This is a genomic window from Nocardioides turkmenicus (assembly GCF_011045035.1).
Classification (GTDB): domain Bacteria; phylum Actinomycetota; class Actinomycetes; order Propionibacteriales; family Nocardioidaceae; genus Nocardioides; species Nocardioides turkmenicus.
This window is the reverse complement of record NZ_JAALAA010000008.1, coordinates 1-112,291: the sequence shown is the minus strand read 5'-3', so window position 1 is coordinate 112,291 and position 112,291 is coordinate 1. Positions and strand designations below refer to the sequence as shown.

The 112,291-nt window shown below is 70.0% G+C and carries 110 protein-coding genes and 1 riboswitch (1 of these 111 cut by a window edge); of the genes, 61 read left to right on the top strand and 49 right to left on the bottom strand.

The window, feature by feature from the left end; all coding sequences use genetic code 11:
• The 7 genes from G5C66_RS11215 to G5C66_RS11185 form a co-directional block, all read left to right on the top strand.
• Window positions 1-550 carry the 3' portion of a helix-turn-helix domain-containing protein gene (locus tag G5C66_RS11215; RefSeq protein WP_165111047.1) on the top strand. Its footprint begins 182 nt before the window's first position, so the window shows 550 of its 732 coding nt (coding positions 183-732); the start codon falls outside the window, past its left edge; it ends in the stop codon at window positions 548-550.
• Window positions 547-1,965, top strand: a complete 1,419-nt coding sequence (gene sufB / locus G5C66_RS11210) for a Fe-S cluster assembly protein SufB (protein WP_165111046.1) — start codon at window positions 547-549, stop codon at window positions 1,963-1,965. The genes G5C66_RS11215 and sufB overlap by 4 nt, the downstream gene beginning before the upstream one ends.
• Window positions 1,965-3,146, top strand: coding sequence for a Fe-S cluster assembly protein SufD (gene sufD / locus G5C66_RS11205; RefSeq protein WP_165111045.1), 1,182 nt, complete (start codon window positions 1,965-1,967; stop codon window positions 3,144-3,146). The genes sufB and sufD overlap by 1 nt, the downstream gene beginning before the upstream one ends.
• Window positions 3,143-3,901, top strand: coding sequence for a Fe-S cluster assembly ATPase SufC (sufC, locus tag G5C66_RS11200; RefSeq protein WP_165111044.1), 759 nt, complete (start codon window positions 3,143-3,145; stop codon window positions 3,899-3,901). The genes sufD and sufC overlap by 4 nt, the downstream gene beginning before the upstream one ends.
• A 1-nt stretch (window position 3,902) precedes the next feature.
• Complete coding sequence (locus tag G5C66_RS11195; RefSeq protein WP_165111043.1) at window positions 3,903-5,156, top strand: aminotransferase class V-fold PLP-dependent enzyme; 1,254 nt, start codon at window positions 3,903-3,905, stop codon at window positions 5,154-5,156.
• A gap of 23 nt (window positions 5,157-5,179) precedes the next feature.
• Window positions 5,180-5,608 (top strand): Fe-S cluster assembly sulfur transfer protein SufU, encoded by a 429-nt coding sequence (gene sufU, locus G5C66_RS11190; RefSeq protein WP_206443966.1) that lies wholly within the window; start codon window positions 5,180-5,182, stop codon window positions 5,606-5,608.
• Window positions 5,609-5,721: 113 nt separating this feature from the next.
• Entirely contained in the window at window positions 5,722-6,057 is a 336-nt protein-coding gene (locus tag G5C66_RS11185) for a metal-sulfur cluster assembly factor (RefSeq protein WP_165111166.1), read from the top strand.
• A 64-nt stretch (window positions 6,058-6,121) separates the two neighbouring features.
• On the opposite strand, the gene G5C66_RS11180 is transcribed toward G5C66_RS11185, so the two are convergent.
• From G5C66_RS11180 to G5C66_RS11155, 6 genes are all read right to left on the bottom strand, one after another.
• Window positions 6,122-7,300 (bottom strand): right-handed parallel beta-helix repeat-containing protein, encoded by a 1,179-nt coding sequence (locus tag G5C66_RS11180; RefSeq protein ID WP_165111041.1) that lies wholly within the window; start codon window positions 7,298-7,300, stop codon window positions 6,122-6,124.
• A gap of 27 nt (window positions 7,301-7,327) precedes the next feature.
• Window positions 7,328-7,510 (bottom strand): hypothetical protein, encoded by a 183-nt coding sequence (locus G5C66_RS11175; RefSeq protein ID WP_165111040.1) that lies wholly within the window; start codon window positions 7,508-7,510, stop codon window positions 7,328-7,330.
• A gap of 5 nt (window positions 7,511-7,515) precedes the next feature.
• Window positions 7,516-8,379: a carbohydrate ABC transporter permease gene (locus G5C66_RS11170; protein WP_241248433.1), complete on the bottom strand. Its 864-nt coding sequence runs from the start codon at window positions 8,377-8,379 to the stop codon at window positions 7,516-7,518.
• A gap of 56 nt (window positions 8,380-8,435) precedes the next feature.
• Window positions 8,436-9,305: a carbohydrate ABC transporter permease gene (locus tag G5C66_RS11165; RefSeq protein ID WP_165111039.1), complete on the bottom strand. Its 870-nt coding sequence runs from the start codon at window positions 9,303-9,305 to the stop codon at window positions 8,436-8,438.
• 77 nt (window positions 9,306-9,382) lie between these two features.
• Complete coding sequence (locus G5C66_RS11160; RefSeq protein ID WP_165111038.1) at window positions 9,383-10,696, bottom strand: ABC transporter substrate-binding protein; 1,314 nt, start codon at window positions 10,694-10,696, stop codon at window positions 9,383-9,385.
• Between the two features lie 100 nt (window positions 10,697-10,796).
• Window positions 10,797-11,768 (bottom strand): LacI family DNA-binding transcriptional regulator, encoded by a 972-nt coding sequence (locus G5C66_RS11155; RefSeq protein ID WP_420901737.1) that lies wholly within the window; start codon window positions 11,766-11,768, stop codon window positions 10,797-10,799.
• A 205-nt stretch (window positions 11,769-11,973) separates the two neighbouring features.
• Here G5C66_RS11155 and G5C66_RS11150 point away from each other — a divergent pair, with 205 nt between their 5' ends.
• Together G5C66_RS11150 and G5C66_RS11145 are read left to right on the top strand one after the other, a co-directional pair.
• Window positions 11,974-13,326 carry a glycoside hydrolase family 172 protein gene (locus G5C66_RS11150; RefSeq protein ID WP_165111036.1) on the top strand — a complete coding sequence of 451 codons (1,353 nt, stop codon included), beginning with the start codon at window positions 11,974-11,976 and terminating at the stop codon, window positions 13,324-13,326.
• Window position 13,327: 1 nt separating this feature from the next.
• Complete coding sequence (locus tag G5C66_RS11145) at window positions 13,328-14,569, top strand: glycoside hydrolase family 32 protein (protein WP_338144142.1); 1,242 nt, start codon at window positions 13,328-13,330, stop codon at window positions 14,567-14,569.
• A gap of 18 nt (window positions 14,570-14,587) precedes the next feature.
• On the opposite strand, the gene G5C66_RS11140 is transcribed toward G5C66_RS11145, so the two are convergent.
• A complete protein-coding gene (locus tag G5C66_RS11140) occupies window positions 14,588-14,929 on the bottom strand; it encodes a WhiB family transcriptional regulator (RefSeq protein ID WP_165111034.1) in 342 nt (113 codons plus the stop codon).
• A gap of 307 nt (window positions 14,930-15,236) precedes the next feature.
• On the opposite strand from G5C66_RS11140, the gene G5C66_RS11135 reads away from it, so the two are divergent.
• Genes G5C66_RS11135 through G5C66_RS11110 form a run of 6 tightly spaced genes read left to right on the top strand, consistent with a single transcriptional unit; the run spans window position 15,237 to window position 19,601 of the window.
• Window positions 15,237-16,505, top strand: coding sequence for a dicarboxylate/amino acid:cation symporter (locus tag G5C66_RS11135; RefSeq protein WP_165111033.1), 1,269 nt, complete (start codon window positions 15,237-15,239; stop codon window positions 16,503-16,505).
• Between the two features lie 12 nt (window positions 16,506-16,517).
• Window positions 16,518-17,153, top strand: coding sequence for a maleylpyruvate isomerase family mycothiol-dependent enzyme (locus tag G5C66_RS11130; protein ID WP_165111032.1), 636 nt, complete (start codon window positions 16,518-16,520; stop codon window positions 17,151-17,153).
• 20 nt (window positions 17,154-17,173) lie between these two features.
• Window positions 17,174-18,028, top strand: a complete 855-nt coding sequence (locus G5C66_RS11125) for a GNAT family N-acetyltransferase (protein WP_165111031.1) — start codon at window positions 17,174-17,176, stop codon at window positions 18,026-18,028.
• Window positions 18,029-18,055: 27 nt separating this feature from the next.
• Window positions 18,056-18,604, top strand: a complete 549-nt coding sequence (locus G5C66_RS11120; protein WP_165111030.1) for an ASCH domain-containing protein — start codon at window positions 18,056-18,058, stop codon at window positions 18,602-18,604.
• Window positions 18,605-18,614: 10 nt separating this feature from the next.
• Window positions 18,615-18,977: an MmcQ/YjbR family DNA-binding protein gene (locus G5C66_RS11115; RefSeq protein ID WP_165111029.1), complete on the top strand. Its 363-nt coding sequence runs from the start codon at window positions 18,615-18,617 to the stop codon at window positions 18,975-18,977.
• A gap of 9 nt (window positions 18,978-18,986) precedes the next feature.
• Window positions 18,987-19,601 carry an acVLRF1 family peptidyl-tRNA hydrolase gene (locus G5C66_RS11110; protein WP_165111028.1) on the top strand — a complete coding sequence of 205 codons (615 nt, stop codon included), beginning with the start codon at window positions 18,987-18,989 and terminating at the stop codon, window positions 19,599-19,601.
• Between the two features lie 4 nt (window positions 19,602-19,605).
• Here G5C66_RS11110 and G5C66_RS11105 read toward each other — a convergent pair whose 3' ends face one another.
• Window positions 19,606-20,034: a hypothetical protein gene (locus tag G5C66_RS11105; RefSeq protein WP_165111027.1), complete on the bottom strand. Its 429-nt coding sequence runs from the start codon at window positions 20,032-20,034 to the stop codon at window positions 19,606-19,608.
• Between the two features lie 90 nt (window positions 20,035-20,124).
• On the opposite strand from G5C66_RS11105, the gene G5C66_RS11100 reads away from it, so the two are divergent.
• Entirely contained in the window at window positions 20,125-21,036 is a 912-nt protein-coding gene (locus G5C66_RS11100; protein ID WP_165111026.1) for a phosphotransferase, read from the top strand.
• 140 nt (window positions 21,037-21,176) lie between these two features.
• On the opposite strand, the gene ypfJ is transcribed toward G5C66_RS11100, so the two are convergent.
• Window positions 21,177-22,133 carry a KPN_02809 family neutral zinc metallopeptidase gene (gene ypfJ / locus G5C66_RS11095; RefSeq protein ID WP_165111025.1) on the bottom strand — a complete coding sequence of 319 codons (957 nt, stop codon included), beginning with the start codon at window positions 22,131-22,133 and terminating at the stop codon, window positions 21,177-21,179.
• Between the two features lie 63 nt (window positions 22,134-22,196).
• On the opposite strand from ypfJ, the gene G5C66_RS11090 reads away from it, so the two are divergent.
• On the top strand, window positions 22,197-23,795 hold the full coding sequence (locus tag G5C66_RS11090) for an ABC-F family ATP-binding cassette domain-containing protein (RefSeq protein ID WP_165111024.1): 1,599 nt from the start codon (window positions 22,197-22,199) through the stop codon (window positions 23,793-23,795).
• Between the two features lie 3 nt (window positions 23,796-23,798).
• On the opposite strand, the gene G5C66_RS11085 is transcribed toward G5C66_RS11090, so the two are convergent.
• From G5C66_RS11085 to G5C66_RS11065, 5 genes are read right to left on the bottom strand one after another with little or no spacing between them, the layout of a single operon-like run.
• Window positions 23,799-25,031, bottom strand: coding sequence for a cytochrome P450 (locus G5C66_RS11085; protein WP_165111023.1), 1,233 nt, complete (start codon window positions 25,029-25,031; stop codon window positions 23,799-23,801).
• A 16-nt stretch (window positions 25,032-25,047) separates the two neighbouring features.
• Window positions 25,048-25,632, bottom strand: a complete 585-nt coding sequence (locus G5C66_RS11080; RefSeq protein ID WP_165111022.1) for a GTP-binding protein — start codon at window positions 25,630-25,632, stop codon at window positions 25,048-25,050.
• A complete protein-coding gene (locus G5C66_RS11075; protein WP_165111021.1) occupies window positions 25,613-25,969 on the bottom strand; it encodes a DUF742 domain-containing protein in 357 nt (118 codons plus the stop codon). Before G5C66_RS11075 ends, G5C66_RS11080 begins: the two co-directional genes overlap by 20 nt.
• Before the next feature lie 4 nt (window positions 25,970-25,973).
• On the bottom strand, window positions 25,974-26,360 hold the full coding sequence (locus tag G5C66_RS11070) for a roadblock/LC7 domain-containing protein (RefSeq protein WP_165111020.1): 387 nt from the start codon (window positions 26,358-26,360) through the stop codon (window positions 25,974-25,976).
• Window positions 26,350-27,693, bottom strand: a complete 1,344-nt coding sequence (locus G5C66_RS11065; RefSeq protein ID WP_206443963.1) for an ATP-binding protein — start codon at window positions 27,691-27,693, stop codon at window positions 26,350-26,352. Before G5C66_RS11065 ends, G5C66_RS11070 begins: the two co-directional genes overlap by 11 nt.
• Window positions 27,694-27,972: 279 nt before the next feature.
• Between G5C66_RS11065 and G5C66_RS11060 the strand changes: the two genes are divergently transcribed.
• A complete protein-coding gene (locus G5C66_RS11060) occupies window positions 27,973-29,805 on the top strand; it encodes an ABC transporter ATP-binding protein (RefSeq protein ID WP_241248432.1) in 1,833 nt (610 codons plus the stop codon).
• A gap of 9 nt (window positions 29,806-29,814) precedes the next feature.
• Here the strand turns inward: G5C66_RS11060 and G5C66_RS11055 are convergent, their stop codons facing one another.
• Complete coding sequence (locus G5C66_RS11055; RefSeq protein WP_165111019.1) at window positions 29,815-30,705, bottom strand: SURF1 family cytochrome oxidase biogenesis protein; 891 nt, start codon at window positions 30,703-30,705, stop codon at window positions 29,815-29,817.
• 66 nt (window positions 30,706-30,771) lie between these two features.
• Here G5C66_RS11055 and moaA point away from each other — a divergent pair, with 66 nt between their 5' ends.
• Window positions 30,772-31,791, top strand: a complete 1,020-nt coding sequence (gene moaA, locus G5C66_RS11050) for a GTP 3',8-cyclase MoaA (RefSeq protein ID WP_165111018.1) — start codon at window positions 30,772-30,774, stop codon at window positions 31,789-31,791.
• Here moaA and G5C66_RS11045 read toward each other — a convergent pair.
• The 3 genes from G5C66_RS11045 to G5C66_RS11035 are packed head-to-tail and all read right to left on the bottom strand — an operon-like array spanning window position 31,788 to window position 33,283.
• Window positions 31,788-32,741 (bottom strand): nucleoside hydrolase, encoded by a 954-nt coding sequence (locus G5C66_RS11045; RefSeq protein WP_165111017.1) that lies wholly within the window; start codon window positions 32,739-32,741, stop codon window positions 31,788-31,790. The genes moaA and G5C66_RS11045 overlap by 4 nt on opposite strands.
• A gap of 24 nt (window positions 32,742-32,765) precedes the next feature.
• Entirely contained in the window at window positions 32,766-32,960 is a 195-nt protein-coding gene (locus G5C66_RS11040) for an acetone carboxylase (RefSeq protein ID WP_165111016.1), read from the bottom strand.
• The gene (locus G5C66_RS11035; protein ID WP_165111015.1) at window positions 32,960-33,283 is read right to left on the bottom strand and encodes a DUF3099 domain-containing protein; all 324 of its coding nucleotides are present in this window, start codon (window positions 33,281-33,283) and stop codon (window positions 32,960-32,962) included. The genes G5C66_RS11040 and G5C66_RS11035 overlap by 1 nt, the downstream gene beginning before the upstream one ends.
• A gap of 140 nt (window positions 33,284-33,423) precedes the next feature.
• Between G5C66_RS11035 and fabG the strand changes: the two genes are divergently transcribed.
• From fabG to G5C66_RS11020, 3 genes are read left to right on the top strand one after another with little or no spacing between them, the layout of a single operon-like run.
• Complete coding sequence (gene fabG / locus G5C66_RS11030) at window positions 33,424-34,152, top strand: 3-oxoacyl-ACP reductase FabG (protein WP_165111014.1); 729 nt, start codon at window positions 33,424-33,426, stop codon at window positions 34,150-34,152.
• 2 nt (window positions 34,153-34,154) lie between these two features.
• Window positions 34,155-34,928 carry an enoyl-ACP reductase FabI gene (fabI, locus tag G5C66_RS11025; RefSeq protein ID WP_165111013.1) on the top strand — a complete coding sequence of 258 codons (774 nt, stop codon included), beginning with the start codon at window positions 34,155-34,157 and terminating at the stop codon, window positions 34,926-34,928.
• 17 nt (window positions 34,929-34,945) lie between these two features.
• The gene (locus G5C66_RS11020) at window positions 34,946-35,452 is read left to right on the top strand and encodes a SixA phosphatase family protein (protein ID WP_165111012.1); all 507 of its coding nucleotides are present in this window, start codon (window positions 34,946-34,948) and stop codon (window positions 35,450-35,452) included.
• Between the two features lie 92 nt (window positions 35,453-35,544).
• Here the strand turns inward: G5C66_RS11020 and serB are convergent, their stop codons facing one another.
• Together serB and G5C66_RS11010 are read right to left on the bottom strand one after the other, a co-directional pair.
• Window positions 35,545-36,789 carry a phosphoserine phosphatase SerB gene (gene serB / locus G5C66_RS11015; RefSeq protein ID WP_165111011.1) on the bottom strand — a complete coding sequence of 415 codons (1,245 nt, stop codon included), beginning with the start codon at window positions 36,787-36,789 and terminating at the stop codon, window positions 35,545-35,547.
• A gap of 34 nt (window positions 36,790-36,823) precedes the next feature.
• Window positions 36,824-37,594 (bottom strand): hypothetical protein, encoded by a 771-nt coding sequence (locus tag G5C66_RS11010; protein WP_165111010.1) that lies wholly within the window; start codon window positions 37,592-37,594, stop codon window positions 36,824-36,826.
• Window positions 37,595-37,647: 53 nt separating this feature from the next.
• Here G5C66_RS11010 and G5C66_RS11005 point away from each other — a divergent pair, with 53 nt between their 5' ends.
• From G5C66_RS11005 to G5C66_RS10985, 5 genes are all read left to right on the top strand, one after another.
• Window positions 37,648-38,445, top strand: a complete 798-nt coding sequence (locus tag G5C66_RS11005; RefSeq protein ID WP_165111009.1) for an ABC transporter ATP-binding protein — start codon at window positions 37,648-37,650, stop codon at window positions 38,443-38,445.
• A gap of 69 nt (window positions 38,446-38,514) precedes the next feature.
• Window positions 38,515-38,976: an NfeD family protein gene (locus tag G5C66_RS11000; protein WP_165111008.1), complete on the top strand. Its 462-nt coding sequence runs from the start codon at window positions 38,515-38,517 to the stop codon at window positions 38,974-38,976.
• 47 nt (window positions 38,977-39,023) lie between these two features.
• The gene (locus G5C66_RS10995) at window positions 39,024-40,151 is read left to right on the top strand and encodes an SPFH domain-containing protein (RefSeq protein WP_165111007.1); all 1,128 of its coding nucleotides are present in this window, start codon (window positions 39,024-39,026) and stop codon (window positions 40,149-40,151) included.
• Window positions 40,152-40,913, top strand: a complete 762-nt coding sequence (locus G5C66_RS10990) for a TSUP family transporter (protein ID WP_165111006.1) — start codon at window positions 40,152-40,154, stop codon at window positions 40,911-40,913. It abuts the gene before it with no gap.
• Window positions 40,914-40,957: 44 nt separating this feature from the next.
• Entirely contained in the window at window positions 40,958-41,620 is a 663-nt protein-coding gene (locus G5C66_RS10985) for a nitroreductase family protein (RefSeq protein ID WP_165111005.1), read from the top strand.
• Window positions 41,621-41,669: 49 nt separating this feature from the next.
• On the opposite strand, the gene G5C66_RS10980 is transcribed toward G5C66_RS10985, so the two are convergent.
• The 3 genes from G5C66_RS10980 to G5C66_RS10970 form a co-directional block, all read right to left on the bottom strand.
• Window positions 41,670-43,463, bottom strand: a complete 1,794-nt coding sequence (locus G5C66_RS10980) for a BCCT family transporter (protein WP_165111004.1) — start codon at window positions 43,461-43,463, stop codon at window positions 41,670-41,672.
• Window positions 43,464-43,637: 174 nt separating this feature from the next.
• On the bottom strand, window positions 43,638-44,579 hold the full coding sequence (locus G5C66_RS10975) for an alpha/beta hydrolase (protein WP_165111003.1): 942 nt from the start codon (window positions 44,577-44,579) through the stop codon (window positions 43,638-43,640).
• Between the two features lie 12 nt (window positions 44,580-44,591).
• Window positions 44,592-46,010, bottom strand: coding sequence for a hypothetical protein (locus G5C66_RS10970; RefSeq protein WP_165111002.1), 1,419 nt, complete (start codon window positions 46,008-46,010; stop codon window positions 44,592-44,594).
• A gap of 38 nt (window positions 46,011-46,048) precedes the next feature.
• On the opposite strand from G5C66_RS10970, the gene G5C66_RS10965 reads away from it, so the two are divergent.
• Window positions 46,049-47,302: a glycosyltransferase gene (locus tag G5C66_RS10965; protein ID WP_165111001.1), complete on the top strand. Its 1,254-nt coding sequence runs from the start codon at window positions 46,049-46,051 to the stop codon at window positions 47,300-47,302.
• Between the two features lie 41 nt (window positions 47,303-47,343).
• Here the strand turns inward: G5C66_RS10965 and G5C66_RS10960 are convergent, their stop codons facing one another.
• The gene (locus tag G5C66_RS10960; RefSeq protein ID WP_165111000.1) at window positions 47,344-48,696 is read right to left on the bottom strand and encodes a hypothetical protein; all 1,353 of its coding nucleotides are present in this window, start codon (window positions 48,694-48,696) and stop codon (window positions 47,344-47,346) included.
• Window positions 48,697-49,000: 304 nt separating this feature from the next.
• Here G5C66_RS10960 and G5C66_RS10955 point away from each other — a divergent pair, with 304 nt between their 5' ends.
• From G5C66_RS10955 to G5C66_RS10945, 3 genes are read left to right on the top strand one after another with little or no spacing between them, the layout of a single operon-like run.
• Window positions 49,001-50,386, top strand: a complete 1,386-nt coding sequence (locus G5C66_RS10955) for a condensation domain-containing protein (protein ID WP_165110999.1) — start codon at window positions 49,001-49,003, stop codon at window positions 50,384-50,386.
• Complete coding sequence (locus G5C66_RS10950) at window positions 50,383-51,849, top strand: condensation domain-containing protein (RefSeq protein ID WP_165110998.1); 1,467 nt, start codon at window positions 50,383-50,385, stop codon at window positions 51,847-51,849. The genes G5C66_RS10955 and G5C66_RS10950 overlap by 4 nt, the downstream gene beginning before the upstream one ends.
• Window positions 51,830-53,218, top strand: a complete 1,389-nt coding sequence (locus G5C66_RS10945; protein WP_165110997.1) for a condensation domain-containing protein — start codon at window positions 51,830-51,832, stop codon at window positions 53,216-53,218. Before G5C66_RS10950 ends, G5C66_RS10945 begins: the two co-directional genes overlap by 20 nt.
• A gap of 40 nt (window positions 53,219-53,258) precedes the next feature.
• On the opposite strand, the gene G5C66_RS10940 is transcribed toward G5C66_RS10945, so the two are convergent.
• Genes G5C66_RS10940 through G5C66_RS10930 form a run of 3 tightly spaced genes read right to left on the bottom strand, consistent with a single transcriptional unit; the run spans window position 53,259 to window position 55,808 of the window.
• Window positions 53,259-54,206: an ABC transporter ATP-binding protein gene (locus G5C66_RS10940; protein WP_165110996.1), complete on the bottom strand. Its 948-nt coding sequence runs from the start codon at window positions 54,204-54,206 to the stop codon at window positions 53,259-53,261.
• A 5-nt stretch (window positions 54,207-54,211) separates the two neighbouring features.
• On the bottom strand, window positions 54,212-55,009 hold the full coding sequence (locus tag G5C66_RS10935) for an ABC-2 family transporter protein (protein WP_165110995.1): 798 nt from the start codon (window positions 55,007-55,009) through the stop codon (window positions 54,212-54,214).
• Window positions 55,002-55,808 (bottom strand): ABC transporter permease, encoded by an 807-nt coding sequence (locus tag G5C66_RS10930; RefSeq protein ID WP_165110994.1) that lies wholly within the window; start codon window positions 55,806-55,808, stop codon window positions 55,002-55,004. Before G5C66_RS10930 ends, G5C66_RS10935 begins: the two co-directional genes overlap by 8 nt.
• A 161-nt stretch (window positions 55,809-55,969) precedes the next feature.
• Here G5C66_RS10930 and G5C66_RS10925 point away from each other — a divergent pair, with 161 nt between their 5' ends.
• The 3 genes from G5C66_RS10925 (at window position 55,970) to G5C66_RS10915 (ending at window position 58,575) form a co-directional block, all read left to right on the top strand.
• Complete coding sequence (locus tag G5C66_RS10925) at window positions 55,970-57,145, top strand: LLM class flavin-dependent oxidoreductase (protein WP_165111162.1); 1,176 nt, start codon at window positions 55,970-55,972, stop codon at window positions 57,143-57,145.
• Window positions 57,142-57,789 (top strand): CE1759 family FMN reductase, encoded by a 648-nt coding sequence (locus G5C66_RS10920; protein ID WP_165110993.1) that lies wholly within the window; start codon window positions 57,142-57,144, stop codon window positions 57,787-57,789. Before G5C66_RS10925 ends, G5C66_RS10920 begins: the two co-directional genes overlap by 4 nt.
• A gap of 117 nt (window positions 57,790-57,906) precedes the next feature.
• Window positions 57,907-58,575: a response regulator gene (locus G5C66_RS10915; protein ID WP_165110992.1), complete on the top strand. Its 669-nt coding sequence runs from the start codon at window positions 57,907-57,909 to the stop codon at window positions 58,573-58,575.
• 36 nt (window positions 58,576-58,611) lie between these two features.
• Here the strand turns inward: G5C66_RS10915 and G5C66_RS10910 are convergent, their stop codons facing one another.
• The gene (locus tag G5C66_RS10910) at window positions 58,612-59,139 is read right to left on the bottom strand and encodes a YbhB/YbcL family Raf kinase inhibitor-like protein (protein WP_165110991.1); all 528 of its coding nucleotides are present in this window, start codon (window positions 59,137-59,139) and stop codon (window positions 58,612-58,614) included.
• Between the two features lie 69 nt (window positions 59,140-59,208).
• On the opposite strand from G5C66_RS10910, the gene cobA reads away from it, so the two are divergent.
• From cobA to G5C66_RS10885, 5 genes are all read left to right on the top strand, one after another.
• Complete coding sequence (cobA, locus tag G5C66_RS10905) at window positions 59,209-60,456, top strand: uroporphyrinogen-III C-methyltransferase (protein WP_165110990.1); 1,248 nt, start codon at window positions 59,209-59,211, stop codon at window positions 60,454-60,456.
• 121 nt (window positions 60,457-60,577) lie between these two features.
• Complete coding sequence (locus G5C66_RS10900) at window positions 60,578-61,381, top strand: TrmH family RNA methyltransferase (RefSeq protein WP_165110989.1); 804 nt, start codon at window positions 60,578-60,580, stop codon at window positions 61,379-61,381.
• 286 nt (window positions 61,382-61,667) lie between these two features.
• Window positions 61,668-62,384: an NUDIX hydrolase gene (locus G5C66_RS10895; protein ID WP_165110988.1), complete on the top strand. Its 717-nt coding sequence runs from the start codon at window positions 61,668-61,670 to the stop codon at window positions 62,382-62,384.
• Window positions 62,385-62,429: 45 nt separating this feature from the next.
• On the top strand, window positions 62,430-63,629 hold the full coding sequence (locus G5C66_RS10890; protein WP_165110987.1) for a 5'-methylthioadenosine/S-adenosylhomocysteine nucleosidase family protein: 1,200 nt from the start codon (window positions 62,430-62,432) through the stop codon (window positions 63,627-63,629).
• Window positions 63,626-65,650 (top strand): hypothetical protein, encoded by a 2,025-nt coding sequence (locus G5C66_RS10885; RefSeq protein WP_165110986.1) that lies wholly within the window; start codon window positions 63,626-63,628, stop codon window positions 65,648-65,650. Before G5C66_RS10890 ends, G5C66_RS10885 begins: the two co-directional genes overlap by 4 nt.
• 96 nt (window positions 65,651-65,746) lie before the next feature.
• On the opposite strand, the gene G5C66_RS10880 is transcribed toward G5C66_RS10885, so the two are convergent.
• The 4 genes from G5C66_RS10880 to G5C66_RS10865 form a co-directional block, all read right to left on the bottom strand.
• Window positions 65,747-67,357, bottom strand: coding sequence for a glycoside hydrolase family 13 protein (locus tag G5C66_RS10880; protein WP_165110985.1), 1,611 nt, complete (start codon window positions 67,355-67,357; stop codon window positions 65,747-65,749).
• Window positions 67,358-67,375: 18 nt separating this feature from the next.
• Window positions 67,376-68,251: a sugar ABC transporter permease gene (locus G5C66_RS10875; protein WP_165110984.1), complete on the bottom strand. Its 876-nt coding sequence runs from the start codon at window positions 68,249-68,251 to the stop codon at window positions 67,376-67,378.
• A complete protein-coding gene (locus G5C66_RS10870) occupies window positions 68,235-69,158 on the bottom strand; it encodes a carbohydrate ABC transporter permease (RefSeq protein ID WP_241248430.1) in 924 nt (307 codons plus the stop codon). Before G5C66_RS10870 ends, G5C66_RS10875 begins: the two co-directional genes overlap by 17 nt.
• A 97-nt stretch (window positions 69,159-69,255) precedes the next feature.
• A complete protein-coding gene (locus G5C66_RS10865) occupies window positions 69,256-70,524 on the bottom strand; it encodes an extracellular solute-binding protein (protein WP_165110982.1) in 1,269 nt (422 codons plus the stop codon).
• A gap of 157 nt (window positions 70,525-70,681) precedes the next feature.
• On the opposite strand from G5C66_RS10865, the gene G5C66_RS10860 reads away from it, so the two are divergent.
• Both G5C66_RS10860 and G5C66_RS26790 read left to right on the top strand, forming a co-directional pair.
• Window positions 70,682-71,725, top strand: coding sequence for a LacI family DNA-binding transcriptional regulator (locus tag G5C66_RS10860; protein ID WP_338144141.1), 1,044 nt, complete (start codon window positions 70,682-70,684; stop codon window positions 71,723-71,725).
• Between the two features lie 41 nt (window positions 71,726-71,766).
• On the top strand, window positions 71,767-72,747 hold the full coding sequence (locus G5C66_RS26790; protein ID WP_165110981.1) for a GNAT family N-acetyltransferase: 981 nt from the start codon (window positions 71,767-71,769) through the stop codon (window positions 72,745-72,747).
• Here the strand turns inward: G5C66_RS26790 and G5C66_RS10850 are convergent.
• Complete coding sequence (locus G5C66_RS10850) at window positions 72,744-73,433, bottom strand: Pr6Pr family membrane protein (RefSeq protein WP_165110980.1); 690 nt, start codon at window positions 73,431-73,433, stop codon at window positions 72,744-72,746. The two genes, G5C66_RS26790 and G5C66_RS10850, sit on opposite strands and share 4 nt — an antisense overlap.
• A 226-nt stretch (window positions 73,434-73,659) precedes the next feature.
• Between G5C66_RS10850 and G5C66_RS10845 the strand changes: the two genes are divergently transcribed.
• Both G5C66_RS10845 and lhgO read left to right on the top strand, forming a co-directional pair.
• Window positions 73,660-74,559: a patatin-like phospholipase family protein gene (locus G5C66_RS10845; protein WP_165110979.1), complete on the top strand. Its 900-nt coding sequence runs from the start codon at window positions 73,660-73,662 to the stop codon at window positions 74,557-74,559.
• A 57-nt stretch (window positions 74,560-74,616) separates the two neighbouring features.
• On the top strand, window positions 74,617-75,801 hold the full coding sequence (gene lhgO / locus G5C66_RS10840; protein ID WP_165110978.1) for an L-2-hydroxyglutarate oxidase: 1,185 nt from the start codon (window positions 74,617-74,619) through the stop codon (window positions 75,799-75,801).
• Between the two features lie 7 nt (window positions 75,802-75,808).
• Here the strand turns inward: lhgO and def are convergent, their stop codons facing one another.
• Window positions 75,809-76,423, bottom strand: a complete 615-nt coding sequence (gene def / locus G5C66_RS10835; RefSeq protein WP_165110977.1) for a peptide deformylase — start codon at window positions 76,421-76,423, stop codon at window positions 75,809-75,811.
• A 95-nt stretch (window positions 76,424-76,518) separates the two neighbouring features.
• Here def and G5C66_RS10830 point away from each other — a divergent pair, with 95 nt between their 5' ends.
• The 4 genes from G5C66_RS10830 to G5C66_RS10815 all read left to right on the top strand — a co-directional run bounded on the left by G5C66_RS10830 (window position 76,519) and on the right by G5C66_RS10815 (window position 80,657).
• Window positions 76,519-77,883 (top strand): acyl-CoA dehydrogenase family protein, encoded by a 1,365-nt coding sequence (locus G5C66_RS10830; protein WP_165110976.1) that lies wholly within the window; start codon window positions 76,519-76,521, stop codon window positions 77,881-77,883.
• A complete protein-coding gene (locus G5C66_RS10825) occupies window positions 77,883-79,097 on the top strand; it encodes an acyl-CoA dehydrogenase family protein (RefSeq protein ID WP_165110975.1) in 1,215 nt (404 codons plus the stop codon). Before G5C66_RS10830 ends, G5C66_RS10825 begins: the two co-directional genes overlap by 1 nt.
• A gap of 19 nt (window positions 79,098-79,116) precedes the next feature.
• Entirely contained in the window at window positions 79,117-79,653 is a 537-nt protein-coding gene (locus G5C66_RS10820) for a nucleosidase (RefSeq protein ID WP_165110974.1), read from the top strand.
• Window positions 79,654-79,727: 74 nt separating this feature from the next.
• Window positions 79,728-80,657 carry a patatin-like phospholipase family protein gene (locus tag G5C66_RS10815; RefSeq protein WP_165110973.1) on the top strand — a complete coding sequence of 310 codons (930 nt, stop codon included), beginning with the start codon at window positions 79,728-79,730 and terminating at the stop codon, window positions 80,655-80,657.
• 79 nt (window positions 80,658-80,736) lie between these two features.
• Here the strand turns inward: G5C66_RS10815 and galK are convergent, their stop codons facing one another.
• Window positions 80,737-81,897 (bottom strand): galactokinase, encoded by a 1,161-nt coding sequence (gene galK, locus G5C66_RS10810; protein ID WP_165110972.1) that lies wholly within the window; start codon window positions 81,895-81,897, stop codon window positions 80,737-80,739.
• A 50-nt stretch (window positions 81,898-81,947) separates the two neighbouring features.
• Window positions 81,948-82,523, bottom strand: coding sequence for a LysR substrate-binding domain-containing protein (locus tag G5C66_RS10805; protein WP_165110971.1), 576 nt, complete (start codon window positions 82,521-82,523; stop codon window positions 81,948-81,950).
• 127 nt (window positions 82,524-82,650) lie between these two features.
• Window positions 82,651-82,714, top strand: a riboswitch (guanidine-III (ykkC-III) riboswitch).
• A 10-nt stretch (window positions 82,715-82,724) separates the two neighbouring features.
• On the opposite strand from G5C66_RS10805, the gene G5C66_RS10800 reads away from it, so the two are divergent.
• Both G5C66_RS10800 and G5C66_RS10795 read left to right on the top strand, forming a co-directional pair.
• On the top strand, window positions 82,725-83,039 hold the full coding sequence (locus tag G5C66_RS10800) for a DMT family transporter (RefSeq protein WP_165110970.1): 315 nt from the start codon (window positions 82,725-82,727) through the stop codon (window positions 83,037-83,039).
• Between the two features lie 108 nt (window positions 83,040-83,147).
• Complete coding sequence (locus tag G5C66_RS10795; RefSeq protein WP_338144140.1) at window positions 83,148-83,831, top strand: TetR/AcrR family transcriptional regulator; 684 nt, start codon at window positions 83,148-83,150, stop codon at window positions 83,829-83,831.
• Window positions 83,832-83,848: 17 nt separating this feature from the next.
• On the opposite strand, the gene G5C66_RS10790 is transcribed toward G5C66_RS10795, so the two are convergent.
• Window positions 83,849-84,754 carry a cation diffusion facilitator family transporter gene (locus tag G5C66_RS10790; RefSeq protein WP_165110968.1) on the bottom strand — a complete coding sequence of 302 codons (906 nt, stop codon included), beginning with the start codon at window positions 84,752-84,754 and terminating at the stop codon, window positions 83,849-83,851.
• A gap of 76 nt (window positions 84,755-84,830) precedes the next feature.
• Here G5C66_RS10790 and G5C66_RS10785 point away from each other — a divergent pair, with 76 nt between their 5' ends.
• The 3 genes from G5C66_RS10785 (at window position 84,831) to G5C66_RS10775 (ending at window position 87,425) form a co-directional block, all read left to right on the top strand.
• The gene (locus G5C66_RS10785; RefSeq protein WP_165110967.1) at window positions 84,831-85,622 is read left to right on the top strand and encodes an isocitrate lyase/PEP mutase family protein; all 792 of its coding nucleotides are present in this window, start codon (window positions 84,831-84,833) and stop codon (window positions 85,620-85,622) included.
• Window positions 85,623-85,630: 8 nt separating this feature from the next.
• Window positions 85,631-86,389 (top strand): MOSC domain-containing protein, encoded by a 759-nt coding sequence (locus G5C66_RS10780; RefSeq protein ID WP_165110966.1) that lies wholly within the window; start codon window positions 85,631-85,633, stop codon window positions 86,387-86,389.
• Window positions 86,390-86,465: 76 nt separating this feature from the next.
• Window positions 86,466-87,425 carry a lipid kinase gene (locus G5C66_RS10775; RefSeq protein ID WP_165111160.1) on the top strand — a complete coding sequence of 320 codons (960 nt, stop codon included), beginning with the start codon at window positions 86,466-86,468 and terminating at the stop codon, window positions 87,423-87,425.
• On the opposite strand, the gene G5C66_RS10770 is transcribed toward G5C66_RS10775, so the two are convergent.
• Window positions 87,422-88,315: an SMP-30/gluconolactonase/LRE family protein gene (locus G5C66_RS10770; protein ID WP_165110965.1), complete on the bottom strand. Its 894-nt coding sequence runs from the start codon at window positions 88,313-88,315 to the stop codon at window positions 87,422-87,424. The two genes, G5C66_RS10775 and G5C66_RS10770, sit on opposite strands and share 4 nt — an antisense overlap.
• 120 nt (window positions 88,316-88,435) lie before the next feature.
• Between G5C66_RS10770 and G5C66_RS10765 the strand changes: the two genes are divergently transcribed.
• Complete coding sequence (locus tag G5C66_RS10765; RefSeq protein WP_165110964.1) at window positions 88,436-89,071, top strand: LysE family transporter; 636 nt, start codon at window positions 88,436-88,438, stop codon at window positions 89,069-89,071.
• Between the two features lie 9 nt (window positions 89,072-89,080).
• Here G5C66_RS10765 and G5C66_RS10760 read toward each other — a convergent pair whose 3' ends face one another.
• The 7 genes from G5C66_RS10760 to G5C66_RS10730 all read right to left on the bottom strand — a co-directional run bounded on the left by G5C66_RS10760 (window position 89,081) and on the right by G5C66_RS10730 (window position 96,926).
• Window positions 89,081-90,268: an ABC transporter permease gene (locus G5C66_RS10760; RefSeq protein WP_165110963.1), complete on the bottom strand. Its 1,188-nt coding sequence runs from the start codon at window positions 90,266-90,268 to the stop codon at window positions 89,081-89,083.
• Complete coding sequence (locus G5C66_RS10755) at window positions 90,265-91,182, bottom strand: ABC transporter ATP-binding protein (RefSeq protein ID WP_420901736.1); 918 nt, start codon at window positions 91,180-91,182, stop codon at window positions 90,265-90,267. Before G5C66_RS10755 ends, G5C66_RS10760 begins: the two co-directional genes overlap by 4 nt.
• Before the next feature lie 50 nt (window positions 91,183-91,232).
• Window positions 91,233-91,904 carry a response regulator gene (locus G5C66_RS10750; protein ID WP_165110961.1) on the bottom strand — a complete coding sequence of 224 codons (672 nt, stop codon included), beginning with the start codon at window positions 91,902-91,904 and terminating at the stop codon, window positions 91,233-91,235.
• Window positions 91,901-93,274 carry a histidine kinase gene (locus tag G5C66_RS26785; protein WP_206443958.1) on the bottom strand — a complete coding sequence of 458 codons (1,374 nt, stop codon included), beginning with the start codon at window positions 93,272-93,274 and terminating at the stop codon, window positions 91,901-91,903. Before G5C66_RS26785 ends, G5C66_RS10750 begins: the two co-directional genes overlap by 4 nt.
• 53 nt (window positions 93,275-93,327) lie before the next feature.
• A complete protein-coding gene (locus G5C66_RS10740) occupies window positions 93,328-94,626 on the bottom strand; it encodes a DEAD/DEAH box helicase (protein WP_165110960.1) in 1,299 nt (432 codons plus the stop codon).
• Window positions 94,627-94,759: 133 nt separating this feature from the next.
• The gene (locus G5C66_RS10735; protein WP_241248429.1) at window positions 94,760-95,914 is read right to left on the bottom strand and encodes a zinc-binding dehydrogenase; all 1,155 of its coding nucleotides are present in this window, start codon (window positions 95,912-95,914) and stop codon (window positions 94,760-94,762) included.
• Window positions 95,915-95,930: 16 nt separating this feature from the next.
• On the bottom strand, window positions 95,931-96,926 hold the full coding sequence (locus G5C66_RS10730) for a hypothetical protein (RefSeq protein WP_165110959.1): 996 nt from the start codon (window positions 96,924-96,926) through the stop codon (window positions 95,931-95,933).
• A 206-nt stretch (window positions 96,927-97,132) separates the two neighbouring features.
• Here G5C66_RS10730 and thrS point away from each other — a divergent pair, with 206 nt between their 5' ends.
• The 5 genes from thrS (at window position 97,133) to G5C66_RS10705 (ending at window position 103,905) form a co-directional block, all read left to right on the top strand.
• On the top strand, window positions 97,133-99,121 hold the full coding sequence (gene thrS / locus G5C66_RS10725; protein WP_165110958.1) for a threonine--tRNA ligase: 1,989 nt from the start codon (window positions 97,133-97,135) through the stop codon (window positions 99,119-99,121).
• Between the two features lie 197 nt (window positions 99,122-99,318).
• On the top strand, window positions 99,319-100,314 hold the full coding sequence (locus G5C66_RS10720) for an AurF N-oxygenase family protein (RefSeq protein ID WP_165110957.1): 996 nt from the start codon (window positions 99,319-99,321) through the stop codon (window positions 100,312-100,314).
• A 37-nt stretch (window positions 100,315-100,351) separates the two neighbouring features.
• Entirely contained in the window at window positions 100,352-102,034 is a 1,683-nt protein-coding gene (locus tag G5C66_RS10715) for an FAD-dependent oxidoreductase (protein ID WP_165110956.1), read from the top strand.
• 53 nt (window positions 102,035-102,087) lie between these two features.
• Window positions 102,088-102,795 (top strand): TetR family transcriptional regulator, encoded by a 708-nt coding sequence (locus G5C66_RS10710; RefSeq protein WP_165110955.1) that lies wholly within the window; start codon window positions 102,088-102,090, stop codon window positions 102,793-102,795.
• Window positions 102,796-102,843: 48 nt separating this feature from the next.
• Window positions 102,844-103,905: a M36 family metallopeptidase gene (locus G5C66_RS10705; protein ID WP_165110954.1), complete on the top strand. Its 1,062-nt coding sequence runs from the start codon at window positions 102,844-102,846 to the stop codon at window positions 103,903-103,905.
• Here G5C66_RS10705 and G5C66_RS10700 read toward each other — a convergent pair.
• The 3 genes from G5C66_RS10700 to G5C66_RS10690 all read right to left on the bottom strand — a co-directional run bounded on the left by G5C66_RS10700 (window position 103,895) and on the right by G5C66_RS10690 (window position 107,485).
• Entirely contained in the window at window positions 103,895-105,448 is a 1,554-nt protein-coding gene (locus G5C66_RS10700; RefSeq protein WP_338144139.1) for a hypothetical protein, read from the bottom strand. The genes G5C66_RS10705 and G5C66_RS10700 overlap by 11 nt on opposite strands.
• Window positions 105,449-105,557: 109 nt before the next feature.
• Window positions 105,558-106,202 (bottom strand): response regulator transcription factor, encoded by a 645-nt coding sequence (locus G5C66_RS10695; protein WP_206443971.1) that lies wholly within the window; start codon window positions 106,200-106,202, stop codon window positions 105,558-105,560.
• A gap of 8 nt (window positions 106,203-106,210) precedes the next feature.
• Window positions 106,211-107,485: a sensor histidine kinase gene (locus G5C66_RS10690; RefSeq protein WP_165110953.1), complete on the bottom strand. Its 1,275-nt coding sequence runs from the start codon at window positions 107,483-107,485 to the stop codon at window positions 106,211-106,213.
• A gap of 109 nt (window positions 107,486-107,594) precedes the next feature.
• Here G5C66_RS10690 and G5C66_RS10685 point away from each other — a divergent pair, with 109 nt between their 5' ends.
• From G5C66_RS10685 to G5C66_RS10675, 3 genes are read left to right on the top strand one after another with little or no spacing between them, the layout of a single operon-like run.
• Complete coding sequence (locus G5C66_RS10685) at window positions 107,595-108,380, top strand: ABC transporter ATP-binding protein (RefSeq protein WP_165110952.1); 786 nt, start codon at window positions 107,595-107,597, stop codon at window positions 108,378-108,380.
• Window positions 108,380-110,263: an FtsX-like permease family protein gene (locus tag G5C66_RS10680; protein WP_165110951.1), complete on the top strand. Its 1,884-nt coding sequence runs from the start codon at window positions 108,380-108,382 to the stop codon at window positions 110,261-110,263. Before G5C66_RS10685 ends, G5C66_RS10680 begins: the two co-directional genes overlap by 1 nt.
• A gap of 40 nt (window positions 110,264-110,303) precedes the next feature.
• Entirely contained in the window at window positions 110,304-110,846 is a 543-nt protein-coding gene (locus G5C66_RS10675) for an HIT family protein (RefSeq protein WP_165111155.1), read from the top strand.
• 25 nt (window positions 110,847-110,871) lie between these two features.
• Here G5C66_RS10675 and G5C66_RS10670 read toward each other — a convergent pair.
• Window positions 110,872-112,291, bottom strand: a 1,420-nt coding sequence (locus tag G5C66_RS10670) for a GntP family permease (RefSeq protein ID WP_241248428.1), incomplete at its 5' end; no start/stop codon positions are given.

Sequence of the window (112,291 nt, the reverse complement as noted above, 5' to 3'; positions counted from 1 at the left end):
GGAGCAGCGTGAGCCGCGCACCGCGTCCACCCGTGGGCGGGGCCGGCCGGCCAAGCTCTTCGCGCTCACCGACCAGGGTCGGGACGGCTTCGAGAAGAAGTACGACGACCTGGCGGTCGAGGCGCTCCGGTTCCTCTCCGAGGTCGCCGGCGAGGAGGCTGTGCGGGAATTCGCGGAGCGCCGCGCGGCGTTCATCAAGGAGGGACTGGACCGGATCGCCGCAGGCGAGACGGACCTCAGCCCCGCGCAGGTGCTCGCGAACGTGTTCACGGCCAACGGCTACGCGGCCTCCGTCAAGGAGCTTCCGCTGATCAACGGTCATGACGCAGGCGAGCAGCTGTGCCAGCAGCACTGCCCGGTCGCTCATGTCGCCCAGGAGTTCCCCGAGCTCTGCGAGGCGGAGACGGAGGCGATCGCGAAGCTGCTCGGCACCCACGTACAACGCTTGGCCACCATCGCTCACGGTGACGGTGTCTGCACGACGCACATCCCTCCCGGGTCCTCCGGGTCCGGTGAAGTTTCGAAGAAGAAGGAGCAGGTCACGACATGACCTCCATCGAGGAGCTCAACCCCGAGCTGAAGGGCATCGGGAAGTACGAGTTCGGCTGGTCCGATCCCGACGTCGCTGGTGCCGCCGCGCAGCGTGGCCTCAACGACGCCGTCGTGCGCGACATCTCCGGCAAGAAGTCGGAGCCGCAGTGGATGCTCGACCTGCGCCTGAAGGGCCTCAAGCTCTTCGGCCGCAAGCCGATGCCCACGTGGGGCTCGGACCTCTCGGACATCGACTTCGACAACATCAAGTACTTCGTGCGGTCCACCGAGAAGCAGGCCACCAGCTGGGAGGACCTGCCCGAGGACATCAAGAACACCTACGACAAGCTCGGCATCCCGGAGGCGGAGAAGCAGCGCCTGGTCGCCGGTGTCGCCGCGCAGTACGAGTCGGAGGTCGTCTACCACCAGATCCGTGAGGACCTGGAGCAGCAGGGCGTGCTCTTCCTCGACACCGACACCGCGCTCAAGGAGCACCCGGAGATCTTCCAGGAGTACTTCGGCACGGTGATCCCGGTCGGCGACAACAAGTTCGCCGCGCTGAACACCGCGGTGTGGTCGGGTGGCTCCTTCATCTACGTGCCCAAGGGCGTCCACGTCGACATCCCGCTGCAGGCCTACTTCCGGATCAACACCGAGAACATGGGCCAGTTCGAGCGCACCCTGATCATCGCCGACGAGGGCTCCTACGTTCACTACGTCGAGGGCTGCACCGCCCCGATCTACCAGTCCGACTCGCTGCACTCCGCGGTCGTCGAGATCATCGTGAAGAAGAACGCCCGCGTTCGCTACACGACCATCCAGAACTGGTCCAACAACGTCTACAACCTGGTCACCAAGCGCGCCGTCTGCGAGGAGGGCGCGACCATGGAGTGGGTCGACGGCAACATCGGCTCCAAGGTGACCATGAAGTACCCGGCGGTCTACCTGATGGGTGAGCACGCCAAGGGCGAGACGCTCTCCATCGCCTTCGCCGGCGAGGGCCAGCACCAGGACGCGGGCGCCAAGATGGTGCACGCCGCCCCCAACACCTCCTCGAGCATCCTGTCGAAGTCGGTGGCCCGTGGTGGCGGCCGGACGTCCTACCGTGGCCTGATCCAGGTCAACGAGGGCGCCCACGGCTCCAAGTCCAACGTCCTGTGCGACGCGCTCCTGGTCGACCAGATCTCCCGCTCGGACACCTACCCCTACGTCGACATCCGCGAGGACGACGTGTCGATGGGTCACGAGGCGTCGGTCTCGAAGGTCTCCGACGACCAGCTGTTCTACCTGATGTCCCGCGGCATGGCCGAGGACGAGGCGATGGCGATGATCGTGCGCGGCTTCGTCGAGCCGATCGCCAAGGAGCTCCCGATGGAGTACGCCCTCGAGCTCAACCGCCTGATCGAACTGCAGATGGAAGGAGCGGTCGGCTGATGACCGCAGCTGTGCAGGAGGCTCTGGAGCTCGGCAAGGTCGAGTCCCACCTCCACCCCGAAGGCTCTTTCGACGTCGAGGCGCACGAGGTGCCGAAGGGGCGCGAGGAGATCTGGCGGTTCACCCCGCTCAAGCGCCTCCACGACATCCACGACGACGCCCCGTTCGCCGACGGTGCGACCAAGGTGGAGGTCGAGGCGGCCGAGGGCGTGACCGTCGAGACCGTGGCGGCCGACGATGACGTACGCGGCCTGTCCGGGCTGGTGCCGACCGACCGCGTCTCGGCGCGGGCCTGGGCGGCCAGCACCGGCGCGACCGTCGTGCGGATCCCGACCGACACCGTGGTCGAGGGCGCGACCGTGATCCGTCACCACGGCACCGGCTCGGCCACCGCCGGCGCCGGCCACGCCGTGATCGTCGCGGAGAAGTTCGCCAAGGCGACCGTCGTGCTGGTCTTCGAGGGCTCCGCCGTCGTCGCGGACAACATCGAGATCGTCGTCGAGGACGGCGCCGACCTCACCGTCGTCTCGGTCCAGGACTGGGCCGACGACGCCGTCCACCTCTCCACCCAGCACGCCAAGGTCGGCCGCGACGCCAACCTCAAGCACGTCTCGGTGAGCTTCGGCGGCGACGTGGTGCGCCACGACTTCTCGGCCGAGTACGCCGGCCCCGGCGGCTCCGTGGAGTCGCTCGGCCTCTACTTCGCCGACGCGGGCCAGCACATCGAGCACCGTCTCTTCGTCGACCACACCGCGCCCAAGACCAAGTCCAACGTGGTCTACAAGGGCGCGCTGCAGGGCGAGAAGGCCCACGCGGTCTGGATCGGCAACGTGCTGATCCGCAAGGAGGCCGAGGGCATCGAGACCTACGAGGAGAACCGCAACCTCATCCTCACCGACGGTGCCTGGGCCGACTCCGTGCCCAACCTGGAGATCGAGACCGGCGAGATCGAGGGCGCGGGTCACGCGTCCGCGATCGGCCGCTTCGACGACGAGCAGCTCTTCTACCTGCAGAGCCGCAGCATCTCCGAGACCGAGGCCAAGCGCCTGGTCGTGCACGGCTTCTTCAACGACCTGATCCGCCAGATCGGCGTCCCCGAGCTCGAGGAGAAGCTGACCGGCACGGTCGAGGCCGAGCTCGCCAAGAACATCAACACCCTGATCACGAAGGACAACGCATGAGCACGCTGGAGATCAAGGACCTGCAGGTCTCGGTCGAGACCGAGGACGGTCCCAAGGAGATCCTCAAGGGCGTCACGCTGACCATCAACTCCGGCGAGACCCACGCGATCATGGGCCCCAACGGCTCGGGCAAGTCGACTCTTGCCTACTCGATCGCCGGCCACCCGAAGTACTCCATCACCGGCGGCACCGTCACCCTCGACGGTGAGGACGTCCTGGAGATGTCGGTCGACGAGCGCGCCAAGGCTGGTCTCTTCCTCGCGATGCAGTACCCCGTCGAGGTCCCCGGCGTGAGCGTCGCCAACTTCCTGCGCACCGCGAAGACGGCGCTGGATGGCGAGGCTCCCAAGCTGCGTACGTGGGTCAAGGACGTCAACGGTGCGATGGACAAGATGCACCTGGACCCGTCCTTCTCCCAGCGTTCGGTGAACGAGGGCTTCTCCGGTGGTGAGAAGAAGCGCCACGAGATCGCCCAGCTCGACATCCTCGACCCGGCCTTCGCGCTGCTCGACGAGATCGACTCCGGCCTCGACATCGACGCGCTCAAGGTGGTCTCCGAGGGCATCAACGACTTCCGTGCCCGTGAGGCCAAGTCGGTCCTGCTGATCACCCACTACACCCGCATCCTTCGCTACGTGAAGCCCGACCAGGTGCACGTCTTCGTCGCCGGCCGGATCGCGGAGTCCGGCGGCCCCGAGCTCGCCGAGGAGCTGGAGGCCAACGGCTACGAGAAGTACGTCGCGGCAGGGGTCTGACATGAAGGGTCTGCTGCCCGACCTGGATCTGGTCCGCAAGGACTTCCCGATCCTGGAGCGCACCTTCGACGGCGGCGAGACCCCGTTGGTCTACCTCGACAGCGCCAACACCTCGCAGAAGCCGCAGATCGTGATCGACACCATGGTCGACCACCTGGAGCGGCACAACGCCAACATCGCCCGGGCGATGCACCACCTGGGCGCCGAGGCCACCGAGGCGTTCGAGGGGGCGCGCGACATCGTCGCGCGCTTCCTCGGCGCGCCCGAGCGTGACGAGGTGATCTTCACCAAGAATGCCTCCGAGGGGCTCAACCTGGTCGCCAACACCGTGCCGCTCGCGGCCGGCGAGGTGGTCGTGACCACGGAGATGGAGCACCACTCCAACATCGTTCCGTGGCAGATCGCCACGCAGCGTACGGGTGCGACGTTGAAGTGGTTCGGGCTCACCGACGACGGCCAGCTCGACCTGTCGAACATCGACGAGCTGATCACGCCGGCGACCAAGATCGTCGCGCTGACCTGGGTCTCCAACATGCTCGGCACGGTCAACCCGGTCGCCGAGATCGCCCGGAAGGCCCACGAGGTCAGTGCGCTGGTCGTCATCGACGCCTCCCAGGCGGCGCCGGTGCTCCCGATCAACCTGTCCGCGATGCCGGAGGAGGAGCGTCCCGACTTCCTGGTCTTCACCGGCCACAAGGTCGTCGGCCCGACCGGCATCGGCGTCCTGTGGGGCCGGCGGGCGGCGCTCGAGGCGCTGCCGCCGTTCCTCGGTGGCGGCGAGATGATCGCGACCGTGACGATGGAGAAGTCGACCTACGCGCCGATCCCGCACAAGTTCGAGGCCGGCACCCCGCCGATCGCCGAGGCCGTGGGTCTCGGTGCCGCGCTGGAATACCTCATGCACGTGGGTATGGAGAACATCCACGCCCACGAGCAGGCGATCACGGCCTACGCGCTGGAGCGCCTCGCGAGCGTGCCGGGGGTGACCGTGCTGGGCCCGGCCGACGCTGCCCAGCGTGGCGGTGCGATCTCGTTCGAGCTCGACGGCGTGCACCCGCACGACGTCGCCCAGGTGCTCGACTCCAAGGGCGTCGCCATCCGCGCCGGCCACCACTGCGCCAAGCCCGCCCACCAGCGGTTCGGCGTGCAGGCCTCCAACCGGATGTCGTCCTACCTCTACACCACCCCGGCCGAGATCGACGCGCTCGTCGAGGGGTTGGAATACGTACGTAGCTTCTTCAAGTTGGACCAGTGATGACTGCCGCTAACCTCGAAGCGATGTACCAGGAGATCATCCTGGACCACTACAAGAACCCGCACGGGAAGGGTCTTCGCGACCCCTTCGAAGCCGAGGTTCACCACGTCAACCCGACCTGCGGTGACGAGATCACCCTGCGGGTGCATGTCGCTGGCGACAAGATCGAGGACATCTCCTACGACGCCCTCGGCTGCTCCATCTCGCAGGCCTCCGCCTCGGTGCTCAACGACCTGGTCGTCGGTAAGACGGTGGACGAGGCGATGGTCATCCACGAGGAGTTCCTGCGGCTGATGCAGGGCAAGGGCCAGGTGGAGCCCGACGAGGACGTACTGGAGGACGGCATCGCCTTCGCCGGCGTGGCCAAGTTCCCCGCCCGGATCAAGTGCGCGCTGCTGTCGTGGATGGCGTGGAAAGACGCCACCGCCAAGACACTCGCCGAGGAGAAGTGATGACTGAGACCGACCACAGCACACACGACCACCACGCCGGTCACGACCACTCCGGTCATGACCACTCGGGTCACGGCCACGGCCACGGTCACGAGGCTCCGGAGTGGCAGGGGATGCGTACGTCCACGGTCGAGGGCGCCAGCCTGAAGATCGAGGACGTCGAGGAGGCGATGAAGGACGTCGTCGACCCCGAGCTCGGCATCAACGTCGTCGACCTGGGCCTTGTCTATGGGATCCACGTGGAGGACAACTCCAACGTGGTCCTCGACATGACCCTGACCTCGGCCGCCTGCCCGCTGACCGACGTCATCCAGGACCAGACCTCCACTGCGCTGGAGGGCATGGTCAACGACGTACACATCAACTGGGTCTGGATGCCGCCGTGGGGTCCGGACAAGATCACCCCCGACGGCCGCGAGATGCTGCGTGCTCTCGGGTTCAACGTCTGAGGGTTCCCGACGTGGGAGTCCTGGGGTCACTGGGTGACCTCAGGACTCCCACGTCATTTCGTGCTCAGGGCGTCGCTACGAGGGCGGTGCCCGAGCCCAGGTCCTGCAGTTGACTGCTGGAGCCCGACCACAGCACCTTCGTGCTCGTCGCGCTCGCGTCCACGACGTGCCGCACGGCGACGTTGGACGTCAACTGGTTGCTGGACAGGAAGTTCCGCGTCCCGCTCTTCACGAGCACGACCGTCGGGGTGGCGCCCGAGGGCACGATGCTTCCGGAGGGGACGCTGAAGGAGAAGAAGTTGGACGAGACGGCATTGTCGTTGCCGTTGAGGTGGACCATGCCGAACAGATCGTCCTGAGGCGCCGGACCACCGTCGCCGAAGATCCGGCGGAAGTGGTTGCCGCTGATCAGGTGCTCGTGGCAGGTGGTCTCCTGCACGATCATCCCGGAGAAGTTGCTGACCAGTTTGTTGCCGGTGATGACGGCGCGGTCGACTCCCTTGAACTGGATGCGGGCGCCCCAGAGCAGGCTGTTGCCACCGATCAGGCAGTTCTCGACGTTCTCGATGAAGATCGAGTGTCCGCCCCACGGGGTGACGATGTAGTTGTTGGTGATCTTGCCGACGATCGACCCGCTGATCATTCGGATGCCATTGCCGCACTCTCCGATGAAGTTGTTGGTGATGCTGTAGGCGTCCGCGTTGCGGATGGTCACGGCCTCCTGCAGGTAGACGAAGCCCATTCCCTCGACACGAACGGCGTCCGAGTCGAACTGGACCTTGATCCCCACCTTCCCGTTGCCGTTAGCGCCGGTATAGGGCTTGGAGCTGCTGACGCCGTCGATGCAGAAGTCCTGGAAGACGACCGAGTTGAGCCGTCCGTTGGTGCCTGGCAGGCCGCTCTTGTCGACGAGGAAGCCGACCTGGTTGGAGTTGGCGATCTGGACGTGGCTGGATCCGGGAAGCGTCTCGGTCCAGGCGGAGTGGTCGACATCGTCGCGGATGGCCTCGGAGAGGAAGCCGTGTCCTGAGCCCTTGACGGTGATGAAGCTGCGATCGATCACTGCCGTCGTCGCGAGGGTGTAGTGGCCGGGCGGGATGTAGATGACGGCTCCGGGTCGGGTGGTCTGGCCGGACTGCTGGGTGCGGATGTCGGCCATGATCTCGTTGATCACCTGGCCGATGTCGGTGTACGGCGAGACGCTGGCGGGGAAGGTGGTGACGTCGTAGACGGTGGATGCCATGGCGATGTCCTGTCTTCGGTGGGGTTGTCAGAGGAGGCCGACGATGGCGGCGTACGCCGGATGGCTGGTCGCAGCCGCCGCCTGCTGAGGGGACACACCGACCGCGGCGACGATCGGCGAGGCGGCGGCGGTGACGGCGCCGACGATGGCGAGCAGCTGCCGGCGGGTGACCACCGGCTCTGCCGCGTGCACTGTCGGAGGTGTAGGCATGGTGTTCATCCCTTCACTGCGCCGGCGGTCAGTCCGGCGATCACATGGCGCTGGAAGACGGCGTAGATGGCGAGCTGGGGGAGGAGGACCAGCGTTGCGGCCGCCATCATGCCGCCATAGTCGACGGTGTACTGGCCCTGGAACCGGGACACGGCGAGGGACACGGTGGCCAGGTCGGGATCGTTGATCAGGATCGACACGAACGGGAACTCGTTGAACACGTAGACCACGTTGAAGATGACGATCGTGGCGAGGATCGGACGCATGGCCGGGAGGACCACCGACCAGCAGATCCGGAACAGCCCGGCACCGTCCATGATCGCCGCCTCCTCGAGCTCGCTCGGGAAGTCGCGGAGGAAGCCGGTCAGCAGCAGGGTGTTGAACGGGATCGAGACCGCGATGTAGGGGATGACCACGGCGAGATAGGTGCCGTATATCCCCAGCGCGAGGTCGAGGCGGTAGACCGGGAACAGCAGCACGTAGACCGGGACCGCCAGACCCGACAAGAGGTAGAACCGGAGGAAGGACTGCGTACGTCGCCGCCGGAAGACCATCCGGGTCAGCGCGAAGGACACCATGAACGAGACGGCGGTGCCGACGGTCACCGAGGCTACCGCGATGATGATCGTGTTCGCGTACATCCGGACCAGCGGCAGCGTCTCGAGCGCGTTGCGGTAGTTGTCCAACGTCAGCGAGTCGAGCGCGAACGGGTCGGACAGGATCGTGTCGCTCTGCTGGAACGACAGCAGCGTGATCCAAAGGATCGGCAGCACGACGAGGAACGTGATCAGGTACGCCGCGGCGCTGATGATGATGGCTGGTCGCCGGCCCCGGCGACGGGGCGCCCTCCTGCCCGGAGGTGTCGGCATCGGCGGTCCTGGCACTGTGTTCTCCCTGGTCGTGGAGCTCTCGGCCACCGGCGCGCTCATGCGAGCCGCCCGCGGCGTGAGAGGGCCAGGTAGGCGAGCGAGGTGAGTGCGCCGATGACGAAGACCACCATCGCGATCGTCATGCCCGAGCCGTAGCGCTGATCGGTGAAGGTGACGAAGTACATGTAGCTGACCAGGGTCTCCGAGCTGTGCACCGGCCCGCCTCCGGTGAGCATGTAGACCAGCTCGAAGATCTTGAACACGTTGGTGATCAGCAGCAGGGAGACGATCCCGATCGTCTCCCGCATCATCGGGATCGTGACGTAGCGCAGCTGCTGCCATCCACTGGCCCCATCGAGGGAACTGGCCTCCATCACCTCCGCCGGCAAGAGTCGAAGGCCGGCGTAGAAGATCGTCATCGCGAAGCCGACGCTCGCCCAGATGAACACGACGGCGATCGAGTACGGCGCCAGGGAGTCGCTGCCGATCCACTGCACGGGTGGGACTCCGAGCGGCTCCAGGAGGTGGTTGAGAAGACCGACCCGCGGGTCGAGGATGAACACCCAGACGAGTCCGACGAGGATCGGAGCAACGATCGCGGGACCGAACAGGAGTGCTCGCAGGGCGCCGGCGGCACGGACACGCTGCTGCATCAAGAGCGCGAGTCCGAACGAGGCCGGAACCAGGAAGGTCACGCTGAGCACGAGGATGAGCAGGGTGTTGGTGACCGATCGCCGGAAGAACGAGTCCTCGGCCAGAGCGAGGTAGTTGTCGAGCCCGACGAACTCGGCGCCGCTGAACCCAGCGGCGTCGGTGAGGCTGTATCCGCCGGCGTACACGACGGGGTAGATGAAGAAGGCCGTGAAGAGGATGAAGGCGGGGAAGACCATCAGTGCGATCTTCCACGGGGAACTGACCCAGACCATGGGTGATGCTCGCTTCGCAGTAGTTCGGAGGCCGATGTGGGCGTGGGGTGTGCCGCCGTCGGCACACCCCACGAAAGTCACTGGTTGTCGAGCGCCTTCTGCACCAGCGCTGCCGCCTCGGACGGGCTCAGCTGGTCCTGGATGACGCCGTAGATGCTGTCGTAGATCGCGTTGGAGACGTCGACCGGGAACAGCAGGTCGGGCTGGCTCTCGGGGCTGGTGACGTCGTCGGCCTGCGCCTCGTCGATGGCCGACGCGAGCACGCTCTGCTTGACCGGGTCGAGCTTCGGCTCGTAGTCAGTCACCGGGGGCTGACCGTTGTCGACCAGGATCTGCTGGCCCTCGTCGCTGTAGTAGAACTCCAGGAAGTCCTTGACGGCGTCGAGCTTGGCATCGTCCTCGGCCACCTTCTCGGCCACCACGAGCGGCGCGGACGCAACGTTCATGACGATGTTCTGCTCGCCGACGCCGTCGGAGAACTCCGGTCCTCGCCAGAAGTCGACGTCCGGCGCCACCTTCGACTCCTGGATGGCGCTTGCCGCCCATACACCCGAGTCGAGGAATGCGGCCTTGCCTTGGAGGAACTGGTCGACAGCCTGCTGGTAGGTCTGGGTGGACACGTTCGAGGAGAAGGCGCCGGCGTCGCGTAGCTCGGCGATGTGCTCATACATCCGGATGAAGTCGGGGTTGTCCCACTTCTCCGAGCCGTCCAGCAGCCCGTCGGCCTTGTCCTCGAAGCCGAAGCGGTCAAGCCATACGAGGAACTGCCACACGCTGAAGGCGGACTGGCTGGCGCCGTTGGAGATGGTGACCACACCCTTGGCGTCGAGTGCGCGTGCCACCGCGAGCAAGTCGTCGAAGGTCTTCGGCATCGACAGGCCGTTGTCGGCGAGGACCTTGCTGTTGACCCACAGGCCTGTGAGCAGGCCTTGGTAGGGAGCGCCGAAGACCTTTCCGTCGGCGGTGTAGTTCGCGACGGTGCTGTCCGGCAGCCGGTCGAGGATGCCGAGCTCGTCGAGCACGGGGGAGAGGTCCATGAGGCGATCGCCCTCGAGCATCTCCTCGGCGTTGGCCTTGTAGACCCAGAAGACGTCGGGCAGCGTATCGCTCTGCGCAGCGATCGAGAGCGACTGGAGGTGCTCGGCCACGGGTTGACCGCTGACTTCCACGTCGACATCGGGGTTGGCGTCCTCGAACGCCTCGACGATGGCCCAGGTGGCCGGGTCGGCGGTCTTCACGTCGGCGTTCTGCATCGAGAGCGTGATCGTTGTCTTCCCGCCCTCGTCTGCGTCGCTCGAGCAGGCCGCGAGAGACAGGATCGCGGTCACCGCGAGGCCCACGCCGACGGGGCGGCGGAGACGGCGGGACCAGGAGGGGTTCTGGCCAGGCATGGTGTGTCCTTCTGTTGGCGGTGCCCGAGGCTCGAAGCGCAGTTGCATCGAAACGTTTGCGCGAATCGATTGCGAATCTAGTGGCGCCCGTCACACCCTGTCAAGAAGCTCGCGGCTCGTAGTTCTCGGTGGACTCGCGGAGCTCCAGGGTCTGGTTGAGCCGAAGGGTGCGAGGGCTCGCATCTGGTGCGGCCAGCCGGTCGATCAACAGCGAGACTGCGGCTGCGCCCATCTCGAACGCCGGTTGTCGAACGGTCGTGATGGTCGGGCGGAAGAGGTCCGAGTGGCTGAAGCCGTCGAACGCCGCGAACGCGATCTGGTCGGGTGTCGCCAGGCCGGCGTCGCGGAGGCACTCGAGCGCCGCGACCGCGAGGGGTGTGCTCGCCGCGATCACGCAGCTCGCGCGCTGTTGCTGGAGCGCCGTGGCGACTGCTTGCCGCACCTCCGCGATGTCGACCGCATCGACGACGACTTGTTGTGGCAGGTCAGCATCCGGGATCGCGTCGCGAAACCCGCGGAAGCGCTCGACGAGCGTGGGCACCCGCTGGTCGCCCGCGACGAGGAGGAATCGGCGGTGGCCGGCCGCTTGCAGGTGCTCGACGAGCCTGCGCATCGAGTCCCGGTTGTCGGCGCCCACCTGGTCGTGCGGTGAGTTGTCGAAGACGCGGTCCAGAAGGACCACCGGGCGCGGTGCTTCCGGCTCGAGGCGAGAGGAGACCGTCGCGCTGGACTCCGCGCACCGCGCGATGATCAGCCCGTCGACACGGCGGGAGAGCAGCGTGTTCACGGCACGCTCCTCGCGTACCGGGTCCTCGGCCGAGTTGGCAAGGATCAAGGTCAGTCCCCGTGCGGCCGCAGCGTGCTCGACGCCGTGGACCATCTCAGCGAACGCGGGCTCGCCGGCGTCGGAGATGACCAGTCCGATGCTGTCGGTGCGCGCCCGGCGCATGGCGCGGGCGACGGCGTCCTGGCGATATCCGGTCTCCTCGATCGCGGCCATCACCTTGGCGCGGGTGCTCGGCTCGACGTTGCGGGTGTCGTTGAGCACGTGCGACACCGTCGATGTGGACACGCCGGCAAGTCGCGCAACCTGGACGATCGTAGCCATCCGCTCTCCAATCAATCGTTTTCGTGGCCGGTCGCTTCCTGGCGGCGCCCGGGATTTTGCAGGTTAGCGCCCATTGCGCCTGATGCGCGACTGGCCCTACCATCCACCAACTAGACGCAAACGTTTCGATGGCGTCCGGGGTCCGTCCGGGCGCAGTGAAAGGACAACCATGAGTGCGCCATCCACCCCCAGCGGCCTCCTCGGCGATCTCACCCGGGCGCGACCAGGACGCAGCGCGCGGGCCTCGAGCTTCGACCAGACCGGGCGCAACCGCGACAACTGGATCGTGATGCCCGGCGAGGAGCGGACTCTCGCCGACATCGAGGGCCCGGGGGCGATCACCCATATCTGGATGACGCAGTCCTGCAGGATCCAGCCCGGGCCGGGACAGATCGCCCCCGAAGTGGTCGGCGTGCCGATGCTCGAGATCCACAACGCCCTCGGCGTCAGCTGGGAGGTCGTGGATCCCGACTACTACCGGAAGATCCTGCTGAAGATCTACTGGGACGACCAGGAGACCCCGAGCGTCATCGCGCCGCTCGGCGACTTCTTCGGGTTGATGAACTCGCTCAGCGGCAGCTACGACTCGTTGCCACTCTCGGTGTCCGCCAAGGAGGCCGAGCTGCACACGTTCGGGGGCAGCGCCGCGTTCAACAGCTACTTCCGGATGCCGTTCGCGCATCGTGCCCGTGTGGTCGTCGAGAACCAGAATGACATCCCCTACCTGCAGTACTTCTACATCGACTACGAGCTCTCGCCGCAGCCGCTGCCCGAGGACACGGTGTACTTCCACGCGCACTGGCGCCGCTCGCTGCCCAACGCGGGGTGGGGGCCTGACCTCCAGACGAACAGCATCGAGACGACCGTCCCGAACCTCACCGGGGCCGACAACTACGTCGCACTCGAGACGACCGGCCGCGGCCACTACGTGGGCTGCAACGTCGCGGTGCGCCACTTCCAGGGCTCCTGGTGGGGGGAAGGGGACGACATGATCTTCATCGACGACGACACCTGGCCACCCAGCCTCCACGGCACCGGGATGGAGGACTACTTCGGTCACGCGTGGGGCATGCAGCACAACGCGTACAACTTCAACGGGACGATCGTGCACGAGGAGGACGTCCCTGGGTTCCACCACAGCTATCGCTTCCACATCGTCGACCCGATCCGATTCGAGAAGCGGATCAAGGTGACCTTCGAGCACGGTCACGGCAACCATCTCTCCGACGATTGGTCCTCGACGGCGTATTGGTACCAGACGCTCCCGTCGCCCGTCCTGACCGTGCCTGAGGTCGAGGACCGACTTCCTCTTCGTCCGGTCGATCGTGTCATCGAGGTGCCGCTTCCTCCCCTGAACGCCGACCAGCAGGCGGCGCGCGAGGCCGCGGCCGAGAGGATGGCGGCGTTTGTCGCCAAGCGGGACGCGCTCCGCGAGGAGCGCCGGATCGAGGTCGACGCCTGGGAGCAGGGCAACCGTGATCAGGCCCGTGAGATCCGGCGCGAGTACGACGGGCGGAACTGACGTGCGACCCATCCTCCACTTCACCGCGGCGTCCGGCTGGATCAACGACCCGCACGGCATCACCTTCCGCGACGGCGTCTACCACCTCTTCCACCAGTACGTCCCGGACAGCATGGTCTGGGCACCGAACTGTCACTGGGGGCATGCCGTCGGAGTCGACCTGCTCGCCTGGGAGCATCGCCCGGTCGCGATCGCACCGGGCGACGGCGACGACGGGATCTGGACCGGCAGCCTCGTCGACGGCGACGACGGATCGACGCGCATCCTCTACACCTCGGTGGTCCAGCCCGGCATCGGCATCGGCCGGATCCGGGTGGCCACCCCTGAGGACGGCTCGTGGACGACATGGGTCAAGGGCGACGTACTGATCGAGGCGCCGGCCGGCCTGGACCTGATCGCCTACCGGGACCCGTTCGTGATGCGCGAGGGGAACGGCTGGCGGATGTTCGTGGGTGCGGCCGACAGCACCGGTCTGGCCATGGCGCTCACCTACACGTCGGACGACCTCGACCATTGGGACTACGACGGTGTGGCGGTGTCGCGGTCGACCGGCGAGACCGACCCCGTCTGGACGGGCGCACTGTGGGAGTGTCCACAATTCTTCGAGATCGACGGCCGCTGGATCATGGTGAGCTCGATCTGGGAGGACGACGTCCTGCACCACGCCGGCTACGGGATCGGGGAGCTCGCCGATGGGCGCTTCGAGGCGGACACCTGGGGACAGCTCAGCTTCGGTGACAGCTACTACGCACCTTCGTTCTTCCGCGACCGACAAGGCCGTCCGTGCCTGATGTTCTGGATGCGCGGGGTGAGCGATCCTGCCGAGGGATGGGCCAGCTGTCTGAGCGTCCCCTATCTCCTCTCGGTCCGCGGAGACCGCTTGGTCGCGGAGCCGCACCCGGACCTCACCGGTCGCCGCGGCCGGAGCGAGACCCCCGCGACCGCTTTCGACGTCGTGTGGAATCCCGCGCCTGACGGTGACCTCCTGGTCCTCAGGTCCCAGGACGCGGAGGATGCCGTCGTGTCGGTCCACGACGGCATCCTCCGGCTCGATCGCCCAGGCCAGAAAAGCGCTCAGATGCCATGGACGGAGGGTTCGGTGCGTGTGATCGTCGACGGGCCTGTCATCGAGATCGCCTCGGTGGACGGTCTTCTCGGCGGGGCGATCGAGCCGGTTGAGCAGGTCGTGCCGCCCCAGGGTGAGTCCCGCACCTGGACGCTGACGCGACCTCATGCTCCCTGAGCACGTCCCTGCGTCACTTCAGGCGACCCTGCCGGCCCGGGCGATCGCCTCCTGGCTGCGCTTGTAGGGCTTGCGACCAGGGGTTCTGGGGGTCTCGCGGGGCTTGCCGTTCTCCAGGAGGACACCGCCCCACACGCCGAACTCCCGTCGGGCGAGCCCGAGGTCGAGACAGATCTGCTTCATCGGGCAGCCCGCACAGACTTCCTGGGCCTCGGCGAGCTGGGTGAGGTCGTCGGGATGGAAGAGCTCCGGGTCCTCGCCCACGCAGGCCCACTCGTCGGTGCGGGGCGTCGGGTGCTTCAGCGTGAGCTCGTAGGTCTTGGAGCTGTTGCCGTCTCCGAAAAGTGTGATGATCTCCATCTCGTTCACCTCCTGGTGATGCTGCTGAACATGAGAAAGGGCCGCCCCGGTCGATCGGAGCGGCCCTGGTGGGTGCGGTGAGCACCTACGTCTGATGCGGCTCCGTGCGCGCAAAGTCCACGCCCGGGACCGGACGGCCCAGGGAGGTGCAGATGGTCTTCTCGCGCATGACACCCATGCTATTGACCGGGGCACGGGCGCGACCACTGGTTTGTCGGCGAAACGCGCCGGTGACGGCGGCTTAATCGGCTGCGTACGTGGCGTGGTTAGCGTCCGGGGACCGCCTCCCCGACGCTTAGGAGACCCGATGAAGATCCTGAAGTTCCCGGCCGTCCTGATCCTGGTCGGTGCGGTCGCCGGCATCGTCTTCGGGCTGGTGGTGGGCGAGTGGGCGGCGAACCTCAAGTTCGTCGGTGACATCTTCATCCGGCTCATCCAGATGTCGATCGTCCCGCTGGTGGCCTCCTCGGTGATCGTCGCGACGGGCGCCATGACCGGTGCCGGCGCCGGCAAGCTGGCCGGGACGACCTTCGGCTGGATGCTGGGGTTCGCGGTGATCGCTGCCCTGGTCGGCTGGGGACTCTCGGAGTTGATCCAGCCGGGCTCGGGGATGCGCTACGACGGCGAGCTCGACCCTGCCCTGGCCGACTCGGCCGCGGAGACGGCGGTCGGCTGGCAGCAGACGGTGGCCGGCTTCGTCTCCACCAACGTGATCGAGGCGATGGCCACCGGTGCGATGGTGCCGATCATCGTCTTCGCCCTGCTCTTCGGCCTCGCGCTCAACCGCTACACCGCCGTCAACGGCCCGACCGTCGTGCTCACCTTCTTCGAGCAGATCCAGGCGATCGTCCTGCTGATGATCAGGTACGTCATGCTGCTGGCGCCGATCGGCGTCTTCTGCCTCCTCGCCGACCTCGCCGGCCGTGTCGGTTTCGCGGTCGTCACCACCGCCCTTGCCTATCTCGGTGCGACCCTGGCCGGAGTGGTGATCATCTTCGCTCTCTATGTCGTCGTGGTCGTGGCCGTCACCCGGCTGAACCCGCTGCTCATGCCCGCAAAGCTCGCCGAGCAGACCGTCGTGGCCATCACCACGACATCGTCGGCGGTCACGTTCCCGACGGTGCTGAAGAACGCCGTCGAGAAGTTCGGCATCTCGAAGCGCGTCGCGGACTTCACCCTCTGCCTGGGGATGACGATGGGCTCGTGCGGCGCGGTGCTCAACTACACGATCGTGGCGCTCTTCCTCGCCCAGGCCTCCGGTGTCTCGCTGTCGCCGGGCGACATCGCGCTCGCGATGGCGCTCGCGGTGCTCCTCAACATCGGCACGATCACGGTGCCGGGAGGGTTCCCGGTCGTCGCGATCTTCCTCGCCACCTCGCTGGATCTGCCCATCGAGGCCGCCGGTCTGCTCATCGCCGTGGACTGGTTCACCGGGATCCTGCGTACGTTCCTCAACGTCAACGGCGACACCATGGTCGCCCTGCTGGTGGCGCACGGCGCCGGTGAGATCGACCGGGACGTCTACGCCGGGACGAAGCCGGTGGTCGAGCCGGTCACAGAGGAGGCCGCGGCCTGACACGATGGAGGCATGGACGTAGCCGCCCGCACAGCCGACAACCGCCGCCTGCTCGCCGACTTCTTCGACGGCCTCGACGAGTCCCAGCTGGAGACGCAGAGCCTCTGCTCGGCGTGGACCGTGAGGCAGGTGCTGGGCCACAGTGCGATGCCGTTCTCGGTCGGGATCGGACGGCTGCTGTGGCGTACGTTGCTGGCCGGCGGGTCCATCGACCGCGCCGCCGTCGCGATCGCCGAGGAGCAGGCGAGGCGGCCGGTCGCCGAGCTGACCGGGCTGCTGAGGACGTACGCGGGGAAGCGGGTGCCGGCGCCCGGGGTGGGCCCGATGGGACAGTTCACCGACCACTGCATCCACCTGCGCGACTGCGCCCGGCCGCTCGGCCTCGACACCGATGTGCCGCTCGAGGACTGGCGGGCGGTGCTCGACTGGCTGCCGACCAAGCAGGCCTCGCTGGGCGTGGTCCCGGCCGGACGGCTCGACGGGCTCGCGCTGCGTGCGACCGATCAGAACTGGTCCTGGGGCGCGGATGACGGCGCCGAGGTGTCGGGCCCGAGCGAGGCTCTGGCGATGGCGCTCTCGGGCCGGTCGGTCGCGCTCGCGGATCTGACCGGGCCCGGCGTCGCGACGTTGCGGGAGCGGCTCGGCTGACGCGGGTAGGCTCCGCGGACGTGGAGGCTCCTGGTCGGATCTGGTTCGGGTACGTCGCTGCGGTGGGGATCGCGGTGATCGGGCTGTTCACGCTGGACCTGCTGGCGTTCGTGCTCGCCCTCGTCCTGCTGGTCGCGACGGTCCTGGGGGAGCGGTATCGCGGTCGGCAGGCCGCCCTCGCCGCTGCCGCGCAGGACGTCGACCTTCCCGAGCTGGTCGCGTGCTGGGCGCGAGGCTGGGCCTACTCGCGGGGCTTCCCACGCCCCGCGGAGGTGCCAGGCGGCGTACGCGTCGAGGTGGGGCAGCCGGAGCGCAGGGTCGAGTGGGTCGCGACCGACGACGCGGCCACGCTCGGCGGGCTGGTCGACACGGTCCGGGCCACGCCCGAGGCCTGGCTGTCGGTGGTGACCGAATCGCCGGCGGGCGTGCGACCCTGGTTCGCCGAGGGTGGGCTGACGGCCGGCGACGCCGAGGAGGCGCTGATGTCGATCGGTCTCGCCGACCACGAGCCCCGGCCGCTTCCCGACGGCTACCGCGCCGAGGTCGAGCGCGACGGGGGTGTCGTCGCGGTGACCGTGCGTCCCGACGACGACGCCGAGGTGGTCGCGGCCGGCGGTCGGATCGCGGTCATCGGCACCGACGCGGTCGCCGACCGCATCCAGACCGACCCCGACCACCGTCGCCGCGGGCTCGGCGGTGCGGTGATGAGCCTGCTCGTCGTGGCCGCCCGGGAGGCCGGCGCGACCCGCGGCCTGCTGGTGGCCAGCGAGATGGGGGAGGCTCTCTACGCCGGTCTCGGCTGGCGCGTCGAGGCCCGTCTGGTGACGGCCCGATCGGCCCCGCCGCGTACGTCTGCCGAGTCCGGGCACGACTGAGCGCCCAACTGTGGTTGAGTGTCGCCTATGAGCGACGATGCCGTGACCCCTGCGCCAGACGCCCCTGTCTTCGACTCCCAGCAGGAGGCCGACATCGCCGCGTTCTGGGAGGACGTGAAGCACCACGCTCACCTCAGCGCCGCCCCCGGCTACTTCGGCGCCTCGCCGCTGGAGGCGCTGCAGCCGCCGGCGTGGGCGTTCGGAGGTACGCCGGAGCAGTCCAACGAGCTTCTCGAGCTCGTCCTCGAGGGCGTGAAGACGGCGACCGCCTCGGCGATGTGGGACTACGAGGCCGCCGAGGAGCCCATCCCGACGGTCGGCACCCTCGGCATCGTGCTCGACGGCGACGGTCACCCGCGGGCCCTCGTGGTGACGACCGCCGTCGACGTCGTGCCGTTCGACGAGGTCTCCGAGGAGCATGCCCGGGCCGAGGGTGAGGGCGACGGCTCCCTGGAGCACTGGCGCGAGGTCCACCGCCGCTTCTTCTCCGAGGAGGCCGGTCACGACCGCGGCTTCGCCGAGGACATGCCCGTCGTGCTCGAGCGCTTCGAGCTCATCTGGCCGAAGCCGGAGTGAACCGGGCCGGATGACACCCGACGAGCTGACCGAGCGGGTCCGCGGGATCTGCCTCGGGTTCCCCGAGGCGACCGAGCGGGTCACCCACGGTGCGCCCGGGTTCTTCGTGAAGAAGCAGTTCGTGATGCTGTGGCCGTCAGGACACCATGGACGCGACGAGCCGCATCTGTGGGCCGCCGCGGCGGCCGGGGTGCAGGACGAGGTCGTCGGCGACGACCCCGAGCGGTTCTTCGTACCCCCCTACGTCGGTGGGCGTGGCTGGGTCGGGATGCGCCTCGACGGCGAGGTCGACTGGGCCGAGGTCGCCGAGGTCTGCGAGGACGCCTACCGGGAGATCGCGCCGGAGCGTCTGCGGCGCGAGCTGGGCCGGTAGCGTACGGCCATGCCCAACGTCGCCGTCCCGGTCGCTCGGATCCAGCGGTGGGTCGACAACTTCGCGGCCCGCCACGGGGAGACCCGGCTCGCGGTCGACTCCGGTGCGCTGACCGGCGCAGCGGCCGACGGATCCTCGTTCATCGCGGCGCTGCCGTTCGAGAAGACGTACGCCGGGCCTGCCGAGGTCGAGGCGTTCATCGCCGCCTCGGCGGCTCCGGCCGAGTGGGGCCTCCTGCTGGTGCGCAAGGGCGGCTTCGCGATCGCCCGGATGAGCGGCGGCGAGATCGCCGACCACAAGATCGGCCGGCGGCACGTGCAGGGGAAGACCAAGGCCGGCGGCTGGAGCCAGCAGCGCTTCGCCCGGCGCCGGGCGAACCAGGCGAGCGCGGCCTACGAGGCGGCCGCCGAGCACGCCGCACGGATCCTCGACGGGCTGAGTGGCCCGCTCGTCACCGGCGGCGACCACGGCGGAGTCGACGACGTGCTCGGCGACCGGCGCCTGCAGACGCTCACCGTGACCGGACCATGGCTGCCGGTCCAGGACCCGAACCGCGCCGTCCTCGATCAGGCGATCGAGGACGCCCAGAAGGTGCGGATCGAGGTCCTCAACGCCGACGGCTGACGCGTCAGGGGAGCTGCCAGACCCCGGGAGCGCCCTTGGTCATCAGGCCCTCGGTCAGGAGCTTCTGACGAGCGCGGCGGGCGGCGTAGCGCCAGCGGAGCTCGCCCTCCGGAGTGGTCTCGAAGTCTCCGGGGAGGAGCTGGTCGGCCAGCTGGGTCTCGAGCTCGTCGAGGACGGCGTCGGCGGTCATCGAACCGCCGGCGGCCTCGAGCGTCTCCAGGATGAGCGGCGCGAAGGCGGCCGGCGGGGTCCACTTGCGGGGAGCGGACTTGGTGACGACCCTCGGCGCTGCGGCCGACGAGCTCGTCGTGGTCTTGCGCACCCGGGTCGCCGGCTTCTTGACCGGAGCCGGAGCGGGCGGGGCCGGGGGCCGCCCATGGATGCACTGTGACTTCGGCAGGTCACACAGCTCGCAGTAGTCAGTCTCGGACATCGGCTCAACGATATCGGGCCGGTCGTCGCGCGGTGGCATCCCGGCCGGGAATGCCGTGGCGACCTGCGAGGATGCGCTACTTTGGCAAGCATGTGGCAGCCCGACCCCGGGTGGCACCTCCTTCCCGGAGGCACCGGACCCTCCACGCTGGGGGTCTGGCGCACGGCCGTGGGCGACGATCCGGTCGTGGTCAAGCGGCTCGCCAGGCCGGGGACGTACGATCCGGTCGAGCTGAGCCGGCGACGACACTTCGCCTACTGGCGGCGGGCGGCGGACGTCGCCACCGCCGGTCTGCTCGACCGCACTCCCGGCATGATCTCGGCCCGTACGAGCGTCGAGGAGGACGACGAGGGCATCACCCTGACCACCGACTGGGTCGAGGACGCCGCCAACTCCGGGCTCTTCGCCGCGCTCTCGATGGGCCGCTTCGCCGGCGCCGACCTCGGCGAGGCGAAATGGCTGGCCCGTGACCAGTTCCGTGACCGGATCGCGCGGGTGGAGTACAACGGCGGCTGGCCGACCATGATGCGTACGACTGCCGCGGACATCGCCCACACCTTCTGGGAGCGGCGCCGGCACTTCACCGATCTCCTCGACGACCTGCCCCAGGTCGCCCAGCACGGCGATCCCGCGCCGCAGAACCTCCTCGGCCGCACCGAGGACGGCGAGCGCCTGATCGCGATCGACTGGTCCAGCCTCGGCCACGGTCCCGTCGGCGGCGACCTCGGCCTCTACCTGCTGCACGCCCGGGAGTCCTTCGAGCCCCTGCTGGAGGCGTACGTCCTCGGGCTGCCGCCCGGCATCGCGACCCGTGAGGAGGTGACTCTCGGTGCCCAGATCTGCGCGGTCTACACCGCGCTCAGCCGCGCCGAGTGGGCGCTGAGCCGGGTCACGCCGGGGGAGGGCCCGCTGCTCGCGAAGTTCCGTCACCCGGCTGTCGCGCCTCATCTGAGGACCCTGCAGAAGCAGGCGCCGCTGGTGGAGGCGCTGCTCGAGATGTGACGGGTTCAGCCGGTCGAGCCGCGAGGCCGCCTGCGGCCGAGCGTGTCGAGACCAACACGGTCGAATCGAGCGCGATGGGACCCTGTTGGTCTCGACACGGATTCGCTCGTTCCTCACGAATCCGGCTCGACCGGCGAGGCCTAGGGGTTGTCGAGATCCCGCGCCTTGAACGTGTCGCACCCGGCGATCGAGTCGGGAGTGGTCATGCCCTTCTTGAACCACGCGATCCGCTGCTCGGAGGAGCCGTGGGTGAACTGCGAGGTGTCCACGCGGCCGGTGGTCTGCGACTGGATGTGGTCGTCGCCCACGGTCTTGGCGGCGCTGATGCCCTCGGTGATGTCCTGGTCGGAGATGTCGACGATGATGCCGTCGCCCTCGGCGGCGGCGGTCCACATGCCGGCGTAGCAGTCGGCCTGCAGCTCCAGGCGCACCGCGTCGGAGTCGGGGCCCTGCTGGGTGCGGACCTGGCCCATGGTGCCGAGCAGGTTCTGGATGTGGTGGCCGTACTCGTGGGCGAGCACGTAGGCGCGTACGAAGGTCGTGTCCTGCCCGCCGAGCTGCTCGAAGATCGAGTCGAAGAAGGTCGGGTCGAGGTAGATGGTCTGGTCGGCGGGGCAGTAGAAGGGCCCGACGGAGCTCGACGCGGAACCGCAGCCGCCGGTCTGGACCTGGTTGGAGAAGATCACGACGGCCTGCTCGGGCTGGAACCGGCCGGAGAGGTCACGCTGGGAGTCCCAGTAGCCGGTCATCGAGTTCTCCATCGCGACGAAGGCGCAGTTCTCGTCGTTGTTGGCGTCCTCGCCGGTCTGGCACGACCCGAAGTCGCCGGTGTCGCCGCCCTCGCCGGCCTGGAGGCCGCCGAAGGTGCCGGTGCCGACCGAGGACGAGCCGCCGCCACCATCGCCGAGGACCTGCGGCCCGACGCCGGTGCACTGGGTGATGAGGAAGAAGACCAGCAGCACGATGACGGTGCCGATGCCGCCGCTGGCCTTGCCGCCGGGGATCGGGATCCGGGCGCCACCTCCGCCGAATCCGCCGCCGCCACCGCCGCCGGAGGTCCGGCTGGTGTCGAGTCTGGCCTTCGGGTTGAACCGCATCTTGTCCCCCTGGAGGTGGTGATGTGTGGGGCCGAGTGCCCCGCCCATACACTAGTGACGGAGATGATCACTGCCCATGACCTAGAAGTCCGCGTCGGCGCCAGACTTTTGATGGAGAACGTCACATTCCGAGTCGGACCCGGCGACAAGGTCGGGCTCGTAGGCCGCAACGGCGCCGGGAAGACGACCCTGACGAAGGTGCTCGCCGGCGACCATCTGCCTGCCTCCGGCACGGTGTCCAACACCGGCGAGATCGGCTACCTGCCCCAGGACCCGCGGGTCGGCGACCCCGAGGTGATCGCCAAGGACCGGATCCTGTCCGCTCGCGGGCTCGACGATGCCGTACGCCGGATGCGGCTCGCCGAGGAGGAGATGGGCTCCGACGACCCGAACGTGCGCGAGAAGGCGATGAAGCGCTACCAGCGCGCTCACGACGAGCTCGACGCGGGCGGCGGCTATGCGGCCGAGACCGAGGCCCTGCAGATCGCCCAGTCGCTCGGCATCCCCGACCGGATCATGACCCAGCCGCTCAAGACGCTGTCGGGCGGTCAGCGGCGCCGGGTCGAGCTGGCTCGCATCCTCTTCTCGAGCGCCGAGGTGCTGATCCTCGACGAGCCGACCAACCACCTCGACGCCGACTCGATCATCTGGCTGCGCGACTGGATGAAGTCCTACAAGGGCGGCTTCATCGTGATCTCCCACGACAACGATCTGCTCTCCCAGACGGTCAACAAGGTCTTCCACCTCGACGCCAACCGCGAGGTGATCGACATCTACAACATGCCGTGGAAGCAGTACCTGGTCCAGCGGGAGACCGACGAGGCCCGGCGCAAGCGCGAGCTGATGAACGCGCAGAACAAGGCCAAGACGCTCACCGACCAGGCCAACAAGATGCGCGCCAAGGCGACCAAGGCGACCGCCGCGCAGAGCATGCTCAAGCGCGCCGAGAAGATCATGGCCGGGGTCGAAGGGGAGCGGAAGCAGGAGAAGGTCGCCTCCATCAAGTTCCCCTCACCCGCGCCCTCCGGCAAGACCCCGCTCACCGCGAAGGACCTGTCGAAGTCGTACGGCGCCCTCGAGGTCTTCACCGCCGTCGACCTGGCGATCGACCGCGGCACCCGGGTGGTCATCCTCGGGCTCAACGGTGCCGGGAAGACCACGATGCTGCGCATCCTGGCCGGCGTCGACCTGCCCGACACCGGGCAGGTCGTGCCCGGTCACGGCCTGAAGATCGGCTACTACGCCCAGGAGCACGAGACCCTCGACACCAAGCGGTCGGTGCTGGAGAACATGCAGTCCGCGGCGCCGCAGCTCACCGACACCGAGGCCCGCACCGTGCTGGGCGCGTTCCTCTTCACCGGTGACGACGTGCACAAGCCCGCCGGGGTGCTCTCCGGCGGGGAGAAGACCCGGTTGGCACTCGCCTCCCTGGTCGTCTCCGCCGCCAACGTGCTGCTGCTCGACGAGCCGACCAACAACCTCGACCCCGCCTCCCGTGAGGAGGTGCTCAACGCGATCCGCCGCTACGAGGGCGCGATCGTGCTGGTCACCCACGACGAGGGCGCCGTGCACGCGCTCGAGCCCGACAAGGTGCTCATCCTGCCCGACGGTGTCGAGGACCTGTGGAACGAGAAGTACGCCGACCTGGTCTCGCTCGCCTGAGGCTCAGGTCGACGACCGCACGAACCTGACCGGCATCGAGGTCGGGTAGCGGTAGGAGAGCGAGTCGGTGTTGCGCTCGACCCGGTCGGCCGGCACCGCGAGGGTGACCTCGGGGAGGCGCTCCAGGACGGTGCGTACGGCGGCCTGGACGATGATCGTCCCGGGCCGTTGCGCGGGGCAGGAGTGGGGGCCGGCGCTCCATGACATGTGGGCGCGGTTGCCGATCTCCAGCCACGGGTCGCCGCCGGTCATCACCGGGTCGGCGTTGGCCGCGGCGATGCACGGCACCACCGCGTCACCCTTCCGGATCAGCTGGCCGCCGAGCTCGACGTCGTGCAGCGCGAACCGGGGGGTGATGTTGTAGCACGGCGGGTCGCGCCACATGACCTCCTCGATGGCCTGGTCGACGCCGAGGCGCCCGCCGCGCAGCCGGCCGGCGAAGCGCTCGTCGGAGAGCATCAGCAGCAGCGTCTGGGTGATGGTCGCGATGGTCAGCTCGTTGCCGGCGATGATCATCACGATCATCGCCTCCATCACCTCGTTGTCGTCCCACAGCCCGGGATCGTCGATCAGGTGCGAGGTGAGGTCGTCTCGCGGGTCCTTGCGGCGTCGTGCGATGTGATCGACGATCTCGACGGCGAGCTCGATGACGCCCTCCTGGGCGAGCTGGCCGCCACCGAGCACCTTGTGGGCGGCCTTGCGCATGGCGTCGCCGACCTCGGGGCCCATCCCGAACATCGCGGCCACCGAGAGCAGCGGGATCAGCACGGCGTAGTCCTGGACGAGGTCGGCCTCGCCGCGCTCGAGCATGTCGTCGACGAGATCGTTGCAGATGCCGCGTACCTGCGCGGCGTAGCCGTGCTCGTCGACCCGGGAGAGCGCCCGGTCGATCGGTGAGCGCAGCCGCCGGCGGAGCTCGCCGTCGTTGTGGAAGGAGTTCTGCCGCGTGGTCACGAACGGGTAGATCGGCATGTCCGGCTGGATCCTGCCCTCCTGCACGGCGCTCCAGTTGTCGCCGTTGCGGGAGAAGACGTCCTCGTTGCGGATGACCTCGCTGAACTCGGCGTAGCCCAGCGCGAACCAGACGCGTACGCCGGGGGAGAGCTCGCCCGGAGCCACCGGCCCCCACTCGGCCCGGAGCCGTTCCTGCACCTCCCGCGCCCGCGGGCCGACGGTGTCGGGCGCCTGGATGAGGTCGGTGAGATCGGCGAGACGTACGGTGCGGGTGGGAGTCATCGCGGGGCCTGTTTCGTCAGTGGGTCTCGAGGGCGTGGCGCACGAGCGCGGCGAGCGCTCGGACGCAGGCGTTGCGGTTCTTGGCGTTGCACACCACGATCGGCGTCTCGTCGTCGAGGTCGAGCGCGGTGCGGATCTGGTCGGGCTCGTAGTTCGGCGCGCCGGGGAACTGGTTGATCGCGACCATGAAGGGGAGCGACGTACGCGTCTCGAGCTGGTCCAGCACCTCGAAGGAGTCCTCCAGCCGGCGGGCGTCGACCAGGACGAGGGCACCGGCGGCGCCCTCGGCGAGGCCGGACCACAGGTCCCAGAAGCGGCGCTGGCCCGGGGTGCCGAAGAGGTAGAGCGCGATCTCGTCGGTCAGCGTGATCCGGCCGAAGTCCATCGCGACCGTGGTCGTGGTCTTCTCCGGCGTGGCCTCGACCGCGTCGATCCCCTCGCTGGCCTGAGTGATCGACTCCTCGGTGCTGAGCGGCTCGATCTCGCTGACCGAGCCGATCAGCGTGGTCTTTCCGACGCCGAAGGAGCCGACCACCAGGATCTTGACCGACTCGACGACGGTCGGTGCCAGGTAGTGGTTGTCAGAGGTGGTTGAGAGCATGCAGCACCTTCTGGAGGGTTTCGCGGGAGGGGCCAGCGGTGGTGTCGCTGTCGGGGCGTACGCCGATGAGTCCGGCATCGATCATGTCCGAGGCGATCACCGCGAGGACGCTGACCGGCTGGCCGAGGTGGACGGCCATCTCGGCCAGGGAGATCACGCCGAGGCAGTGGGAGAGGACCTCGCGCTCCTGGCGGCCCACCGAGGTGGCCGACGGGCTCGCGTGGCCGATCAGGAGCGTCGCCGGGGTCAGCCGGTGGGTCGGGCGAGCGCGCCCGCCGGTCCGGACGTAGGACCGGATCGGATGGTCGACGTAGTCGTCACCGGGGGCGTCGGGCATCGGCTCAGATCGAGCGTCTCGGGGTGCTCATCGCGCGCTCCCCGATCATCAGGACGGTCGCCTGCATCTGCTGGGCGACCAGCGCCGGGTCGATGCTCATCTCGGTGACCACCGCGAGCCGGGAGCCGTCGCCGGCGCCGCGGATGAACAGGAAACCGCCGTTGAACTCGACCATCACCTGACGAGGGTGGGCATCGGCGCCGAACTGGCGGCTGATCCCGTGGCCCAGCGAGGTCAGCCCGGCGCAGGCCGCGGCCAGCTTGTCGGCCTCCTCGCGAGGGGTGTGGCTCGTGCGCACCCGAACGAGCCCGTCGGCGGAGAGGACCACGACATGACGTACGCCGCGTACCCCCGCGACCAGCTCCAGCATCCAGCTGTTCTCATCGGTCATGGTTCCTCCAGGGGTTCTCGGGTGCGGAATCGGTCTCCGCGGTGGTGGCCGGCGCGCTGAGGAAGCTGCTCATCCAGGCGCCTGCCTGCTCGGCGGTCGGCTCCGGGCGTGGTGGGACGACCTGGCCGACCGGTTGCTGTCCGGTCGGGAGGCGCTGGCCGCGCTTCGAGCGGCGCTGCGGCAGGCCGTCGGAGGTGAACAGCGACGGCTCGTGCTGCTCGTTCTGCTGGTGCTGCCGGGGGACGGGGGTGGGGAGCGAGGGCGGCGTACGCGGCGCTGTCTGCTCGACGTCCGCCGGGGCCAGCGGGGTGGTCATCGATTCGGGCACGAGCACGGCGACCCGCAGGCCGCCATGGACGGACTCGGTCAGGTCGACGCGAAACCCGTGGCGGCGGACGTAGGTGCCGACCACCGCCAGGCCGGTTTGCGGGATCTCGCCCAGATCCTGCAGGCGGACCTGCCGGGTGCCGGAGGCGATCTCACGCATCCAGGCCAGGTTGGTCTCGTCCATCCCGACGCCCGCGTCGTCGATCTCGAGGGCGGCGCCGCGGCGTACGGACCGGATCGTGACCAGCACCTCGGTCGCCGGCGGCGAGGACTGGGTCGCGTTGGCGAGCAGCTCGGCGACCAGGTGGATCAGCGGCTCGACGTACGCACCCTGGACCGCGACCGGCGGGTCGCCCTCCACCCTGATGCGGCGGTAGGCGGTGATCCGGCCGGCCGCGCCGCGTACGACGTCCGCGATGGCCAGCGGGTCGCTCCAGTGCTGCCCGGGCTGCTCCCCGCACAGGGTCGCGATGCTCTGCGCCAGCCGCGCCTGCTGCGCCGCCGCGTGGTCGACCCGCATCCCCGCCTCGAGCACGTCCGGCTCGGCCGGGAACCTGGCCACCATCCGCGTCGACTCCTCCTGGATCCGGTGCGCCGACGCCTGCACCTTGCGCGACAGCGACAGCACCGCCACCCGCATCCCGGCCTCCCCGCCTGGCCTGTCGGGCACAGCCGAGACGTCAGCGAGGTCGGCCGAGACGTCACTCGCGTCGGTCGAGACGTCATCGAGTGCCGACTCGGCCGACGCAGGCGACGCTTCGGCCTGCGTACCCGACGCTTCGGCCGACGGGGGTGACGCCTCGGTAGGGGCGGCCTCGTAGGCCATCGCGGTCAGCCAGAGGGTGAGGGCGACAACAGGTACGCCGGCGAGGATCCAGCGCCAGAACCACTGGTCGCCGGAGGCGGTGACGAAGATGACGGGGGAGAGTGCGACGAAGAGGAGGATCGCCGTACTGCAGAACCATGGGCCGGCTCGGTGGAGTCGGGCCAGGGATGGTCGGGTCATGTCGGGCACCTGGAGTGGGGGAGAGCAGTCAGGGCATGAACCCGCGGGTCAGGACCGTGGGGGGACGATTCGAGTTCAGCCCCCGGAGACCGGCGCACACACGCGCACCACTTCATACCACCAACAGAGCGCTTGGTCACCTCCCTGAGGTGATTTTGACCATATTTCGACGACCGTCGTCGAAGCGGCCGAACGCGGCCGGGCGACTAGGGTGACGGGGTGTCACAAATGGGTCCAGGCTTCGGTACGACAGGCGGGGCGATGGGCGGCGGCGGGATCATGCGCAACCTACGCGCCGACCGGACCGTGCTCCAGCGAGGGTTGCCGAAGGGCACCGTCAAACGCGTCATCTCCTACGCCAGGCCCCACCGGGCCCTGATCAGCGCCTTCCTGCTGTTCACCGTCTTCGACGCCGCGCTCGTGGTGGTCACCCCGCTGCTGACCCAGCGCCTGATCGACGATGGCGTTCTCGACAAGAACGTGTCGCTGGTGATCTGGCTGGCGGCGGCGATGGCGCTGGTCGCCGTGATCGACATGGCCTTCGGGGTCGTCTCGGGCTGGCTGTCGACGCGGATCGGCGAGGGACTCATCTTCGACCTGCGCACCCAGGTCTTCGGCCACGTCCAGCGCCAGTCGCTGGCCTTCTTCACCCGGGCGCAGACCGGGGCGCTGGTGAGCCGCCTCAACACCGACGTGCTCGGGGCGCAGCGGGCGTTCACCTCGACCCTGTCCAACAGCGTCTCCAACCTCATCTCGGTCTTCGTCGTCGGTGCGGCGATGCTGGTGCTGTCGTGGCAGGTGACGCTGATGTGCGTCGCGCTCTTCCCGATCCTGTTCCTGACCTCGCGCTGGGTCGGGCGCCGCCTGGCCGGGCTGACCCGCGAACAGATGGACGGCAACGCGGCACTGGCGACCACGATGACCGAGCGGTTCAACGTGGGCGGCGCCCTGCTGCTCAAGCTCTTCGGCCGCCGCGAGGAGGAGGACGCCGCGTTCGCGCAGCGTGCTGACGTCGTGCGCCGCCTCGGGATCCGGATCGCCCTGCTGACCCGCTTGTTCGGGGCGACGATGCAGCTGGTGCCGGCGCTCGCGACCGCCCTGGTCTACGGCTTCGGCGGCTGGATGGTGATCCGCGGCGACGTCACGCTCGGCACCCTGACGGCGCTCGGTCTGCTGCTGGTGAGGCTGCTGGGACCGCTGCAGGCGCTCTCCAACGTACGCATCGACGTGATGACCGCACTGGTCAGCTTCGACCGCGTCTTCGAGGTGCTCGACCTGCCGTCGCTGATCAAGGAGAAGCCCGACGCGGTCGAGGTGCCGGCCGACGCGGCGTCCGTGCGGTTCCGCCACGTCGCCTTCACCTACCCTCGCGCCGACGAGGTCTCGCTGGCCTCCCTGGAGTCGATCGCGCGGCCGGAGAGCCGCGAGGTGCGCGAGGTCCTGACCGACATCGACTTCACCGCCGAGCCGGGGGAGATGGTCGCCTTGGTCGGCCCCTCCGGTGCCGGGAAGTCGACGATCACCCATCTGATCGCCCGCCTCTATGACGTACGTGACGGCGCGGTCGAGGTCGGTGGCCTCGACGTACGCGACGTGACCCTGGAGTCGCTCGAGGCCGCCGTCGGCTACGTGACCCAGGACGCCCACATGTTCCACGACACCGTGCGCGGCAACCTGCTCTACGCCCGCCCCGGCGCCTCCGACGACGACATCTGGGCCGCCCTCGAGGCTGCTCAGGTCGCCAACGTCATCAAGGGCCTCCCGGACGGCCTCGACACCGTCGTCGGCGACCGCGGTTACCGTCTCTCCGGCGGCGAGCGTCAGCGCCTCGCCATCGCCCGGCTGCTGCTGAAGGCGCCCCACATCGTGGTGCTCGACGAGGCCACCGCCCACCTCGACTCCGAGTCCGAGGCCGCGGTGCAGACCGCGCTGGACGCCGCGCTGGCGGGACGTACCTCCATCGTCATCGCCCACCGGCTCTCCACCATCCGCGCCGCCGACCGCATCCTCGTCATCGAGGCCGGACGCGTCGTCGAGTCCGGCACCCACGAGTCGCTGCTCGCGGACGGCGGGCTCTACGCGGAGCTCTACGAGACGCAGTTCCGCCGGTAGGCGACCAGGTCAGCTCTTGCCGCTGCGTTCCTTCTCGTACGCCGCCTGGTAGGCCGCCTTCACGGCCTGCTTCTGGGCGAGCTTGGCGGCCTTCTTGCGGGCGCGCTCGTCGAGCTGGTCATCGCCGTCGGCGCTGTCCTCGTCGGGCGTGGAAGACTCGTCCCGGCGCTGCGTACGCCGCTCGTCGTACATCAGGTAGAAGAACCCGGCGATCGCGAGGACGCCGAAGAACCACCACTGCAGGCCGTAGAAGAAGTGGGGGCCGTTGTCGAGCTCGGGGAGGTCGGCCTTGCGCAGCTGGGTTGCGGGCTCGGGGGACTCGGTGTCGAGGTGGAGCCAGCCCGTCAGGAGCGGCTCGTTGAGCACCTTCGCGACCTGGGCGGAGGAGAGCGCGCGGGTGGCGTGGTAGCCGTCGACCCGGGCGACGTCGGTGGAGTCGCCGGTGCCGTCGGCGCGCACCCAGCCGGTGATGGTGACCTCACCCGACGGCGGGGCGGGGAGGTCGTCGAACTCGTCCTGCGACTCGGTCTGCAGCCAGCCGCGGTCGACCAGCACCGCGGTGCCGTCGGCGAGCACCAGCGGGACGACGATGTCGATGCCCTTGGCGTCGTCGGGGGTGCGGTAGCGCCAGATGATCGTGTCATCGACCGCGTACGTCCCGGTGGCGGTCACCCGCCGCCACTCGTCCTTCTCGGCGACCTTCGTACCCTCGGCCAGCACGTCGGAGACGGGCACGGGCTCGGCGTGCTCGTTGGTGCGGACGATCTCGTTCCGGGCCTTGCGATCCTCGAGACGGTCGAACTGCCACTGGCCCAGCCACCACGTCCCGTAAGCCAGGATCAGCACGAACACCGTGAAACCGGCCCAGCGTCGGCTGAGCAGGAAACGGAACGAACTCACCGTACGAGACTAACTGGCATGCGGTCCTCGCTCACGATCCGGGTCGAGGCTGCCTAGACTGGTGTGATGAGGACCTCCCCGACAGATCAGGCCCAGCAGAAGCTGGTCGACCGGTTCGGCCGGGTCGCCACCGATCTGCGCGTCTCGCTCACCGATCGCTGCAACCTGCGCTGCACGTACTGCATGCCGCCGGAAGGGCTCGACTGGATGCCCGGCGACGAGGTGCTCACCGACGACGAGGTGGTGCGGCTGATCGGCGTCGCCACCGGCAGGCTCGGGGTCCAGGAGGTCCGGTTCACCGGTGGAGAGCCGCTGGTTCGTCGCGGGCTGGTCTCGATCGTCGCCCGCACCCGTGAGGTCGCGCCCGACGCCGAGCTCTCGATCACCACCAACGCGCTCGGCCTGGCTCGGATGGCCGGGTCGCTCGCGGAGGCCGGGCTCGACCGCGTCAACGTCTCGCTCGACTCGATCCGGCCGGAGACGTTCGCGGAGATCACCCGGCGTGACCGGCTCCACGATGTCGTGGCCGGTCTCGAGGCCGCCGCGGAGGCCGGTCTGGGGCCGATCAAGATCAACGCCGTGCTGCTGCGCGGTGTCAACGACGACCAGGCCGCCGAGCTGCTCGGCTGGTCGGTCGAGCGCGGCTACGAGCTGCGGTTCATCGAGCAGATGCCGCTCGACGCCCAGCACGGGTGGTCGCGCGACAGCATGGTGACCGCCGACGACACGCTCGCGGCGCTGTCGGCGGCGTTCGACCTGACCCCGGCCCAGGAGCCCCGGGGCAGTGCCCCCGCCGAGCTCTTCTACGTCGACGGCGGCCCCGCCAAGGTCGGCATCATCGCCTCCGTCACGCGACCCTTCTGCGGCGACTGCGACCGGGTGCGCCTCACCGCCGACGGGCAGGTGCGCGACTGCCTGTTCGCGCGCTCCGAGTCGGACCTGCGTACGCCGCTGCGTGCCGGCGCCTCCGACGACGACCTCGCCGCGCGGTGGGTCACCGCCATGGCCGGCAAGCGCGCCGGCCACGGCATCGACGACCTCGGCTTCCTGCAGCCCGACCGCCCGATGTCCGCGATCGGGGGTTAGGCCCCGGCGGGTCGGGATCCGACTTGCTCCAACGCACCCAGGACCAGCCCCCAGTAGGCCTCGACGTCGAGCGTGATCCCGACCAGGGCGTTGGGCGGCTCGTCGAGACGGTCGTGGAGGTCGACGACGGTGGCGCCGCGGGTCCATCGGCCATCGGTCTCGACGGCGACGAACGACTTGTGCCAGGTGATCAGACCCGGGTCGATGAGGGCGGCGATCGTGCAGGGGTCGTGGACCGGGGGAGCGGCGAAGTCGAAGACGTCCGAGTAGGTGCCGCCGAAGAACCCCATCAGGTCGGCGCAGGCGCGACCGACGGGATGGTCCATCGCCTGCATCCGCGCGACGACGTCGGGGGTCGCCAGGGCCTGGTGGGTGAGGTTGAGGCCGACCATCCTGATCGGGAGCCCGCTGGTGAGGACGATGTCGAGGGCGTCGGGGTCGGCGTAGGCGTTGAACTCGGCGGCCGGGGTGGTGTTGCCGCGGTCGGTCGAACCGCCCATGAAGACGATCTCGGCGATGCGAGAGCCGACCTCGGGATGGTCGCGCAGCAGCACCGCGACGTTGGTGATCGGTCCGATGGCGACGACGGTGACGGGGTCCGGAGCAGCCAGCAGGGACGTACGCAGGAACTCGACCGCGCCGACGGACACCGGGGGAGCGAGCGGCTCCGGAAGATCGGGCCCGTCGATCCCGGTGGCGCCGTGGATGAAGTCGCCGATGTGGGCCGTTCCTGCGAGCGGCCCGGCGGCCCCGGCGGCGACCGGGACGTCAGGACGCTTTGCCAGCGCCAGGATCCGCTGGGCGTTGTAGGTCGCCTTCTCCACCGGGCAGTTGCCGAACGTGGTGGTGATGCCGAGCAGGTCGATGTGGGGGCTGCCCAGGGCCAGCAGGATCGCGATGGCGTCGTCGTGGCCGGGGTCGCAGTCGAGGAGCACGGGGATCGGGTTCATCGCACGACCTCTCGTCGAGAAGAGCTAGTGAGGGACGACGTCCTTGAGGAATCCGCGCGCGCCCAGGAAGTCGCTCAGCGACTCTTTGTGCGTCTCGCACGCGAGCCAGATCTTACGCCGATCGGGGGTGTGGATCTTCGGGTTGTTCCACTGCAGCTCCCACGATCCGGGGTCCTGGCAGCCCTTGGCCGAGCACAGGTCGGAGTCGAGCGCGCCCATCAGTTCTCGCCCTTCTCGCGGAGTTCCTGCTCGCGGCCGCTGGTGAGCTGGGGACGGCCGTAGGGCGAGTCCATCAGGTTCATCTCGTCGGTCTTGGTGTTGGTCGCGTTGGCCATCACGACCGCGATGTAGGGCAGGATCAGGGCCGCCGCGATCAGGATCGGCCACAGCCAGCCGATGCCCGCCAGACCGGCGATCACGGCGCCGATGAAGCAGAGCGATCGGATCGACATCGAGATGGCGTAGCGCTTCTGCCGGATGGCGATGTCCTCGGCGCGGCTTCTGCCGACGGTCGTGATCCTGATCGGTTGCGCCTTGGACATACTGCCAGTCTAGGTCGTGCCCGATGACGGCCGTCCGTTGGTGTGGTCCCAACAGGGGCGCTCCGAAGGACCTTGGAGGGTTCTCACAAGCAAATCCAAGACATTGGTCGTACGCCGAAGTAATCGCTACCGTCGCGCCTGTGACTGACAGTGAAAACCCCACAAGCAAGGCCCCTCGCTCGGTCCTTGTCACCGGCGGCAGCCGCGGCATCGGCCGGGCGATCGCGGAGGCCTTCGTGGCCAACGGCGACAAGGTGGCCGTGACCTCCCGCAAGGGCGGGGCTCCGGAGGGTGCTCTGGACCTGGTGTGCGACATCACCGACCCTGCCGCCGTCGAGGAGGCGTACGCCGCCGCCGAGGCCGCCCACGGCCCCGTCGAGGTCCTCGTGGCCAACGCCGGGATCACGAAGGACACGCTCGTGCTCCGGATGTCGGAGGACGACTTCACCTCGGTGATCGACACCAACCTGACCGCCTCCTTCCGGCTCGCCAAGCGCGCCTCGAAGGGCATGCTGCGGCTGCGCCGCGGCCGGATCATCTTCATCTCCTCGGTGGTCGGCCTGATGGGCAACCCGGGCCAGGTGAACTACGCGGCCTCGAAGGCCGGCCTGGTCGGCATGGCCCGCTCGCTCGCGCGCGAGCTCGGCTCGCGGGGGATCACCGCCAACGTGGTCGCGCCCGGTTTCGTGGAGACCGAGATGACGGCTGTGCTCACCGACGAGCAGCAGAAGGCGATCACGGACCGGGTCCCGCTGGCGCGCTACGCGTCGCCGGACGAGGTGGCCTCGGCCGTGACGTGGTTGGCAGATGCGGGTTATGTGACCGGGGCCGTGATCCCGGTCGACGGCGGACTTGGAATGGGGCACTGATCATGGGTTTGTTGGACGGCAAGACTGTTCTCGTCGCGGGAGTCACGATGGACTCCTCGATCGGCTTCGCGGTGGCCAAGGTGGCCCAGGAGGAGGGCGCTCGCGTCCTGATCTCCAACTTCGGCCGCGCGCTGTCGATCACCAAGCGGATCGCGAAGCGGCTCCCCGAGGAGCCGCCGGTCCTCGACCTCGACGTCACCAACCAGGAGCACCTCGACGGCCTCGCCGACGCGCTCCGGGCCGAGGGTGTCGAGCGGCTCGACGGGGTCGTGCACTCGATCGCGTACGGCAACCCCGAGACGCTCCTCGGCGGCAAGTTCCTCGACGGCCCCTGGGACGACGTCTCCCAGGCGGTCCAGGTCAGCGCCTACTCGCTCAAGTCGCTCGCCATGGCGACCCGGCCCCTCCTGGGGTCCGGCTCGTCGATCGTGGGACTGACGTTCGACGCGACGATCGCCTGGCCGGCGTACGACTGGATGGGTGTGGCCAAGGCCGCGCTCGAGTCGACCTCGCGCTACCTCGCCCGCGACCTCGGCCCCGACGGGATCCGCTGCAACCTCGTCTCCGCCGGCCCGCTCAAGACGCTCGCCGCCAAGGCGATCCCGGGCTTCGAGGAGCTCGACGAGGGCTGGGGCACCCGGGCGCCGCTCGGCTGGGACAACACCGACCAGGGCCCGACCGCGAAGGCCGTCTGTGCGCTGATCTCGGACTTCTTCCCGGCGACCACCGGCGAGATCGTCCATGTCGACGGGGGCTACCACTCGCTTGGAGCCTGAGGCCATAGGGTTGCCGCATGCGGACCCTTGTCATCATGCGGCACGCCAAGGCGGAGGCGTCGGCTCCCACCGACTACGAGCGTCAGCTGACCGAGCGCGGCCATGCCGACGCGGTCGCGGCGGGGGAGTGGCTGGCCGAGCAGGGCGTGGTCCCCGACTACGTCCTGGTCTCGGCGGCCGACCGCACCACCCAGACCTGGGAGGACGTCGCGGTGGGGGCGTCGTGGGACCTGACCCTGGCGGAGTACGACCAGGGCCTGTACGCCGCCGGCACCGCCACCGCCCTCGACCTCATCCGTGAGATCGACGACGGCCACTCCACGGTCGTGGTGATCGGCCACAACCCCACCATGTTCTCGCTCGTGCAGCTTCTCGACGACGGCGAGGGCGACGACGAGGCCGGCAACCAGCTCGCGATGGGCTACCCCACCGCCGCGGTCGCCGTGCTCAGCTACGACGGTGACTGGTCCGAGCTCGACGAGGCCGAGGCCTCCGTCGTCGCCTTCCACGTCGCCCGCGCCTGAGCGCCGAGACGTCGGCCGAGGCGTCACATCGCTGACAACTCGGCCGGCGTACCTGACGCCTCGGCCGACCTAGCTGACGTCTCGGCAGGGCTTCAGAGGAGGGGAGGCGCGGGGGTGACGATGCCGGCCTCGGCGTCGGCCGCCTCGATCTCCTCGCGGGAGATCCCGAGGAGATACATGATCGTGTCGAGGTAGGGCACGTTGATCGCGGTCCCCGCGGCCGAGCGGACGGCGGGCTTGGCGTTGTAGGCGATCCCGAGGCCGGCGGCGGCGAGCATGTCGAGGTCGTTGGCGCCGTCGCCGATGGCGACGGTGGCGGCCTCGGGGATGCCGATCTCGGCGGCGAACTCACGCAGCGCGCGGGCCTTCCCGGCACGGTCGACGACCTCGCCCACGACCTCGCCGGTGAGCACGCCGTCGACGATCTCGAGCTCGTTGGCACGGGCGTAGTGGATGCCGAGGTCGGCAGCCAGCCGGTCGGTGATCTGCGAGAACCCGCCCGAGACGATGGCGAAGCGGTAGCCGAGACGGCGCAGGGTGCGGACCATCGTCCGGGCCCCGGGGTTGAGCTGCAGCCCGGCGTAGACCTCGTCCAGCGCGGTGGCGGGGACGCCCTTGAGGTATTTGACCCGCCCGCGGAGCGACTCCTCGAAGTCGAGCTCGCCGCGCATCGCCGCCTCGGTGACCGCGGCGACCTCCTTCTCATAGCCGGCGTGGGCGGCGATCATCTCGATCACCTCGCCGTCGATCAGGGTCGAGTCGACGTCCATGACGATCAGCCGCATGCCGCGGCGGACGAGGTTGGCGGGCTGCACCGCGATGTCGACGCCCTGGGCGGCGGCCTCGGCGGACAGGGTCACCCGCAGCTCGTCAGGGGATGCGCCCGAAACGTGCAGGTCGAAAGCGGTGACGGGGTAGCGGGCCAGCCGGATGATCCGGTCGATGTTGCCTCCGGCCGAGGCGATGGTGCGCGTCACGGAGGCGAGCGCCGCTGCCTTCAGCGGCAGCCCGAGCACGGTGACCCGGGCGCGGTCGGCGGGCTCGCGCGGCGTGTCGCCGACGCCCTCCTCGATCTCGACGGTCATGTCGAGCGCGTGGGCGGTCTCCTCGATCGCGTGCTTGAGCGCGTCGGTGCTCGCCGCGTCGGCCGGGGCGGTCACCAGCAGACCGAGCACGAGCCGGGCCCGCAGCACGATCTGCTCCAGGTCGACCACGTCGACCCCCGCCAGCGCGAGAGTCGCCAGGGTGGCCGAGGTCAGCCCGGGACGGTCGTTTCCGGCGAGGGTGATCAGCAGGGTGTCGGGACGGCGCTCGAGCGCGTCGAATTCCTCGGTCATCGCTGCACAGGATAGTGGAGCCGGGCCCTGCGTCTCAGTCCGGCGGCCACACCTCGGGCGATCCGGCCGCGGTGAGCGCCCGCCGCGCGGCGCGGTCGAGCCCTACCAGCGCATCGCGCCGCCGCAGCATCTCCGACGCGGACACCGCTCCGCCCTCGTCCTCCAGCGCCACCGCGACGATCTCCCGGGCCTGTACGCCGCGGGCAGCCAGCTCCACGCACCGCGCCGGCACCCCGGGCGCACCGGCCAGCGCGGGCCGGTGGCGCAGGTTCATCAGCCGGTCGGCGACCTCGGGCCGCCACCGGGCGACGTCGAGCTCGGCGAGCGCGGTCGCCGCCTCGCTCAGCGCGAGCCGGAGAGCCCGGTCGGCCTCGCCGACGTCGGGGAGCTGACGGCGCTGGGCTGCGTACGCCTGCCACTCGAGCACCGCCCCGACCCGGACCGGTACGAGGCCGATGCCCGCGTCGCACACCACGGCCTCGCCGGCCTCCAGGGCGGCGTCGTTGAACGCCCGGGGGCCGCCCAGTCCGACCGGGTCGCCCTCGGCCGGGAAGGCCACCCCGACGGCGGTCGCCCCCTCCGTACGCAGCCGTCCCATGCCGCTCACCAAGGTGTCCGCGACCCCCTCGGTGCCACCGAGACCGAGCGCGGCCAGCCCGCTCACGGTATGGGTCGCGTCGGGACCGATCACCGCGTCGAGCACCAGGTCGGTGACCGCCTCACCGCGCAGCCACGCCGTCACCCACCACGCCAGGCGCAGCGCCTCAGGGGTGGACTCGTCCCACCCCGTATCCTCAGGACTCACGGGCGCCCACCCTATCCCCGAGCCCACCGACCCCTGCCGATAGATTTGCCGCCATGGCAGCCGTGCTGGAGTTCACCGACGTCACCGTACGCCGTGGGGGCAACGCCCTTCTCGACTCTGTGAGCTGGGTGGTCGAGGAGGATGAACGCTGGGTGATCCTCGGTCACAACGGCGCCGGCAAGACCACGCTGCTCCAGACCGCCGCGGCCCAGCTCCACCCGACGTCCGGTGTCGTGAAGGTGCTCGGCGAGCAGATCGGCCGGGTCGACGTCTTCGAGCTGCGCCCGCGCATCGGCCTCACCTCGGCCGCGCTCGCCGACCGGATCCCGCGCCAGGAGCTTGTCCGCGACGTCGTGGTGAGCGCGTCCTACGGCGTCGTCGGCCGTTGGCGTGAGCACTACGACGACCTCGATCACGACCGTGCTCAGGAGCTGCTGATCGAGGTCGGCATCAAGCACCTCGGCGATCGCAGGTTCGGCACCCTCTCCGAGGGTGAGCGCAAGCGGGTGCAGCTGGCCCGCGCGCTGATGGTCGACCCGGAGATGCTGCTCCTCGACGAGCCGGCCGCCGGGCTCGACCTGGGCGGTCGCGAGGACCTCGTCTCGACCCTGTCGACGCTCGCGTACGACCCCGACAGCCCGGCCACGGTGCTCGTCTCCCACCACGTCGAGGAGATCCCGCCGGGCTTCAGCCACGTCCTGATGATGCGGTCCGGCCGGATCACCGCCCAGGGCCTCATCGAGGACACCCTGACCGCGGCCAACCTCTCCAAGACCTTCGGCATGCCGCTGGAGCTGGAGGCGAGCGACGGTCGTTACTGGGCCAAGCGCCGCGCCCGCCACACGCGGTAGGCACAACGTTAAGAACCTGGTACGAAAACATCCCCACGTCCGGGGTGTCACCTGGATAGGGTGACGCCCATGGACTGGCAGGACTGGGACTGGGCGATCTGGACGGCACTCGGAGCGCTGCTCGTCGTCGGAGAGCTCTTCAGCCTTGACCTGATCCTGCTGATGCTCGCCACTGGCGCCTTCGCAGGTGCGGTGACCGGCGCGTTCACCGACAGCTTCGTGATCCAGGCGATCGTCGCGCTCGCCGTCTCGGTCTCCATGCTCGCGGTCGTACGTCCGGGGCTGGCCAGGCGGCTCCACAACGGCCCGGAGATCCAGATCGGCGCGGAGAAGCTCATCGGCGTCCAGGCGGTCTCGACCGTCGAGATCAGTGCCCACAAGCCTGGGCAGCTCAAGCTCGAGGGCGAGCTCTGGACCGCTCAGCCCTACGACGAGACGCTCGTGATCGCGGCCGGCACGCCGGTCGAGGTGCTCGAGATCAGAGGAGCGACGGCCTACGTCCATCCTCTTCCGGAGCTCGGGACTCCGTAGTTTCCGGGCAACCTGACGCAACCGAAATAGACAAGGACTGATTGGCAATGGGTGGCATCATCCTGGCCCTCCTGGTCATCTTGGCGGTGCTGGTGATCACCACGCTGGCCAAGACGATCAAGATCATCCCGCAGGCGCGGGTCGGCATCGTGGAGCGCTTCGGCAAGTTCCAGTCGAAGCGTGACCCCGGCCTGAACGCGGTGATCCCGTTCGTCGACAAGGTGCGCTACATGATCGACATGCGCGAGCAGGTCGTCGCGTTCGCGCCGCAGCCGGTGATCACCGAGGACAACCTGACCGTCTCGATCGACACGGTCATCTACTTCCAGGTCAACGACCCGGTCGCGGCGACCTACGAGATCGCCAACTACATCCAGGCCGTCGAGCAGCTCACCATGACCACGCTGCGCAACATCGTCGGTGGCATGACCCTCGAGGAGACCCTGACCAGCCGCGAGCAGATCAACTCCGGCCTCTCGATCGTCCTCGACGAGGCCACCGGCCGCTGGGGCATCAAGGTCAAGCGCGTCGAGATCAAGTCGATCGACCCGCCCATGTCCATCAAGGACGCGATGGAGAAGCAGATGCGCGCCGACCGCGACAAGCGCGCCGCGATCCTCACCGCCGAGGGCCAGCGTCAGTCCGCCATCCTCTCCGCGGAGGGCAACAAGCAGTCCGCCATCCTCAACGCCGAGGGTCAGCGCGAGTCGCAGATCCTGGCCGCACAGGCGGACCGTGAGGCCGCGATCCTGCGCGCGCAGGGTGAGGGCCAGGCCATCCAGACCGTCTTCCAGGCGATCCACGACGGCCGTCCCGACCAGTCGCTGCTGGCCTACCAGTACCTGCAGATGATGCCGAAGATCGCCGAGGGCGACGCCAACAAGGTCTGGATCGTCCCGAGCGAGATCGGCAAGGCCCTCGAGGGCCTCGGCTCGACGATGAACAGCCTCAAGGGCATCCCGGACGACGTCGAGGGCCCGCTCAAGCGCGTCGACATGGGCTCCTCCGAGCCGGCTCTGGACCTCGAGAAGTCGTCCTCCGCTGCTGCCGCCGTCGAGGAGGCGCTCGCCGAGGCCAAGGAGGCGGAGGCCCCCAACCGGCCGCAGGCGGCCCCGCCCGCACCGCCGACGCAGCCGGACCAGCCGGCCCAGCCTCCTGCAGACCCGACCGTCTAAGTGGATCCGCTCCAGTCCGCCCTCATCCTGATCGCCGGGGTGGGGGCGGGCACCATCAACGCCGCCGTCGGCTCCGGGACGCTGATCACGTTCCCGACCCTGCTCGCCTTCGGCGTACCCCCGGTCGTCGCCAACGTGTCCAACACCATCGGCCTGGTCCCGGGCTCCCTGGCCGGCGCCTGGGGCTACCGCCGCGAGCTCGCTGGTCAGCGCAGTCGGATCCTGAGGTTCGGCGTCGCCGCGCTCATCGGCGGCGCGGTCGGCGGGATCCTGCTGCTGGTGCTTCCGCCCGGAGCGTTCGAGGCGATCGTCCCGGTGCTGATCGGTCTCGGCGTGCTCCTGGTGATCACCGGGCCGCGCATCTCCCGTTGGGTCGCCGAGCGACACGGTGAGCTGCCCGACGACGGCAGCGAGCGCTGGTGGGTGTGGCCGGCGATCGCCGGGCTCGGTGTCTACGGCGGCTACTTCGGTGCCGCCCAGGGCGTGCTGATGATCGCGATCATCGGCATCGGGGTCGCCGAGTCGCTGCAACGCCTCAATGCGCTCAAGAACATCCTGGTCGCCATCACCAACGGCATCTCGGGGCTCATCTTCGCCCTCGTGGCCGACGTCGACTGGAAGATCGCCGCGCTGATCGCGGTCGGTGCGACGCTCGGCGGCCTGCTGGGCGCGAGGATCGGCCGCCGGCTGCCGCCCAACGTGCTCCGCGGCGTGATCGTCGTGGTCGGCATCACCGCCCTGGTGGCGTTTCTGATGGGCTGAGCCTGCTGGGCTGAGCCTGGGTCGGGTCTGGTGGGATGGGTCCCATGGAGCTCTACGAGGCGATGCGGACCACCCACGCCGTACGCGACTTCACCGACGACCCGCTGCCCGACGAGGTCCTCGCCCGGATCCTCGACAACGCCAGGTTCGCACCCTCCGGCGGCAACCGGCAGGGCGCCCACGTGGTGGTCGTACGCAGCCAGGAGACCCGAGAGCGCTTGGTCGAGCTGTCCGCGACGGGTGCCCGCAGATACATCGCGCAGCACCGTGCCGGCGAGATGCCGTGGAACACGGTGCACCCGACGACGGTCACCGACGAGCAGATCGCGGAGACCCGCGTGCCACGGGGGATGACCGAGCCGCTGCGTACGGCTGCGGTGGTGCTGGTCTTCCTCGTCGACCTCGGCGTGGTCGCCTCCATGGACTCCGAGCTCGACCGGGTCGGTGTCGTCTCCGGCGCCTCGGTCTACCCGCTGGTGTGGAACACGCTCCTGGCCGCGCGCAACGAGGGCTTCGGCGGGGTGCTCACCACCATGGCGGTCGCCGAGGAGCCGGCGCTGCTCGACCTGCTGGGTGCTCCCGAGGGCTACGCGGTCGCCGCGGTCGTGCCGCTGGGGAAGCCGGTCAAGCAGCTCACCAGGCTGCGGCGCCAGCCCGTCGAGGAGTTCGTGACGCTGGAGTCCTTCTCCGGGACGCCGTTGAGATGACCGATGGCGGGGCCCCGGAGGACCCCGCCATCGGTTTCGGACCCGAGGATCAGGTCTTGTCGGTGGTCACGGCCCCAGCGGCCGAACCGCCGCCGTTGCCGTTGCTGTGGTCGTCCTCGATGACCGCGATCGCGAAGTCGTCGCCGTGCTCGGTGACGCCGGTGATGACGGCCTGCTGCACCGCCTCCTCGGCGTACTGACTACGCACGATCAGCGGGTCGTGGGCCAGGTCGCGCTGCAGCGAGACCGCCAGCCCGACCATGATCACCGTGAACGGCAGCGCGGCCACGATGGTGATCGTCTGCAGACCGGACAGAGCGTCCTCGCCGCCGGCGATCAGACCGAGGCCGGCGACGACACCGGTCGCGACACCCCAGAAGATGACCGTCGGCCGGGTGGGCTGCTCGGTGCCGTGCTCGGAGAGCGTGCCCATCACGATGGACGCCGCGTCGGCGCCGGAGACGAAGAAGATCGCCACCAGGACCATGACGATGATGCTCGCCACCGTGGCCAGCGGGAACTGCTCCAGCGTGGTGAACAGCTGCGACTCCAGGCCCCCGGCCTCGGCGATGTTCGCAGTGCCGTCACGCTGCAGGTCGATGGCGGTGCCACCGAGGATGCAGAACCAGAGGACGCTGACGGCGCTGGGCACGAGGAGCACGCCGGCGACGAACTGCCGGATGGTGCGCCCACGCGAGATCCGCGCGATGAACATGCCGACGAACGGCGTCCAGGAGATCCACCAGGCCCAGTAGAAGACCGTCCAGGACGACAGCCACGTCGCGGTCTCGGAGCCTTCGGCGCCGGTGCGGGCCGACATCTGCGCGAGGTCACCGATATAGGTGCCCAGCGAGGTCGGGATCAGATCGAGGATGAAGACGGTCGGTCCGACCACGAAGAGGAACAACGCCAGGATCAGCGCCAGCACCATGTTGATGTTGGACAGCCACTGGATGCCCTTCGCGACGCCGGAGACAGCCGAGATCACGAAGCACGCAGTCAGCGCTGCGATGATGCCGACGATGACGGCGTTGCCGACCTCACCGACGTTGCCGACGATCTGCAGACCGCTGCGGATCTGCAGCGCACCCAGACCCAGCGAGGTGGCCGAGCCGAACAGGGTCGCGAAGATCGCGAACATGTCGATGACCTTGCCTGCCGGGCCGTCGGTGGCTCGCTTGCCGAGCAGCGGCGCGAAGGCCGAGGAGATCAGCGAGACACGCCCCTTGCGGTAGGCGCCGTAGCCGATCGCCAGGCCGACGACCGCATAGACGGCCCACGGGTGAAGGGTCCAGTGGAACATCGTGGTCGACATGGCGTGCTGGATCGCCTCGGGGTTGCCGGCCTCGCCGGTGCCCGGGGGCGGGGTGACGAAGTGCGTGATCGGTTCGCTCACGCCGTAGAACATCAGGCCGATGCCCATGCCGGCGCTGAACATCATCGCGATCCAGGAGACCGTCTTGAACTCGGGCTTCTCGTCGTCGCGCCCGAGGGGAATCGCGCCGTACTTGCTGACCGCCAGCCAGATGACATAGACGACGAACGCACTTGCGGTGAGGACGAAGAACCATCCGGTCTTGTCCATCACCCAGGCCAGAGCGGCGCCGGAGGCCTTGCTGAGGCTTTCCGTGGCGAGAATGCCCCACGCCATGAAAGCGATCGCGAGGACGGCGGCGACGCCGAAGACAACCCAGTCGATTCCCTTGCGTTGGTCCTGTTCGCTCGAGATCGGCAGGTCCAGCGCTGGGTGGGGAACGACTTCGCCCGTGGGGGATCTGATGAGACCAGTGGGGTCGTGATGATCGGAATGTTTCGGACTGTCTGTCTTCTTCTCAGAAGTCACACTGTTGTCCTTCCGGTTGGGTTCGGGACCACAGCACCCTAACGCCCACGGACTTTGCTTTCCGTTCACCGGGGGTCGGCGACCGCGTGATTGACAACGAGAACTGGCCCGACTGTGTCGGGCCAGTTCATGTGTCGTTCCGGGTCTGAGTGGACCCGCGATACCCGCCGGGGTCTATACCCCGTACGCCGCCAGCCAGCGCTCGATCTCGGCGTAGGCCTGCTTGCGGACGTCGGGGCGCGAGAGGATCACGTCGTGCTTCGCGCCGGGGATGGCGATGTAGGTGACGTGGCTGCCGATCGCGGTCGCCCAGCGGCGGATCTGGCGCACGTCGAGCACGATGTCGGTCGAGTGGACGAGCTCGCCCATCGCCTTGGGCTTGCTGGAGCGGTCGGAGGAGAGCACCAGCACCGGCGCCTTCACGTCGAGCCCGCGGTGGAGCTTCGCGTGGCCGTCGCGGATCGCCTTGAGCCAGCCGAGCCGGATCGGGTAGGAGCCGACCGGCTTCAGGCCGAGGTCGAACTCCCACTCGCCGTCGTGGTCGACGTGCAGCGACATGGTGTAGAAGCCGTTCACGTCACGGCCCAGCTCCCGCATCGGGACGCGATGGCCGATCCGGCGCACCACCGGCGTGGCGATCTCGCGCAGCAGGAACGAGCCCTGCAGGTCGAGCCAGGGGGAGTTGAGCACCATCCCGGCCAGCTCGTCGGGCTGGCGGTCGTCGGCCCACAGCGAGGTGGTCAGACCACCGGTGGAGTGGGCGCTGAGCATGATGTGGGAGTGGCCGTCGCGCTCGGTGATCAGCGACCAGGCGGCGTCGATCTCGTCGAAGTACTCGGCGAGATCACCGACGTACGTCCCCGACTGGTGCTCACGCAGCGAGCGACCGTACTTGCGCAGGTCGAGGCCGTAGAAGTCGTAGCCCCGCGCCGTCCACCACTCGGCGTACTCCTTCTGGAAGAAGTAGTCGGAGAAGCCGTGGACGTAGAGGGCGGCGGCCTTCGCGTCGCCGTCGGCCGGACGCTTGACCAGGGTGGCCACGACGGTGCCCTCGAAGTCGTCCGCGAGCTCGATGGTCTCGACGGTGTAGGGCTCACCGAGTACGTCGATCGTCATGAATGCATCTTCTCACCAGAACGTGGGAACCAGGCCCCAACGTTCGTAGACGTCGGTCACGATCTCCTTCAGTCGCCCGGAGTCGGGGACCGCGTCGGGGTCGAGCGCTCGGATGCCGAGGTTGCAGGTCTCGCCGACCTCGCACCACCACGACGTCACCCCGCCGCGCATCCGGCGCAGCTCGCCGCGGGTCGCCCCGAGCGCGAGGCCGCGGAAGACGATCGAGTCGGCGGGCACGCCGAAGGGCGCCACGAAGTCGGGATCGGGCCGGCCCAGGTTGGAGGCCAGCCCGAGGGGAGTGACGACGTTCTTGAGCAGCGGCTTGGCGAGGCGGTCCGGGATCATCTGCGCCAACGGTGCGATGTGGGCGATCGGGTCGGGGCGGGTGCCCTTGAAGAGGGCCGAGAACTCCTTCTTCGCACGCTCCCGGATGTGGGCGAGGTCGGTGACCCGGCCGACGCCGTCACGCAGCTCCGTCTCGACCGCGATCGAGACGCCGGAGGTGGCGTTCGAGCGCAGGTCGCCCTTACCGCGCATCGAGACGGGCAGCGACATCTTGACCGGCTCGCCGGGACGTACGATCCCGGCCTCGAGGAGCACCTCGACCGAGATCGCGATCTGGAGCGTGTTGGAGGTGCCGCCGGCCCGCTCGACCGCGGCGTTCCACTCAGAGACCGGGCAGTCGGCGCCGGCGAAGGCGACGTCGTGGACCACGTGGTCGTCGGGCTGTGGGGCCGGGACCGGCCGCTTCTCGGACGACTGCGCCTCCAGGACCGGGGGCTTCCCTGCCTGACGGGCCGTCCGGAGGCCGCGGACCGCGGCGCGCGCCATCATCCGGGCGTCGCGCCGGTCGTCCTTCCGGGTGACCTCGGCCGCCGCCGGGTCGTCGAAGGGGAGCCGGGGCAGGGGCTGGCGGCGTACGGCCGCGATCAGGGCGCCGAGCTTCATCCCGCCGTCGCAGACGATGTGGGAGGCGTTGTAGGTCACGACCGTGCCGCCGTCGGTGGTGTAGGCCATGAAGAACGCCCACAGCGGACCCTTGACCGGGTCGAAGGGCACCTCGTCGGTGGTGGTGTCGAGCCAGGCCATCACCTGGTCCGGCTTGATCCGGTCGGGGTGCAGACGGACCGGCTCGGCCGTCGTCGCCGGCACCCAGCGGGAGCGCGCGCCGAGCGCCTTCGGGCGGACGACGAGGCGGTTGAGCGGTCCCTTGGCCAGCTCGTCGACGACCTCCTGGACCGCCTCGACCGGGATCTCCGCCGGAAAGCGCCAGGCGGTCTGGCCGACGACCGGGACCCCGATCACGGTCGCGGAGCGGAGGAAGACCTCGTCGTCGTACGTCAGCCGGTTGGTGCGCTCGGGAGCGAACGGCGCCGGGCGGGCGCCGAGGCTCGCCGGCGGAAGTGAGGGCAGCATCACAGGCTCGGGCATGTGGTCTGGGTCCTGTCGTTGGGGGATTCTGGGACGCGATGCGGTTCGTCTTCGGGTTGATGGGCAGCCGCGGCGATGTGCAGCCGGCGCTCGCCGTGGCCCTCGAGCTGCGCCGTCGCGGCCACGAGGTCACCGTCGGGGTCGCGCCCAACCTGGTGCCGCTGGCGGCGCGGCTCGGGCTCGACCCGCACGCTGTCGGCCCTGACAGCGGTGCGCTGCTCGCCTCGCCACTGGTCCGCGAGGAGATGCGCTCGGTCAATCCTCGCACCCGGATCCGGGCGGTGCGCGCCGTCTCCGCGCATGGCTGGGACGACTTCCGCGCCGACCTGGTCGCGCTGGCCGGCGAGCGTGGCAGCGCCGACGTGGTCGTCGCCGGCCTGCTCGGGCAGGAGGTCGGCTCGGCGCTCGCGGAGCGGATCGGCGCCGGCTTCGCGGCGCTCCACTACTTCCCGGTCCGCGCCAACCGCTCGGTGAAGGTCGTGCCCGGGCCCGAGGCGGTCCAGCAGAGGGCCTGGGACGTCGGCATGCGGATGCGCTGGGAGCTGACCCGCGAGGCCGAGAACGCCCAGCGGGCTGCGCTCGGTCTTGCCCCGGCACGCACCCGGCTGCAGACCAGGCTCCGCGAGCGGGGTGCGGTCGAGGTGCAGGCCTACGACCCGCTGCTGGTCCCCGGGCTGCCGCAGGAGTGGGGCATCCAGAGCCCGTTCGCGGGCTTCCTGGCGCTGGCCGAGGCCGACCGGCTCCGGCTGGGGGAGACGGGGGTGAGCGACGACCTGGGTGACTGGCTCGCGGCAGGCTATCCGCCGGTCTACGTCGGCTTCGGGTCGATGCCCGTGGCAGATCCGGCCCGGCTGGTCGCCGACGTCGCGGCCGCGACCGCCGACCTCGGTCTCCGCGCGCTCGTCAGCAGCGGCTGGAACTCCTTCGAGGTCGCCGTCCCCGACCACGTACGCCTGGTGGGTGCCGTCGACCACGCCGCGGTCCTGCCGCGGTGCGTCGCCGCCGTCCACCACGGCGGCGCGGGCACGACCGCGGCGGTGCTGCGGGCGGGGGTCCCGAGCGTGGTGGGGTGGTACTCCGCCGACCAGCCCGTCTGGGGTCGTCTGCTCGGCGACCTCGGCGTCGGCACCTCGGTCAGGGCGAGCCGGCTGGACCGCGACCGGCTCCGCGAGGCGCTCCGCGCGGTGCTGATGCCGGATGTGCGTGAGCGGGCCGCCGAGGTCGCGCCGCTGCTGGTCACGCCCGAGGTGGCCGTGGCTCGTGCTGCCGACGCGCTCGAGCGCGCCTGCTGAAGCGAAGCCCGAAGCAATGTGCACCGCTGAGCGTCGCCGGATCACCACACCTCGACGATCAGACCCCACGAGCCGAGCTCCTCGACGACCAGCCGCTTGAGGAAGTCCAGGTCGGGCACGCGGTCGGGCTCCGCGGCGACCATGCTCAGCGTCGTACGCGGCCCCGACTGGATCAGCCAGGCGATGATCCCGCCGCCGACGTCGTAGGCGTCCTGGGCGGTCGCGTTCTGGTAGCCGGCGAGCCCGGCCACGAGACGTACGTCCTCGCCCATCGCGTAGCGGTAGTCGTCGGGGAGCTGCGGCAGGTTGGAGGCCATGCAGGCCGCGGCCGGCGGCTGGGGGAGCTTGTCGAGCACCGCGTCGGGCAGCATCTGCATCATCGCCAGCGGCACCGGGACCAGCCCCGGGCCGGCCTGACCGAGGCGGATGTAGGCGGCCTTGGAGAGCTTCTTGATCTCGGCGAGGTCGCGCCGCTCGAGCACGTCGCGCGGCACCTCGACCATGGCCACGCGCGTCGAGTTGGAGCGTACGTCCCCGGGCTGGAAGTCGCTCATCGGCAGCGAGACCGGGACGGCGCCGCGGTCGACCGGGACGTGGTCGATGCGGACGAGCAGGTCGGCGACCACGTTGATGAACCAGGCGTTGGTCGAGCCGCCGTGCTCGGCGGCGATCTTGGTCATCGTCTCGGTGTCGAACTCGGTGATCAGCCGCGGCATCCGCCAGGTCTCCGGCGCCGGGTTGGGAGTGGTCTCCGGGTAGACACGGGGTGCCTTGGTGGCCAGTGCGGCGGTGCCGTCCTTCTTCGCCCGGCGGCGCGCCTTGGCCCACTCGCGGACGGCCCGCCACTGGTCTCGGGAGTCGGCGGCCTCGGCCCGGAGTCGGTGCCAGCCGCTGGCGGGCGCCGGCGGCAGCCGCAGCGGTTCACCGCGGGAGGCCCGGCACACGGCGTCGAGCACGGAGCCGCCGTCGCCGACGGCGTGGGCCAGCAGCATCGAGACGACCGAGGTGCCGTCGTCGAGGTTGATCGCGGTCAGCCGGTAGGTCAGGCCCTCGTGCGGGTCGAGGTGGTCGCTGTGACGCTCCTGGAGCCAGTCGGTGATCTCGGCGGCCGGGAGGATCTCCTCGTGGAGCTCGATCGAGGGGTCGCGGTCGGCGTTGGTCCACAGGTCGCGGGCGCCGGGGAACTTCGCCCGGTGCAGCCTGCGCGACAGGCCGCCCTCTGCCAGACCGGCCGCGATGTAGCGCAGCCGGTCGGCGTCGTACGGACTGTTGAGCCGCCAGATCCACTGGTTGGCGATCGGGCTCCCGAGACCGCGGTGGCGCCGGGCGAAGAGGTCGTCGGCGAACTGCAGGCGGCCGGAGTTGTCGATCGGTGCACGGGTGCCAGCGGGCATGGGGGAGTCCTCCGAGATAGGGCAGAAAAGCGTGTTGAAGAGCGCGCGCAGGGGGAGGAGTCAATCGGAGTCGATACCGCATGTAAACCCCCGGGGGCAATGAAAAAGTGTGGGAATCCCCACGTCCGGGGGTGCTCGAATTCGGGTCCGCGGCTGTGTGCACAATAGGCCGCGACATGGGCGACATCGCAGTCGTCCCAGGCGGGTCGCCTTCTCGGGCTACGGCGTTCTTGAGGTTCGTTCGGGTCCCCGGGTGGCGTTTTGCCGCACCGAGCCCCCACCTCAGAGAGGAACTCCACCTCCGATGGAGTACACCGAGCTGTCCGCGTACGACGTACCCCCGGGCGAGGTGACCGCGTGGATCCCCACCGCGGCGCCGGCCTCCTGGGTCGACGACGACCGCCGACTGTCCCACAACCACGAACTGCACCTGGACACCGCCGAGGCGGGCTCGTGGATCGGCTCGATCATGCGGCTGTCCGGTCCGCTCGACCACGACGCGCTCGGCCTCGCGCTCCGCGCCTGGATCGGACGTCACGAAGCGCTGCGCGGGACCGTCGAGGAGACCGCGGCCGGACGGCGGCGGCGCGTCGTCGCTCCCGCGGACGTGTCCGTGACGACCACCGTCCTCGGCCGGTTCGACGCCGAGGACGCTCGTGGCTGCGTCTCCGACTTCCTCGCCGACCACATCGACCCGTCGGCCTGGCCCTACGTCGTCTTCGCGACGGTGGCCGACGCCGACGGCTTCACCCTCGTCTTCGGTGCCGACCACGGGGTCATGGACGCCTACTCCCAGCTCCTCTGGTTCGAGGAGATCGCCTCCCTCTACGAGCGGGCGCTGGCCGGCGAGCCGTTCTCCGACCTGGCCGCGGCCACCACCGGCAGCCACCTCGACCACTCCGCCGCCGAGCGGGTCACCGGCGACGAGATGTCGCTCGACAGCGAGTCGGTGCGGGTCTGGCGCGACTGGCTGACCGGTCCTGACGGCCGGCTCCGCTTCGCCGACTTCCCGGTCACGGGCATCACCGACGTACCCGCCTCGGCGTCGCCGCTGCCGCAGGCGAGCCTGTCGCAGTGGCTCGGCGACCCCCACCAGGCCCGGGTCCTGGGTGAGCTGTGCAAGAGCGCCGGGGTCTCGTTCCAGGCCGGGATGATGGGCGCGATGGCGTACGTCCTGCGTGCCCAGCACGGCGTCGAGCGGATGCGCTTCGTGGCGCCGATGCACACCCGCTACACCGCCGAGCACGCTGCCGCCGTCGGGTGGTACGTCGGGCTCGTCCCGGTCACCCTCGACATCAGCGGGGCTTCGACGCTGCCCGAGGTCGCCGTCCGCGTCCAGGCGGCGCTCGCCGAGACGAAGCCGCTGGTGCCGCAGCCGTTCGCGCGGGTCGCGGACCTGCTCGGTGTCACCGACGCCCCTCATTTCGTGGTCACCTTCGTCGACACCCGCTTCATCGCCGGCGCCGAGCGCTGGAACTCCTGGGACGCCCGTACGCTGCGGGCCCCCGTCCGCGCCGACGACGAGGTCTACCTGTGGCTGGTGCGCGACCGGGACGGTCTCAACGTCTCCACGCGCTACCCGGAGACGGTGGCCGCGGAGCGGGTCGTGCGCGACCTGATCGGCGGGATGACCGACCTCTTCGACGAGATCGCCCGGCCCGAGACCGCCTCGCTCGAGGGGACGGCATGAGGATCGGGGCGCTCGCCGAATTGGCGCCGGCGCCCGGCCGGGTGGTCGTGCTGCGCCCGACGGCCGCGTGCCAGGCGGCGGCCGATGCGGCGCCGGTCTCGCCGGGAGCGCCGTCTTTCCTGCAGGCCGACCACCTCGACGCCTACCGCGCCAAGGTCGCCGCCGGTGGCGTGCACCGGGCCTGGACCGGCACGGCAGGTGAGTTCGCCGGCACCTTCTCGGCATCGGCCTACGCCGAGGCGCTGACGTCGTTCGTGCGACGCCACGAGGGGTTGCGGACCTGGTTCGATCTCTCGGGCTCGGCTCCGGTGCGGCACCTCGTGCCCTCGGAGGCGATCGCCTTCGAGGCCGTCGAGGTCGAGGCGCCGGCCGACTGGACCGATGGCTGGGAGGACCTCCTCGTCAGTCTCTGGGACGAGCAGTGCCGCCCCGACTCGTGGGCTCCGTTCCTCCTCGGCGCGATCGTGCGCGAGGACGGCTTCACCTACTTCTGGGGCTGCGACCACGCCTTCACCGACGGCGCCTCGCAGCTGATGGTCCCGGCCGAGCTCGGGACGGCCTATTCCGCCGCGCTCGGGACCGAGATCGAGCCGCTGCCCGAGGCCGGCAGCTTCGTGACGTACGCCGCCGCCGAGCGACAGCTCGCCGCTGGCACTGACCCAGAGGCGCCCGCGGTGCGCGAGTGGGTCGACATCGTCTCGCGCCACGGCGGACGGCTCCCGCGGTTCCCGGTCTCCCTGGGCTTGGCACCCGGGGAGACGGCCCCGGTCCGGATCCGGCGATGGACCGCCCTCGAGGACGAGGCCGTGTCAGCGCTCGAGTCGTTGTGCCGCGAGGCCGGAGGACGGTTCACCAGCGGCGTCTTCGCCCTCCTGGCCCACGCCGAGCAGCGGCTGACCGGCAGCTCCGACTACCTGGGCATCACCGTCCTCGGGACCCGGTCGAGCGAGACCGCGATGTCTCACGGCTGGTTCTGCAACTTCGCCCCGGTCTCCATGCCCCTTCGACAAGCTCAGGACACCGCGCTGGGGGAGAGCTTCGCCGAGACCGTGCTCGCGGCGGAGAAGGCGTTCGGGACCGCCCGCGAGCTGGCCCGCACCCCGGTCCATGTGCCGCTGGGCGTCATGGTCGCCGGCGGCGTGCTCCCGCCGACCGAGCTGGCCAGCCCGCAGATGGTCTCCTACCTGGACGTACGCAAGTTCCCCGGCGCCGGCACGGTGCCGTTCGACACCGGGCTGCACTTCACCGGCGAGGGGCGTACTGCCAACGCCAGCCTGTGGGTCAACCGTTTCGCCGACCGGTTCGAGCTGGCGACGCAGAGTCCCGACACCGAGGAGGGTGGCCGGGCAGTGGCGACCTTCTTCGAGGCGGTCCACGACGTGCTCGCCGAGCTCGGCCTTCCCGTGCGTCCGGTGGACGCTGATCGGATCATCGGGACCGGACATGCTGGTCACGACCGCTGACCTGTGGGAGCCGCGGCCGGGCACGCTGCTGCGCTGGGACGTCTCCGCCCCTGCCCACGGTGCGCCCGCCGAGCTCTCGCTCAACCAGCGCAACCACCTGGCTGGTGCGATGGCCGGCGCGCCGACCGTGTGGCTGGCCGCGGCCTTCGACGTCGACGGCCCGGTCGAGCCGGTCGCGCTCTCGCGCACCTGGCGTGCCTTCCTCGCCCGCCACGGCAGCCTCCAGTTCGAGGTCGCCGTCGGTGCGGACGGTCCGCAAGCGCGCCGACACCACCCCGGCACCCTGACCTGGTCGGTCACCACCGTCTGCCACACCAGCACCGTCGAGGAGACGCGCGCTGTGCTGCACGCCGCCCTCGACGAGCGGTGCGTGCCGTTCGGCTACCCCGCGTTCCTGCCCGCAGCCGTCTCCCGGCCTGACCGCTCCACGATCGTGCTCGGCATGGACCACCTGCACTGCGACGCCCACTCGGTGGCGGTCGCGGTCGAGGAGCTCGCGGAGCTCTACGCCGCCTTCGCCGACCGCGGCGAGGAGTCCGCGCTCCCCGCGGTGGTCTCGTTCCTCGACGCAGTCTCGCAGGGCACCGACGGCCCCGCCCGGGTAGCAGCCGACGACCCGCTGCTCCGCGGCTGGGGCGAGTTCCTCGCCGGCCGCGGCCACCGGCTGCCGACCTTCCCGCTGCCGCTCGGCCTCGAGCCGGGGGAGCGGGCCGACCAGGCGACCGCGGTGGCGTCCCTCGCCGACGCCGACCTGATGGACCGCGTCAGCGCCCGCGCCCGCAACAGCGGCGCCTCGACGTACGCCGCGGTGCTGGCCGCCCTCGCCACCGCGATCTCCGACCTCGGTGGCGGCGAGCGCCTGGACACGATGGCCCCGGTCTCCACCCGCTCCGCGGAGCAGCTGACCCGCTCGATCGGCTGGTACACCACCACCGTCCCCCTCACCGTCCCCGCCTCGCTCACCGACCTGGGTCTGGCCGAGGCGGGCGACGCGGTCCGTCATGGCGTACGCCTGGGGTCGGTGCCGCTCGACCAGGTCCTCGGCTCGCTCACCGAGCCCCTGGTGCAGACCCGCAGCGACGTCTTCGTCGTCTCCTGGGTCGACTACCGCCACCTCCCCGGCGGCTCCTCCCACCTGGACCGCGACGCCCACCACATCTCCGCCTCCACCGAGGCCGACGACGTCCAGATCTGGTTCTCCCGCACCCACACCGGTCTCGCTGTCCGCGTCCGCTACCCCGACACAGAGATCGCGTCGAAGTCGGTCAGCCAGCTCTTGGACCGGCTCGAACACGCTCTCGCCGACCTCGCAACATCCGCCGAGTCGGCGCGAACTGACGAGATGCATCGCCGAGTCGGCTCGTCATGACGGGCCGACTCGGCGGGGACCTCGGTCTGGACGAGCCGACTCAGTGCGAGTAGAGCTGCCGGATGACGTCCTCGATGGCGGGCTCGTGGATGGACAGGTCGGCGACGTCGTACGCAGCCGCGACCTGTGCCACCAGCGGAGCCGCGGAGGCGTCGGCCGGGAAGGAGAGCCACTGGCGCGGGCCCTCGACCTTGACGACCTGAGCGCCCTCGATGGCGATCGCGGGCGCCTCGTCGACGAGGTCGACGACGAGGGTGCGGGAGGCGCCGCCGTTGATGCGCAGCGACGACAGCGGGCCGTCGAAGACGGCGGTGCCGCGGTCGATCACGATGACCCGGTCGCACAGCGCCTCGATGTCCTGCAGGTCGTGGGTGGTGAGCATCAGGGTGGTCCGGCGCTCGTGGTTGAGGGCTCGCAGGAACTCGCGCAGCCGCCCCTTGGAGACGACGTCGAGACCGATCGTCGGCTCGTCCAGATAGAGGATCTCGGGGTCGTGGAGAAGGGCGGCGGCGATGTCGCCGCGCATCCGCTGGCCGAGGCTCAGCTGCCGGACCGGGGTGTCCATCAGGTCGCCGAGGTCGAGCAGCGCGACGTGGTCCTCCAGGTTGCGGCGGAAGGTCCGGTCGGGGATCCGGTAGATCCGGCGCAGCAGCTCGAAGGAGTCGCGCAGCGGCAGGTCCCACCACAGCGACGTACGCTGCCCGAAGACCACCCCGATCCGCCGGGCCAGCTCCCGGCGCTGGCGGGCGGGCTCGAGGCCGGCGACGAGCGCTGAGCCGCCGGACGGCACCAGGATGCCGGTGAGCATCTTGATCGTGGTCGACTTTCCCGCGCCGTTGGGGCCGATGTAGCCGACCATCTCGCCGGCGTCGATCTCGAAGGAGAGGTCGTGGACGGCGTGCTTCACCACCGACTCCCGTCTGAGGACGCCGGCACGCCTGCGGATGGTGAACTCGCGGGACAGGTCCCGCACCTCGATCAGCGGCAACGAGATCAGCTCCCTGTGGATCGGTAGCGGCGGAGCCCCTGGCGCCAGACCAGTGCGGTGACGCCGACCAGCGCGAGCGCGGCCAGGGGCGAGGCGAAACGGAACCAGTCCGGTGCGCCGTACGGGTCGGTGCGGCCGAGCAGGAACAGGCACGGGTACCAGTTCACGAACGCCAGCGGCAGCAGGTAGGTGAGCGACCGGACGACCTCGCGCGGGAAGATCGTCATCGGGTACTGCATGATCGTGTTGCCGCCGTAGGTGAAGGCGTTGGCGAACTCCGAGGCGTCGGTCGTCCAGAACTGCACCGTCGAGAAGGTCACGAACACGCAGAAGTAGATGACCACGCCCGAGACGAGCGCCACCACGAGCACCAGCAGCCGTTGCGGGGTCCACTCCACGATCGGCGCCGCCCATGCGAACACGGCGACACCCTGGGCGATCTGGCCGAGGCGGCGCAGCTCGAACCGGTCGGCGCACAGCTGCACCAGCACCGGGACGGGCTTGGTCATCATCGCGTCCAGGTCGCCGCTGCGTACCTTCTGGCCGATCTTCTCCACGCTCCCGACCAGCATGTCGGCGACGCGGAACGCGATCGAGGTGACGCCGTAGAGCAGGGCGATCTCGCGCAGGCTGAAGCCGCCATAGCTGTCGAGGTGGCTGAACATCAGCCAGATCGACACGAAGTCGAGGAAGGTGATCAGCACCCCGCCGACCGTCATCGTCCAGAACGAGACCGGGTAGGCCATCGAGGCCCGGATCCAGAGCGCCGCGATGAGCCAGTAGGCGCGCACCGCATCAACCACCCTGCACCACCACCTTGCGGGTCGCGGCGCGCAGCACGAGCGCGCACATCCCCAGCAGCACGACCGCCCACAGCACCTGCAGGCCGATCGCGGCGAGCAGGTCTGGCCCGGCGTGGCGGCCGAGCCAGATGTCGGCCGGGGTCTGGATGTAGGACGCGAACGGCAGCGCGAGCGCGACCTGGCGCAGCCCGTCGGGGAAGAGGGTGAGCGGCAGCGTCAGCCCGCTGAAGAACGTGGCCAGCACGCTCAGCAGCACCCGCGGCCCGGTTGCGTCCAGGAGCCAGAACGCGCTGGCTGCGAAGAGGAACCGGACGGCGAAGCTCACCACGACCGCGAGGACGACGCTGACCAGGAATCCCACGGCACCGGCAGCGGAGGGCAGGACCAGCCCGAAGAGCAGGGCGCCGACAATCGTCGGCGCGACGCCCCGGGTGGCGAAGTGGTAGAGCCCGCGGCCGAGGTCGGCGGCGAGGTACCAGCCGAGGACGCTGACGGGACGGTAGAGGTCGACGGCGATGTCGCCGTTGCGGATCCGCTCGGCGAGGTCGTCGGTGGCGCCGCCGCTCCACAGCGCGATGGTCATCAGCAGCGCCTGCCCGATCCAGACGAACGTGATCGCCTGGTCGGCCTGGTAGCCGCCGGCCGACGGGTTCTGCTCCCACAGCGCCAGGTAGGCGAAGCTGAGGATGATCCCGAAGACCGAGTTGGTGAAGATCCCGGCGAGCGTCGCGGCGGTGTAGGTGGAGTAGCGACGGAAGGATCTGGTCGCGATCGCGGCGTACAGACTGAACTGATGCAACGCCCCGGACACCTGACGTACGTTGGCACAACAAGGGCTGCGTACGCCAAGGGGTTTCCTGGAATAACGTTGATGCAGCAACTGTTTGCCGAGTAGTTCGGATTTCAACTACCGTGGCCGACAACCAGATCGGGCCACGAAAGGGGCAGGGAACCATGGGTATGCAGTTCGGCATCTTCACGGTCGGCGACGTGACGACGGACCCGACGACCGGAAAGACCCCGACGGAGCACGAGCGGATCAAGGCGACCGTCGAGATCGCCAAGCACGCCGAGGAGGTGGGCCTGGACGTCTTCGCGACCGGTGAGCACCACAACCCGCCGTTCATCGCCTCCAACCCCACCGCCACGCTGGCCTACATCGGCGCCCAGACCGAGAACATCATCCTGAGCACCGCGACCACCCTGATCACCACCACCGACCCGGTGCTGATCGCGGAGGACTACGCGAAGATCCAGCACCTCACCGACGGCCGCGTCGACCTGATGATGGGCCGCGGCAACACCGGCCCGGTCTACCCCTGGTTCGGCAAGGACATCCGCCAGGGCATCAACCTGGCGATCGAGAACTACGCCCTGCTGCGCCGGCTGTGGAGCGAGGACGTGGTCGACTGGTCCGGCCGGTTCCGTACGCCGCTGCAGGGCTACACCTCGACGCCGCGGCCGCTCGACGGCGTCGCGCCGTTCGTCTGGCACGGCTCGATCCGCTCGCCGGAGATCGCCGAACAGGCTGCGTACTATGGCGACGGCTTCTTCCACAACCACATCTTCTGGCCGGCTTCTCACACCAAGCAGATGGTGCAGCTCTACCGGCAGCGCTTCGAGCACTATGGTCACGGCACCGCCGACCAGGCGATCGTCGGGCTGGGTGGGCAGTTCTTCATGCGGCCCAACTCCCAGGATGCGATCAACGAGTTCCGGCCCTACTTCGACAACGCCCCGGTCTACGGCCACGGCCCCTCGCTCGAGGACTTCAGCGAGGCCACGCCGCTGACCGTCGGCTCGCCGCAGCAGGTCATCGAGCGGACCCTCTCGTTCCGTGAGTACGTCGGCGACTACCAGCGCCAGCTCTTCCTGCTCGACCACGCCGGGCTGCCGCTGAAGACGGTGCTGGAGCAGCTCGACCTCTACGGCGAGATCCTGCCGACCCTGCGCGCGGAGTTCGAGAAGCTGCGCAAGCCGGGTGTCCCGGACGCCCCGACCCACGCCTCCCTGGTGGAGAAGGCCGGCGGCGCCAAGGACTCGACCGTCTACGCCGAGGGAGACTCCGCCACCGGCTCGTCCGACCGCGACCTGAACGACCCGGAGGTCGCCAAGGTCCTCGAGGGGGAGCTGTGACCCGGATCGTCGTCGTCTCGGCCGGACTCTCCAACCCGTCCTCGACCAAGCTCCTCGCCGACATGCTCGGCGACGCGACGGCCCGGGCCGTGCAGGCCCGGGGCGCCGAGGTCGAGATCGGGCACGTCGAGCTGCGCGAGCTGGCCCACGAGCTGACCGACAACCTGCTCACCGGCTTCGCCAAGCCCGCGCTGCAGGCGGCCATCGACCAGGTACGCCGCGCCGACGGCGTCATCGCGGTCACGCCGGTCTTCTCGGCGTCCTACTCGGGCCTGTTCAAGACGTTCTTCGACGTGCTCGAGCAGGGAGTGCTCGACGCGAAGCCGGTGCTGATCGCCGCGACCGCCGGCACCGCCCGGCACTCGCTGGTGCTCGAGCACGCGCTGCGTCCGCTCTTCGCCTACCTGCACGCGGTCGTCGTCCCGACCGGGGTCTTCGCCGCCACCGACGACTTCGCCGGCGGCCCGGAGCTCCCCAAGCGGGTCGACCGTGCCGCCACGGAGCTCGCCGCGCTGCTGGCCGTGGGCGGCGGAGCGCCCTCGGCTCCGGTGCCGCACCGCACGCTGGTGGAGGACGAGTTCGCCAACCCGACCTCGTTCGAGACGCTGCTCAAGCGGGCCTCCGAGGGGCCGCCGGAGTTCTGATCCCGGGCCCGTTCCTTCGGCAGCCGATGCGAACACGGGCCAGGAATCCCGGGGGTTTGCGGTGGAGTGCGACAGAATGCGTGTCGACCGCTACCCCCAACACCGAGCGGAGCAGTTGTGCCCAGCTATGAGCCGAGCGTCGTCGTTGCCGACGCGTCGCCTCTACTTCGTGCTGGACTCACGGCGCTGCTCGCGCGCGGCGGCTACCAGGTGGTCGCCGACGCGGGCGACGGCGAGACGCTCATCCAGGCGGCGACCGACACGCTGCCGACGCTGGTCGTCACCGACGCCCGGCTGAGCACCGGACACGCCGACGACGGCATCTCTGCCGCCCGGCGGCTGCACGAGAAGGTGCCGGAGATGGGCATCGTCGTCCTGTCGGACTCGGTCGACACGGCGTACGCCGCCTCGGTCTTCGCCAGCACCGGCACCGGCGGCCTCGGCTTCCTGCGCAAGGCGCGCGTACGCACCGTCCCGCACTTCCTCGACGTCGTCGGCCGGGTCGCGTCGGGCGAGGTCGTGGTCGACCCCGAGGTCATCTTCCGGATGGTCGCGGCGTCGCCCGACGCCGACGCGGATGCGATGGCCCGGCTGACGATGCGCCAGAGCGAGGTGCTCGGGCTGATCCAGGCCGGGTTCCCCGACCGCGCGATCATCAGCCGCCTGTTCAGCGGCCGGCGGCAGTTCGAGCGATGCCTGAGCGAGATGTTCCTCGCGTTCGGCCTGTCCGGCGACGTCGAGCACCGGCGTACGCCGACGATGCTCACCCACCTCGCCTCCAGCTGAGGACGGGTCCCGGGATGATCCCGGGACCCCATCGTCTCAGTGCTGGTAGGTGCCGACGAGGACGGCGCGGGCCAGCGCCTTGAAGGCGAGGTTGAACGAGACCACGGCCGGGGTGACCTCGTCGTTGACTCCCAGGGTCTCCTCGCCGACGGCGTGGACCACGAAGTAGTAGCGGTGGACCTGGTCACCGGCCGGGGGAGCGGCGCCGCCGAACTCCTTGGTGCCGTAGTCGGTCGCGACGTGGAACGCCTTGCCGGGCAGCTCGGCGTCGCCGGCCCCGGCGCCGGCCGGGAGCTCGGTGACGTCGGCCGGGACGTCGACCAGGGCCCAGTGCCAGAAGCCGCTGGGGGTGGGTGCGTCGGGGTCGAAGCAGGTGATGACGTACGACTTGGTGCCCTCCGGCGCGCCGCTCCAGCTGAGCTGCGGGGAGGTGTTGCCGCCGTCGTAGACCTGGTCCTGCTTCAGCGGCTGGCCGTCGGTCACGTCCTGGCTGGTCAGCGTGAAGGAGGGCAGGGCGGGCATGAGCGAGTAGGGGTCCGGCTTCACCGGGCGATCGAGAGACATGACCCCCAACGTAGTCCGCGAATCGACCCGTTGTCAGGGGGCGACGCGGTGTTGGGCGAGGATGTACCCATGAGTTCTGAGCATGCCGTTCCCTATCCCGCTGGCCTCATCCTGGAGGGGCGGAGGGTGGTCGTCGTGGGTGGTGGCCGAGTGGCGCAGCGGCGAGTGCCCGCGCTGATCGCCGCGGGTGCGCTGGTCGAGGTCGTCTCGCCGTCGTTGACCCCCGCTCTGGAGGGTCTGCTCGGCTCCGGCGAGATCACCTGGCGCTCGGAGCGTTTCACCGCGGAGGTGCTCGACGGAGCCTGGTACGTCATCGCCGCGACCCAGAACGTGGACGTCAACGAGGAGGTCTCGGCCGCCGCCGAGGAACGACGGATCTTCTGCGTACGCTCCGACGACGGCACGCAGGCCACCGCGTGGACCCCGGCGACCGGCCACGACGGCGACCTGACCGTCGCGGTGCTCGCCAACCGTGACCCGCGGCGCTCCGCGGGCGTACGCGACCGGATCCTCGACGGCCTGCGCTCCGGTGACCTGATCGCGCCGCACGAGCGGCAGCGGGTGCCCGGAGTGACCCTGGTCGGTGGCGGTCCGGGCGACCCAGGGCTGATCTCCGTGGCCGGCCGCAAAGCGCTGATGGAGGCCGACATCGTCGTCGCCGACCGCCTGGCCCCGCGCGAGCTGCTCTCCGAGCTCCCCGCCGACGTCGAGCTCGTCGACGTCGCCAAGCTTCCCCGCGGCCGCTCGGCCCAGCAGGAGGAGATCAACCGGATCATCGTCGAGGCGGCGAAGGAGGGGAAGGCCGTCGCCCGCTTCAAGGGCGGTGACAACTTCATCTTCGGCCGTGGTTTCGAGGAGGTGCTGGCGTGCCGTGAGGCCGGCGTGCCGGTCCACGTCATCCCCGGCCTGACCTCCCCGGTGACGGTCCCCGGCGTCGCCGGCATCCCCGTCACTCACCGCGGCGTCGCCCACGAGTTCACCGTCATCTCCGGCCACGTCCCGCCGGGCGACCCGACCTCGCTGACCAACTGGTCCGCCGTCGCCCAGCTCGGCGGCACCCTGGTGCTCCTCATGGCCGTCCAGAACGCCCCCGCGATCGCGACCGCCCTGATGGACGGCGGACGCGCCGGCTCGACCCCCGTCGCCGTCATCTGCGACGGCACGATGCCCACGGAACGTACGGTCCTGGCCACCCTCGAGACCCTCGAGAAGACCCTCGCCGACCAGAACGTCCAGCCTCCCGCGATCATCGTCGTCGGCGAGGTCGTCCGCGTCGCCCACCCCGACTCCTTCGAGGCACCGGCCGACCCTCGCTGACGGGACATCTCCCCACTCGAATGAAGCTTCCCCACGCGCCGGAGCGTGGGGAAGCTGCCGCCAGGTGGGGAGATGTACGGATGTGTGGGGGAGTCCGGTCCGCACCTACGCTGGAGCCCTCATGGCTGACCTGATCGAGATCTCCGACCCCGCCGACCCGCGGCTCGCCGACTACCGTGACCTGCGCGACGTGGAGCTGCGGAAGTCGCTGGAGTCCTCGGAGGGGCTGTTCCTGGCCGAGGGGGAGAAGGTCGTACGCCGCGCCGTGACCGCCGGGTTCGAGCCGCGCTCGTTCCTGATGGCGCCGAAGTGGGTCGACGGGCTCGCCGACGTGCTCGAGTCGACGGACGTACCCTGCTACGTGATGAGCGAGCGGGACGCCGAGAAGGTGACCGGCTTCCACGTCCACCGCGGGGCGCTGGCGTCGATCAGGCGCCGTCCGCTGCCGTCGGTCGAGTCGGTCCTGGCGGGGGCCCGATCGGTCCTCGTGCTGGAGGACATCGTCGACCACACCAACGTCGGCGCGATCTTCCGGTCGGGTGCCGCGCTGGGCTTCGATGCCGTGCTGCTCGCTCCGCGGTGCGCCGACCCGCTCTACCGGCGCTCGATCAAGGTCGCGATGGGCGCGGTCTTCGCGCTGCCGTGGACCCGCCTGCCGGACTGGTACGAAGCTCTCCCGACCGTCTCCGCCGCCGGCTTCACCACCGTCGCCCTGACCCTCGCCGACGACGCCGTCGACATCGAGAAGGCCGTCGAGGGTGTCGACAAGGTCGCCCTCGTCCTCGGCTCCGAGGGACACGGCCTCTCCCCGCGCTGGCAGCAGGCCGCCGACCGCCGCGCCATCATCCCGATGTCCGCCGGCATCGACTCCCTCAACGTGGCCGCCGCCACCGCCGTCGCCTGCTACGTCACCGCCCGCCGATAGCGCCGAGGCGTCACTTACGTCGGCCGAGCCGGCACCGATGTGCCGATTCGGCCGACGGGGGCGACTTCTCGGTGGCAGGGGCGAGGAGATCTCGTCAGTGTCCGCAGGCGAACGACGTCGTGGGTCGGTGTCGACCGGACAGTTGTGGCTGCGCCGACGGTGCGGCACTGGTGCCAAGGACAGGTCTGCGGTGCCGGTCACCGGCACGAATTCAAAGAAGCTTCACAGACGTCGGAGCTTGATCTAACCTCTTATTGTCAGATCGACAAAAAGAAGGTGATGCTTGTTGCCGGAGAAGAAGCCACGGCCGCGGCCGCCCGTACTGGTGGCGGTTGATCTAGTGATCCTCACGCTGCGCGGATCGAGTTTCCAGGTGCTGTTGATCGAACGCGGAAACGAACCGTTCAGAGGATCTCGAGCGCTTCCGGGCGGGTTTCTCAAGCGCGTTGACGAGGACGTCTATGACGCGGCTCTGCGTGAGCTCCAGGAAGAGACCGACCTAGACGGAGCCGGGCTGCACATCGAGCAGCTTGGCTTCTACGGCAAGCCAGATCGCGACCCGCGGGGACGTGTCGTGTCGATGGTCTACCTGGCCATCGCACCTGGTCTGCCCGAGCCCGTCGCTGGGACCGACGCGACGGCAGCTGCGTGGACGTCGATCGACGAGGTCCTCTCCGGTCGGGTGCCGCTCGCCTTCGATCATCGAGAGATCCTCGACGATGCCATCGAAAGGGCGCGTACGAAGCTCGAGCACACCGCGCTGGCCACGGCCTTCTGTGCGCCGACCTTCACGATCGCCGAGCTTCAGCGCGTCTATGAAGCGGTATGGGGCGTCGAGCTCGATCCACGCAACTTCTATCGCAAGGTCCAAGGCGTGCCCGGCTTCATCGTGTCGGCAGGCGCCGAGCGCCGTGTCACCAAGGGCCGACCTGCGCGCCTGTTCCACGCTGGTCAAGCCACCGTGCTGCATCCGCCGATCACGCGTCCAGAAACCAACAGGTGACACCAAGCCACCCAACACCAGATCGAATCACACCAAGGAGACACCATGACTGAGCCACGGGTAGCCGTCGTGCTGACCGCCCTGGATATCGAATACAAAGCCGTGCGAGAGCACCTCGCCGACCTCGAGACGGAGCGTCTGGAGTCGGGCACCCGCTATGAGATTGGCACCGTACGCGGAACGAACTGTCGTGTTGTGATCGGACAGACGGGGGCCGGCAACAAAGCGGCCGCGATCCTGGCCGAGCGTGCCATCAGCAACTACAAGCCGGTGGCACTGCTCTTCTCGGGTGTTGGCGGTGCATTGCGGGACTCGATCCAACCGGGGGATGTGGTCGTCGGGTCGAAGATTTACGCTTACCAGAGCGCCGCCGGAGAAGATGACGGGCTTAAAGCCAGACCCGAGTCCTGGAAGCTGGGTCACCGGGTCAGCGAGGCCGTGCGGGAAACGATCCGGCAGGGCGAGTGGGCCAAGCGACTTGCCGCAGGGTCCAGGGTCCCCTCGGTCAAGTGCGGTCCCGTCGCAGCAGGTGAGGTCGTGCAGAAGTCACGTATCTCCTACGAGGCACGATGGGTCAAACAGCACTACAACGACGCCGCAGCAATCGAGATGGAAGGGGCTGGTATCGCGGAGGCGGGTCATCTCAATGATCTCCCGGTCGCCGTCGTTCGTGGCATCAGCGACCGCGCGGACGGTGACAAGACGGTCTCCAACGACGATCACTGGCAGCCCCTTGCCGCCGGTTACGCGGCGGCGTTCGCGATCGAGCTCGCTGTGCAGCTGATCGAGGGTGATCCCGACAAAGCCAGCAACGTGGGCCGCAGGTCGAACCTGTCTGAGGACGTCGCTGGTCATGAACGTTTCGGTGGCCGTGGCAACACGTTCAACTTCAACTCGAACTCCAACTCTGGCACCGTCGGAATGCAGGCCACCACTATCTCCGGTGGAACCGTTAACGTGTCGACGCCTGGCGGCGGAGGTGGCGGTGCCGACACCGACGCTCTCCTCGCCGAACTGAGAACGCTGCTCGAGCATCACCACCAGGCGGGTGATGTCGATGGCGACACCTACGAGGCGGCGCACCGCCAACTCGAGGCTGCGGAGTCGATGGCGGCTCAGGACGGCCAGGGCAGTCGGTCCAAGATGCTGCTGCCACTCAAGATGTTCAGCGCTGCCGTCTCCGATGTGACGGCAATTGCCGCCAAGGCCGCAGAGGCGGTCAACCACGTCAAAGGGTTGCTGTGAACGGGAATGAGCCTGGAGAGGCCTGGTTTCGAGCGACGCAGAACAACGCTGAGCCCGGCAGCTATGTGGAGAACCAGGCGCAGGAGATCATCCAGAACAACTACTTCTCCTCGGACAGCGACGACACGGCTCAACGGCAATTCGAGATCGGCAAGCGATACCTCGGCGCGGGCTCCCCGCGGGAGGCCGAGGCGCTGATCAGAAAGGCGATCCTCCGCGGTTATGAACCCGCGGAGGCACACTTCCACTGGGTCTTGGCAATGTTCAGCAAACGCTCATTTCGTGACCTCGGGTCCAGCGAGCGCGACCGACTGGAGAAGGCGCCTGCGACATGGCCGTTCTATCCGGAGGAGGATCGTTACGCTCGAGCCCTGGAGGCTCTGGGTATGTTGATCCACCATCTGCTCGGCGACTCGGAGGTCGATACGCGCGAGATCGAGGAGAAGATCTTAGCGCTCGATCCCGACTTGTATGACAAGATCACCCGTCACCTTGACGAGGTTCTCGGAGGTGTGGCTCAGCAGCGGCTCTGGGACCGAACGCTCGAGCGCGCGCAGGACGCTCGGTTTGCGAATGATCGGAAAGGCCGGGCGCGCTACTACTTCGAGCCGATTCCGGCCAAGCCACGCAAGGGTGCGCCTCTCCCGGGGTATGGCGCCCCAGGGAGCAATCCGGCAGAGGTAACCGGTATCGGAGTGTTCATCTGTGCGTCGCTGGCTCTGTGCTGGCTCACCCTGGTGAGCGGAAGCGTCATCGCGATCGTTGCCCTTGCGGTGCTCCTCCTCGCTAGCGCGGCTGTTGGCCGGGATGCGTTCCAGTGGCGCTATCGCACAGATCGGGCGACTCTCGACGAGGAGCGCCAGGAGGGTACGGGACTCTCCGATGAATCTTCAGGTGATGACAAGGGCTTCGTCGGGAAGCTGCGGACCTCGGTCAGGTTCTACTTCGCCAAATATCGGCCCGTAGAGCTGTCCGTGGATGAGTGGCTGGGTTCGACGGCCGGGATCAGGAAAGCCCTCTGTGCGGAACTCGCGGAGACCTACCGAGAACAGCGAACGCCTGTCGACAGAATCAACTGGTTGTTGCGGTATCACGCCATCGAGGCCAAGAAGAGCTTCGACGCCGGCACGTTCCACGCGTATGGCGTTGCTCATCGGGTGGAATGGCGAGTGGCACTACGGTTTGTCGGCTTCCTCGCCGCTGCTGTTTGCGCCGGGGTCATGCTCTTTCGCGCCAGCACGCTGGGAGCCCAACTCGTGCTCGTGGTGTCTGCGGTGACCGGCAGCGTCGCGGTCGCAGTCGGCTATCGCCTCTATCGCGCATGGCGAAGTTCGCAGGACGATGACTATGAGGCGGAGGCGCTCAAGGAACGGCGAATGCAGGAGTTCGACCGCTGGTCCCAGAAGGTGAGGGACCGGTTTCCGAGCGAGCGTGAGATGGAGACCTGGCTGCTCAGCGACATTACGGTACTGATCGGAAAGGTGCTCCGTGAAGGGAACTGGAAACGCTCCGACATCATCTCTCACGCCGTGCTTCGGCAGCCGGGGAAGGGCTGGTCGCGTCGATGTGTGAGCGGTGGTCCGTGGCGTTATTCGAAGTACCAGCTCCGAATCTATCTGGTCACGGTCGACGGATTGCGGGAAGTGACTGCCGACCTCGACTTCAAGACCGGCAACTTCGGGGAGGAGTCTCGCGAGAACTTCCAGCTCGACAACATCACCTCGGTCAAAGTCACCGAGGAGGTTGGTGGCGGTCGCGTGCTCGCGGTGATGCTCAACAACGGCGATCCCAGGATCGTTCGAGTCACCGAAGGTGCGGCGCCTCCCAAACGCAGTGAGGGAGGGACGCCCGAGGGACCCTTCGGGGAAGACGAGTTCGCCGAGGCGGAGGAGCCGGATCCCGAAGTACTCAAGAGCGTCAAGCTCAACCTTGATGCCACGGGGTTCGACCATGCCCTCCGCATGCTCGAGGGCATCGGGGCCGACGGGAAGGGGTGGATCGAGCGCCACGCCCGAGCCTAGCGCCGTCGAAGTGTCGCGGACGCTGATCGAGTGGTCACGCGAGTGACCACTCGATCAGCCTTGCTGACGCCTCGGCCGACGGGGGTGACTTCTCGGCTAGATCTGCCACCAGACGGTCGTGTCGCCGGGGAGGTCGGCGGAGCCGTCGGTGACGGGCACGGGGCCCGAGGAGGAGAGGCGTACGTCACCCGGTGCTGCGATGCGTACGGGCTCCTTGGTGGTGTTGACGGTGCACGCGAAACCGGAGCGCTCGAACCAGAGGACCCCGGCGGGGGCTTCGTCGTGCCACGTGACCGCGTCGCCGGCGCCGAGGCCGGAGGTCTCGCGACGGATCTTCAGCGCCGAGCGGTAGAGCTCGAGGGTCGAGCCCTCGACGCCGGTCTGGGCCTCGACGCTGAGCTCGCCCCACGAGTCGGGCTGCGGGAGCCAGGAGCCACCGTCACCGAAGCCGTAGGACGAACCGGTTCGGGTCCACGGCAGCGGGACACGGCAGCCGTCGCGGAAGCCGTCCTGGCCGTTGGCGCGGTGGAAGGACGGGTCCTGGCGGACCTCGTCGGGCAGGTCGGTGACGTCGGGAAGCCCGAGCTCCTCGCCCTGGTAGACGTACGCCGATCCAGGGAGCGCGAGCATGAGCAGCGTCGCCGCGCGAGCCCGGCGGAGCCCGAGCGCGCGGTCACCAGGCGTGCGGATCTGGGTCCCCGACCCCGGAGGGTTGGCGAACCGGGTGGCGTGCCGGGTGACGTCGTGGTTGGACAGCACCCAGGTCGCCGGGGCTCCGACCGGACGCATCGCGTCCAGGGAGCTGTCGATGACCTTGCGCAGCGCGGCGGCGTCCCAGGCGGTGTCGAGGTACTCGAAGTTGAAGGCCTGGTGCAGCTCGTCGGGGCGTACGTAGTTGGCCGACCGTGCCACGGTCGGCGTCCACGCCTCGGCGACGAAGATCCGGCCGGGATAGTCCGCCAGCACCCGACGCCAGGTGCGGTAGATCTCGTGGACGCCGTCCTGGTCGAAGAAGGGCATCACGTCGTTGCCGAGCAGGTGGAGCTGGTCCGAGTGCCCGATGGAGGGTAGGCCCTCGGCCTTGACCAGGCCGTGGGCGACGTCGATCCGGAAGCCGTCGATGCCGAGGTCCAGCCAGAACCGCAGGATGTCCAGGAACTCCGCAGCCACCTCGGGCGAGTTCCAGTTGAAGTCGGGCTGCTCGGGCGCGAAGAGGTGCAGGTACCACTCGCCGTCGGGCACCCGGGTCCACGCCGGGCCACCGAAGATCGAGTCCCAGTCATTCGGCGGCTCCGAGCCGTCCGGCCCGCGGCCGGGCAGGAAGTGGTAGCGGGACCGCATCGGCGACCCGGGACCCTCCGCCAGTGCCTGCTGGAACCACTCGTGCTGGTCGGAGGAGTGGTTGGGGACGATGTCGGCGATGATCTTCAGCCCGATCTCGTGCGCCGAGGAGATCAGAGCGCGAGCGTCGTCCAGCGTGCCGTAGCGCGGGTCGACCGCCCGGTAGTCGGAGACGTCGTAGCCCCCGTCGGCCTGCGGCGAGGCGTAGAACGGGCTCAGCCAGACGGCGTCGACCCCGAGCGCGCGGAGGTAGGGGAGCCGTGACCGAATCCCGGGAAGGTCGCCGGTGCCGTCGCCGTCGCTGTCGGCGAAGCTGCGCGGGTAGACCTGGTAGATGACGGCGTCACGCCACCATTCGGAGTTCATGAGAGAGACCAGAACCTTTCAGCCCTTGACGCCGCCGGCGGTCAGACCGGTGACGACGTGTCGTTGGACGAGGTAGAAGAAGATGGTGACCGGGATGGCGATGAGGACCGCGGTGGCGGCCATCAGGTTCCACTGGGCGTCGTGCTCGCTGATGAAGCTCTGCAGGCCGACCGCGAAGGTGTACTTCGAGTCGTCGAGCAGGAACGTCGAGGCGAACGCGACCTCGGCGAAGGCGGTGATGAAGGCGTAGAACGCGGCCACCGCGAGACCCGGCCGGGCCAGCGGCAGGATGAGCCGCCAGAACGTACCGAACGGGGTGAGCCCGTCGATCATGCCGGCCTCGTCGAGCTCGACCGGGATCGTGTCGAAGTAGCCCTTCAGCAGCCACGAGCAGTAGGGGACGATCGTGGTGCAGTTGACCAGGATCAGGCCGAGGTGGGAGTCGACCAGGCGCAGCTGGGAGAAGATCTCGTACATCGGCACGATCAGCACCGCGATCGGGAACGCCTGCGTCAGCAGCAGCACCCACATCAGCGACCGGTGGCCGGGGAACCGCATCCGGGAGACGGCGTAGCCGGTCGTCGCCGCCGACATCACCCCGAACAGGGTCGTCCCGCCGGCGACCACCAGTGTCGACCACAGCCAGTTGAAGAACTCGGTGTTGGTCAGCACGAACGAGTAGTTGTCCAGCGTCGCCTTCGCGAAGATGCCGCCGGGGTGGAGGTAGTCGTCCTTGTCGGGTCCCAGGGACAGGTAGACGAGCCAGACGATCGGGAACAGTGCGATCAGCGACGCCACCGCGAGCGTCACGTGGGTGCCCGCCTGGCCGACCGGGCCGAGGTCGCCGCGGCGGCGCTGCTTGCGGGGCGCGTGGGTGCTAGGCGAGCTGGTCATTGCGTTTCAACCACCGGTAGTAGAAGGACGTGAAGACGATCAGGATCGCGAGCAGCAGGACGCCGTACGCCGCGGACATCGCGAAGTCGCGAGGCTGCTGCCCGAAGCCGAGCCGGTAGGCCCAGGTGACCAGGATCTGCGCGTCCGGCGCGGTGTTGCCGAAGAGCAGGAAGATGATCGCGAACTGGTTGAAGGTCCAGATCACCCCGAGCAGGACGACGGTCGAGCTCACCGAGGACAGCCCCGGAAGGGTGACGTGCCGGAACCGCTGCCAGGCGCTGGCGCCGTCGATCTCGGCGGCCTCGTAGAGGTTCTCGTCGATCGACTGCAGCCCGCCCAGCAGGGAGAGCATCATGAACGGGACCCCGCACCAGGTGTTGACCATGATCGCGGCCGTACGCTGCCAGGTCGGGTCCTCCAGCCAGCTCGGCGAGGCGAGACCGATGGTGTCGAGCATCGAGTTGATGACGCCCGCGTCGGCCAGCATGATCCGCCAGGCGAAGACGGTGACGAACGTCGGCACCGCCCAGGGCAGGATCAGCAGCAGGCGGTAAGCCACCCGCCCCCGCAGTCGCTGGTTGAGGAGCATCGCCAGCCCGAGGCCGATCACGTAGTGCAGGACGACACAGGTGACGGTCCAGACGATGGTCCACACGAAGTGGGACCAGAACCGGTCGTACGCCGCCGGGCCCCACAGGATCTCGGCGTAGTTGTCCAGACCGATGAACTTGTACGTCGCATCGATCGTGTTGACGCCGATGGTGCGTGCCGAGTTGAGGCTGTTGGCGTCGGTCAGGGTCAGGTAGAAGCCGCGTGCGAGCGGGTAGCCGACCAGGACGCCGAGGACGATCACGACGGGCGCGACCATCGCGTAGGCGTACCAGTAGCGCCGGTAGGTGTCTCGCATGCGCTGGACGGGGCGGGGCGCCCGCCGCCGGGACCGCGGGGTCTCGGCGGCGGGCGCTGGTGCTGTCAGAGTCATCGGATGACGCGGTCTTCCCAGGTCACTTGCTGAACTCGGGCAGCAGGTCGGCGAAGGCCGTCTCCAGCGTGGCCAGGCCCTTGTCGAGGCTCTCGGCGCCGGAGGCGATCTTCGGGAGCTCCTGGTCCATCGGACCCCACAGCGAGGAGTACTCGGGCAGCTCGGGTCGCGGCTGGGCGGCGGGGAGCACCGTCTGGAAGCCGGCGATGCCCGGGTCGGCCTTGACCTTGTCGGTGTAGGCGTCGTCGCGGGTCGGGAGCGTGGAGTTCTTCAGCGCGATCTGCTCCTGGCTCTCCGCGGAGGTCATGAACTTCACGAACTTCGCTGAGGCCTCCTGGTGCGCCTCGTCGGAGCCGGCGTAGATCGACAGGTTGTGACCGCCGGTCGGGGCGCCCGCCTCGCCGGTCGAGCCGGCCGGGACGGTCGTGATGCCGAGGTTGGCCTTGTCCTTGAAGGCCGAGCCCTTGTAGAAGTTCGTGATCTCCCACGGACCCTGGATGATCGCGGCGACCTTGCCGTTGACGAACGCGTCCTGGATGTGGGCGTACGCGTCGGCGGTGGTGTCGGCCTTGTGCAGGCCCTTGCCGTCGAAGAGGCCCTGCCAGGTGGTCATGGCCTTCTTCGTCTCGGGGGTGGTGATCGTGATCTTCTTCCCCTCGGCGTCGACCATGTTGGTGCCCTCGCCGTAGAGGAACGGGGTGGCGTAGTAGCCCGAGGTCGATCCCCAGTAGCCGTCGACGCCGGTCTTGTCCTTGATCGTCGCGGCGGCGGTCTTCAGGTCGTCCCAGGTCGCCGGCGGCTCGGTGATGCCGGCCTTCTCGAAGAGCGCCTTGTTGTAGACCAGCGCGAGGGTGTCGGTGACGAACGGCACGCCGTAGGTCTTGCCGTCGAACTCGGCCTGCTTGATCAGGTTCGGCTGGAAGGCGTCCTTCTCCTCCAGAGCCTCGGTGTCGTCGAGGGGAGCCAGGTAGCCCTTCTGTGCGAACGCGGGGGTCCAGCCGACCTCGGCACGGAGCACGTCGGGGGCACCGCTGGCGCCGGCCGCGGTGTCGAACTTGTTCTGTGCCTGGTCGAAGGGCACGTTGACGTACTTGACCTTGATGTCCGGGTTGTCCTTCTCGAACTCCTTGACGAGGGCCTTGTACGTCGGGGCCTCATTGGTCGCGTTCGAGGTGTCCCACCAGGTGATGGTGACCGGGCCGTCGATGCTGTCGCCGCTGCTACCGCCACATGCCGTTGCCGCGAGTGCGAGCGATGCCGCCACTGCGGTGGCCACGATGCCACGTCGCATGAGTTCTCCTTCGAATATGGGGCCCGGGCGAGGAAGCCGCCCGGTGGTGTGACGAAGGTAACCCCGCGTCGGGGCAGAATGTAAGAGCCTTTCAGCAAAAATTGCAAACTTGCTGAAAGTTCTTGCAGGGCCTGTGGGGAGAGGGCATGATGTGACGGTGCCCATAACACCAGCCTCCGCCCGACTAGCTGACATCGCGGCCCATGCGGGCGTCAGCGAGGCGACGGTCAGTCGCGTCCTCAACGGCAAGCCGGGGGTGGCTGCGGCGACGCGCGAGGCGGTGCTGGCGGCGATCGACGTCCATGGCTACGAGCGTCCGGTGAAGCTGCGCCAGCGCAGCGAGGGACTGGTCGGGCTGATCACGCCTGAGCTCGACAACCCGATCTTCCCAGCGCTCGCGCAGGTGATCGCACAGGGCCTGACCCGGCAGGGCTACACGCCCGTGCTCGCCACCCAGACACCCGGCGGCTCCACCGAGGACGAGCTCACCGAGATGCTGGTCGACCGCGGCGTCACCGGGATCATCTTCGTCTCCGGTCTGCACGCGGACACCACCGCCGACATGACCCGCTACGAGAAGCTCCGCGCCCAGGGCGTGCCGTACGTCCTCCTCGACGGGTTCAGCCCCGACATCAAGGCGCCGTTCATCTCGCCCGACGACCGCGAGGCGATGCAGCTGGCGGTCACCCACCTCGCCACGCTGGGGCACTCGAAGATCGGCCTGGCCGTCGGGCCCCGCCGCTTCGTCCCGGTCCAGCGCAAGATCGAGGGCTTCGTGGCGACCATGGTCGACCGCTTCGGCCTGAGCGCCGCTGAGGTGGAGAAGGGCCACATCCGCGACTCGCTGTTCACCCTCGAGGGCGGCCAGGCGGCGGCCTCGGCGCTCCTCGACGAGGGCTTCACCGCGATCGTCTGTGCCAGCGACATGATGGCGCTGGGCGCCATCCGCGCCGCCCGCTCGCGTGGGCTGCAGGTGCCCGAGGACGTCTCCATCGTCGGCTACGACGACTCCCAGCTCATCGCCTTCACCGACCCGCCGCTGACCACCGTCCGCAAGCCGGTCCAGGCGATGGGCCAGGCCGCCGTGCGGGCGATCCTCGACGAGATCGCCGGCACCGGCACCCCTCACTCGGAGTTCGTCTTCCACCCCGAGCTCGTCGTCCGCGGCTCCACCGCGTCGGGCCCGCGCGTCAACCCCTGACCTGCCGCTGACCGCCGACGCGCGGCTGGCAGGATGGGCGCGTGACGATTGTGGCTGCTGCTGACGGTTCGGCGCTCGGAAACCCAGGGCCCGCGGGCTGGGGTTGGTATGTGGACGAGTCCACCTGGGCGTGCGGCGGTTGGCCCCACGGGACCAACAACCAGGGCGAGCTGACCGCCGTCCTCGACCTGCTGCAGCAGACGGCGCACACCGGCGAGCCCCTGCTCATCTACTGCGACTCGAAGTACGTCATCAACTCGATCACCAAGTGGATGGTCGGCTGGAAGCGCAAGGGCTGGAAGAAGGCCGACGGCAAGCCGGTCCTCAACGTCGAGATCATGAAGGAGCTCGACGCGGCGATGCAGGGCCGCGACGTACGGTTCGAGTGGATCAAGGGCCACTCCGGCCACCCGCTCAACGAGGCCGCCGACCGGCTCGCGAACGGCGCCGCGCTGGCTTTCCAGGCCGGACGTGTGCCTGACCCCGGGCCGGGGTTCGCGGGTGCCGCCCCGGTCGCTGCCGCTGTCGCCGCTCCGGCCCTGATCCCGGCTCCCGAGACCGAGCCGGACGATCTGCTCGGCCTGCTGACCGCTGAGCCGGCGGTGGCCGGGGAGCCTGCGGCGTACTCCTTCTCGGCGGAGCAGAGCCGGATCGATCCCGACTGGGTGCACCGCATGCTGCGGCGGTCCTACTGGGCGGGAGACCGGACCCGAGAGGTGCAGGACGCGGCCAACAAGGGGTCGCGCTGCTACGGCGTCTACGACGCTGCCGGCAACCAGGTCGCCTTCGCCCGCGTGGTCAGCGACTTCGCGGCCTTCGCCTGGCTGTGCGACGTGATCGTCGACCCGGGCGTACGCGGCCAGGGGATCGGCAAGATGCTGATCGAGGGCGTCCTCGGCGACCTCGAGCCCTACCGGATCAGCCGGACCCTGCTGGCCACCGAGGACGCCCACGAGCTCTACGCGAAGTACGGCTGGGAGCCGCTGCCCGCGCCCGAGCGCTGGATGATCCGCAACCTCTAGGAGGTGGCTTCCGTGGTCGAGGGGACCACCGGGGCGAGGTCGCGGCGGCGGCCGATGCTGACGACACCCCAGGCGACCAGCGTGAAGGACACGGCGATGCCGGCGACGTAGAAGGCGACGACGAGGTAGCCGTCCTGGACGTGCGGGTTGAGGAACGGATAGGGATACCACCAGCCCTCCCCGGTGAGCGGGGCGACGACGTGCTCGCCGCGCAGCAGCGTGTAGACCACCCACAGGATCGGCCACGCGATGACGACCGCGATCGTGCGCCACGGCAGCCGGCGCCGTGGGGGAGCGAAGAGCAGGTCGACGATCAGGAAGACCGGCCCGATGAGGTGCAGCACCTCGTTGGCCCACGGCGTCGTGGCGAGCGCGATCCCGCGCAGCAGCAGGTTGTAGACGACCCCGGTGATGGTCATGAACGTCGTGGCCGCGGCGAGCAGCACGGCGATCCAGACCGGCTCCGGACCGGTCCGGGTCAGCGCCCAGACCGCGCCGGCCGCGAGCGCGACCACGGCGAAGAGATTCGACTCGATCGTGAAGTAGCTGAAGAAGTTCACCAGGACCGTCGCCGTGCTGGAGCCTTCGGCAGGCACCGTACGCAGGGCGTTGCGGAACTCGGCCACGATCGCCGCGAGGATGAGCGCGGCCATCGCCAGGCGCAGGATCGACCAGGTCTTCGTCACGAACTCACCGTAAAGCCGCGACGCGCCGATGGTGGCGGGAATTCGAGCTGAACCCCGTCGTGCCCCGTGCTAGCTTCGTCCCGATCGTGATCCGACGCCAGGAGGTGAGACCCGTGTACGCAACGTCATCAGCGGGCGCTCCCCGCCACCCACGATCGCGCGGCTGAGCCGGACACCGGGCCGAGCCATCGGGAGCGCCTGCGGAACCTTCCGAGAGGCGACTCCCATGAACACCACACCACGCATCCCCACCGGCCGCGAGCGCGCACTGGTCCTCGGCGGCGGCGGATCGGCCGGCAACGCCTGGCTGATCGGCGTCGTCGCCGGTCTGCACGAGGGCGGCCTGGACGTGACCGAGGCCGATCTGGTCGTCGGCACCTCCGCCGGCGCGACCGCCGCCGCACAGCTCGGCGGCGCGAGCCCGGCCGACCTGCTCGCCGCCATCCTCGAGGCGCCGACGCCCTCGTCGTCGGCGGGTCGGCGGGGACCCGGTCCCATCACCTCGACCCACCTCGAACGGACCAACGCCATCATCGCGGCATCGGCGGACCTGGCCGACATGCGGCGCCGGGCTGGGGCGTACGCGATCGAGCTGGCCACGGCGTCGGGTCCCGCCGGGCAGCAGCAGTGGCGGGAGACCGTCGCCGCCCGGCTGCCGAGCGCGCGCTGGCCGGAGCGAACGGTCCTCCTCACCACGGTCGACGCCGACACCGGCGAGCCCGTCGAGCTCGACCGGGACAGCGGCGTCGACCTGGTCGACGCGGTCGCCGCCAGCTGCGCCGGCGGCCCGGCGTACGTCATCGGCGACCGCCGCTACATCGACGGCGGCTACCGCCGCTCGAGCGAGAACGCTGACCTGGCGGCGGGGTGCGGGCGGGTGCTCGTGCTCTCGCCCCTGGGCGGGCGGACACGGCACCCGGCCGCGTGGCGCAGCGAGCTCGCCGCGCAGGTCGACGAGCTCCGCGACGGCGGCAGCGTCGTCGAGACCGTCCTCCCCGACGAAGCCTCGCTGGAGGCGTTCGGCGGCAACATGATGAGCCCGTCGACCCGGCCGCCCGCGGCCAGGGCCGGTCGTCGCCAGGGTCTGCGTGCTGCTGAGAAGATCGCAGAGTTCTGGAGCCGATGAGCGCACTCGCGGCGTAGGTTCCCTGTGACAGGGAACCACAGGTCAGGAGAGACTGGTTTGACCACGACCGGAGTCGTCGGCGGCGGGATCGTCGGGCTGGCGGTGGCGCGGGAGATCCTGCGCCGCCGCCGTGCCGAGACGGTGATCGTCTTCGAGAAGGAGAGCGCACTCGGCGCGCATCAGACCGGCCACAACTCCGGCGTGGTCCATGCCGGCATCTACTACAAGCCGGGCAGTCTCAAGGCGCGGCTCTGCACCCGCGGCCGTGACCTGCTCAGGGACTTCGCGGCCGAGCACGGGATCCCGTTCGAGGAGTGCGGCAAGCTCGTCGTCGCGGTCGGCGAGAACGAGATGGGCCGCTTCGACACGCTCGAGAAGACGGCCACGGAGAACGGCGTTCCGGGGCTGAGGCGGGTCGGCCCCGAGGAGATGAAGGAGATCGAGCCGTACGCAGCGGGGCTGGCCGCCCTGCACTCCCCGCGGACGGCGATCACCGACTACGTCGCGGTGGCCGAGGCGCTCGGCCGGGAAGTCACCGAGTCCGGGGGAGAGGTACGCCTCGGCGAGGAGGTGACCGGCGTCCACCGCGTCACCGGCGGCATCGAGGTGGAGACGCCCGCCGGACGGACCCGGGTCGACCACCTCGTCGTCTGCGGCGGACTGGAGTCCGACCGGCTCGGCGAGCTGACCGGCGGCCCGAAGGCGCCCCGGATCGTCCCGTTCCGCGGCGAGTACATGCAGGTCAGCGCCGCGAAGCAGGATCTCGTCCGAGGCATGGTCTACCCCGTCCCCGATCCGCGCTACCCCTTCCTCGGCGTCCACTTCACCCGGCGGGTGAGCGGTGGCCTCGAGGTCGGCCCGAACGCCTTCCTGGCCCTCAGCCGCCGCGGCTATGGCCGGATCGCGGTGACCCCGCGCGACGTCGTCGACACGCTGGCGTGGCCGGGGTTCTGGCGGTTCGCCGCCGAGCACTGGCGCACCGGTGTCACGGAGCTTCGCGGCGTACTGTCCAAGCAGGCCTACATGCGTGAGGCTCAGCGCTACGTGCCCGACATCGGCGCCGCCGACGTCGAGCGTGCCGGCCTCGGGCTGCGGGCGCAGGCCGTCGAGCGCGACGGCTCGCTGGTGGACGACTTCGTCATCCACCACGGCGACGGCATCACCTCGGTGCGCAACGCGCCGAGCCCGGCCGCGACCTCGAGCCTGGCGATCGCCGAGTACGTCGTGGACCGGATGTCCTAGCCTCGGCTCAGTCGACCTGCTCGCCGGTGGGCCAGTCGGCCGGGTAGTCCTTGGCCACGCGGTCGTGCTCCTTGGTGAGCTTCTTGCGGGCCTTCGCGGAGATGCGGTCGCCGAAGACCGTGCCGTTGGTGTGGTCGGTCTCGTGCTGCAGGCAGCGGGCGAGCAGCCCGTTGCCCTCGAAGTGGACCGGCTCGCCGTCGAGGCCGAGGCCGTCGACCGCGGCCCAGTCGGGACGGCCGCAGTCGACGAAGGCGCCGGGGAAGGAGAGGCAGCCCTCCAGGTCGACGTCGAGGCGACGGTCGTCGCCCTCGGGGAGGGTCAGGACGGGGTTGCAGACGACGCCGACCGTGCGCCGCCCGGTCGCGTCCGGGCAGTCGAAGACGAAGATCGCGGCGTCCTCGCCGATCTGGTCGGCGGCCAGGCCCACACCCTCGGCGGCGTACATCGTCGCCACCATGTCGGCGGCGAGCTCGGTCAGCGCGGCATCGAAGACCTCGACCTGCTTCTTCGGCCGGTGCATGACGGGCGTGCCCCAGCGCGTGATCGGCCGCACCCTCCCACCCTCGGGCAGGGCGCCGTGGGGCGCGAGCGGGGCAGCGGATTCGAGCGAGGAGTCGGCCATGTGCCAACCCTATAAAGAACTCGTTCGTCGTTTGTTACCGCCATCACCACGCTCAAGTGTAGACCGCGTTGTAACTCCCAGTTACAGTTCTACCCATGAGTATCCTCCAAGGCCTACGCGGCGGGCTCGCCAACGGCGTCCCGTCCGGCGAGTCGCGTGACCCCATCGGGTTCGCCGTCGCCGGTCTGCGCAAGCTCTCGCAGAGTCCTGCGCTCGACCGGCTCGGTGTCCGCAAGCAGACCGAGCAGGTCGTCTTCACGGTGACCCGCAGCGGGTTCAAGACGATGGCGGCGACCAGCCGCGCGTTCAAGAAGAGGGGCAAGCAGGGCGCCCCGGGCGTACGCGTGCCCAACGCCATCCCGAAGGGCGTCTTCGACCTGACCCCGACCGAGGACGAGCAGATGCTCGTCGACGTCGTCACCGAGTTCGCCGCCGAGGTCGTACGTCCCGCCGCGGCCGAGGCGGACGAGGCCTGCGCCGCGCCCGACGAGCTGCTCAAGTCCAGCCTCGAGATCGGGCTGCCGATCCTGGGCGTCCCCGAGGAGCTCGGCGGCATCTCCGAGACCCGCTCCGCGGTCGCCGGCACCCTGGTCGCCGAGGCGCTCGCCAAGGGCGACCTCGGTCTGGCCGTCGCTGCGCTCGCGCCCGGATCGGTCGCGACCGCGCTCGGCCTGTGGGGCACCGACGAGCAGCAGCAGACCTATCTGCCCGCGTTCACCGAGGGCAACGTCCCGGCCGCGGCGTTCGCGCTCAACGAGGACAAGGTCCTCTTCGACGTGCTCTCCCCGTCGATCACGGCCACCAAGACGGCCGACGGCTACACGCTCGACGGCGCCAAGTCGCTGGTCGCCCGCGGCGCCGAGGCCGAGTTGTTCGTGGTCGGTGCCTCGCTCGACGGCAAGCCCGTGCTGTTCCTCGTCGAGTCGTCCACCCCGGGCCTGAGCATCGAGTCCGAGCCCGCGATGGGCGTACGCGCCGCCTCGCTGACCAAGCTGACCCTGACAGACGTGAAGGTCCCCGCGACCGCCGTCCTCGGCGAGACCGACGGCTCGACCTACACCGAGGCGGTGCGGCTGTCGCGCCTCGCCTGGTGCGCGCTGTCCATCGGCGTCGGCCAGGCCGTCCTCGACTACGTGACGCCCTACGTCAAGGAGCGCGAGGCCTTCGGCGAGCCGATCGCCCACCGCCAGTCGGTGGCGTTCATGGTGGCCAACATCGCCATCGAGCTGCAGGCGATGCGCCTGGTGACCTACAAGGCCGCCAGTCGGGTCGCCCAGGGCATCGACGCGACCCGCGAGATCGCGCTGGCTCGCAAGCTGTGTGCCGACAAGGGCATGCAGATCGGCCTCGACGGCGTCCAGCTGCTCGGCGGTCACGGCTTCGTCAAGGAGCACCCGGTGGAGCGGTGGTACCGCGACCTGCGTGCGATCGGGATCATGGAAGGCACGGTGCTGGTCTGATGGCCATCAATCTCGAGGACCCCAAGAAGCTCAAGCCGCTGCGCGAGCAGATCCACCAGGTCGCGATGAACATGCTGCGACCGATCTCGCGCAAGTACGACAAGGCCGAGCACGAGTACCCCACCGAGCTCGACATGCTCGCCGCGATGGCCGACGGCCTCGCCGAGTCCGGCCAGGGTGAGGGCGCGGGCGCCACCGGCGTACGCCGCGATTCCAAGCCCGACGACGGCACGGTCAAGAACGGCGCCAACATGTCCTCGGTCATCTCCGTCTCGGAGATGTGCTGGGGCGACGTCGGGCTGACCCTCGCGATGCCGCGCCAGGGCCTGGGCAACTCCGCCATCGCCTCGGTCGCCAACGACGAGCAGCACGAGCGCTTCGACGGTGTCTGGGCCTCGATGGCGATCACCGAGCCCGGCACCGGCTCCGACTCGGCCAACATCAAGACCACCGCCACGCTCGACGGCGACCACTACGTGCTCAACGGCGAGAAGATCTTCGTCACCTCCGGTGACCGCTCCGACGCGGTCGTGGTGTGGGCGACGCTCGACAAGGAGCTCGGCAAGGCGGCGATCAAGTCGTTCGTGGTCGAGAAGGGCACGCCGGGGATGAAGGTCGAGCGTCTCGAGCACAAGCTCGGGATCAAGGCCTCCGACACCGCCACGATCACCTTCACCGACTGCCGCGTGCCCGCCGAGAACCTCCTCGGAAGCCCCGAGATCAACGTCAAGGAGGGCTTCGCCGGCGCGATGGCCACCTTCGACAACACCCGTCCGCTGGTGGCATCGATGGCGGTCGGCTGCGCCCGCGCGGCGCTCGACTACACCCGCGACCTGCTTCAGCAGGCGGGCGTCGAGATCGACTACGACCGGCCCGCCCACCTGCAGTCGGCGGCCGCGGCGAAGTTCATCCAGCTCGAGTCGGACTACGAGGGGGCGTACCTCCTCATGCTCCAGGCCGCCTGGATGGCCGACAACCGCCAGCCCAACTCCAAGGAGGCCTCGATGGCCAAGGCCAAGGCCGGCCGGATGGGGTCCGACGTGACCCTGTCGTGCGTCGAGCTGGCCGGCACCATCGGCTACTCCGAGGGCGAGCTGCTGGAGAAGTGGGCCCGCGACTCGAAGATCCTCGACATCTTCGAGGGCACCCAGCAGATCCAGCAGCTGATCGTGGCCCGGCGGGTTCTCGGGCTCACGTCCGCGGAGCTCAAGTGACCTATTAGGGTCTGCCGCCATGAGCGTTCTCGTGGTGTCAGCGACCAAGGCCGAGGCGGCCCATGTCCCTTCCGGGCTCAAGGTGGTGATCACCGGGATCGGGAAGGTGGCGGCCGCTTCGGCCGTCTCGCGTGTACTGACGGCAGATCGGACGATCCAGCAGGTCGTCAACATCGGCTCCTGCGGCGCGCTGCGCGACGGCCACACCGGCCTCATCGAGGTCGGGACGGTCCTCAACCACGACTTCTCCGCCGCCGCGATCCGGTCCCTGGGCTACGACGTCGAGGACGGCCTGGAGGTCGGTGACTCCGAGATCGTCTGCGCCACCGGAGACATGTTCGTCACCGACACGGTCGTTCGAGCCGAGCTCGCCCAGCGGGCTCACCTGGTCGACATGGAGGCCTTCGCGGTCGCCTGGGCGGCCCGCGAGGCCGGCGTACCGGCACGGATCGTGAAGCACGTCTCCGACAATGCCGACGAGACCGCCTTCGACTGGGCCAACGTCGTGGACCGTTCGGCCCGCGACCTCGCGGACTGGCTCGCCGCGAACGTGTGACGTGCGCCCCTGTCCGGGGCCGTCGGAGGGACCCGCTGCACGGACCTACTCGTCGGTAGGATCACAATCCGGGTGTGGACGCATTGCAATCGGGAGTGGTGGAGCTGCTCCGGTCCCGCCTCGGCGGGGACCGCGGGAAGACGGGTGACGAGGCGACCCTGGCCCTGGTGATCGAGGGTGGCGGGATGCGCGGGATGCTGTCGGCGACGATGGCCGCGGTGCTCGCCGACCGCGGGCTCCTGGATGCCGTCGATCTGGTGGTCGGGACCTCTGCCGGCGCCGCCAACGCCACCGCGGTCGCGGCCGGCACGATCGGCGCCTTCAGCGAGTCGTACGCCTCGGTGTTCGCCTCGCCCGAGTACATCGGCGCCGGGCGGATGCTGCGGCGCAAGTCGATGGTGGACACCCGAGGGATCACCGCGCGCTCCGCGGAGCTCTTCGAGTGGTCGCTGGCGCTGCGCGACGGCGCGCCCCGGCTCGCCGCGGTGGCCACCGACGTGGTGACGGCGAAGGCCGTCCCGCTCACCGACTTCGCCGACGCCACCGATCTCGCCGAGTCGGTGATCGCCTCCAGCCAGCTGCCGCTGGCAGGCGGCCTCCCGGTGACCGTACGCGGCCGCCGCTGGCTCGACGGCGGGCTCGTCGAGCCGGTGCCGGTGGCCTCGGCGGCGGCGCTCGGGGCGACGCACGCGATCGTGCTGGCGACCCGTCCGTTCGGGACCGCGCCGGTCTACGGCCCGGCCGACCGCGTCATCGAGCGCTACCTGCGCCGGGTCAACCCTGAGCTCGGCGAGCTCTACCGGACCAGGCCGGCGCGCTACCGCAGCGCGGTCGCGGAGATGAGGTCCGGGAGCTGCGCGGGCGTGCATACGCTGACCCTCGCGCCCGACGCGGCCGCCCCGATCCCCGGCCGCACCGAGACGGACGTCGACCTGCTGCGGGCGGCACGCCAGGCCGCGGTGGACACCGCGACCCGGATGCTGGGGGACGCGGGGCTGGCCTGAGTGGGCGCGGTGGATGCTGACCGAGGTGACTCGGTCAGTGGCCGCTGACTTCGGGGAACTCCGCGAAGTCAGCGCGAGCTCACCGAGTCACCTCGGTGAACATCGCGCCAGCCGACGGGCTCGCGATCAGATGGCCGGGAGCGCCGTAGCCGGCCTCGGCGAACGCCTTGTCGATCGCGCCGCTGACCGCCTCCACGGCAGCAGCGGGGAGGATCGAGACGATCGAGCCGCCGAAGCCGCCGCCGGTCATCCGGGCGCCGTCGGCGCCGGCGTCGACCGCGGTCGCGACGGCGAGGTCGAGCTCGGGGACGGAGATCTCGAAGTCGTCGCGCATCGAGGCGTGCGAGGCGGCGAAGAGCTCCCCGATCGCGGCCCAGTCGCCGGCGCCCAAGGCGGACACCGTCGGCTCTACCCGGGCGATCTCGGTGACGATGTGGCGGGCGCGGCGGCGTACTAGGTCGTCGTCGAGGGTCTCGACCTGCTCCACGGTGGCTTCGCGCAACGAGCGCAGGCCGAGGTCGGCGGCGGCCTTCTCGCACTGGGCGCGCCGGGAGGCGTAGCCGCCGTCGGTGAGCTGGTGCTTGACCCGGGTGTCGGTGACCAGGACGGTGCGATCGCCCAGGGCCAGCGGGACGCTGCGGTGCTCGCCGGAGGCGAAGTCGATCAGCAGCGCGCCGCCGGCCTCGGCGAAGACGGCGACCGACTGGTCCATCCCGCCGGTCGGCGCCTTGGCGACCTCGGTCTCGGCCCGGATCCCGGCCGCGACGACGGCCCGCTGCAGGTCCTCGTCGAGAGCCCGGCCGGCGACACCGAGCGCCGCCATCGCGGTGGCGCACTCGACCGAGGCCGACGACGACAGGCCCGCGCCGAGCGGGACCGACGACTCCAGGTACATGTCCAGACCGCCGGACACCAGGCCGGCCTCGCGCAGGGTCCACAGCACCCCCGCGACGTACGCCGCCCAGCCATCGATCTCCGGCCCGAGCTCGTCGACGTGGCCGGTGAACGGCTCCGGCTCCTGGGCCGAGGCGATGCGGACGACGCCGTCGGCGCGGGGCGCGGCAGCGGCGTACGTCGCGTGGGGGAGTGCCACGGGAAGCACCAGCCCGGCGTTGTAGTCGGTGTGCTCACCGATCAGGTTGACCCGGCCCGGCGCCCTCCCGACCACCGTGGCCACGGTGCCGAAGGTGGTGTGCAACCCGTCGGTCGCGCGGACGGTGAGGTCGGTCGGCTCGAGCATGGTGCAGAGTCTGCCCGGTCACTCCCGAGGAGCGCTCATCCGGGTGCGTCTCAGCGTCGTGAGGAGTTCCGTGAGCGGCCGCGGACGATGCCGATGAAGGTCTGCACGCGCTCGTCGTCGTTGTCGATCAACCACGCCAGGCCGACGGTGGTGGGCTCGACGCCGACGACGGGGCGGAAGACGGCGTCCTTGCGGTGGTAGAGCCGCGCGACCGACATCGGCACGATCGCGACACCGGTGCCGGCCGCGACCGTCTCGACGGCGTCCTTCTCGCTCATCGGCGGCCACGCGAGCTGCTCGACGCTCGGTGTCCAACCCCCGCGCTCGGGGATGACGAGCTGCTCCTCGGCGAGGTCGTCGAGGGTGACCTCGTCCAGCAGGGAGAGCAGGTGCTCGTGGCCCATCACCGCGACCGGCTGCTCCTCGTAGAGCGGGATGCAGTGCAGACCGTCGCGATCCACGGGGAGGCGGACGAGACACATGTCGAGCTGGCCCTCACGCAGCAGCCGCTCCTGGTCCTCCTCGGTGACCGGGACGAGCTCGAGCCGCTCACGGCTGCGGTCACGCCAGATCCGGGCCCACTTGTCGGGGGTGGCTCCGGTGACGAAGCCGACGGTGAAGGTCACCGTCGCATCCTCTCATCATCGCGCCTGGAATCAGGCGCCGAACCCGGCCCCGATCCCGTGCTGAAGAACACGGCGTTCTCTACCACCGTCAAGTTTCTATCGAGTGACAGTTTTGCTAAGGTCGAAGACGTCAGCCGAGACCGGCTGCCGGACGAGGGAGCCGTACCCGGAGGCGCGACAAGACGGCCGTCTGGAGTGGTCATGTCCTGGCTTTTTCTCGTTGCATCCGGCGTCCTCGAGGCCGTGTGGGCGCTCGCACTGGGCCGCACCGAGGGCTTCTCGCGACTGGTCCCGTCGATCGTGTTCGGCGTCGCCCTGGTCGGCAGCCTGGTGGGGCTCGCGATGGCGATGCGCACCCTGCCGATCGGCACCGCCTACGCGGTCTGGGTCGGGATCGGCGCCGCGCTCACCGTCGGCTACTCGATGTTCGCCGGTGAGGAGTCGATGAGCCCCGTGCGCGTGCTACTCATCGTCGCGCTCGTCGGCTGCGTCGTGGGCCTCAAGCTCACGCACTGATCGGTTTGGGGGCGGACACGTGGCCCAGCGCTTGACTCTTTCGATATGAGTGCGAAACTTGCCCTCTCCCACGTTATCTATCGAGCGACAGAAAAAGGCGATGCCACGGTGTCACAGATCTCGCCGCGTCCGGGTCGCGGCCGTCCACGGCTGCTCCCCGGCAAGATTGCGGCGAACCCCCGAGATCAGATCCTCGCTGCCGCTGCTGAGCTCTTCGTGAGCCGCGGATACGCCGGCACCACCACCCGCGAGATCGCGGAGGGTGCCGGCCTGAGGCAGGCCTCGATCTACTACCACTTCGGCAGCAAGGAGGAGATCCTCGCGGTGCTGCTCGAGCGGTCGGTCCAGGACCGCGTCGAGCAGGCCGGGAAGATCGAGGCCGGGATGGGATCGGTCACCCCCGACGTGGGCCTCTACGCCCTCGCGGTCAGCGACATGAGCGCACTGGTCGCGATGCCCTACAACATCGGCATGCTCTACCGCCTCCCCGACGTCATCGCCTCGCCCGTCTATGAGCGCTACGGCCACCTCCGTGACGACCTCGTCGCCGGCTACGGCCGGGTCGCGCAGCGGGCGGCGGGGGAGCGGGTCTCCGCGAACAGCGGCGAGCCCGGGCTCGGCGAGCTGCTCGTGCAGATGGTCGAGAGCGTGGTCAGCCTCCGCCGTGACGACCGCGTCGGCAGCACGACCGTGGCCACGATCGCCTCGGCCTGCCTGCGTCTGTGCGGGATCGCCGAGGACGCGATCGAGCACGCGCGCGAGGCGGCGCTCACCGCCCTCGCCCGAACCTGACCCCGGCGCCCGGGCGCTCAGTGCATCCCGGGCTCGTGGGCCAGATGGGTCTCGGGCTCGAGCTGGAAGGTGGAGTGCTCGACGTCGAAGTGGCCGGCCAGACAGGACTGGACCCGGTCGAGCACCTTCGGTGCGCTGCCGTCGAGGAAGCACTCCGGTCGCAGGGTCAGGTGGGCCGAGACCGCGGGGAGGCCCGAGGTGACCGTCCAGGCGTGCAGGTCATGCACGTCGACTACCTGGTGGACCCCTAGCAGGTGCCGGCGCAGGTCCTCCACGTCGACCTCCGCCGGCGCTCCTTCGAGCAGGATGCGGCCGCTGTCGCGCAGCAGACAGACACCGGCGTACGTCATCAGGGCGACGACCACGAGCGACGCCACCGGGTCCGCGCGCGTCCAGCCGGTGAGCAGGATGACGATCGCGGCGACGAGGGTGCCGATGAAGCCGTAGAGGTCGGAGAGGACGTGCTGGTAGGCGCCCTCGACGTTGAGCGAGGTGCGGTTGGCGCGGGCCATCAGTGCGGCCGCGAGGATGTTGACCGCGCAGCCGACGACCGCCACCACGAGCATCGGCCAGCCCTCGGCGTCGGGTGGGTGGATCAGCCGCCGGATCGCCTCCACGGCGACGACCGCGGCGAAGACGAGCAGGGTGATGCCATTGAGCGCCGCGGAGAGGATCTCGGCGCGCTTCCAGCCGTAGGTCCACTGGCCGTGCGCTGGCCGGGCGGCCAGCCGCATCGCCCACAGCGCCGCCGCGATCGCGCCGACGTCGGTGAGCATGTGGCCGGCATCGGCCAGCAGGGCGAGCGAGTCGGCCAGGATCGCCACCGTCACCTCGCCGACCAGGAACACGCCCAGGAGCGCCAGCGCGGCGACCAGGTAGCGCCGGTCGGCTGCCGGGGAGATGTGGTCGTGGTCGTGCCCCATGTTCGATGAGTCTAGGTCCCCCGACGATGGGCAGAGTTCGCGTGCGCAGCGGTGGCGGTCGTGGGATGGTGCAGCCATGTCGCAGGCCGATGAGTTCTTGTCACTGCACCTGCCCGGAAGCCCGCTGCTGATGCCCAACGCCTGGGACGCCGGCTCGGCGAAGGTCCTGGCCTCGCTGGGCTTCCAGGCGCTGGCCACGACCAGCAGCGGGTACGCCGCGACCCTGGGCCGCCTCGACGGCCAGGTCACCCGCGACGAGGTGATCGCCCACGCGACCGCGCTGGCCGAGGCGGTCGAGGTGCCCGTCTCGGCCGACCTGGAGGCCGGCTTCGCGGCGACCACCGATGAGGTCGAGGAGACCTTCCGGCTTGCCGTCGGCGCCGGGCTGGCGGGCGGGTCGATCGAGGACTACGCGGGTCTCGAGAAGGACACGATCTACCCGATCGAGGAGGCCACCCAGCGGGTCGCCGCGGCCGCCGCTGCCGCCGGGGACGGCTTCGTCCTCACCGCCCGCGCCGAGAACCACATCCGCGGCCGCGATGATCTCGACGACACCATCACCCGCCTCCAGGCCTACCAGGAGGCCGGCGCCGACGTGCTCTTCGCGCCGGGCGTGGTCGCCGTCGAGGACGTACGCCGCCTGGTCGACGCCGTCGACCGTCCCGTCAACGTCCTGCTGCTCCCGGGCGGACCGTCGGTCCCGGAGCTGGCCGAGGCCGGCGCGGCCCGCATCTCGGTCGGCGGCGCCTTCGCCTTCGCCGCGCTCGGCGCCGTCAAGCGCGCCGCCGAGGAGCTGCTCGGCACCGGCACCACCGGCTACAGCGAGCTTGCGGCCGAGGGTGCCAAGGCGTTTCGCAGCGCTGGTTGACTGGCCCCGTGACCGATGAGCTGAGGGTGGTGCGCGCGGGGTTCGCGCCGATCAAGGGGACCAGGCACCTGGCGTACGACCGGGTCGAGCTCGACGCCCAGGGGGCCGTGGGAGACCGCGGGCTCGCCCTGGTCTCGGTCGACCCCGCGGACCCGGCTCGCGGTCGGGTGCTGCGCACCGTCCAGAACCCGTCGCTGGTCGCCGTGCGGGCCGAGGTCGTCGGTGACGGGCTCGACGTGGCGCTGCCCGACGGCCAGACCGCCTCGGCGGAGCCGGTGGCCACGGGGGAGAGCATCACCTGCGACTACTGGGGCCGCGAGGTCGAGCTGGAGCTGGTCGACGGGCCCCACGCCGAGCTGTTCTCGACGTGGCTCGACCGTCCGGTGCGGCTGGCCCGCGCCCGCCGCGGCGACGTCGTCTTCGCCGGCTCGGTCTCGGTCGTGGCCACCGCCTCGCTGCGCGACCTCGCGGAGCGGACCGGCCAGGAGGCTCTCGAGGCCGCGCGGTTCCGGCCCAACCTGGTGGTCGAGACCGACGAGCCCTACGCGGAGGACACCTGGCTCGGCCGCGAGGTCCGGGTCGGCGGTGCGACGCTGCGGATCGGCGTACCCATCCCGCGCTGCGCCGTGATCGACCTCCATCCGGAGACGGGGGAGCGGGACGTACGCGTGCTGAAGACGCTCGCCACGCACCGTCCGCTCAACCGGGCCGGCGAGCCGGCGTTCGGGGTGTTCGCCGAGGTGGTCACGCCCGGCGTCGTGGGCTGACCCCGGCCGTCATGGTCCGCGCACAGGGACGCATCAGCGCGGACTCAGGTGGGCTGCGTACGCTCCAGATGTGGACATGCAATCGCTGTTGTCGCGCGACTCCGTCAAGGTCGCGCTCGTCGTCAACGCCGGCTCGCGCCGGGGACAGGACGCCTTGGCGTCGTCGGAGGAGATGCTGCGGTCCGCGGGCATCGCCGACGTGCACTCCTACGCAGTCCACTCGGGGGAGGAGCTGGAGTCCACGCTCGACGAGGTCGCGGCCGACAAACCCGATCTGCTCGTCATCGGAGGCGGTGACGGCTCGGTGGGCGCCGCGGCGGCGCGGATCGCCGGGAGCGACGTCGTGCTCGCGGTGCTGCCGCTCGGCACAGCCAACGACTTCGCCCGCACCCTCGAGCTCGACTTCGACCCGCAGACCGCGGTCCGGCAGATGCTCGAGGGAAAGATCATCAACGTCGACATCGGCCGGGCCAACGGCCACGCCTATCTCAACGTCGCCTCTTTCGGCCTCTCGGTCGCGGTGACCGAGGCCCTGAACCCGCGGCTGAAGAAACTGATCGGGCCGGCGGCCTACCCGGTCGCGACCCTGCAGGCCTACCGCCACCACAAGCCGTTCACCGCCCGGCTGGAGTTCCCCGAGGGCGACCACGACCCGATGGAGCTCGACGACCTGCTCCAGGTCGCGGTCGGCAACGGCCGCCACTACGGCGGCGGCAACACCGTCTCGCCCTCCGCCTCGGTCGACGACGATCTGCTCGACGTCTATGCCATCGTCCGCGGCCGGATGCGGGACCACGTCTCGATCGCGCGGCTGCTCAAGAGCGGCCACTTCATCGAGCACGAGCAGGTGCACCACGTGACCACCTCGGCGGTGCGGATCACCACCGACGAGGCGATGCCGGTCAACCTCGACGGCGAAATCGTCACCGAGACGCCGGCCGACTTCACGCTCGAGAGCAACGCGCTCCACGTCGCGGTGCCGATCCGCAGCCGCGCCGGCCGCCTCGACGGCCCGCCGCCGGACGTGCAGAGCTAGGGTCGACCCGCCCGAGGCACGTCGACCCGGATGGCGAGCAGCCGGGCCTCGGTGCTGGCCTTGCGCGGCTCCTCGAAGAAGTCGGGCGCGGCACAGGCGTACAGGGTCTTCCCGTCGCTACCGCCCAGCATGCACGCGAAGACGCCGCCGTCCAGATCGATCTGCTCGAGGATCTCGCCGCCTTCGGCGACCCTGACCAGCCGGCCGAAGACGGCGTCGGCGGTCCAGAGCGCGCCCTCGGCGTCCAGGCAGCAGCCGTCGGGCGCGAGGACGGCGTCGCCCATCGCCTCGGCGAACGCGGTGTGGGTGCTGAGATCGCCGAACTTCGCCCACGTACGCCGGTTGGTCAGCGACCCGTCCGCGGCGATGTCGAAGGCGCTGATCCGGTTGCCGCAGGTCTCGTCCACGATCAGCGTGCCGTCGTCGGTGATGACGCTGCCGTTGGGGAACCACAGGTCGTCGGCGACCTCGGCCACCGTCCCGTCCGGGTCGACCCGCAGCAGCGCGGTCGGCGCCACGTCGGCGCCGGCCATGATGTCGAAGCCGAAGTTCCCGACGTACGCCCGGCCCTGCTCGTCGACGACCATGTCGTTGAGATGGTGATCGACGTGGCCGCTGAGGTCGGCATGGGTGACCAGGGAGCCGTCGGACTCGCGGCGCAGGATCCGGCGGTCGCTCATCGAGACGACCAGGAGGTGGCCGTCGGGAAGCCAGCCCAGCCCCGAGGGCTGGCCGGGCACCTCGGCCTCCACCATGAGGTCCGAGCCGTCCTCCCGGGCCGAGTAGACCTTGTAGGAGTAGAAGTCCACGAACCAGATCCGGTCCTGGTGCCACCGTGGGCACTCCAGGTAGTGCAGGTCCGTCACGATGGTGCTGATCTCTCGGGCCATGCCGGGCTCCTCCGGTCGACGGTGACAGGTCTCCCGAACACCCTGGCCTCTCCGGCCCGGTTTGTCTCGGCGAACGAAGATTCGTTCGGGCATGTGGACGCCCGGGCCTAGCCTCGAACGGTGATCTCCGCGTCTGCCGCCCTCGCCGTCGCGACCATCGCGTTCGGGATGGTCGTCACCCCAGGCCCCAACATGATGTACCTGGTCTCTCGGACGCTGATCCAGGGACGTACGGCCGGGATGGTCTCGCTCGCCGGGGTGGTGACCGGGTTCCTGCTGTACGTCCTGGCCACCACGCTCGGCCTGGCACTGCTGTTCGCCGTGGTCCCGGGGCTGTTCGTGGCGATCAAGATCGCCGGGGTGGCCTACCTGATCTATCTCGCCTGGGGGATGGTGCGCGGCTCCAACCAGGCGCTCGCCCCCGACGCCGACCTGCCGCGTCACTCCGCGTGGCGGCTCTACCTGACCGGGCTGACCACCTGCCTGCTCAACCCGAAGATCGCGCTGATGTACGGCGCGCTGCTGCCGCAGTTCGTCCAGGCCGGGAACGGCCCGACCAGCCTGCAGCTGATCGAGCTGGGGCTCGTGCAGATCGCGGTCGCCACCGTGGTCAACGCGATGTGGGTGGTCCTCGCCGGGCGCGTCTCCGGCGTGCTCCGCCGCAGCCGCCGCGTCGAGCGCGGGGTGCGCTGGACGGCGGGCGGACTGCTGACGGGCTTCGCGATCCATCTCGGCTTCGCGCGCGCCTCGGCCTGAGCCGGGGACTCACTCCTCGAGCCGCCAGGCCGCCTTCAGCGAGAGCTGGCCGCCGGTCTGGAGCAGCGCCCGGCTGTAGAGGCGCTCGGCGAAACGTACCAGAGCGACGCCGAAGGCGAGGAGCAGGGCCACGGCGATGACCGGCTCCCACCAGGCCGCACTGCCGTCGACCAGGCGCATCGGCATGAGCACGGCGGAGAGCGGCGGGATGTACGAACCGACGATCTCGCCGACGCCGTCGAGGTAGAGGGCGCCGAAGAACATCACCATGAGCAGCATCGTGATCGGGGTGGAAGAGGACTGCAGGTCCTCGGTGCGGGAGGCGAGCGCGCCCGCGACCGCCCACAGGGTCGAGAGCACCACGAAGCCGATCAGGAAGAAGACCACGAACCAGCCGATCGCACCGGACAGGGCGGGCAGCGCGAAGCCGAAGTCGGTCAGGCTCAGTCCGACCAGGCCGACGGCCACGTAGACGAGCATCTGGGCGACCGCGATGACGGCGTTGCCGATGATCTTGCCGGCGAGCAGCTGCCGCAGCGGCACCGCGGCGGCGATCATCTCCACGATCCGCGACTGCTTCTCCTCGACGACGCTGTTGGCCAGCGTCATCCCGAACATGATCGAGGCGAAGTAGAAGACGATCGCGAGCGCGTAGCCGACGACGTACCGGATCGCGTTGAGCTCGCTGTCGCCCTCGAGCTGGTCGAGCGCGACCGCCGAGCCCCTGGTCAGCTCGGCAGCGGTCGTGCCGGCGGCGTCGGCGTTGCCGGCCAGGACGATCGCCTCGACCGCCTGCCTGACCACGTCGCGCAGCTCGGAGTCGGGATCCTCCAGCGTGACCAGCGTCCAGCCCTCGGCCGTCGGCCGGAGGTACGCGTCGGCCTGCTCCTCCTCGAGCGCGTGTCGGGCGGCGTCGGCGTCATCGACGGCGACGGGGTCGATGTGCACCTTCTCATCGATACCCGAGGCGCGCTCGGCGATGCCCTCGACCATCGCCTGCGAGGCCGCTGACGAGTAGGCGAGCTCGTAGGACTTCTCCCGGCTCTCGCTCCACGCGGTGAAGCCGAGCACGCCCACGATGACCGCGAGCATCACCGCGGTGCCGATCAGGGTCGACTTGTCGGTGGCGCGGACCGCGATCTCGCGGCGCGCGACGATCTGCCACACGGGCTGGCTCTTCGTCTTCACGACGCTCATGCGGTGACCTCACGGTAGATCTCGGACAGGCGGGGCACGACGCGGTGGAAGTCGAGCACGTTCCCGCGGGCAGTGGCCTCGGTGAGCAGCTTCTGCTCGGCGCCGGCGGAGACGACCTCGATCTCGGCCTCCGGGCCGGCGACGTCGCGTACGTGGAGGCCCGGCAGGTCGCGCACCCACCCGGCGTCGCCGTCGAGCACGACCCGGTAGCGCAGCGCCGCCTCGGCGCGCAGCTCCTCGCCGGTGCCCTGGGTGACCACCCGGCCGCGTGCCATCACCACGAGTCGGTCGCACAGCCGGTCCACGAGGTCGAGCTGGTGGGAGGAGAAGACGACCGGTACGCCGTCGCGGGCGTGCTCGCGCAGCAGGTCGGCCATCGCGTCGATGGCCTCGGGGTCGAGGCCCGAGAACGGCTCGTCGAGGACGAGCGCGATCGGCGCGGGGACGAGCGCGGCGATGATCTGGACGCGCTGCTGGTTACCCAGGGAGAGCTTCTCGAGCGGGTCCTTGGTGCGGGCGCCCAGCCCGAACCGCTCCAGAAGCGCGGTGATCTCCCGGCGCGCGTCGGCGGTGGTCATGCCACGCAGCCGGGCCAGGTAGACCAGCTGGTCCAGGATCGGCTGCTTCGGGTAGAGGCCGCGCTCCTCGGGCATGTAGCCGAACCGGCGGCGGTCCTCGCGGGTGACCTCGTGTCCCTGCCAGGAGACCGTGCCGGCATGCGCGGCCAGCACCCCCATGACCATCCTCATGGTGGTCGTCTTGCCGGCACCGTTGCCGCCCACGAACCCGGTGAGGCCACCGGACGGGACCGGGAAGGACACGTCGTCGACGGCGACCATGTCGCCGAAGCGGCGGGTCAACCCGCTGACCTCGAGCATCGAAACTCCTCTGCGTCGGAACTGAACGGGAACCACGCTATTTCAGCGCCGCGGCCGGCGGATCCGTCGCGAGGATGAACCCGCTCTCACCCGTTGGATGGGCCTGCGGGCAGCAGCCCGTGACGGTGGATGAAGACCACGGTCTGCACCCGGTCGCGCAGCTGCAGCTTGGCCAGGCAGGCCGACACGTGCGTCTTCACGGTCGCCTCGGTCAGGAACAGCCGGCGCGCGATCTCGTTGTTGCTCAGCCCCTCACCGATGAGCAGGAGCACCTCACGCTCGCGGGCGGTGAGGAGGTCGAGCTCCTTGGGCGGCTTCGGTCTCGGCGCCGACGGAGCGTCGTCCCTGGTCACCCGCCCGATCACGCGCATCGTGACCTCCGGCGCGAGCAGCGCGTGGCCGTCAGCCGCGGCCCGCACCGCCTCGGCCAGCGAGTCCGGGTCGGCGTTCTTGAGCAGGAACCCGCTCGCGCCGGCGGAGAGGGCGTCGAAGAGGTAGTCGTCACGGTCGAAGGTGGTCAGGATGATCACCTTGGCGTGCCCCTCGGCGACGACCGTACGCGTCGCCTCGATGCCGTCGGTGCCGGGCATCTGCACGTCCATCAGCACCACGTCGGGCCGCAGCTCGCGGACCTTGGCGATCGCGTCGGCGCCGTCGGAGGCCTCGCCGACCACCGAGATGTCGTCCTCCATCGAGAGGATGAGGCGGAACCCAGAGCGCACCAGCTGCTGGTCGTCGGCGAGCAGCACCCGGATCATCGCGCGACCCCCGCCGACGACGGGACGGGAGAGTCGAGCGGGAACCGCACCCGCACCCGGAACCCCTGCACCGCGCGTGGCCCGATGTCGACCTCCGCCTTCCGGACGGCCGCCCGCTCGCGTACACCCAGCAGGCCCAGGCCGCTGCCGGAGGTGCCGTGGCGCGGCCGGCCGTTGTCGGTGATCTCGACCTCGGCGTACGGCGCGGCGGCGGACCGGTCGACGCGGAGGACGACCTGAGCGCGGTCGGCGGTCGAGTGGCGGCGGACGTTGGCGAGCGCCTCCTGGACGATCCGGTAGACCGAGTGGGCCAGCGGAAGCGGGAGGTCCTCGACCGGCCCGACCGCCTCGTAGTCGACCTGCAGCCCGCTCTCGCGCACCTCGTCCAGGAGCGCTGGCAGGTCCTCGAGCCGCGGCTCGGGGCGGCGTACGCCGTCGGGTTCTGCCTCCGCGTCACCGGCCGGGTCGCGCAGGGTGCCGAGCAGCGAGCGCATCTGGGTGACTCCCTCGCGGGCGGAGGCCTCGACGTTGCCGAGCGCCTCGGCAGCGCCCTCGATGTCGCCGGGACGGCCGCGTTCGAGCAGCTTGCGCCCGGCGGCCGCCTGCACCCCGACGACCGCGACGTGGTGGGCGACGACGTCGTGGAGCTCGCGGGCGATCCGCAGGCGCTCGTCGATGACCGCTCGGCGCTGCAGCTGCCCGGACTGCGCCGCGATCGTCGCCGCCTGCGCGGCGAGCTCGGCCTTCTGTCGCGCTCCCCGCCAGGCGACCTGGCCGCCGACGATCGCGCCGATGAAGTAGAGCAGGTTCATCAAGGTGGTGAGCAGCACGTAGGCGGTCACCGGGCCGATCAGCGCCGAGCCCTCCGCCTCAGAGGTCGACTCGCGGATCTCGTCGATGCCGCTGCCGACCGCGAACTGCCAGGAGAGCCAGGCGAACATGAACAGCGTGATCAGCCCCATCACGACCACCATGTCGCGCCGGCTCCGCGCCCAGGCCGCGCCCGCGAAGAACGCGACGAAATAGATGATCTGCATCGGCAGGAGCCCCATCACCATGGGCAGCCACACCCCGGTGACGAACATGTGGACCCCGGCCAGGAGCGCGATCGTCAGCGGGAACCGGCGCCGGAAGACCAGCAGCGCCGCTCCGCTGATCACCGCCAGCCACTCGACCCAGGTCGGCGCGTCGCTGCTGTCCAGCGTCCCGACCCCGCGGATCAGCTCCAGGGTGACCAGGCTGGCGATCAGCACGACCGCGCCGACCAGCCAGTCGCCGAGCGTGATCGACCCTTCCCGCTCCCAGTCGTCGTCGGTCGCGAAGAACGTCGCCAGCCGGCCGGAGGAGCCGGCGTCGTCGTGCACAGTCACCCGGCCAACCCTAGTTCCGTCGGCGGACCAGGTCCTCAGTCTCGAGTCGGAGTTCAGCGGGAGCCGGCGGCGCGCTGACGCCGGCGGGCGCGGGAGCCGGGGCGGCTCTTCCGGGTGCCGGTGCCCTCGCCGGCGGGGCGGCGCGGGGGCTGGGTGACGACCGGGACGAACGGGCCGGGACGGCTGCGCTCGCCCGGAGCCAGCTCGACGAGGATGGGGTGGTCAGGGCCGTCGACGCGGGTGGTCGTGGGCTTGATCCCCGCGGCGCGGGCGAGGCTGCGTACGTCCTTGACCTGGTCGGGCAGCATCAGGGTGACCACGGTGCCGGAGGCGCCGGCGCGGGCCGTACGCCCGGAGCGGTGCAGGTAGGCCTTGTGCTCGGCGGGCGGGTCGGCGTGGACCACGAGGGTGACGTCGTCGACGTGGATGCCGCGGGCGGCGATGTCGGTGGCCACCAGGGTGGTCGCCTTGCCGGAGTGGAACGCCTCCAGGTTGCGTACGCGGGCGTTCTGGGAGAGGTCGCCGTGGAGCTCGACGGCGGGGATGCCGGCGCGGCCGAGCTGGCGGGCGACGCCCTTGGCACCGTGCTTGGTGCGGGTGAAGACGACGGTGCGGCCGGGGGCGGCGGCCAGGTCGGCGAGCACCGGGATGCGGTGCTCGCGGGCCGAGAGGTGGAGCACGTGGTGCTCCATCTCGGCGACGGGCGATTGGGCCGAGTCGGCCTCGTGCACGACCGGCGAGGAGAGGAACTGCTTGACCAGGACGTTGATGCCCTTGTCGAGCGTCGCGCTGAACAGGAGCCGCTGGCCACCCTTCGGGGTCGCCGCCATGAGGCGTTTGACCGCCGGCAGGAAGCCGAGGTCGGCCATGTGGTCGGCCTCGTCCAGGACGGTGATCTCGACGGCGGACAGGTCGGCGTGGCGCTGACCGATCAGGTCCTCGAGCCGGCCGGGGCAGGCGAGGACGACGTCAGCGCCCTTGCGCAGGCCGATGACCTGCGGGTTCTGCCCGACGCCGCCGAAGACGGTCTGCACGCTCAGGCCCGCCTCGGTGGCGAGCGGACGCAGCGACTCCTCGATCTGCCGGACCAGCTCACGCGTCGGCGCGAGCACGAGGGCGCGCGGCTTGCCCGCCTTGGCCTTCGGGCCGCCGGCGAGGCGGGCGACCAGCGGAAGCAGGAACGCGTACGTCTTGCCCGACCCGGTCCGCCCGCGGCCGAGCACGTCGCGGCCGGCGAGCGAGTCCGGCAGGGTGGCCGCCTGGATCGGGGTGGGGGAGGTGATGCCGTGGTGGTCGAGGACGGCGGTCAGGTCTGCGGGCACGCCGAGCGCGCTGAAGCTCTGCTGAGACAAGGAGTCAACTTTTCAAGCGAGGTGTCTCGCCATAGTGAAAGTCGCATTCCGAGAGCGGCCGGGGGCAAGACCGGAACGGGCCGCTGGTAAGCAGATACTACCGGTAGGTGACCCGTCTACCAGAATCGCGGGCTCACGCCCACGGGTCGACCAGGATCTTGGCGTGCGTCTCCGGGTCGGCGAGGTCGTCGAAGGCCTGCGCGACCCCGTCGAGGCCGACGGTGCCGGTGTGGAGGGGCGAGGGGTCGACCTTCCCGCCGGCGATGAGCTCGAGCGTGCGCGCGAACTCGGCCGGGTCGTAGCCGAACACGAACCGCAGGTCGATCTCCTTGTGGATCGCGATCGCCGGCCGGATCGTGTCCGGCTCCATGCAGACACCGACCACCACGACCCGCGTGTGCAGCGGTGCCGCGGTCATGATCTGCTCGAGCATCCCGGGCACGCCGACGCACTCGAAGACCACCGGGCCGGTCGGCGACTGGCCGAGGCGGTCGGCGTTGAGCAGCACGGTCTCCCACGGGAGCAGCGGGATGCGGCGTACGACCTGCATCGCGTCGATCCCGAAGCCCAGGTAGTCGGTCAGCGAGGTCACCGGACCGCGCTGCTTGTAGGCGTCCCAGGGCGACGTCTCGCGCGGGTCGACGACCACGTCGGCGCCGCACGCCACCGCCAGCGCGCGGCGCGCTGGGGAGAGGTCGGAGGCGACCACCGTCTTCACCCCCTGCGCCTTGAGCATGAGGATGACAGCCAGCCCGATCGGGCCGCAGCCGATGACCACGGCCGGGCGTCGTGCGGAGACCGCGCCGCGGCGCACGGCATGGAAGGCGACGGCCAGCGGCTCGGTGAAGACCGCCCGGTCCGGTTCCACCCCGTCGGGGACGGGGAAGGTGAAGGCCTCCTGGACGACCGTGTACTCCGCGAAGCCGCCGGGGGAGTCGACGTCGAAGCCGACCATGTGGACCGCTCCGTCCGTACGCAGCACCGGCAGCGCCGCGACTGCGGTGCCCGGCTCCCAGCGACGGCGCGTCTCCGGGCCGTAGGCGACGACCTCGCCGAGGATCTCGTGGCCCAGCACGATCTCCTGGTCCGGCGTCATCGCGGTGGTGTAGCCGATCTCGGTGACCACCTTGTTGAGCTCGTCGCTGTGCTCGCGGACGTGCAGGTCGGAGCCGCAGATCCCGGTGCGCAGCACCTTGATCAGCAGCTGACCGGGTCCGGGCTCCGGTCGCGGGACCGACCGCACGGACAGCTCGCCCTTGTGGACCACGGTTGCGCGCATCTGGTTCATCGGCGCCGACGCTACCTCACAACGGCGGCGGCGATCCGGAGGCGATCCGGTGCAGGTGCGCGGTGAACGAGTGCTGGTGGTCGACGCGCGGCAGCCGCAGGGCGGCGCCGGTGACCAGGTGCAGGGTGACGTCGATGCGCGGGTTGGCCTTGCGCTCGTCGACGACACCGGTGTCGATGCTGGTCACGTCCTCCCAGAGGATGACGTCGGTGTGCCGGGCATGCTCCAGGACCAGGCCGCCCTCGTAGAGCCCGAGGTCGACCGCGACCGGGCGCTGCAGCCCGAGCCAGGTCAGCCGGAACCCGAGCACCAGCCCGGCGAGCGCCACCAGACCCCCGGCGAGCACCAGCACCATGGGCAGGTGCGACCGGGTGGCGATCCAGGCGCCGAGCGCGATGAGCGCCGGGCCGAGGACCAGCCCGACGGGCGCCAGCCACGCCCGCCCGTGGGCGGGATGGGTGCTCAGCCGGATGCCGAGGTCCTCGGTGAGCGTCTCCTCGCCCGGTGTACGCAGCCAGGCCCGCCGCGTCGGAAGCAGCACCAGCCCGAGCAGGGTGAGCGCGATCCCGCCCCAGAGCACCGGGGCGCGGCCCATCCCGACGATGCGGGCCGGCCACGGGTTGATCGCGTGCTCGCCGTACGCGTCGGCGCCGACCACCCACATCCGGAAGGTCGCCTTCGACGGGTCCGGGTCGCGGCCGATGTCGCGCAGGGTGCCGTGGATGCTTCCGGTGACCTGCTCGCCGTCGACGCGCCACCGGCCTCGGCAGGAGGTGATGTCGCCGGTGCCGCTGTCGAACTCGCACCGCTCCACCACGCTCACCTCCGCCCACTGCCCGCTGTTCCAGCGGTCGGCGGCCTGCTGGGCCACGACGGTGGCTGGGAACAGCATGGCCAGCGCGCCGAGGCCGAGGGTGATCAGGACGGTCGCGATCGACGTGCGTCGCTTGAACCTGAGGACCCGGCGGGACGGGTCGATGAGACGGGACTTGGGGCCGGTGGTGGGGAGCACGAGGCCTTTCACATCAGAGACTGGGAGGGACGTCGATCGAGGCGCCGAAAGTCTAGTCGCATGCCCCTACGGGTTCATGCAACCCAGCCGGAACCTCGGTCTGACACGGGCTTCACCCATTCGCAGTAGCCAGCCGGCGGCGGATACGATCGGAACGCCGCGCGAGGATCGCGGCCCACCCATCACTGGAACCCACAGGAGCATCCGTGTCCGAGATCAAGATCGCCGTACTCACCCCCGACGGGCGCGAGGAACGGACGGTCACTACGGGCACGAAGGCGTGGGAACTCTTCGCGGACAACCCCGACGTGATCGCCGCGCGGGTCGGCGAGGACCTCAAGGACCTCTCCTACGAGCTCGCCGACGGTGACGAGGTCGAGGGCATCCTGATCGACTCCAAGGACGGCCACGACATCCTGCGCCACTCGACCGCGCACGTGATGGCGCAGGCGGTGCAGGAGCTCTTCCCCGAGGCCAAGCTCGGCATCGGACCGCCCGTGACCGACGGCTTCTACTACGACTTCGACGTCGAGACCCCGTTCGTGCCCGAGGACCTGGTCAAGATCGAGTCCCGGATGAAGAAGATCATCAAGGCCAACCAGAAGTTCTCCCGCCGGGTCACCACCGACGACGACGCCCGCGTCGAGCTGGCCGACGAGCCCTACAAGCTCGAGCTGATCGGCCTCAAGGGCTCCGCGGCCGACGCCGCCGAAGGTGCCAGCGCCGAGGTCGGCGGCGGCGAGCTGACCATCTACGACAACCTCGACCGCAACGGCGAGGTCGCCTGGAAGGACCTCTGCCGCGGCCCGCACCTGCCGACCACCAGGCGGATCCCCGCCTTCAAGCTGATGCGCAGCGCGGCTGCGTACTGGCGTGGCGACGAGAAGAACAAGCAGCTCCAGCGCATCTACGGCACAGCCTGGGAGTCCAAGGAGGCGCTCGACGCCCACCTGGCCCGGATCGAGGAGGCCGAGCGCCGCGACCACCGCAAGCTCGGGCGCGAGCTCGACCTCTACTCCTTCCCGGACGAGATCGGCTCCGGTCTCCCGGTCTTCCACCCCAAGGGCGGGATCATCAAGCGGGAGATGGAGGACTACGTACGCGCCAAGCACATCGAGCACGGCTTCGAGTACGTCGGCACCCCCCACATCGCCCGTGAGCAGCTCTTCCACACCTCGGGCCACCTGCCCTACTACGGCGACGGGATGTTCCCGGCGCTGGACGTCGACGGCCAGGACTACCGCCTCAAGGCGATGAACTGCCCGATGCACAACCTGATCTACCGTTCGCGCGGGCGCGCCTACCGCGAGCTGCCCCTGCGGCTGTTCGAGTTCGGGTCGGTCTACCGCAACGAGAAGTCGGGCGTGATCCACGGGCTCACCCGGGTGCGTGGGTTCGCTCAGGACGACTCCCACTCCTACTGCACCAAGGAGCAGGCGCCGGCCGAGGTCAAGCACCTGCTCGAGTTCATGCTGACCGTGCTCAGGGACTTCGGCCTCGACGACTTCTACCTCGAGCTGTCCACCCGCGACGACTCCAACAAGGAGAAGTTCGTCGGCAGCGACGAGGACTGGGCCGAGGCGACCAAGATCCTCGAGGAGGTGGCCGGCGAGACCGGTCTCGAGCTCGTCCCGGACCCGGGCGGCGCGGCCTTCTACGGCCCGAAGATCTCCGTCCAGGCCAAGGACGCCATCGGCCGCACCTGGCAGATGGGCACGGTGCAGTACGACTTCAACCAGCCCTCCGCGGACCGCTTCAACCTGGAATACCAGGCCGCCGACGGCACCCGGCAGCAGCCGGTGATGATCCACTCGGCCAAGTTCGGCTCCATCGAGCGCTTCCTCGGCGTACTCGTCGAGCACTACGCCGGTTCCTTCCCCCCGTGGCTCGCCCCCGTCCAGGTCGTCGGCATCCCCGTTGCCGACGCCTTCGCCGACTACCTCCACGAGGTCGCCGGCAAGCTGAAGGCTAAGGGCATCCGGGTCGAGGTCGACGAGTCCGACGACCGCTTCCAGAAGAAGATCCGCAACGCCCAGCTCCAGAAGATCCCGTTCATGCTGATCGCCGGCGGCGAGGACGTCGAGAAGGGTGCGGTCAGCTTCCGCTACCGCGACGGCCGCCAGGAGAACGGCATCCCGGTCGACGAGGCGATCGAACGGATCGTCGCCGCCGTGGAGTCGCACGAGCAGGTCTGACCACATAGGTCCACGAGGGCGGTGCGTGCATGGCACGCACCGCCCTCGCGCTGTCTCCGGCGACACTCCGAGCGGCGAAGAACTATTCGCGACACTAAGTCGCGCGTACTCTTGTTATCGGGACGCGTGTCCGGGTAACGTGGGTCACGTCGTCAGTAGTTCAACGCAGAACGCAACGGTGCAAAGGAGCGATCGTCATGACCGCCGTTCAGGATGAGAAGTCCACCGGATACGTCCGCCAGGGCAAGCAGGCCTACCTCGACACGCTCCGCACGCTGTCCGAGGCTTCGGTCGAGGTGCACTTCGACCCGTTCAAGGACATCGACTGGGACTCCGACGAGCTCGCGGTGCTGCCCGACGACGAGCGCTGGATCCTCAACGACGCCGACGAGATCGGCGCCCACCCGTGGTACAAGGCGCTGCCCAAGCAGCGCCAGATCGAGATCGGGATGTACCGCTGGGCGCAGGTCGCCAAGGTCGGCCTCCAGTTCGAGCAGCTGCTCATCGGCGGCGTCATGAACCACCTGGTCTGGGCCAAGAACAACAACCCGGAGTTCCGCTACGCGACTCACGAGGTGACCGAGGAGACCCACCACACCCAGATGTTCCAGGAGTTCGTCAACAGGGTGAACCCCGACGTGGCCGGTGCGCCGACGTACTTCAAGGTCCTGGTGCCGCTGATGGCCTCGGCGGGTGCGTGGTTCCCGGAGGCGTTCTTCACCGGCATCCTGGCCGGCGAGGAGCCGATCGACCACCTGCAGAAGGGTGCGATGCGCTCCGGCGGCAGCCACCCGGCGGCCAACCGGATCATGCAGATCCACATCGCGGAGGAGGCCCGCCACATCGGCTTCGCCCACCAGTACCTCGAGCAGCACGTGCCCGAGCTCGGCCGCGTGAAGAAGACCCTGCTGGCCTACGTCTTCCCGGTCATCATGCGACTCCTCTGCGACGTGATCATGGTCCCGAGCAAGCAGGCGCGCTACGACATGGGCATCCCGGACGACGTGGCCAAGGAGATCTGGTGGAAGTCCGAGGAGTCGGAGAAGCTGCTGCGCGACCTCTTCGGTGACGTACGCCTCCTGGCCGACAACCTGGGCATCCGCAAGGGTCCGGCCAAGCTGCTGTGGAAGCTGACCGGCATCGACGGCCGCGCTTCGCGGTTCCGCGCCGAGCCGCGCGCGGCCTCCTACTGATCCCACTGAGCCCGATGCCCTAGAACGGTAGCCACCTGTGCCTCACGTCGTCACCCAGTCGTGCTGTGCCGACGCCTCGTGCGTCGTCGCCTGCCCGGTCAACTGCATCCACCCCGCGCCGGGCGAGCCCGGCTTCGGCGAGGCCGAGATGCTCTACGTCGACGCCAAGAGCTGCGTCGACTGCGGAGCCTGCGTCACGGCGTGCCCGGCCGACGCGATCGTCCCGCACACGACGCTGACGGCAGCGCAGACGCCGTTCCTGGCCATCAACGCGGAGTACTTCGAGGTCTTCCCGCACAAGGACCGCACTCCGCTCGCCCTGGTCCACCCCCAGCGCCGGCTCACCCGCACCGGACCGTTCCGGATCGCGGTGGTCGGCGCCGGGCCGGCCGGGATGTACGCCGCCGACGAGCTGCTCAAGCACCCCGAGATCACCGTCGACGTCTTCGACCGCCTGCCGACGCCGTACGGCCTGGTGAGGGCCGGCGTCGCGCCCGACCACCAGAGCACCAAGCAGGTCGAGAAGCTCTTCGCGCAGATCGAGGCCCAGCCCGGGTTCCGCTACTTCCTGGGCGTCGAGGTCGGCAAGGACGTCTCCCACGCCGAGCTGACCGCCCGCTACGACGCGGTCGTCTACACCGTCGGCGCGGCGAGCGACCGTGCCCTCGGGATCGACGGCGACGACCTGCTCGGATCGCTGAGCGCGACCGACTTCGTCGGCTGGTACAACGGCCACCCCGACAAGCAGGACCTGCCGGTCCACCTCGATGCCGGGTCCATCCCGTCGGGGCGGGTCGTCCTCGTGGGCAACGGCAACGTGGCGCTCGACTGCGCCCGGATCCTCGCCGAGGACCCCGAGACGCTGGCCGGCACCGACATCGCCGACGGGCCGCTGGCGGTCCTGCGTGACAGCGCGGTGCGGGAGGTCGTCGTCCTCGGGCGTAGGGGGCCCGGGGAGGCGGCCTTCACCGTGCCCGAGCTGGTCGGCCTGATGGGCCACACCGGCGTCAACGTGGTCGTCGACACCGGCGACCTCCTGCTCGAGGAGGCGCTGGCCGGCGGCGAGACGACCGCCCGGTTGCTGCGCGAGATCGCCCGCCGTGAGGTGCGGCCGGAGCTGCGTACGATCGTGCTGCGGTTCCTCAGCTCGCCGGTGCGTGTGCTCGGCGAGGACCGGGTCACCGGGGTCGAGGTCGGCCGCAACCGGCTCGAGCGCGACGAGAACGGCGTGGTCCGCGCCGTCGCCACCGGTGAGACCGAGGTCCTCGAGGCGGGGATGCTGCTGCGCGCGGTCGGCTACAAGGGCCTGCCCGTCGCGGACCTTCCCTACGACGCCGCGACCGGCACCGTCCCCAACGACCGCGGCCGGGTGCTCCCGGGCGTGTACGTCGCCGGCTGGGTCAAGCGCGGCCCGAACGGCTTCATCGGCACCAACAAGACCGACGCCACAGAGACGGTCGACCAGCTGCTCGACGACCTCGACGCGGACCGGATCCCGGCCCCGGTCGGGGACCCCCGCGAGATCACCGCGATCGTGCGCAGCCGCCAGCCCGGCATGGTCGAGCTGGCCGGATGGCAGGCGATCGACCGCGAGGAGAAGCGGCGCGGCGCCGAGTCCGGTCGCCCGCGCGTGAAGATCACCGATGTCGAGGAGATGCGGGGCATCGCCGCGAAGTCGCGGAAACCCCGATACGCTCTGGGGCGTCGCAAGGAGCGCTGAGGCGCTCTCGACACCGGGCGAGATCGGGATCACGGGAGCAGGGGGAGAAGCGGGTGGCCGGGGAGAAGCGCGATGGTCGGCAGGACCGGTGGAGCAAGCACAACCAGCAGCGCCGCCAGCAGATCATCGACGCCGCCATCGCGGTGATCGAGGCAGGTGAGCCCGGCGCCGACGTGCAGGTGCAGCAGATCGCGGTGCGCGCCGGACTGTCCCGCACGGTCATCTACCGCCATTTCGAGGACCGTGCCGACCTGGACCGTGCCGTGCAGCAGGCGATCCTCGACGGCCTCTGGTCCGACCTGATGCCGGGGATCACCCTCGACGGCACCGTGCCGCAGATCATCGAGCGGATCATCGGCACCTACGTACGCTGGGCCCGGGCGCACCCCGCGCTCCACCTCGCCGCCGACCACGACATCGACGGCGGCGACGACGGCCCGTTCCAGCAGGGGATGGAGCAGCTCGCCGGCCGGATCTCGGGCATCGTCGGCACCGCCGTGCTCGCCCTCGGCGGCAAGCCCACCGAGGAGGAGGCCGAGGCTCTCGACCCGCTGATCTACGGTCTCGTCGGCGCGGTCTTCGGTGCCGTACGCCGCTGGCTGACCCGCACCGGTGAGCGGCTGCCCGCCGAGACACTGGAGCGGCTCACCGCCCAGTCCATCTGGTTCGTCATCGACGGTCACGCCCGCGGGTTCGGGATCGAGCTCGACCCCGACCTTCCTCTGGAAGAACTCCTGTCCAATGACGTCCTCGCGGTATAGCCTCCCGGTATCGCCCGGCCGCACGGCCGTTCATTCCAGGAGAAGACCATGCCCCACCTGCGCAGACTCTCGATCGCCGTCACCGCCGGCCTGGCAGCCACCGCCGGGCTCGCCGCCCCGCTGAGCCCGGCCACCGCGGCCCCCGGCAGCGGCTCGTCCGAGGGCACCGCCCGCGTCTTCATGGTCAACCCGGTCCAGTCCAGCAACGACCAGGACCTGACCGACCAGAAGGACGCCGCGAGCGCGGTGCCGGAGAGTGCCTACGCCGAGGTGCCGCTGACCCACCTGGACGGATCGGGCTACCTCCGCGGTGACTACGCGGTTGTCGAGTCGAGCACCGGCACGCCGGCGTACTCCACCACCAACAGCTACTCCTACGACCGCCACCAGGACCAGTTCGAGCAGGTCATGGGCTACTTCTGGGTGACTCGCACGCAGACCTACCTGCACACCCTCGGCTTCGGGGAGACGCTCCCGGGCGTGCTGAACGAGCCGTTCTCGGTGAAGATCAACCAGTACGGCGGCGACAACTCCTACCAGACCGACAAGCCGTTCCGGATCCGGCTGGGCAAGGGCGGCGTCGACGACGCCGAGGACGCGGAGGTGATCGTCCACGAATACGGTCACGCCGTCCACGCCGACCAGGTGCCCGGCTACGGCAGCAGCCTCGACGCCGGCGCGATCGGGGAGTCGTTCGGTGACTATCTCGCCGTGACCGTCGGTCTCGACGCCGCCGACGAGTTCGGCTGGCCGGTCGCGGCCGACCCGTCCTGCCCGATGGACTGGGACGCGACGTCCTACACCGACGCCCCCCACTGCATCCGCAGCTTCCACCTCGACCTGACCCTCGAGGACCGCCGCAACCAGGTGCACTACGACGGCCAGATCTGGAGCCAGGCGCTCTGGGAGATCCGCGAGGGCTACCAGGCTCTCGGCCTCACCACCCGCGACTGGGACACCACCCTGATCTACTCGCAGTTCTCCTACGCGCCGGACACCAGCTTCCAGGCCGCCGCTGCCGAGACGTACGCCGCGGCAGCCGCTCGCGACGGCCAGGCGGCCGCCGATCTGGTGCGTGACCGGTTCGCGGCGCGGGGGATCACCTTCTGACCGTGACCGACGTCGACCGGCGCTGCCAGATGTGCCAGTCGTCGTAGCTCACCCGTTCGACGTAGTGCCGCCGAAGGTACTGCTGCGCGTGGTCGCCGTCGAGGCCCCAGGTGTCGAGACTGTCGCCGTCGACGACGACCCACCGCGGGGCCGACCCACCTGCCAGCACGCTGTGCAGGTGGGTCAGGTGCGGGTCGCGCACACGCGCGGGGAGGCTCCACAGGTTCTCGTACGGGCTGTCGAGTCCGCTCGCGGCGATGATCTCCGGGTGGCCGAACCCGACCACGACACCGTCGGAAGGGTGCGCGTGCTCGCGCAGGTAGGTCGAGACCCGGCTCTCGGGAGTCTGCTGCGGTGGGGCGAGCGCCACGAGCGTCCAGACGACGAGCGCAGCGACGACCGCGTAGGCCACCGCAGATCTCAGCGCGAGCCCGGACCGTCGCGCGGGGTCGAACCCGGCGGTCGCGACCAGCAGCACGAGGCCGGGGACGATGCCGGTCAGGTAGTGCAACCAGTAGCTGCCACCGGCGGCGATCGCGACCAGCTCCCACGCGGTCATGGCGAGCACGGGCAGAGCCAGCGGTGACCTGCGTGCGACCACCGCGGCCACCGCGATGACGAGGACCACGGCGACCCCGCTACCGAGGGACGCCGTGACGAGCTGCACACCTCGGGCAGCCGTCGCCGAGGAGGCCGAGGCCTCGATCAGGTCCGCGGCATGGGTGCGGAAGACCACGACCGCGTCCCACAGCTCGGGGACGGAGGTGCCCTGCGCCCCGGCGCCTGCGACCGCCGCACCGAGCGATGCCGCGGCGCCGCCCGCGAACGTGGCAGCCCGAGCCCACAGCCGGGGCACATGCGGGTGAGAGATCGCGACGAGGACGGCGGTGAACACGAAGACGTCGATGAAGTTCTGCTTGACCAGTGCGGCCGCCATGCCGGATGCGCCGGCCGCGGCGGCGAGCACAGCCGTACGCCATCCCCACGGTCCGCGCATCGCCGTCACCGCACACACCAGGCCGAGGAGGACGAGGGGCACCGCGAGCAGCTCGCCGTTGACCGCCGGCATGCCGAGCAGCGGGCTCGACACCAGTGCTGCTGCCAGCACGACGGTTGTGAGCAATGTCGGACGACTCCCCGGTGACACCAGGCTCGCCAGGACGCCGGTCAGGGCGACCGACAGCCCGCCCGCCACCGCGCCGAGCACCTTGAGCCCGGGCGCGACGAGCCCAGACGTCGTCGCCTCGACGGACCCGAGGTAGCCGGCGATCGTGAACAGCCAGAGCAGCAGCGGCGGCCTGTCGACCCAGTAGTCGCCGTACAGCGAACGGCCCGGCTGCCACTGCTCGGCCACCATCAGGAAGCCGCTCTCGTCCGCGGTGAGCGGCCGGTCGAGGAAGGGCAGCCACGCGGCCGCCGCCACCAGAGCAGCGAGCAGCACGATCACGGTGTCCGTCCGGCCCCTGCCGGTGACGCGTGCGTCGCCGCCGCCGGGCCTCTCGGGCACCGGCGTAGCGGTGCGGTCACTGACGGGAGTGGTCACTTCGGCACGCTAGGAGCCTGGATGAAGGGCGATGGAGCCGTTTGCGCACAACGTCGTGGGGTGTTGCCACTCTATGACCGTCACCCAAGCCGAGTGCCGGAGTACCGGTCTAGGCCTCGCGCAGGTAGGCGAGCACGGCGGAGACCCGGCGGTCGGTGGTGGGGTCGAGCCGGAGCTTGGCGAAGATGTTGCCGACGTGCTTGCGGACGGCGGCCTCCGAGACGAAGAGCGCGGTCGCGATGCTGCCGTTGGTGCGCCCCTCGGCCATCAGCGCCAGCACCTCGCGCTCTCGCTCCGAGAGCGCGTCGAGCGGACCGTCGGGCTGGTGCCGGTTGAGGAGACCGCGTACGACCTGGGGGTCGACGACGGTCTCGCCGCCAGCCACCCGGTCCAGGCTGTCGAGGAAGTCCCGGACGTGGCCGACCCGGTCCTTGAGGAGGTAGCCGATTCCGCCACCACCGGTGGTGTCGAGGAGCTCGGCGAGGTAGGCGTCGGCGACGTACGCCGAGAGCACGAGGACGGCCAGGTCGCGGTGCCGTCGGCGCAGCTCGGCGGCGGCGCGCAGCCCCTCGTCGGTGTGGGTCGGCGGCATCCGGATGTCGGTGATCACGACGTCGGGGCGGGTGTGATCGGTGAAGGCGAGCAGGGCGTCGGCGTCGCCGACCGCGGCGATGACCTCGTGGCCGGCTCGTTCGAGGATGGCGAGGAGGCCCTCGCGCAGCAGCGCGGCGTCCTCGGCCAGGACGATCCTCAGGGGAGCCCTCAGGGAAGCACGGTCGGGCACGTCATCCTCACTTCCGTCGGTCCGCCCGGGGGGCTGGTGACCTCGAGGTGGCCGTCCAGAGCGGCCAGGCGGGTGGCCAGTCCGGCGAGCCCGCCCCCTGGTCGCACGGTGGCGCCACCGGCCCCATCATCGCGTACGCCGACCTCCAGCCGGTCGCCCGACACCTGTCCCTCGACGCGGGCCGAGCGGGCACCGGCATGCCGGACCGCGTTGGTGAGCGCCTCCGCGACCACGAAGTACGCCGCGGCCTCGACCGGCGCCGGCAGCCGGCCGTCCACCCGCAGGTCGACGGAGACCGGCAGCCCGGCGGTGTCGGCGAGCTCGCGCACCGCAGCGGTGAGCCCGTGGTCGACCAGCACCCGCGGGTGGATCCCGCGGACGGTCGCGCGGAGCTCGGCCAGCGCCGTCTCCGCCTGGGTGTGGGCCTGTCGGACGAGGTCGAGCCCAGCCCCCTCGGGCACCTCCAGCTCGGCCAGGCCGAGCGTCATGGTCAGCGCGACGAGCCGCTGCTGCGCACCGTCGTGGAGGTCGCGCTCGATCCTGCTGCGCTCGGTCTCGAAGGCGTCCACGAGGTCGACCCGGGAGCGGCGCAGGTCGGCGACGGCCGCGGCCAGCCGGGTCTGGGCCGGTTCGAGCAGGAGCCGCGCGAGGCTGGCCTGGGCGGCTGCGAGGAGGGTGGCGACGTACAGGCCGAAGACGAGGAGCACGAGTCCCGGCGCCACCGCGATCCAGGCCTCCGTGGGCGTGCTGAGCTGCCAGGGGCCGATGGCGATCGGAGCGTCGACCCGGACCAGGACCGGGGCGAGCACGAGCACGCCCGGGATGGTGATGATCAGGTTGAGCACGACGGCGTCCACGAGCCACAGCACCGTGGCGAGCAGCACGGTGTAGCCGACCTCGGGCCCGGAGATCCGCAGCCGGCGCAGAGCGCGGAGCCGCTCGCTCCAGGCGATCGGCGCGGGCCGCGCTGCCTGGCCCGGACGGACGTCGGGGAGGACCAGCCGGAGGCGTACCCGTTCCATGTCGGCGACGAGCGCCGCCAACAGCGGGATCCCGGCCAGGACCAGCACACCGACGAGGATGACCAGGGTGAGGAGACCGACGCCGACCAGCACGAACAGCACCGCGGCGACGACGAGACCGACCAGAGCGCCGGAGGCCAGATAGGCCAGGGCGCGCCACGGCCAGCTGGAGGCGAGGAGCCGCCAGGGGGAGGAGCGCAGCGCCGCCCAGATGTCGGGTGGTGGTCTCATGACCCGGAGCCTAGGCACTCCGCACCCCTCCGCGGGGTAGCGCACGCGCTACCTCGTCGTGGCGTCCGCGCCCGTGCGCGCGCCCCGGGCGCGGCGTTTGCTGGAGGACATGACCGCCACCCTCCCGGCCACCGTCCAAGCGCCGCCGTCCGGCCCGCCCGCCGTCGTCCTCGACGACGTCACCCGCACCTACCGGTCCCGCTCCGGAAAGGTCCACGCCCTTCGCGGCGTGAGCCATGCCTTCACCGCCGGGACGTTCACCGCGATCATGGGTCCGTCGGGGTCGGGCAAGTCCACACTCATGCAGGTCGCCGCCGGCCTCGACCGGCCCTCCCGGGGCAGCGTCCGCGTGGCCGGCACGACGCTGTCGGGCCTGAGCCGGACGAGCCTGACGAAGCTGCGCCGGGAGTCGATGGGCTTCGTGTTCCAGCAGTACAACCTGCTCGACGCCCTCACCGCCTACGACAACGTCGCCCTCCCCGCCCGTCTCGCCGGGCGGCGCCCGGATCGCGCCGCGGTGATCGGGGCACTCGAGCAGGTCGGCCTGCACGGGTTGGCCCGGAGACGGCCGCCGGAGCTCTCCGGCGGCCAGCAGCAGCGCGTCGCCATCGCACGGGCGCTGCACACCCGGCCCGCGGTGCTCTTCGCCGACGAGCCCACCGGTGCACTGGACCGCCACGCCGGGCGCGATGTCCTCGAGCTGCTCCGGAACCTCGTCGACACCCCGGCGACTCATGGTCCGGCGCAGACGGTCGTCATGGTCACCCACGACCCGCTCGCCGCCTCGTACGCCGACCGGGTGCTGTTCCTCGCCGACGGCCGGATCGTCGGGCAGATGGAGCGCAGCGATGCCGCTCGGATCGCCGCCCGCATGACCGACCTGGAGCCTGCCTGATGAGCATCGTGTCGCTCGGCGCGCACAGCCTGAAGACGCTGCGCCAGTCGTGGCCGCCGTACGCCGGGGCCGCCGTCGCCCTCGCCGGCGGCATCGCCCTGATCACCCTCGCCACCAACATGCTGGGCGCGCTCGGCACCGCCACCGACGGCCTCGACGAGCAGACCCGGCGGCAGATCGACGATCTCGGGTCGCTGTTCGGCATCATGGCCGGGATCTCGCTCTTCCTGGCGCTCTTCGTGGTCTCCTCGACCTTCGGGTTCGTGGTCGCCACCCGGCGCCGCGAGCTCGGCCTGCTCCGCCTGCTCGGCGCCACCCCGCGCCAGGTGCGGACGCTGCTGCTCGGCGAGGCGCTCGCGGTAGCGGTCGTCGGCACGGTCGCCGGCTGCCTGCTCGGCACCGTGGTGACGGTGCCGGTGCTGCGCGTCCTGCACCAGGCCGGGGTCACGCCGGTCCTGCTCGCGATGCCGAGCCAGGGGACCGGATGGGCGATCGCGGCCTGCTGCGGTGTCGGCGTGGCGCTGGTCGGGGCCCGGCGAGCGGGCGCCCGCGCCGGACGTACGCAGCCGGTCGAGGCGCTCCGCGAGGCCGTCCTCGAGAGGCGCCGGCCCACGGTGGCCCAAGGTCTGGTCGCGCTCACCGCGGCTGCCGGGCTGGTCGCCACCGCCTGGTTCGCTCCCGGGATGCCGCTGCTGTTCGCCCTGCTCGTGGGCATGTTCCTGCCGATCGTCGCCGTGATCGGGGCCAACGCGGTCGGTGGCCTGCTCTACACCGAGCTGGCGGCGTACGCAGGTGCCGTGGTGGCCCGACGGGACCCGGCCGCGCACCTGGCCCGCGACCTCGCCCGCACCAGCAGCCGGATGACCGCCGCAGTGGCGGCGCCGGTGGTGGCCATCATGGCGGTGGCCGGCTCGATGGTGGTCGCCGTCGGCGCGACCGCCGACTGGAGCGAGGGCGCCGACAGGGCCGCGCTCAGGTCGGAGCTGGTCGTCGAGCAGGCGGAGCGTCCCGAGCGGATCCAGGGCCTGCCCGGGGTGAGGGTGAGCGACGTACGCCGTACGGCCCCGGTGGGCTTCGGGGGCGAGCGCACCGAGGTCGAGGTCGTCGACGTCGCCGACGCGGCAGCGACGCGGAGCCTGCAGGCGACGCGGGGGAACCTCGCCGACCTGCACGGCAGGGCGATCGCCGTCACCGCCTCCTACGTCACCGACCTCGGTGGCCGGGTCGGTCAGACCCGCCGGATGCGCATCGGCGACCGGACCGTGAAGGTGCGGCTGGTCGCGGTCGTGCCCGACGCCCCGAACCTGTGGGGCGACGTCATCGTGCCCGACGACCTGCCCGGCATCGGCCGGGTCGTCCGCGACACCGGGACCGTCTTCGTGCGCACCGACCCCGGCGCGGACGTCGCTGCGACCGCCCGGTCGCTCCGGGACACCGGGGCCGAGGTGAGCACCGGCGAGGACTGGGTCAGCACCGTCGCCGCCGAGGCCCGGGACACGAACACGGTCGTCCTGTGGGTGATGCTCGGCCCGGCCGGGGTCTACGCCGCGATCGCGGCCGTCAACGCGGTCCTGATCGGGATGAGCCAGCGCCGCCGCCAGACCGCCACGGCCAGGCTCCTCGGCGCCACCCCGGCGCAGGTGCGCCGGACCACGCTCTGGGAGACGGTGTTCACCGGCGCCGGCGCGCTGCTGGTCGGCGGCGCGGTCACGGGCTTCACGGCCTGGCTGGTGCGCCAGGCGGTCGTCCGCGACGTGCCCGACGCGCCGCTGACGGTCCCGTGGGAGGCCCTGTCCGGGATCACCGCAGCCTGCCTCGTCGTGCTGCTCGCGGCTGCTGTTGCCGGGGCGTACGCGCTGCGGGGAGGGGAAGCGCCCGACTGACCTTTCCAGGGGATTAAGTAGTGTTTTCCGCGTGACGGAGATGGACGGCGTACTCACCCAGGACGGCATCGGCGAGGGCGACGGGCTGGAGCGGCTGTGGACGCCCTACCGGATGGCCTACATCCGCGGCGAGAACAAGCCCAGCGACCCCTCGGAGACGAAGTGCCCGTTCTGCCGGGTGCCGACGCTCGAGGACGCCGAGGGCCTGGTCGTCCACCGCGGCGAGACCTGCTTCGTGGTGCTCAACCTCTACCCGTACGCCCCGGGCCACATGATGGTGTGCCCCTACCGTCACGTCGCCGGCTACGTCGAGACCACCGACGAGGAGGCCGCCGAGATGGCGATGCTGACCAAGCAGGCCGTACGCACCCTCGCCGGCGTCTCGCAGGCCGAGGGGTTCAACATCGGCATGAACCAGGGCACCGCCGGCGGCGCGGGTATCGCCGCCCACCTGCACCAGCACATCGTGCCCCGCTGGGTCGGCGACCAGAACTTCATGCCGATCATCGGCCGCACCAAGACCCTGCCGCAGCTGCTGACCGACACCCGCGACCTGCTCGCGCAGGCGTGGGCGTCGGCCTGAGCAGCCCCGGCGCAGGTGCTGAACCTCAGACGATCGCCCAGGCCACCGCTGCGGCCGCGAAGCCGGTGACCGAGAGCACCGTCTCCAGCACGGTCCAGGTCGCCAGGGTCTGCTTCACGGTGAGGTTGAAGTAGCGCGAGACGATCCAGAAGCCGCCGTCGTTGACGTGGCTGAGGATGATCGAGCCGGCGGCGATCGCGACGGCGATCACGGCGAGCTCGGGCTGGGAGTAGCCCGAGGCGAGGGTCGGGCCGACGATGCCGCCGGTGGTCACGATCGCGACGGTCGCGGAGCCCTGGGCGATCCGGAGGCCGCAGGAGATGACGTAGGCCAGCAGGAGGACCGGCAGGCCGGCGTCGGCGAGCACCTCGGCGAGCGCGGCGCCCACGCCGGTCGCCGAGATCACGGAGCCGAAGAAGGCGCCGGCGCCCACGACGAGCAGGATCATGCCGACCGGTCGCAGCGAGGCGCCGGTGAACTCCGAGATCTCGTCGAGCCTCATGCCGCGGCGGATGCCGAGCAGCCAGAAGGCCAGCAGCACCGCGATGGTGAGCGCGATCGCCGGGTTGCCCAGGAACGTGAGCACGCTGAGCAGCCGGCCCGGGTCGAGCAGCATCGTGCCGAAGGTCGCGCCCAGGATCAGGAGCAGCGGCACGGCGATGACGGCGAGGACCAGGGCGAGCGAGACCGGGGCGACGGGCGTCGGGTCCTCCTCGGCCTCGGTCTCCGCGACCAGGAACTCCTCGGGCACCGAGACCTGGACCCGCGGGGCGATCCAGATCGGGAACAGGATGCCGGCGGCCGCGAACGCGGGCAGGCCGCACACCAGGCCCATGATGATCAGCCAGCCGAGGTCGACGCCGAGGAGACCGCCGAGGGCCGTCGGGCCCGGGTGCGGAGGCAGGAAGGCGTGGGTCATCGACAGGCCGGCCAGCACAGGCAGGGCGTAGAGGACGAGCGAGCGACCGCCGCGGTGCGCGGCGACGTACACCAGCGGGGCGAGGACGAAGATGCCGATGTCGAAGAAGACCGGGATGCCGAAGATCAGGCCGACCAGACCCATCGCGATCGGGGTGCCGCGCTCACCGAAGATGCCGATCAGCCTCGAGGCGAGCACGTCGGCGCCACCGGACCGCTCGAGCAGCGACCCGAGCACGGTGCCGAGCCCGATGATGAGCGCGATGTGACCGAGTACGCCGCCGAAGCCGGTCTCGATGAGCGACTCCTTCGAGGCGAGCGCGGTGCCGACCATCTGCTCGACGGACAGGCCGGCCGCGACGGCCAGGCCGATGCCGCTGATGAAGAGGGCGATGAAGGGCTCGAGCTTCACCTTGATGATCAAGAAGAGGAGCACGGCGATCGCCGCTGCGCAGAGCAGCAGCAGGCCGGGGGTGCTTGTCTGGAGCCAGTGCATGGCTGGTTCTCCCGTCGGGTCAGGGTGGGGG

Coding starts and splice junctions, on each gene's coding strand:
- sufB (WP_165111046.1), top strand. CDS start 547: ATGACCTCCATCGAGGAGCTCAACCCCGAGCTGAAGGGCATCGGGAAG.
- sufD (WP_165111045.1), top strand. CDS start 1,965: ATGACCGCAGCTGTGCAGGAGGCTCTGGAGCTCGGCAAGGTCGAGTCC.
- sufC (WP_165111044.1), top strand. CDS start 3,143: ATGAGCACGCTGGAGATCAAGGACCTGCAGGTCTCGGTCGAGACCGAG.
- G5C66_RS11195 (WP_165111043.1), top strand. CDS start 3,903: ATGAAGGGTCTGCTGCCCGACCTGGATCTGGTCCGCAAGGACTTCCCG.
- sufU (WP_206443966.1), top strand. CDS start 5,180: ATGTACCAGGAGATCATCCTGGACCACTACAAGAACCCGCACGGGAAG.
- G5C66_RS11185 (WP_165111166.1), top strand. CDS start 5,722: ATGCGTACGTCCACGGTCGAGGGCGCCAGCCTGAAGATCGAGGACGTC.
- G5C66_RS11180 (WP_165111041.1), bottom strand. CDS start 7,300: ATGGCATCCACCGTCTACGACGTCACCACCTTCCCCGCCAGCGTCTCG.
- G5C66_RS11175 (WP_165111040.1), bottom strand. CDS start 7,510: ATGCCTACACCTCCGACAGTGCACGCGGCAGAGCCGGTGGTCACCCGC.
- G5C66_RS11170 (WP_241248433.1), bottom strand. CDS start 8,379: ATGCCGACACCTCCGGGCAGGAGGGCGCCCCGTCGCCGGGGCCGGCGA.
- G5C66_RS11165 (WP_165111039.1), bottom strand. CDS start 9,305: ATGGTCTGGGTCAGTTCCCCGTGGAAGATCGCACTGATGGTCTTCCCC.
- G5C66_RS11160 (WP_165111038.1), bottom strand. CDS start 10,696: ATGCCTGGCCAGAACCCCTCCTGGTCCCGCCGTCTCCGCCGCCCCGTC.
- G5C66_RS11150 (WP_165111036.1), top strand. CDS start 11,974: ATGAGTGCGCCATCCACCCCCAGCGGCCTCCTCGGCGATCTCACCCGG.
- G5C66_RS11140 (WP_165111034.1), bottom strand. CDS start 14,929: ATGGAGATCATCACACTTTTCGGAGACGGCAACAGCTCCAAGACCTAC.
- G5C66_RS11135 (WP_165111033.1), top strand. CDS start 15,237: ATGAAGATCCTGAAGTTCCCGGCCGTCCTGATCCTGGTCGGTGCGGTC.
- G5C66_RS11130 (WP_165111032.1), top strand. CDS start 16,518: ATGGACGTAGCCGCCCGCACAGCCGACAACCGCCGCCTGCTCGCCGAC.
- G5C66_RS11120 (WP_165111030.1), top strand. CDS start 18,056: ATGAGCGACGATGCCGTGACCCCTGCGCCAGACGCCCCTGTCTTCGAC.
- G5C66_RS11115 (WP_165111029.1), top strand. CDS start 18,615: ATGACACCCGACGAGCTGACCGAGCGGGTCCGCGGGATCTGCCTCGGG.
- G5C66_RS11110 (WP_165111028.1), top strand. CDS start 18,987: ATGCCCAACGTCGCCGTCCCGGTCGCTCGGATCCAGCGGTGGGTCGAC.
- G5C66_RS11105 (WP_165111027.1), bottom strand. CDS start 20,034: ATGTCCGAGACTGACTACTGCGAGCTGTGTGACCTGCCGAAGTCACAG.
- G5C66_RS11100 (WP_165111026.1), top strand. CDS start 20,125: ATGTGGCAGCCCGACCCCGGGTGGCACCTCCTTCCCGGAGGCACCGGA.
- ypfJ (WP_165111025.1), bottom strand. CDS start 22,133: ATGCGGTTCAACCCGAAGGCCAGACTCGACACCAGCCGGACCTCCGGC.
- G5C66_RS11090 (WP_165111024.1), top strand. CDS start 22,197: ATGATCACTGCCCATGACCTAGAAGTCCGCGTCGGCGCCAGACTTTTG.
- G5C66_RS11085 (WP_165111023.1), bottom strand. CDS start 25,031: ATGACTCCCACCCGCACCGTACGTCTCGCCGATCTCACCGACCTCATC.
- G5C66_RS11080 (WP_165111022.1), bottom strand. CDS start 25,632: ATGCTCTCAACCACCTCTGACAACCACTACCTGGCACCGACCGTCGTC.
- G5C66_RS11075 (WP_165111021.1), bottom strand. CDS start 25,969: ATGCCCGACGCCCCCGGTGACGACTACGTCGACCATCCGATCCGGTCC.
- G5C66_RS11070 (WP_165111020.1), bottom strand. CDS start 26,360: ATGACCGATGAGAACAGCTGGATGCTGGAGCTGGTCGCGGGGGTACGC.
- G5C66_RS11065 (WP_206443963.1), bottom strand. CDS start 27,693: ATGACCCGACCATCCCTGGCCCGACTCCACCGAGCCGGCCCATGGTTC.
- G5C66_RS11060 (WP_241248432.1), top strand. CDS start 27,973: ATGCGCAACCTACGCGCCGACCGGACCGTGCTCCAGCGAGGGTTGCCG.
- moaA (WP_165111018.1), top strand. CDS start 30,772: ATGAGGACCTCCCCGACAGATCAGGCCCAGCAGAAGCTGGTCGACCGG.
- G5C66_RS11045 (WP_165111017.1), bottom strand. CDS start 32,741: ATGAACCCGATCCCCGTGCTCCTCGACTGCGACCCCGGCCACGACGAC.
- G5C66_RS11040 (WP_165111016.1), bottom strand. CDS start 32,960: ATGGGCGCGCTCGACTCCGACCTGTGCTCGGCCAAGGGCTGCCAGGAC.
- G5C66_RS11035 (WP_165111015.1), bottom strand. CDS start 33,283: ATGTCCAAGGCGCAACCGATCAGGATCACGACCGTCGGCAGAAGCCGC.
- fabI (WP_165111013.1), top strand. CDS start 34,155: ATGGGTTTGTTGGACGGCAAGACTGTTCTCGTCGCGGGAGTCACGATG.
- G5C66_RS11020 (WP_165111012.1), top strand. CDS start 34,946: ATGCGGACCCTTGTCATCATGCGGCACGCCAAGGCGGAGGCGTCGGCT.
- serB (WP_165111011.1), bottom strand. CDS start 36,789: ATGACCGAGGAATTCGACGCGCTCGAGCGCCGTCCCGACACCCTGCTG.
- G5C66_RS11005 (WP_165111009.1), top strand. CDS start 37,648: ATGGCAGCCGTGCTGGAGTTCACCGACGTCACCGTACGCCGTGGGGGC.
- G5C66_RS11000 (WP_165111008.1), top strand. CDS start 38,515: ATGGACTGGCAGGACTGGGACTGGGCGATCTGGACGGCACTCGGAGCG.
- G5C66_RS10995 (WP_165111007.1), top strand. CDS start 39,024: ATGGGTGGCATCATCCTGGCCCTCCTGGTCATCTTGGCGGTGCTGGTG.
- G5C66_RS10985 (WP_165111005.1), top strand. CDS start 40,958: ATGGAGCTCTACGAGGCGATGCGGACCACCCACGCCGTACGCGACTTC.
- G5C66_RS10975 (WP_165111003.1), bottom strand. CDS start 44,579: ATGACGATCGACGTACTCGGTGAGCCCTACACCGTCGAGACCATCGAG.
- G5C66_RS10970 (WP_165111002.1), bottom strand. CDS start 46,010: ATGCCCGAGCCTGTGATGCTGCCCTCACTTCCGCCGGCGAGCCTCGGC.
- G5C66_RS10965 (WP_165111001.1), top strand. CDS start 46,049: ATGCGGTTCGTCTTCGGGTTGATGGGCAGCCGCGGCGATGTGCAGCCG.
- G5C66_RS10960 (WP_165111000.1), bottom strand. CDS start 48,696: ATGCCCGCTGGCACCCGTGCACCGATCGACAACTCCGGCCGCCTGCAG.
- G5C66_RS10955 (WP_165110999.1), top strand. CDS start 49,001: ATGGAGTACACCGAGCTGTCCGCGTACGACGTACCCCCGGGCGAGGTG.
- G5C66_RS10950 (WP_165110998.1), top strand. CDS start 50,383: ATGAGGATCGGGGCGCTCGCCGAATTGGCGCCGGCGCCCGGCCGGGTG.
- G5C66_RS10945 (WP_165110997.1), top strand. CDS start 51,830: ATGCTGGTCACGACCGCTGACCTGTGGGAGCCGCGGCCGGGCACGCTG.
- G5C66_RS10925 (WP_165111162.1), top strand. CDS start 55,970: ATGCAGTTCGGCATCTTCACGGTCGGCGACGTGACGACGGACCCGACG.
- G5C66_RS10910 (WP_165110991.1), bottom strand. CDS start 59,139: ATGTCTCTCGATCGCCCGGTGAAGCCGGACCCCTACTCGCTCATGCCC.
- cobA (WP_165110990.1), top strand. CDS start 59,209: ATGAGTTCTGAGCATGCCGTTCCCTATCCCGCTGGCCTCATCCTGGAG.
- G5C66_RS10900 (WP_165110989.1), top strand. CDS start 60,578: ATGGCTGACCTGATCGAGATCTCCGACCCCGCCGACCCGCGGCTCGCC.
- G5C66_RS10890 (WP_165110987.1), top strand. CDS start 62,430: ATGACTGAGCCACGGGTAGCCGTCGTGCTGACCGCCCTGGATATCGAA.
- G5C66_RS10880 (WP_165110985.1), bottom strand. CDS start 67,357: ATGAACTCCGAATGGTGGCGTGACGCCGTCATCTACCAGGTCTACCCG.
- G5C66_RS10875 (WP_165110984.1), bottom strand. CDS start 68,251: ATGACCAGCTCGCCTAGCACCCACGCGCCCCGCAAGCAGCGCCGCCGC.
- G5C66_RS10870 (WP_241248430.1), bottom strand. CDS start 69,158: ATGCGAGACACCTACCGGCGCTACTGGTACGCCTACGCGATGGTCGCG.
- G5C66_RS10865 (WP_165110982.1), bottom strand. CDS start 70,524: ATGCGACGTGGCATCGTGGCCACCGCAGTGGCGGCATCGCTCGCACTC.
- G5C66_RS10845 (WP_165110979.1), top strand. CDS start 73,660: ATGAACACCACACCACGCATCCCCACCGGCCGCGAGCGCGCACTGGTC.
- def (WP_165110977.1), bottom strand. CDS start 76,423: ATGGCCGACTCCTCGCTCGAATCCGCTGCCCCGCTCGCGCCCCACGGC.
- G5C66_RS10830 (WP_165110976.1), top strand. CDS start 76,519: ATGAGTATCCTCCAAGGCCTACGCGGCGGGCTCGCCAACGGCGTCCCG.
- G5C66_RS10825 (WP_165110975.1), top strand. CDS start 77,883: ATGGCCATCAATCTCGAGGACCCCAAGAAGCTCAAGCCGCTGCGCGAG.
- G5C66_RS10820 (WP_165110974.1), top strand. CDS start 79,117: ATGAGCGTTCTCGTGGTGTCAGCGACCAAGGCCGAGGCGGCCCATGTC.
- galK (WP_165110972.1), bottom strand. CDS start 81,897: ATGCTCGAGCCGACCGACCTCACCGTCCGCGCGACCGACGGGTTGCAC.
- G5C66_RS10800 (WP_165110970.1), top strand. CDS start 82,725: ATGTCCTGGCTTTTTCTCGTTGCATCCGGCGTCCTCGAGGCCGTGTGG.
- G5C66_RS10790 (WP_165110968.1), bottom strand. CDS start 84,754: ATGGGGCACGACCACGACCACATCTCCCCGGCAGCCGACCGGCGCTAC.
- G5C66_RS10785 (WP_165110967.1), top strand. CDS start 84,831: ATGTCGCAGGCCGATGAGTTCTTGTCACTGCACCTGCCCGGAAGCCCG.
- G5C66_RS10775 (WP_165111160.1), top strand. CDS start 86,466: ATGCAATCGCTGTTGTCGCGCGACTCCGTCAAGGTCGCGCTCGTCGTC.
- G5C66_RS10770 (WP_165110965.1), bottom strand. CDS start 88,315: ATGGCCCGAGAGATCAGCACCATCGTGACGGACCTGCACTACCTGGAG.
- G5C66_RS10760 (WP_165110963.1), bottom strand. CDS start 90,268: ATGAGCGTCGTGAAGACGAAGAGCCAGCCCGTGTGGCAGATCGTCGCG.
- G5C66_RS10750 (WP_165110961.1), bottom strand. CDS start 91,904: ATGATCCGGGTGCTGCTCGCCGACGACCAGCAGCTGGTGCGCTCTGGG.
- G5C66_RS10735 (WP_241248429.1), bottom strand. CDS start 95,914: ATGAACCAGATGCGCGCAACCGTGGTCCACAAGGGCGAGCTGTCCGTG.
- G5C66_RS10720 (WP_165110957.1), top strand. CDS start 99,319: ATGACCGCCGTTCAGGATGAGAAGTCCACCGGATACGTCCGCCAGGGC.
- G5C66_RS10705 (WP_165110954.1), top strand. CDS start 102,844: ATGCCCCACCTGCGCAGACTCTCGATCGCCGTCACCGCCGGCCTGGCA.
- G5C66_RS10690 (WP_165110953.1), bottom strand. CDS start 107,485: ATGAGACCACCACCCGACATCTGGGCGGCGCTGCGCTCCTCCCCCTGG.
- G5C66_RS10685 (WP_165110952.1), top strand. CDS start 107,595: ATGACCGCCACCCTCCCGGCCACCGTCCAAGCGCCGCCGTCCGGCCCG.
- G5C66_RS10680 (WP_165110951.1), top strand. CDS start 108,380: ATGAGCATCGTGTCGCTCGGCGCGCACAGCCTGAAGACGCTGCGCCAG.
- G5C66_RS10675 (WP_165111155.1), top strand. CDS start 110,304: ATGGACGGCGTACTCACCCAGGACGGCATCGGCGAGGGCGACGGGCTG.